111 protein-coding genes and 3 pseudogenes (2 of these 114 cut by a window edge) are annotated in these 113,282 nt (G+C 67.7%); 51 read left to right on the top strand and 63 right to left on the bottom strand.

Annotated features, from left to right (window positions below; translation table 11 throughout):
- From H289_RS0115145 to H289_RS0115165, 5 genes are all read left to right on the top strand, one after another.
- A protein-coding gene (locus H289_RS0115145) for a 2-keto-4-pentenoate hydratase (RefSeq protein ID WP_020101646.1) crosses the window boundary here: on the top strand, positions 1–124 show its final stretch. 659 nt of this gene lie to the left of the window's left edge; the window shows 124 of its 783 coding nt (coding positions 660–783); its start codon lies beyond the left edge, outside the window; the stop codon is at positions 122–124.
- 26 nt (positions 125–150) lie between these two features.
- Entirely contained in the window at positions 151–1,068 is a 918-nt protein-coding gene (locus H289_RS0115150; RefSeq protein WP_020101647.1) for an acetaldehyde dehydrogenase (acetylating), read from the top strand.
- Entirely contained in the window at positions 1,065–2,132 is a 1,068-nt protein-coding gene (gene dmpG, locus H289_RS30570) for a 4-hydroxy-2-oxovalerate aldolase (RefSeq protein ID WP_020101648.1), read from the top strand. The genes H289_RS0115150 and dmpG overlap by 4 nt, the downstream gene beginning before the upstream one ends.
- A gap of 23 nt (positions 2,133–2,155) precedes the next feature.
- Positions 2,156–3,688 (top strand): flavin-containing monooxygenase, encoded by a 1,533-nt coding sequence (locus H289_RS0115160; RefSeq protein ID WP_020101649.1) that lies wholly within the window; start codon positions 2,156–2,158, stop codon positions 3,686–3,688.
- Positions 3,689–3,853: 165 nt separating this feature from the next.
- The gene (locus H289_RS0115165; RefSeq protein ID WP_020101650.1) at positions 3,854–5,110 is read left to right on the top strand and encodes a lipase family protein; all 1,257 of its coding nucleotides are present in this window, start codon (positions 3,854–3,856) and stop codon (positions 5,108–5,110) included.
- An 8-nt stretch (positions 5,111–5,118) separates the two neighbouring features.
- Here H289_RS0115165 and H289_RS0115170 read toward each other — a convergent pair whose 3' ends face one another.
- Positions 5,119–6,789: a sulfatase-like hydrolase/transferase gene (locus H289_RS0115170; protein WP_020101651.1), complete on the bottom strand. Its 1,671-nt coding sequence runs from the start codon at positions 6,787–6,789 to the stop codon at positions 5,119–5,121.
- A 48-nt stretch (positions 6,790–6,837) separates the two neighbouring features.
- Between H289_RS0115170 and H289_RS0115175 the strand changes: the two genes are divergently transcribed.
- Positions 6,838–8,046, top strand: coding sequence for an FAD-dependent monooxygenase (locus H289_RS0115175; protein ID WP_020101652.1), 1,209 nt, complete (start codon positions 6,838–6,840; stop codon positions 8,044–8,046).
- Here the strand turns inward: H289_RS0115175 and H289_RS0115180 are convergent.
- Positions 8,034–9,038 carry an AraC family transcriptional regulator gene (locus H289_RS0115180; protein ID WP_110772196.1) on the bottom strand — a complete coding sequence of 335 codons (1,005 nt, stop codon included), beginning with the start codon at positions 9,036–9,038 and terminating at the stop codon, positions 8,034–8,036. The two genes, H289_RS0115175 and H289_RS0115180, sit on opposite strands and share 13 nt — an antisense overlap.
- 101 nt (positions 9,039–9,139) lie before the next feature.
- Here H289_RS0115180 and H289_RS0115185 point away from each other — a divergent pair, with 101 nt between their 5' ends.
- The 3 genes from H289_RS0115185 to H289_RS30575 are packed head-to-tail and all read left to right on the top strand — an operon-like array spanning position 9,140 to position 13,136.
- Positions 9,140–10,396 (top strand): alanine racemase, encoded by a 1,257-nt coding sequence (locus H289_RS0115185; protein ID WP_020101654.1) that lies wholly within the window; start codon positions 9,140–9,142, stop codon positions 10,394–10,396.
- Positions 10,393–11,691 carry a D-arabinono-1,4-lactone oxidase gene (locus H289_RS0115190; protein ID WP_020101655.1) on the top strand — a complete coding sequence of 433 codons (1,299 nt, stop codon included), beginning with the start codon at positions 10,393–10,395 and terminating at the stop codon, positions 11,689–11,691. The genes H289_RS0115185 and H289_RS0115190 overlap by 4 nt, the downstream gene beginning before the upstream one ends.
- Positions 11,692–11,699: 8 nt before the next feature.
- Positions 11,700–13,136 carry an amidase gene (locus H289_RS30575; RefSeq protein WP_020101656.1) on the top strand — a complete coding sequence of 479 codons (1,437 nt, stop codon included), beginning with the start codon at positions 11,700–11,702 and terminating at the stop codon, positions 13,134–13,136.
- Here H289_RS30575 and H289_RS0115200 read toward each other — a convergent pair.
- From H289_RS0115200 to H289_RS0115250, 11 genes are all read right to left on the bottom strand, one after another.
- On the bottom strand, positions 13,082–15,793 hold the full coding sequence (locus tag H289_RS0115200) for a fumarate reductase/succinate dehydrogenase flavoprotein subunit (protein WP_020101657.1): 2,712 nt from the start codon (positions 15,791–15,793) through the stop codon (positions 13,082–13,084). The two genes, H289_RS30575 and H289_RS0115200, sit on opposite strands and share 55 nt — an antisense overlap.
- Positions 15,790–16,533, bottom strand: coding sequence for an ABC transporter ATP-binding protein (locus H289_RS0115205; RefSeq protein ID WP_020101658.1), 744 nt, complete (start codon positions 16,531–16,533; stop codon positions 15,790–15,792). Before H289_RS0115205 ends, H289_RS0115200 begins: the two co-directional genes overlap by 4 nt.
- Entirely contained in the window at positions 16,530–17,384 is an 855-nt protein-coding gene (locus H289_RS0115210) for an ABC transporter permease (RefSeq protein WP_020101659.1), read from the bottom strand. The genes H289_RS0115205 and H289_RS0115210 overlap by 4 nt, the downstream gene beginning before the upstream one ends.
- Positions 17,381–18,796 carry an ABC transporter substrate-binding protein gene (locus tag H289_RS0115215; protein ID WP_020101660.1) on the bottom strand — a complete coding sequence of 472 codons (1,416 nt, stop codon included), beginning with the start codon at positions 18,794–18,796 and terminating at the stop codon, positions 17,381–17,383. The genes H289_RS0115210 and H289_RS0115215 overlap by 4 nt, the downstream gene beginning before the upstream one ends.
- A gap of 8 nt (positions 18,797–18,804) precedes the next feature.
- Positions 18,805–19,035 (bottom strand): 4Fe-4S dicluster domain-containing protein, encoded by a 231-nt coding sequence (locus tag H289_RS0115220; protein WP_020101661.1) that lies wholly within the window; start codon positions 19,033–19,035, stop codon positions 18,805–18,807.
- On the bottom strand, positions 19,032–19,772 hold the full coding sequence (locus tag H289_RS0115225; RefSeq protein ID WP_020101662.1) for a GntR family transcriptional regulator: 741 nt from the start codon (positions 19,770–19,772) through the stop codon (positions 19,032–19,034). The genes H289_RS0115220 and H289_RS0115225 overlap by 4 nt, the downstream gene beginning before the upstream one ends.
- A 454-nt stretch (positions 19,773–20,226) precedes the next feature.
- On the bottom strand, positions 20,227–22,476 hold the full coding sequence (locus H289_RS0115230; RefSeq protein WP_029105272.1) for a molybdopterin-dependent oxidoreductase: 2,250 nt from the start codon (positions 22,474–22,476) through the stop codon (positions 20,227–20,229).
- A gap of 76 nt (positions 22,477–22,552) precedes the next feature.
- Entirely contained in the window at positions 22,553–23,092 is a 540-nt protein-coding gene (locus tag H289_RS0115235; protein WP_020101664.1) for a hypothetical protein, read from the bottom strand.
- Between the two features lie 2 nt (positions 23,093–23,094).
- Positions 23,095–23,562 carry a transcription antitermination factor NusB gene (gene nusB / locus H289_RS0115240; RefSeq protein WP_020101665.1) on the bottom strand — a complete coding sequence of 156 codons (468 nt, stop codon included), beginning with the start codon at positions 23,560–23,562 and terminating at the stop codon, positions 23,095–23,097.
- Entirely contained in the window at positions 23,555–24,118 is a 564-nt protein-coding gene (gene efp / locus H289_RS0115245) for an elongation factor P (protein ID WP_020101666.1), read from the bottom strand. Before efp ends, nusB begins: the two co-directional genes overlap by 8 nt.
- A 28-nt stretch (positions 24,119–24,146) precedes the next feature.
- Positions 24,147–25,238 carry a M24 family metallopeptidase gene (locus H289_RS0115250; protein WP_020101667.1) on the bottom strand — a complete coding sequence of 364 codons (1,092 nt, stop codon included), beginning with the start codon at positions 25,236–25,238 and terminating at the stop codon, positions 24,147–24,149.
- Positions 25,239–25,271: 33 nt separating this feature from the next.
- Here H289_RS0115250 and H289_RS0115255 point away from each other — a divergent pair, with 33 nt between their 5' ends.
- Complete coding sequence (locus H289_RS0115255; protein WP_020101668.1) at positions 25,272–25,841, top strand: B-4DMT family transporter; 570 nt, start codon at positions 25,272–25,274, stop codon at positions 25,839–25,841.
- Positions 25,842–25,986: 145 nt separating this feature from the next.
- Positions 25,987–26,328, top strand: coding sequence for a hypothetical protein (locus H289_RS0115260; protein ID WP_020101669.1), 342 nt, complete (start codon positions 25,987–25,989; stop codon positions 26,326–26,328).
- 7 nt (positions 26,329–26,335) lie between these two features.
- On the opposite strand, the gene aroB is transcribed toward H289_RS0115260, so the two are convergent.
- The 9 genes from aroB to alaS all read right to left on the bottom strand — a co-directional run bounded on the left by aroB (position 26,336) and on the right by alaS (position 35,743).
- Positions 26,336–27,415, bottom strand: a complete 1,080-nt coding sequence (gene aroB / locus H289_RS0115265) for a 3-dehydroquinate synthase (protein ID WP_020101670.1) — start codon at positions 27,413–27,415, stop codon at positions 26,336–26,338.
- Positions 27,412–28,047, bottom strand: coding sequence for a shikimate kinase (locus H289_RS0115270; RefSeq protein ID WP_020101671.1), 636 nt, complete (start codon positions 28,045–28,047; stop codon positions 27,412–27,414). Before H289_RS0115270 ends, aroB begins: the two co-directional genes overlap by 4 nt.
- 4 nt (positions 28,048–28,051) lie before the next feature.
- Complete coding sequence (gene aroC, locus H289_RS0115275) at positions 28,052–29,248, bottom strand: chorismate synthase (RefSeq protein WP_029105273.1); 1,197 nt, start codon at positions 29,246–29,248, stop codon at positions 28,052–28,054.
- Positions 29,249–29,290: 42 nt separating this feature from the next.
- Complete coding sequence (locus H289_RS0115280) at positions 29,291–29,785, bottom strand: GNAT family N-acetyltransferase (protein ID WP_020101673.1); 495 nt, start codon at positions 29,783–29,785, stop codon at positions 29,291–29,293.
- Positions 29,782–30,213, bottom strand: a complete 432-nt coding sequence (locus H289_RS0115285) for a prepilin peptidase (RefSeq protein WP_029105274.1) — start codon at positions 30,211–30,213, stop codon at positions 29,782–29,784. The genes H289_RS0115280 and H289_RS0115285 overlap by 4 nt, the downstream gene beginning before the upstream one ends.
- Before the next feature lie 268 nt (positions 30,214–30,481).
- The gene (locus tag H289_RS0115290; protein ID WP_020101675.1) at positions 30,482–31,258 is read right to left on the bottom strand and encodes a shikimate dehydrogenase; all 777 of its coding nucleotides are present in this window, start codon (positions 31,256–31,258) and stop codon (positions 30,482–30,484) included.
- On the bottom strand, positions 31,255–32,529 hold the full coding sequence (locus H289_RS0115295; protein WP_036420702.1) for an endolytic transglycosylase MltG: 1,275 nt from the start codon (positions 32,527–32,529) through the stop codon (positions 31,255–31,257). Before H289_RS0115295 ends, H289_RS0115290 begins: the two co-directional genes overlap by 4 nt.
- A 14-nt stretch (positions 32,530–32,543) precedes the next feature.
- Entirely contained in the window at positions 32,544–33,053 is a 510-nt protein-coding gene (gene ruvX, locus H289_RS0115300; RefSeq protein WP_029105276.1) for a Holliday junction resolvase RuvX, read from the bottom strand.
- A gap of 2 nt (positions 33,054–33,055) precedes the next feature.
- Positions 33,056–35,743: an alanine--tRNA ligase gene (alaS, locus tag H289_RS0115305; protein ID WP_020101678.1), complete on the bottom strand. Its 2,688-nt coding sequence runs from the start codon at positions 35,741–35,743 to the stop codon at positions 33,056–33,058.
- Positions 35,744–35,883: 140 nt separating this feature from the next.
- On the opposite strand from alaS, the gene H289_RS0115310 reads away from it, so the two are divergent.
- Complete coding sequence (locus tag H289_RS0115310) at positions 35,884–36,501, top strand: hypothetical protein (protein WP_036420668.1); 618 nt, start codon at positions 35,884–35,886, stop codon at positions 36,499–36,501.
- Here H289_RS0115310 and H289_RS0115315 read toward each other — a convergent pair.
- The 9 genes from H289_RS0115315 to H289_RS0115355 form a co-directional block, all read right to left on the bottom strand.
- Positions 36,498–37,820 (bottom strand): replication-associated recombination protein A, encoded by a 1,323-nt coding sequence (locus H289_RS0115315; RefSeq protein WP_020101680.1) that lies wholly within the window; start codon positions 37,818–37,820, stop codon positions 36,498–36,500. The genes H289_RS0115310 and H289_RS0115315 overlap by 4 nt on opposite strands.
- Before the next feature lie 34 nt (positions 37,821–37,854).
- A complete protein-coding gene (locus H289_RS0115320; RefSeq protein ID WP_020101681.1) occupies positions 37,855–38,691 on the bottom strand; it encodes a DUF3097 domain-containing protein in 837 nt (278 codons plus the stop codon).
- A 68-nt stretch (positions 38,692–38,759) separates the two neighbouring features.
- Positions 38,760–39,068 carry a DUF4333 domain-containing protein gene (locus H289_RS0115325; protein WP_020101682.1) on the bottom strand — a complete coding sequence of 103 codons (309 nt, stop codon included), beginning with the start codon at positions 39,066–39,068 and terminating at the stop codon, positions 38,760–38,762.
- A gap of 33 nt (positions 39,069–39,101) precedes the next feature.
- Positions 39,102–40,151 carry a zinc-binding metallopeptidase family protein gene (locus H289_RS0115330; protein WP_020101683.1) on the bottom strand — a complete coding sequence of 350 codons (1,050 nt, stop codon included), beginning with the start codon at positions 40,149–40,151 and terminating at the stop codon, positions 39,102–39,104.
- A complete protein-coding gene (locus H289_RS0115335) occupies positions 40,144–41,040 on the bottom strand; it encodes a transglutaminase family protein (protein WP_020101684.1) in 897 nt (298 codons plus the stop codon). Before H289_RS0115335 ends, H289_RS0115330 begins: the two co-directional genes overlap by 8 nt.
- Positions 41,037–43,721 carry a circularly permuted type 2 ATP-grasp protein gene (locus H289_RS0115340; protein ID WP_020101685.1) on the bottom strand — a complete coding sequence of 895 codons (2,685 nt, stop codon included), beginning with the start codon at positions 43,719–43,721 and terminating at the stop codon, positions 41,037–41,039. Before H289_RS0115340 ends, H289_RS0115335 begins: the two co-directional genes overlap by 4 nt.
- The gene (locus H289_RS0115345; RefSeq protein WP_020101686.1) at positions 43,721–46,987 is read right to left on the bottom strand and encodes a transglutaminase family protein; all 3,267 of its coding nucleotides are present in this window, start codon (positions 46,985–46,987) and stop codon (positions 43,721–43,723) included. The genes H289_RS0115340 and H289_RS0115345 overlap by 1 nt, the downstream gene beginning before the upstream one ends.
- Before the next feature lie 48 nt (positions 46,988–47,035).
- On the bottom strand, positions 47,036–47,947 hold the full coding sequence (locus H289_RS0115350) for a DUF389 domain-containing protein (RefSeq protein WP_020101687.1): 912 nt from the start codon (positions 47,945–47,947) through the stop codon (positions 47,036–47,038).
- A 9-nt stretch (positions 47,948–47,956) separates the two neighbouring features.
- The gene (locus tag H289_RS0115355) at positions 47,957–48,433 is read right to left on the bottom strand and encodes a winged helix-turn-helix transcriptional regulator (protein ID WP_029105280.1); all 477 of its coding nucleotides are present in this window, start codon (positions 48,431–48,433) and stop codon (positions 47,957–47,959) included.
- Between the two features lie 96 nt (positions 48,434–48,529).
- Between H289_RS0115355 and H289_RS0115360 the strand changes: the two genes are divergently transcribed.
- Complete coding sequence (locus H289_RS0115360) at positions 48,530–49,714, top strand: thiolase family protein (protein ID WP_020101689.1); 1,185 nt, start codon at positions 48,530–48,532, stop codon at positions 49,712–49,714.
- Positions 49,715–49,777: 63 nt separating this feature from the next.
- On the opposite strand, the gene H289_RS0115365 is transcribed toward H289_RS0115360, so the two are convergent.
- On the bottom strand, positions 49,778–50,209 hold the full coding sequence (locus H289_RS0115365) for a nitroreductase family deazaflavin-dependent oxidoreductase (RefSeq protein ID WP_020101690.1): 432 nt from the start codon (positions 50,207–50,209) through the stop codon (positions 49,778–49,780).
- 78 nt (positions 50,210–50,287) lie between these two features.
- Here H289_RS0115365 and H289_RS0115370 point away from each other — a divergent pair, with 78 nt between their 5' ends.
- The gene (locus H289_RS0115370; RefSeq protein WP_020101691.1) at positions 50,288–52,837 is read left to right on the top strand and encodes a flavin-containing monooxygenase; all 2,550 of its coding nucleotides are present in this window, start codon (positions 50,288–50,290) and stop codon (positions 52,835–52,837) included.
- Here the strand turns inward: H289_RS0115370 and aspS are convergent.
- Positions 52,802–54,577 carry an aspartate--tRNA ligase gene (aspS, locus tag H289_RS0115375; protein ID WP_177127399.1) on the bottom strand — a complete coding sequence of 592 codons (1,776 nt, stop codon included), beginning with the start codon at positions 54,575–54,577 and terminating at the stop codon, positions 52,802–52,804. The two genes, H289_RS0115370 and aspS, sit on opposite strands and share 36 nt — an antisense overlap.
- Positions 54,578–54,641: 64 nt before the next feature.
- Here aspS and H289_RS0115380 point away from each other — a divergent pair, with 64 nt between their 5' ends.
- A complete protein-coding gene (locus H289_RS0115380) occupies positions 54,642–55,523 on the top strand; it encodes an oxidoreductase (RefSeq protein ID WP_020101693.1) in 882 nt (293 codons plus the stop codon).
- Here H289_RS0115380 and H289_RS0115385 read toward each other — a convergent pair.
- The gene (locus tag H289_RS0115385; protein ID WP_020101694.1) at positions 55,520–58,144 is read right to left on the bottom strand and encodes a LuxR C-terminal-related transcriptional regulator; all 2,625 of its coding nucleotides are present in this window, start codon (positions 58,142–58,144) and stop codon (positions 55,520–55,522) included. The two genes, H289_RS0115380 and H289_RS0115385, sit on opposite strands and share 4 nt — an antisense overlap.
- A gap of 200 nt (positions 58,145–58,344) precedes the next feature.
- On the opposite strand from H289_RS0115385, the gene H289_RS0115390 reads away from it, so the two are divergent.
- The gene (locus H289_RS0115390; RefSeq protein ID WP_020101695.1) at positions 58,345–59,562 is read left to right on the top strand and encodes a DUF3060 domain-containing protein; all 1,218 of its coding nucleotides are present in this window, start codon (positions 58,345–58,347) and stop codon (positions 59,560–59,562) included.
- Here the strand turns inward: H289_RS0115390 and H289_RS0115395 are convergent.
- Positions 59,562–60,215, bottom strand: a pseudogene (locus tag H289_RS0115395) (phosphoribosyltransferase); the annotation flags it as partial. The gene H289_RS0115390 and the pseudogene H289_RS0115395 overlap by 1 nt on opposite strands.
- A gap of 75 nt (positions 60,216–60,290) precedes the next feature.
- On the opposite strand from H289_RS0115395, the gene H289_RS0115400 reads away from it, so the two are divergent.
- Both H289_RS0115400 and H289_RS0115405 read left to right on the top strand, forming a co-directional pair.
- Entirely contained in the window at positions 60,291–60,755 is a 465-nt protein-coding gene (locus H289_RS0115400; protein ID WP_020101697.1) for an MPT63 family protein, read from the top strand.
- Positions 60,756–60,788: 33 nt separating this feature from the next.
- Positions 60,789–61,289 (top strand): SRPBCC family protein, encoded by a 501-nt coding sequence (locus tag H289_RS0115405; RefSeq protein WP_020101698.1) that lies wholly within the window; start codon positions 60,789–60,791, stop codon positions 61,287–61,289.
- Here the strand turns inward: H289_RS0115405 and H289_RS0115410 are convergent.
- Positions 61,277–62,767, bottom strand: coding sequence for a carboxylesterase/lipase family protein (locus tag H289_RS0115410; RefSeq protein ID WP_020101699.1), 1,491 nt, complete (start codon positions 62,765–62,767; stop codon positions 61,277–61,279). The genes H289_RS0115405 and H289_RS0115410 overlap by 13 nt on opposite strands.
- 62 nt (positions 62,768–62,829) lie before the next feature.
- Between H289_RS0115410 and ypfJ the strand changes: the two genes are divergently transcribed.
- Positions 62,830–63,720, top strand: a complete 891-nt coding sequence (gene ypfJ, locus H289_RS0115415; protein WP_020101700.1) for a KPN_02809 family neutral zinc metallopeptidase — start codon at positions 62,830–62,832, stop codon at positions 63,718–63,720.
- On the opposite strand, the gene H289_RS0115420 is transcribed toward ypfJ, so the two are convergent.
- On the bottom strand, positions 63,717–64,982 hold the full coding sequence (locus H289_RS0115420; protein ID WP_020101701.1) for an HNH endonuclease: 1,266 nt from the start codon (positions 64,980–64,982) through the stop codon (positions 63,717–63,719). The two genes, ypfJ and H289_RS0115420, sit on opposite strands and share 4 nt — an antisense overlap.
- Positions 64,983–65,079: 97 nt before the next feature.
- Here H289_RS0115420 and H289_RS0115425 point away from each other — a divergent pair, with 97 nt between their 5' ends.
- From H289_RS0115425 to H289_RS0115450, 6 genes are read left to right on the top strand one after another with little or no spacing between them, the layout of a single operon-like run.
- Positions 65,080–65,679, top strand: coding sequence for a TetR/AcrR family transcriptional regulator (locus H289_RS0115425; RefSeq protein WP_020101702.1), 600 nt, complete (start codon positions 65,080–65,082; stop codon positions 65,677–65,679).
- Positions 65,676–67,238 (top strand): flavin-containing monooxygenase, encoded by a 1,563-nt coding sequence (locus H289_RS30580; RefSeq protein WP_020101703.1) that lies wholly within the window; start codon positions 65,676–65,678, stop codon positions 67,236–67,238. The genes H289_RS0115425 and H289_RS30580 overlap by 4 nt, the downstream gene beginning before the upstream one ends.
- On the top strand, positions 67,235–68,056 hold the full coding sequence (locus H289_RS0115435; RefSeq protein ID WP_020101704.1) for a mycofactocin-coupled SDR family oxidoreductase: 822 nt from the start codon (positions 67,235–67,237) through the stop codon (positions 68,054–68,056). The genes H289_RS30580 and H289_RS0115435 overlap by 4 nt, the downstream gene beginning before the upstream one ends.
- Positions 68,057–68,075: 19 nt before the next feature.
- Entirely contained in the window at positions 68,076–68,693 is a 618-nt protein-coding gene (locus H289_RS0115440; protein ID WP_020101705.1) for a TetR/AcrR family transcriptional regulator, read from the top strand.
- A gap of 49 nt (positions 68,694–68,742) precedes the next feature.
- On the top strand, positions 68,743–69,723 hold the full coding sequence (locus H289_RS0115445; RefSeq protein ID WP_020101706.1) for an Acg family FMN-binding oxidoreductase: 981 nt from the start codon (positions 68,743–68,745) through the stop codon (positions 69,721–69,723).
- 20 nt (positions 69,724–69,743) lie between these two features.
- Entirely contained in the window at positions 69,744–70,748 is a 1,005-nt protein-coding gene (locus H289_RS0115450; RefSeq protein ID WP_029105284.1) for a zinc-binding alcohol dehydrogenase family protein, read from the top strand.
- Between the two features lies 1 nt (position 70,749).
- On the opposite strand, the gene H289_RS0115455 is transcribed toward H289_RS0115450, so the two are convergent.
- Positions 70,750–71,775 carry an Rv2578c family radical SAM protein gene (locus tag H289_RS0115455; RefSeq protein ID WP_020101708.1) on the bottom strand — a complete coding sequence of 342 codons (1,026 nt, stop codon included), beginning with the start codon at positions 71,773–71,775 and terminating at the stop codon, positions 70,750–70,752.
- Positions 71,776–71,805: 30 nt separating this feature from the next.
- Entirely contained in the window at positions 71,806–72,468 is a 663-nt protein-coding gene (locus tag H289_RS0115460) for a PAS and ANTAR domain-containing protein (protein ID WP_020101709.1), read from the bottom strand.
- Between the two features lie 83 nt (positions 72,469–72,551).
- On the opposite strand from H289_RS0115460, the pseudogene H289_RS30585 reads away from it, so the two are divergent.
- A pseudogene (locus H289_RS30585) lies at positions 72,552–73,520 on the top strand (TIGR03557 family F420-dependent LLM class oxidoreductase).
- Here the strand turns inward: H289_RS30585 and H289_RS0115470 are convergent.
- On the bottom strand, positions 73,511–74,047 hold the full coding sequence (locus tag H289_RS0115470) for a Dps family protein (RefSeq protein ID WP_020101712.1): 537 nt from the start codon (positions 74,045–74,047) through the stop codon (positions 73,511–73,513). The pseudogene H289_RS30585 and the gene H289_RS0115470 sit on opposite strands and share 10 nt — an antisense overlap.
- A gap of 73 nt (positions 74,048–74,120) precedes the next feature.
- On the opposite strand from H289_RS0115470, the gene ctaD reads away from it, so the two are divergent.
- Positions 74,121–75,800 carry an aa3-type cytochrome oxidase subunit I gene (ctaD, locus tag H289_RS0115475; protein WP_029105286.1) on the top strand — a complete coding sequence of 560 codons (1,680 nt, stop codon included), beginning with the start codon at positions 74,121–74,123 and terminating at the stop codon, positions 75,798–75,800.
- A 9-nt stretch (positions 75,801–75,809) separates the two neighbouring features.
- On the opposite strand, the gene H289_RS0115480 is transcribed toward ctaD, so the two are convergent.
- The 3 genes from H289_RS0115480 to H289_RS0115490 all read right to left on the bottom strand — a co-directional run bounded on the left by H289_RS0115480 (position 75,810) and on the right by H289_RS0115490 (position 78,013).
- Positions 75,810–76,223, bottom strand: coding sequence for a low affinity iron permease family protein (locus H289_RS0115480; protein ID WP_020101714.1), 414 nt, complete (start codon positions 76,221–76,223; stop codon positions 75,810–75,812).
- 131 nt (positions 76,224–76,354) lie between these two features.
- Positions 76,355–76,915, bottom strand: coding sequence for a hemerythrin domain-containing protein (locus H289_RS0115485; RefSeq protein ID WP_029105287.1), 561 nt, complete (start codon positions 76,913–76,915; stop codon positions 76,355–76,357).
- Positions 76,916–76,990: 75 nt separating this feature from the next.
- Complete coding sequence (locus H289_RS0115490; protein WP_036420671.1) at positions 76,991–78,013, bottom strand: iron-containing redox enzyme family protein; 1,023 nt, start codon at positions 78,011–78,013, stop codon at positions 76,991–76,993.
- A gap of 143 nt (positions 78,014–78,156) precedes the next feature.
- On the opposite strand from H289_RS0115490, the gene H289_RS0115495 reads away from it, so the two are divergent.
- From H289_RS0115495 to H289_RS34080, 3 genes are all read left to right on the top strand, one after another.
- Entirely contained in the window at positions 78,157–78,456 is a 300-nt protein-coding gene (locus H289_RS0115495; protein ID WP_020101717.1) for a hypothetical protein, read from the top strand.
- Positions 78,457–78,554: 98 nt separating this feature from the next.
- Positions 78,555–78,761, top strand: coding sequence for an Rv3202a family protein (locus H289_RS0115500; RefSeq protein ID WP_020101718.1), 207 nt, complete (start codon positions 78,555–78,557; stop codon positions 78,759–78,761).
- Between the two features lie 73 nt (positions 78,762–78,834).
- A complete protein-coding gene (locus H289_RS34080) occupies positions 78,835–79,584 on the top strand; it encodes a DoxX family protein (protein WP_020101719.1) in 750 nt (249 codons plus the stop codon).
- Between the two features lie 29 nt (positions 79,585–79,613).
- Here H289_RS34080 and H289_RS33430 read toward each other — a convergent pair whose 3' ends face one another.
- The 3 genes from H289_RS33430 to H289_RS0115520 form a co-directional block, all read right to left on the bottom strand.
- Positions 79,614–79,769: a DUF6131 family protein gene (locus H289_RS33430; protein WP_020101720.1), complete on the bottom strand. Its 156-nt coding sequence runs from the start codon at positions 79,767–79,769 to the stop codon at positions 79,614–79,616.
- 29 nt (positions 79,770–79,798) lie between these two features.
- Complete coding sequence (locus H289_RS0115515) at positions 79,799–80,011, bottom strand: hypothetical protein (RefSeq protein WP_090562272.1); 213 nt, start codon at positions 80,009–80,011, stop codon at positions 79,799–79,801.
- An 84-nt stretch (positions 80,012–80,095) separates the two neighbouring features.
- Positions 80,096–80,644: a nucleotidyltransferase family protein gene (locus H289_RS0115520; protein WP_020101722.1), complete on the bottom strand. Its 549-nt coding sequence runs from the start codon at positions 80,642–80,644 to the stop codon at positions 80,096–80,098.
- Between the two features lie 55 nt (positions 80,645–80,699).
- On the opposite strand from H289_RS0115520, the gene H289_RS0115525 reads away from it, so the two are divergent.
- The 3 genes from H289_RS0115525 (at position 80,700) to H289_RS30595 (ending at position 82,497) form a co-directional block, all read left to right on the top strand.
- Positions 80,700–81,464 carry an endonuclease/exonuclease/phosphatase family protein gene (locus tag H289_RS0115525; protein WP_029105290.1) on the top strand — a complete coding sequence of 255 codons (765 nt, stop codon included), beginning with the start codon at positions 80,700–80,702 and terminating at the stop codon, positions 81,462–81,464.
- 122 nt (positions 81,465–81,586) lie between these two features.
- Positions 81,587–82,264, top strand: a complete 678-nt coding sequence (locus H289_RS0115530) for a methyltransferase (RefSeq protein ID WP_051128506.1) — start codon at positions 81,587–81,589, stop codon at positions 82,262–82,264.
- Positions 82,261–82,497, top strand: a complete 237-nt coding sequence (locus tag H289_RS30595) for a CDGSH iron-sulfur domain-containing protein (protein ID WP_081633426.1) — start codon at positions 82,261–82,263, stop codon at positions 82,495–82,497. Before H289_RS0115530 ends, H289_RS30595 begins: the two co-directional genes overlap by 4 nt.
- Here H289_RS30595 and H289_RS0115540 read toward each other — a convergent pair.
- The 3 genes and pseudogenes from H289_RS0115540 to H289_RS34085 form a co-directional block, all read right to left on the bottom strand.
- Positions 82,479–83,210 (bottom strand): SigB/SigF/SigG family RNA polymerase sigma factor, encoded by a 732-nt coding sequence (locus tag H289_RS0115540; RefSeq protein ID WP_081633444.1) that lies wholly within the window; start codon positions 83,208–83,210, stop codon positions 82,479–82,481. The genes H289_RS30595 and H289_RS0115540 overlap by 19 nt on opposite strands.
- Before the next feature lie 367 nt (positions 83,211–83,577).
- Positions 83,578–84,363 (bottom strand): annotated as a pseudogene (locus tag H289_RS32455) (thiamine pyrophosphate-dependent enzyme); the annotation flags it as partial.
- Between the two features lie 18 nt (positions 84,364–84,381).
- On the bottom strand, positions 84,382–84,645 hold the full coding sequence (locus H289_RS34085; RefSeq protein ID WP_020101729.1) for a thiamine pyrophosphate-binding protein: 264 nt from the start codon (positions 84,643–84,645) through the stop codon (positions 84,382–84,384).
- 114 nt (positions 84,646–84,759) lie between these two features.
- Here H289_RS34085 and H289_RS0115560 point away from each other — a divergent pair, with 114 nt between their 5' ends.
- The 3 genes from H289_RS0115560 to H289_RS0115570 are packed head-to-tail and all read left to right on the top strand — an operon-like array spanning position 84,760 to position 85,895.
- Complete coding sequence (locus H289_RS0115560; RefSeq protein ID WP_064979613.1) at positions 84,760–85,131, top strand: hypothetical protein; 372 nt, start codon at positions 84,760–84,762, stop codon at positions 85,129–85,131.
- A gap of 16 nt (positions 85,132–85,147) precedes the next feature.
- A complete protein-coding gene (locus H289_RS0115565) occupies positions 85,148–85,384 on the top strand; it encodes a hypothetical protein (protein WP_020101731.1) in 237 nt (78 codons plus the stop codon).
- A complete protein-coding gene (locus H289_RS0115570) occupies positions 85,365–85,895 on the top strand; it encodes a DUF6328 family protein (protein WP_020101732.1) in 531 nt (176 codons plus the stop codon). The genes H289_RS0115565 and H289_RS0115570 overlap by 20 nt, the downstream gene beginning before the upstream one ends.
- Positions 85,896–85,954: 59 nt before the next feature.
- On the opposite strand, the gene mbp1 is transcribed toward H289_RS0115570, so the two are convergent.
- Positions 85,955–86,191 carry a microaggregate-binding protein 1 gene (gene mbp1, locus H289_RS0115575; protein ID WP_020101733.1) on the bottom strand — a complete coding sequence of 79 codons (237 nt, stop codon included), beginning with the start codon at positions 86,189–86,191 and terminating at the stop codon, positions 85,955–85,957.
- Between the two features lie 225 nt (positions 86,192–86,416).
- Here mbp1 and H289_RS0115580 point away from each other — a divergent pair, with 225 nt between their 5' ends.
- The 4 genes from H289_RS0115580 to H289_RS0115595 are packed head-to-tail and all read left to right on the top strand — an operon-like array spanning position 86,417 to position 90,231.
- Positions 86,417–87,334 (top strand): alpha/beta hydrolase, encoded by a 918-nt coding sequence (locus H289_RS0115580; protein ID WP_020101734.1) that lies wholly within the window; start codon positions 86,417–86,419, stop codon positions 87,332–87,334.
- A gap of 55 nt (positions 87,335–87,389) precedes the next feature.
- Positions 87,390–89,498: a catalase gene (locus tag H289_RS0115585; RefSeq protein ID WP_020101735.1), complete on the top strand. Its 2,109-nt coding sequence runs from the start codon at positions 87,390–87,392 to the stop codon at positions 89,496–89,498.
- A complete protein-coding gene (locus tag H289_RS30605) occupies positions 89,498–89,797 on the top strand; it encodes a hypothetical protein (protein WP_081633427.1) in 300 nt (99 codons plus the stop codon). The genes H289_RS0115585 and H289_RS30605 overlap by 1 nt, the downstream gene beginning before the upstream one ends.
- Before the next feature lie 20 nt (positions 89,798–89,817).
- Positions 89,818–90,231 (top strand): ChaB family protein, encoded by a 414-nt coding sequence (locus H289_RS0115595; protein WP_020101737.1) that lies wholly within the window; start codon positions 89,818–89,820, stop codon positions 90,229–90,231.
- Between the two features lie 4 nt (positions 90,232–90,235).
- Here H289_RS0115595 and H289_RS0115600 read toward each other — a convergent pair whose 3' ends face one another.
- Together H289_RS0115600 and dtd are read right to left on the bottom strand one after the other, a co-directional pair.
- The gene (locus H289_RS0115600) at positions 90,236–90,667 is read right to left on the bottom strand and encodes an Rv2576c family protein (protein ID WP_020101738.1); all 432 of its coding nucleotides are present in this window, start codon (positions 90,665–90,667) and stop codon (positions 90,236–90,238) included.
- 43 nt (positions 90,668–90,710) lie between these two features.
- Positions 90,711–91,151, bottom strand: coding sequence for a D-aminoacyl-tRNA deacylase (dtd, locus tag H289_RS0115605; RefSeq protein ID WP_029105294.1), 441 nt, complete (start codon positions 91,149–91,151; stop codon positions 90,711–90,713).
- 45 nt (positions 91,152–91,196) lie between these two features.
- On the opposite strand from dtd, the gene H289_RS0115610 reads away from it, so the two are divergent.
- Positions 91,197–92,261: a catalase family peroxidase gene (locus tag H289_RS0115610; protein WP_029105295.1), complete on the top strand. Its 1,065-nt coding sequence runs from the start codon at positions 91,197–91,199 to the stop codon at positions 92,259–92,261.
- Positions 92,258–92,773 (top strand): cytochrome b, encoded by a 516-nt coding sequence (locus H289_RS0115615; RefSeq protein ID WP_020101741.1) that lies wholly within the window; start codon positions 92,258–92,260, stop codon positions 92,771–92,773. Before H289_RS0115610 ends, H289_RS0115615 begins: the two co-directional genes overlap by 4 nt.
- Before the next feature lie 146 nt (positions 92,774–92,919).
- Here the strand turns inward: H289_RS0115615 and hisS are convergent, their stop codons facing one another.
- Both hisS and H289_RS0115625 read right to left on the bottom strand, forming a co-directional pair.
- Positions 92,920–94,179, bottom strand: coding sequence for a histidine--tRNA ligase (gene hisS / locus H289_RS0115620; RefSeq protein WP_020101742.1), 1,260 nt, complete (start codon positions 94,177–94,179; stop codon positions 92,920–92,922).
- Positions 94,176–94,841 carry an MBL fold metallo-hydrolase gene (locus H289_RS0115625; protein WP_029105296.1) on the bottom strand — a complete coding sequence of 222 codons (666 nt, stop codon included), beginning with the start codon at positions 94,839–94,841 and terminating at the stop codon, positions 94,176–94,178. The genes hisS and H289_RS0115625 overlap by 4 nt, the downstream gene beginning before the upstream one ends.
- Before the next feature lie 32 nt (positions 94,842–94,873).
- On the opposite strand from H289_RS0115625, the gene H289_RS30610 reads away from it, so the two are divergent.
- From H289_RS30610 to zwf, 3 genes are all read left to right on the top strand, one after another.
- Positions 94,874–95,680, top strand: coding sequence for a DsbA family protein (locus H289_RS30610; RefSeq protein ID WP_081633428.1), 807 nt, complete (start codon positions 94,874–94,876; stop codon positions 95,678–95,680).
- A 69-nt stretch (positions 95,681–95,749) separates the two neighbouring features.
- A complete protein-coding gene (locus H289_RS0115635; protein ID WP_020101745.1) occupies positions 95,750–96,631 on the top strand; it encodes a peptidylprolyl isomerase in 882 nt (293 codons plus the stop codon).
- A gap of 92 nt (positions 96,632–96,723) precedes the next feature.
- Positions 96,724–98,226, top strand: coding sequence for a glucose-6-phosphate dehydrogenase (gene zwf, locus H289_RS0115640; protein WP_029105297.1), 1,503 nt, complete (start codon positions 96,724–96,726; stop codon positions 98,224–98,226).
- Between the two features lie 3 nt (positions 98,227–98,229).
- Here the strand turns inward: zwf and H289_RS0115645 are convergent, their stop codons facing one another.
- On the bottom strand, positions 98,230–98,856 hold the full coding sequence (locus H289_RS0115645; RefSeq protein WP_225433664.1) for a TetR/AcrR family transcriptional regulator: 627 nt from the start codon (positions 98,854–98,856) through the stop codon (positions 98,230–98,232).
- Between the two features lie 93 nt (positions 98,857–98,949).
- On the opposite strand from H289_RS0115645, the gene H289_RS0115650 reads away from it, so the two are divergent.
- Genes H289_RS0115650 through H289_RS0115660 form a run of 3 tightly spaced genes read left to right on the top strand, consistent with a single transcriptional unit; the run spans position 98,950 to position 103,051 of the window.
- Positions 98,950–99,381, top strand: a complete 432-nt coding sequence (locus H289_RS0115650; protein WP_029105298.1) for an MmpS family transport accessory protein — start codon at positions 98,950–98,952, stop codon at positions 99,379–99,381.
- Positions 99,378–102,227 carry an MMPL/RND family transporter gene (locus tag H289_RS0115655; protein WP_020101749.1) on the top strand — a complete coding sequence of 950 codons (2,850 nt, stop codon included), beginning with the start codon at positions 99,378–99,380 and terminating at the stop codon, positions 102,225–102,227. Before H289_RS0115650 ends, H289_RS0115655 begins: the two co-directional genes overlap by 4 nt.
- On the top strand, positions 102,224–103,051 hold the full coding sequence (locus tag H289_RS0115660) for a thioesterase family protein (protein ID WP_020101750.1): 828 nt from the start codon (positions 102,224–102,226) through the stop codon (positions 103,049–103,051). Before H289_RS0115655 ends, H289_RS0115660 begins: the two co-directional genes overlap by 4 nt.
- Before the next feature lie 3 nt (positions 103,052–103,054).
- On the opposite strand, the gene H289_RS0115665 is transcribed toward H289_RS0115660, so the two are convergent.
- Both H289_RS0115665 and H289_RS0115670 read right to left on the bottom strand, forming a co-directional pair.
- Positions 103,055–103,480: a tautomerase family protein gene (locus tag H289_RS0115665; protein ID WP_020101751.1), complete on the bottom strand. Its 426-nt coding sequence runs from the start codon at positions 103,478–103,480 to the stop codon at positions 103,055–103,057.
- Between the two features lie 5 nt (positions 103,481–103,485).
- Positions 103,486–104,187 (bottom strand): SDR family oxidoreductase, encoded by a 702-nt coding sequence (locus tag H289_RS0115670; RefSeq protein WP_020101752.1) that lies wholly within the window; start codon positions 104,185–104,187, stop codon positions 103,486–103,488.
- Positions 104,188–104,277: 90 nt separating this feature from the next.
- On the opposite strand from H289_RS0115670, the gene H289_RS0115675 reads away from it, so the two are divergent.
- Positions 104,278–104,751 carry a winged helix-turn-helix transcriptional regulator gene (locus tag H289_RS0115675; RefSeq protein ID WP_020101753.1) on the top strand — a complete coding sequence of 158 codons (474 nt, stop codon included), beginning with the start codon at positions 104,278–104,280 and terminating at the stop codon, positions 104,749–104,751.
- A gap of 50 nt (positions 104,752–104,801) precedes the next feature.
- Positions 104,802–105,629, top strand: a complete 828-nt coding sequence (locus tag H289_RS0115680; RefSeq protein WP_029105299.1) for a thioesterase family protein — start codon at positions 104,802–104,804, stop codon at positions 105,627–105,629.
- Positions 105,630–105,635: 6 nt separating this feature from the next.
- On the opposite strand, the gene H289_RS0115685 is transcribed toward H289_RS0115680, so the two are convergent.
- Positions 105,636–106,808 (bottom strand): EspK C-terminal domain-containing protein, encoded by a 1,173-nt coding sequence (locus H289_RS0115685; protein ID WP_020101755.1) that lies wholly within the window; start codon positions 106,806–106,808, stop codon positions 105,636–105,638.
- 978 nt (positions 106,809–107,786) lie between these two features.
- On the opposite strand from H289_RS0115685, the gene H289_RS0115690 reads away from it, so the two are divergent.
- Positions 107,787–108,032, top strand: a complete 246-nt coding sequence (locus H289_RS0115690) for a hypothetical protein (protein ID WP_020101756.1) — start codon at positions 107,787–107,789, stop codon at positions 108,030–108,032.
- Positions 108,033–108,061: 29 nt separating this feature from the next.
- Here H289_RS0115690 and H289_RS33040 read toward each other — a convergent pair whose 3' ends face one another.
- The 5 genes from H289_RS33040 to H289_RS0115710 all read right to left on the bottom strand — a co-directional run.
- The gene (locus tag H289_RS33040; RefSeq protein WP_155944142.1) at positions 108,062–109,180 is read right to left on the bottom strand and encodes an ESX-1 system-associated protein; all 1,119 of its coding nucleotides are present in this window, start codon (positions 109,178–109,180) and stop codon (positions 108,062–108,064) included.
- Positions 109,181–109,230: 50 nt separating this feature from the next.
- On the bottom strand, positions 109,231–109,983 hold the full coding sequence (locus tag H289_RS31875; RefSeq protein WP_155944143.1) for a hypothetical protein: 753 nt from the start codon (positions 109,981–109,983) through the stop codon (positions 109,231–109,233).
- Positions 109,984–110,104: 121 nt separating this feature from the next.
- Complete coding sequence (locus H289_RS0115700) at positions 110,105–112,447, bottom strand: RelA/SpoT family protein (RefSeq protein ID WP_020101758.1); 2,343 nt, start codon at positions 112,445–112,447, stop codon at positions 110,105–110,107.
- Positions 112,448–112,488: 41 nt separating this feature from the next.
- The gene (locus H289_RS0115705; protein ID WP_020101759.1) at positions 112,489–113,013 is read right to left on the bottom strand and encodes an adenine phosphoribosyltransferase; all 525 of its coding nucleotides are present in this window, start codon (positions 113,011–113,013) and stop codon (positions 112,489–112,491) included.
- On the bottom strand, positions 113,010–113,282 hold the 3' portion of the coding sequence (locus H289_RS0115710) for an ABC transporter substrate-binding protein (protein ID WP_020101760.1). The gene runs 1,374 nt beyond the window's last position; only the last 273 of its 1,647 coding nucleotides appear in the window; its start codon lies beyond the right edge, outside the window — the gene reads right to left on this strand; its stop codon occupies positions 113,010–113,012. Before H289_RS0115710 ends, H289_RS0115705 begins: the two co-directional genes overlap by 4 nt.

Genomic DNA, 113,282 nt, shown 5'->3' on the forward strand with positions numbered 1-113,282 from the left:
CGAAGAGGGCGACACCGTCATCCCCGGCTCCATGACGTCGGCGCTGCCGGTCCGGGCCGGCGACAGCTTCCATGTCGAATTCGCCGAACTCGGCAGCGTCACAGCGCGTTTCGCCGCCGCATGAGCGCTCCGACATCCACAGGAGAAACAATGTCCACAATTTCTGCCGCGATCGTCGGGCCGGGCAACATCGGCACCGATCTGTTGGCCAAACTGTCCCACAGCGACCGACTCACCGTGCGCTACATGATCGGTGTCGATGCCGCGTCGGACGGACTGGCGCGCGCAGCCTCACGCGGAGTCGTCACATCCGCCGGAGGCGTCGACTGGCTGCTCGACCAGGATGAGCTGCCCGACATCGTGTTCGAGGCCACCTCGGCGAAGGCGCACGCCGCCCACGCGCCCCGCTACGCCGAGGCGGGCATCCGGGCCGTCGATCTCACTCCGGCCGCGATCGGTCCGTTCGTCTGTCCGCCGGTGAATCTCGACATCAACGCCGCTGCGCCCAACGTCAACATGATCACCTGCGGCGGCCAAGCCACCATTCCCATCGTGCACGCGGTGAACCGGGTGACCCCGGTCAGCTACGCGGAGATCGTCGCATCGATATCGTCGCGGTCGGCCGGCCCGGGAACCCGGGCCAACATCGATGAATTCACCGAAACCACCGCCCGTGCCATCGAGGACGTCGGAGGTGCGGCTCGCGGCCGGGCGATCATCATCATCAACCCGGTCGAACCACCGATGATCATGCGCGACACCATTTTCTGTGCCATCGATCCCGACTCCGATCGCGACCAGATCGCCGAGTCGATCCACGACATGGTCGCAGCAGTCACGGCCTATGTCCCCGGCTACGCACTCAAGGCCGACCCGCAGTTCGATGACCCTCGCCCAGATTGGAAAGGAAAGGCCCGCGTGACGACACTTTTGGAAGTAACCGGTGCGGGCGACTACCTCCCGCCGTACGCGGGCAACCTCGACATCATGACAGCGGCTGCCGCCGAGGCGGGCGAGCGAATCGCCGCGACACTGCTGGCCGCACGGGATCAGGTGGCAGCACGATGAACAGCTGGAACACCGAAGCCCGCGATGTACGCATCGTCGACACCACGCTGCGCGACGGCAGTCACGCGATGGCGCACCGCTTCACCGTCGCACAGGTCCGCGACACCGTGGCCGCCCTCGATGCGGCCGGAGTGTCGATGATCGAGGTGACCCACGGCGACGGACTCGGCGGATCCACCTTCAACTATGGCTTTTCTCTGGTCGACGAAACCGAACTCATCTCGGCAGCCGTGGCCCAGGCCCGCCGAGCCAAGATCGCGGTGTTGTTGCTGCCCGGTCTGGGCACCGTAAACGACCTCAAAGCCGCACACGATCTGGGTGCGGGCGCGGTGCGGATCGCCACGCACTGCACCGAGGCCGACATCGCAGTCCAGCATTTCGGCGCCGCTCGCGACCTGGGCATGGAAACCGTCGGCTTCCTGATGCTGTCGCACATGTCGAGCCCGGAACGGCTGGCCCGCCAGGCCCGGATCATGGCTGACGCCGGCTGCCAATGCGTGTACGTCGTGGACTCGGCCGGTGCGCTGATCCTCGACGACGTCGCTGACCGGGTCTCGGCGTTGGTCGCGGAATTGGGAGACGACGCCGAAGTCGGTTACCACGGCCATCAGAATCTCAGCCTCGGCGTCGCGAACTCGGTGCTCGCCTATCGCGCCGGCGCGCGCCAGATCGACGGTTCGCTGGTCGCGCTGGGCGCCGGGGCGGGCAACTCTCCCACCGAGGTTCTGGCCACCGTGTTCCAACGGCTCGACATCGCCACCGGAGTCGACAAGGACCAACTCCTCGCTGCTGCCGAAAATGTTGTCAAGCCATATATTTCGCGGCTTCCGGTGATGGATCGGGCATCGATCGTCCAGGGCTTTGCCGGGGTGTACTCCAGCTTCCTACTGCACGCCGAACGAGCCGCACATCGCTATGGAGTTCCCGCCCACGAGATTCTCTATCGCGTCGGAGAACGTCGGTACGTCGGCGGCCAAGAGGACATGATCATCGACATCGCCATCGAACTCCAGCGCGAAAGAAGCCAGTCCCGAACCGCCACTTCAGAACTCAGCCCCGTCTAGACCTCGATCGAAGGACCACCCAGATGAAGATCGCCATCATCGGCGCTGGCGTCGCCGGCCTGTGCTCCGCCAAACTGCTGACCGAATTCGGTTTCGACGTAACCATCTTCGACAAAGTCCCCGATCTCGGCGGCGTGTGGAGCCGGACCCGCCTCTATCCTGGTGTGACGACGCAGAACGGTAAGGACACCTATGCCTTTTCGGACTTCCCGATGCCGAAGGCATATCCGGAGTGGCCGTCGGGCTCTCAGGTACAGCAGTACCTTGTCGCCTACGCCCGCCATTTCGACCTCGAGCGTCTGGTCCGGTTGAACACCGAGGTGGTATCGGCCGACCTCGACGAGGCGGCAGGACGCTGGACCTTGACCACGCGCGATGTCGTCACCGGGACGCTCGAGCTGAGCGAATTCGATCAGCTGATCGTGGCCACCGGAATCTTCTGTGACCCGTTCGTTCCGGATTACCCGGGCATCGAGGATTTCACGCGAGCCGGCGGACGCGTCTGCGCCGCTTCAGAATTCAACGACCTGAAGGACGCCGTCGACAAGGACATCGTCGTCGTCGGCTACGGCAAGTCGTCATGCGATATCGCCGAGGCGCTCAGCGACGTCGCACGGTCCACCACCGTCGCCGCCCGCGAAGTCACCTGGAAGATGCCCCGCAGGGTCGGCGGGCTGATCAATTACAAGTATGTGTTGCTGACCCGCCTTTCCGAGGGTCTGTTCGACCACCTCGAACAGCGGGGGTTCGCCCGAGTCATCACCGGCCCCGGGCGGTTCGCGCGCAATGCCATGCTCGCGATGGTGGGCCGGATCGCTCGGCGCCAGTTGATGTTCGACCGACTCGGATTGGTGCCGGACGGACCGTTCGAACGCATTGTGCGACATGCGGTCAGCCTGGCCACCGAGGGGTTCTACGAGAAGATTCGCGACGGAGTCATCGACATGCGTCGTGGCGTGTCGATTGTCGGACTCTACGACAAGGACGGCGTGCCGACGGTGGAGTTTTCCGACGGCACCACCCGCCACGTCGACACCGTGGTCTGTGCGACCGGATACCAGCAACGTACGCCGTTTCTATCCGACGCCCTGCTGTCGCGCATGACCGACACAGAGGGCAATTACCAGCTGTATCGCCAGATACTGCCGGTCGACGTGCCCCGGCTCTTCTTCGTCGGCTACGGGTCGTCGTTGTTGAGCCCGATCAGTGCCGAAGCCGCGGCGATCTGGGTGGTCAACTATCTGGCCGGCTGTGCCGATCTGCCGCCTGCCGAGCAGCAACGTGCCTTCACCGAACGCCGGCTGAAGTGGATGATCGAACGCACTGAAGGTAAGCACGCCCGCGGAACCAACATCATTCCCTTCTCCGTGCGCCAAATCGACGAAATCCTCGACGAGGCAGGCGTAAACGTGGGTCGCTGGACCCAGCTGAGGCAATGGCTGCTACCGATCAGGCCTGCCGCCTACCGCGCCGCGACCCGCAAGTTGCACCGCCGCATCGACGGCAAGACGGCGGCGAGGCACAACAAGCAGGGTGCTGCCGCGTCCCGAACCTGACGCTTCCGCCTCACCGCACAACTGACCGACCGAACCACTGACGCTGCACCACCGCGGCGCCAGCGCTTACGCACACTCATTTACTTCGAGCTAGGACTCTCCATGCCACCAATCCCCCACCGCCGGAACATAATCCGACTCACGTCGGCCCTCGTTGCCGCGGCGTTGGTTCTGACCGCATCGCCTGCCACGTTGAGCCCTGTCGCCCAAGCCGACGACCAGCACTACGAAGAATTCTACACACCACCGCAGCCTCTTCCCGATGGCCAGCCGGGCGACCTCATCCGCACCGAACCGTCGCGCCTGGTGCTCGAGCCGTCGGGCCAGCTCGGCGCGTTCGTCGGAACGGGCACGCGAATCATGTACCGCAGCACCGACGCTCAGGGAAAGCCGGTGGCTGTGACCGGCACATACATCGAGCCCGATGTCGAGTGGGCCGGCAAGGGGCCACGTCCGTTGATCGCGTACGCGACGGGCCCCTATGGGGCAGGTGAACAGTGTGCGCCGTCGCGACTGTTCAACCAGGGCATCCACTTCTCGCAAGGTTTCGACCTGACCTTCAACTACGAGGAGGGGTTCATCGCCACGCTGTTGGCTCGCGGATTCGCCGTCGTGGTCACCGACGGCGTCGGCATGGGTGTTCACGGTCCGGAGTCGCCGCAGTTCCTCAACCGGATCGCGGCCGGAACCGCGATGCTCGACGCCGCCCGCGCGGCGATGAAACTTCCCGGCACCTCGCTCAATCCTCATGGGCCGGTCGCCTTCTGGGGCTGGGCGTCCGGTGGACAGGCTTCGATGTCGGCCGCCGAGCTGGCCGGCAGATACGCGCCTGAACTCCGGGTGGTGGGCACATACGCGGCCGGTGCCGTCACTGATATCGCGGCAGCACTCCCGTCCATCGACGGGAGCTTCCTAGCCGTACTCACCGGATACATGCTGCGTGGCATCATCGCGTCGTACCCGCAAACCGAAGAGCCCCTGCGCAATTCGCTGACCCCGCGCGGTCTGCAGATGCTGGAGTGGAGCGGCCACACCTGCCTGGTCCAGGGCAGTGTCGACTACGCCTTCCGTCACGTGCAGCCTTGGTTCAACACCGATCTCAACGACCTTATCGGCAACGACCCGATAAAGAGCCTGCTCGCGGCTCAGCGCCTCGGCAGCATCAAACCCACCGGCCCGGTCCTGGTCACCCATAACCGCTGGGACTCCCTGGCGCCGTACACGGGGGCCGTCGACACCGCGAACGACTGGTGTGCAAAGGGTGCCGACGTCACGTTCCGGACCAACGAAATGGCACCGTTTCTGAACAAGATGGCCACCACCAGCCTGTTGCAGCCGTACGTCGACGGCGAACCGACAATGGCCTGGCTCACCGACCGATTCAACGGGGTGCCCACTACGCCCAATTGCGGCAACTTCTAGCCCGCGCCCTACCCCGCCCGCGCTGCGGTGAGCCGCTGCATATCGGCCATGCCCTGCTCCTGGGCGTCATGCATCCAGGCCGGCAGCGGGGCCCGCAGCTCGGGCAGCACCTCGCCCTCGAGCAACCCCTGCAATTTGGCCTGCTTGCCGCTGCGGCCCGCCTGGTTGTCGAGTTCCTGTGCACCCGAAGGCGATTCGTAATCGTAGAGCTCGTAGTCGATCCGGCGGGTGCGGTCGGCCTCCATGCCGCCGGGCTGCCAGTACGAGTAGCGGCCGAACTTCGCGTCGGGCGTCCGCACAGCGACGATGTGACTGGGCGCCGATGTCGGTATCTCGGTGGGCACCGCGCCGCCACCGAACATCTTCTGCACCGCAGGCGATTTCATCAGCGTCGCCATCTCTTCGACCGACATGTCGTCGGTCGCGTGAGCCACCCACCGGCGGCCCGCCGCACCGGGATCGGCGGCGATCGCGGCGATGTCACCCCGTGCCTGCAGGTAGGCGAATCGGCTGTCCGACCGCCAGCCGTTGCCGCCGGCCGCAATGGTGAGCAGTAGCGGCGCGATGTCGACGCTCGAGGTGAGCTGCGTGCGGCGCTCGCCCGGTTTGGGAGTGAGGTGACCGGTCGGGTCGTGGATGTAGAGCGGCACCCGGATCGACTCCTCGTAGATCGCCGCGCCCTTGCCGCGCAGGCCGTGCGAGCCGGCGTACTCGCCGTGGTCGGAGGTGAACACAACGACGGTGTCGCGCTCCACATCGGGGCGCGAGGCGAGCGTGTCCAGCACCCGGCCGATCTGGACGTCCACCTGCTGGTGCAGCCACAGGTAGTTGTCGAGGCACCGGGCCCACTGCGCGGCCATCTCGGGACCCGAATACGGCACCGGACCGGTCATCAGCGGCGACATGAAGTTCATGTAGTCGATCTGCAGCTGCGGTTTGCCGCGCCGGCGCAGGTCGTCGGCGTTCTCGAAGTTGACGGGTGTCCCGGAGAACACGTGCGGAACATCGTCCGGCAGTGGGTTTCTCGGCCACCAGCAAATGTCGTGCGGGTTCACCAGGGACACCGTGGTGCACCACGGGCCGCTGCCCGCGTGGTCGGCGAACCAGCCGTCGAACTGGTCGACGATGGTGTGGTCGACCTTGAGCCCCTGGTTCGGGCCACCGTTGGGCGACGGGTATGTGCCGCCGGAGAAGCCGTGCGCGTCGAGGCCGTCGGGTGTGGTGTCGGAGATGTGGCCCAGGTGCCATTTCCCCCACCACCAGGTCCGGTAGCCCTGGTCACGCAGCATGGTGCCCCAGGTCGGGAAGCGCGGCGCCAGGGTGGATTCGGTGGGGCCTTCCCCGGTGTACAGGCAGCCCGTCTGGTGCGAGTAGAGCCCGGTGGTCAGGACACCGCGCGACGGCGTGCACATGTTGGACGCCGAGTAGTGGGACTCGAAGGACACGCTGCGCTGCCGCAGCCGGTCCAGGTTGGGCAGTAATTCGCCGAGTCGCTTGGTGTCGGGAAACCATTGGGGCGCCCGCATCTGGTCGACGATGATCACCAGGATGTTGGGTCTGCCCGCCACATGCTCGCGGCCGCCCCGCGACAGTAGCTGGTAACCACCGACCCCCGCCGCGGCCGCCCCCGCCACCGCCGCCGTGCCTTTGAGAACTGTGCGCCGGTCGATATCCGCCATGGGGCCAGCCTAGGAGCCAATGCTGTCAGTGCGCATAGGCTTTCGCACATGGCACAACCGACCGTGTTGATCAGCGGCGCCGGGGTCGCCGGACCCGCCCTGACGCACTGGCTGGCACGTGACGGCTACCGGGTGGTGATCGTCGAGGCGGCGCCGAACATCCGCCCGGGCGGGCAGACGGTCGACCTGCGCGGCGCGGGCCGCGAGGTGGTCACCCGAATGGGCTTGTTGCCGGCGATGACCGAGCGCTGCTTGTTTCAGCGCGGCATCGCCTGGGTGCGCGCCGACGGCACCCGGCGTGCGGAGATGCCGGTCGAGGCGTTCGGCGGCAACGGGATCGTCTCCGCACTCGAGATTCTGCGCGGCGACCTGGCCGATGTGCTCTACCAGGCGACCAGCGACGTGGCCGAATACCGCTTCGGCACGCGGGTTTCCGTGCTCGAGGAAGACGAGTCCGGGGTACGGGCCACGCTGACCGACGGCTCCGTGGTGGAGGCCGACCTCGTCGTCGGCGCTGACGGCCCGCATTCCGCGGTCCGGCAGTTGGCATTCGGGCCGGAAGAGCGGTTCATCCGCCGACTCGGCGGCTACAACGCCTGGTTCACCGCACCGGACATGATCGGCCTGGACGGCTGGTACCTGATGTTCCAGGCCGCCGGCGGGCTCAACGCCTCGCTGCGGCCGTCGCACGATGAGTCGAGCGCCAAGGCCGGTCTGGCCTTCCGGTCCGAGCCGATCGAGTATGACCGTCGCGACCTGGACGCGCAGCGGGCACTGCTGGCCGAGCGGTTCCGCGACGCCGGCTGGTACTGCGACGAATTACTGCGTGCCGCAGCACAATCCGACGATTTCTATTTCGACGATTTCGTCCAGGTACACATGGACACCTGGTCAGCGGGCCGCGTCACGCTGTGTGGCGACGCCGGCTACTGTGCGTCGCCGCTGTCCGGCATGGGCACCAGCCTGGCGCTGGTCGGGGCCTACGTGTTGGCCGGTGAACTCGGGCCGGCGGCGGCCTTCGACGCCGCCGGGATCGCTGCGGCGTTGCGGCGCTACGAGGCGGTCATGCGGCCGTACGTCGACCGGTGTCAGGACCTGCCCGGCGGCCTCGACGGATATGCGCCGATGACCGAACGTCAGATCGCCGGTGCGGCGTCCGCCATGAAGTGGGTGCAGCGCTGGCCGCTGCGGCCATGGGCGGCGCGCAAATGGTTCTCCACCGCCGAGTCGATCGATCTGCCGGACTATCGGTCGTGAGTCGGGGCGTGCCCGGTCCATTTGATGTAGGCCCGGCGGAACTCCCGCGGGTCGGTGAACCCGACCTCGGCGGCGATGGCGTGAACGGGCATCGAGGTCTCGCGGACCAGATACCGCGCACGTTCGCTGCGCACCTTGTCACGCAGCGCGATGAACTGCTGACCGTCGGCACTGAGGCGGCGCCGCAGGGTGCGTTCGGTGACGTTGAGCCGCTTGGCGACCTGGGCCATGGTCAGTGGGTCCCGCACGCTCTCGCGCAGCATCGTCTCGACCGTCTGCACCACGTCGGTCGGCTGCTCGCCCTGGGTCACCATGTCGCGGCAGGCGGCGACGGCGACCGCGTGCGTCGTCGGATCGGCTCGCGGTAGCCGCTGCGACCACAGCGGGTCGGGGAACGCCAGCCGGTTGGCGTCGGCGTTGAACAGGACCGGGCAGCCGAAGAATTCCCGGTACCGCTGCGCATACACCGGCGGCGGGTAACTGACCTGGACGTACTCCGGCGTCTGCTGCGGCAGCTCGAGCACGGTCCGGACGGTGACCAGCACGCTGCAGAACAGCTCCTCACACAGGAACGGCAGCAGCTCCGGTTCCGGGGAGCGTTCGTAGGCGCGCAATGCGAAGGTGTCACCGATGAGCTCGGCGCCGACGTCCATCAGACTGCCGGCGCTCTGGTGCAGTTCCAGGCCCACTTGCATTGCCGCGCCGAGGTTTTCGGCGGAACGGATGGCCAGTCCGAGCACGCCGAACGACACGAACATGTCGCGGGCCCCGACGTCGATGCCGAGGCCCCGGTCCGGCATGGCGCGCACCGCATGCCGCAGCACGAGGGCCGCCTGCCGGAACGACACCCGCGTCTCGGGCGAATTGAGCGTCGCTGCCGTCAGGCCCGCCGCGGCCAGCCACCGTTCCGTGGGCAGACCCGCGCGGTCGGCGACGTCGACGACGTTGACGAGCACCGACGTCGGGATCAACGCCGCGCTTTGCCTGTCCACCCCACCTCCAACACGTGTCCGGTTTTCCCCCCATTGTGGTCACCGATGCCCTCGTGCGCACCCATCGACATGCGGTTAGCTCCCGATCCATGGTGTGGTCAATGCCGGTCGATCTGTCGAAGCCGCCTTCCGTCGAGGGGTCGTGGGCACGTCCGGAGATCTACTGGCCGGCATTGACCGCCGCCACCGCGCACCTGGAGACGCCACTCGCCGCCGTCGATCTCGCTGCGCTGCACCACAACGCGCACGATCTGCGCCGCCGCGCGGCAGGGACTCCGATCCGGGTGGCGTCCAAATCGGTGCGGTCGCGGACCATCCTGGACGCCGTCACGGCCCTCGACGGCTACGCGGGGGTACTGGCGTTCACGTTGCCCGAAGCCCTCTGGCTGGCCGCAGGCGACGCCGAGCACCCAGCGCACGACGACGTCGTCGTCGGCTACCCGACCGCCGACCGCGCCGCGATCGCCCGGTTGGCGTCGTCGCCCGAGCTGGCGGCGCGCGTGACGCTCATGGTCGACTCGCTCGCCCAACTCGATCTGGTGGACAGTGTCGCCGCGCCATCGACGCGCTCGGTACTGCGCGTCTGCCTGGACCTCGACGCCTCGTGGCAGGCGCCGGTTCTCGGCCACCTCGGGGTGCGCCGCTCCCCCGTCCACACCGCGGCGCAGGCCCGCGCCCTGGCCGCCGCCATCGCCGGCCGTCCGGGCTTCGCGCTGGTGGGTCTGATGTCCTACGAGGCCCAGATCGCGGGTGTGGGTGACGATGTCCGCGGCCAGGCCGCGCGGTCACAGCTGGTCCGGTGGATGCAGCGGCGCTCCAAGGACGAACTGCTCGAGCGCCGCGGTCTCGCGGTGGCCGCAGTCCGGCAGGTGGCCGAGCTCGAATTCGTCAACGGCGGCGGCACCGGGTCCATGGAATTCACCGCGTCGGATCCCGCGGTCACCGAGATCGCGGCGGGCAGTGGACTTTTCGGCCCGCACCTGTTCGACACCTACCAGGGCTTCACCCCGGCCCCGGCCGCGGCGTTCGCGCTGTCGGTCGTGCGCAAACCCACGCCGCAGATCGCGACGGTGCTGGGCGGCGGCTGGATCGCCTCCGGGCCACCGGCCCGGGACCGCGTGCCGCTGCCGGTCTGGCCGCCGGGGCTGAGTCTGCTGTCCGCCGAGATGGCCGGCGAAGTGCAGACGCCCGTGACCGGAAAAGCCGCTGCCGCACTGAAAGTCGGTGACCGCGTGTGGTTCCGGCACTGCAAGGCCGGTGAGCTCAGCGAGCACGTCGATGCGTTCGCCATGGTCGATGACGGCAGGACCGTGGGCACAGCACTCACCTACCGAGGCGAAGGGAAGACGTTCCTGTGACGTGGACCAACTGGGGACGCTGCGAGACCGCCAACCCGACGGAAGTACTGCGGCCCAACACCGTTGCGGAAGTGTGTGACGCCGTCACCCGCGCGACGGCGACCGGGCGGCTGATCAAGGTCGTCGGGTCCGGACACAGCTTCACCGGCATCGCCGTCGCACCCGACATCCAGCTGGACCTGGGCGCCCTGGCCGGCGTGATCAGCGTCGACCGGGAGCGCAAGCAGGTCACCGTCGGCGGCGGAACTCCGCTGTGGCAGCTGACGCAACTACTTGCGCGCCACGGACTCGCGCTCGAGAACATGGGCGACATCGACCGCCAGACCATCTCGGGCGCGATCTCCACCGGCACCCACGGCACCGGCCTGGCCTTCGGCGGCCTGGCGACCCAGGTGGTCGGTCTGACCCTCGTCTCGGGCACCGGCGAGCTCGTCCGGATCGACGAGGAGCAGAGCAGCGAGTTGCTGCCGGCGGCGCGCGTCGGGCTGGGCGCGCTGGGCATCATCGTCGAGGTGACGCTGCAGTGCGTGTCCGGTTTCGCGATCCATGCCATCGAACGCGTAGAACCGGTCGACGATGTGGTCGCAACATTCGATGAACGCTGTACGCACACAGACCATTTCGAGTTCTTCTGGTTCCCGCACACCGATACCGCGTTCACGAAGGCCAATATCCGGCTGCCCGCCTACACCCCGCTGGAGTCCACCAACCGGGTGTCGCAGTGGGTCGAGGAGGAACTGATCGAGAACGGTGTGCTGGGGGCGATCTGCGCCGTCGGCAGCGCGCTGCCGTCCACCGTCCCCACGCTGAACCGCACCGTCACCCGGTTCCTGTCCGACCGGGAGCACACGCAACGCTCCGATCGCGTCTTCACCTCGCCGCGGCGGGTGCGGTTCCGCGAGATGGAGTACGCCGTGCCCTACGAGTCGATGGGCGCGGCATTCGACGAGGTGCGCAGCCTGATCGCCGAACGCTATTGGCGCATCGGCTTTCCCATCGAGGTCCGCGCCGCCGCCGAGGACGAGAACTGGCTGTCCACCGCGTACGGCCGCCGCAGCGCGTACATCGCGGTACACCGCTATGTACGCGACGATCCGACGGAGTACTTCCGCGCGGTCGAGCAGATCATGCGCCGCTACGACGGGCGTCCGCACTGGGGCAAGATGCATGGCCGCACCGCGGCGGACCTGCGCGACACCTACCCGCGGTTCGACGACTTCCTCGCGGTCCGCGAAAAGCTCGACCCCAGAAGAACGTTCGCCAACGACTACCTACACCAAGTACTCGGAGAATGAGGGCACGCATGACCACGATTCACGCCTTCGGCGATGACGCGCTCGGTGACCACGACGCCGTCGGCCTGGCCCGGTTGGTACGCGACCGGCAGGTCAGCCCGGACGAACTGGCCGCCGCCGCCACCGCCCGTGCACAACTCGTCGACCCCGAACTCCGGGCGGTGGCGTGCGACCTGCCGCCCCGGCACGGCACCGATCCGGATGCCGAATTCTTCGGCGTACCAACCTTCATCAAGGACAACACCGACGTCGCCGGCCTGCCGACCACGCACGGCTCGGAGGCGTTCGCGGCCCGGCCCGCGAAGCGGGACGGCGCGTACGCGACACAGTTGCTCAGCACGGGCCTGACGCTGCTGGGCAAGACCCGGATGCCTGAATTCGGTTTCAACGCCACCACGGAGTACATGACCGAGCCGCCGGTCCGGAACCCCTGGAACACCGAATACTCCGTCGGCGCCTCGTCGGGCGGTTCGGCGGCCGTGGTCGCCGCGGGCGTCGTGCCCATCGCGCACGCCAACGACGGCGGCGGCTCCATCCGCATCCCCGCCGCCTGCGCGGGCCTGGTCGGGCTCAAGCCGAGCCGCGGCCGGCACCGCGACGGTGAGCAGGCCGGTCATCTACCGATCAACATGATCTCCGAGGGCGTCCTGACCCGCAGCGTCCGCGACACCGCCGCGTTCGTCGCCGCGTGCGAGAACCACTGGCGCAACCCGAAACTCGCACCCATCGGCCGGGTGAGCGGCCCGGCACAACGGACCCTCCGCGTCGGCGTGCTGTTCGACAGCGTCACCGGCGAGCCGGTCGACGACGCCACCCGCGCGGCCGTCGAAACCACCGCGGCGGTGCTGGAGGCGGCGGGTCACGTCGTCGAGCCGATCGCGCTGCCGGTCACCGCACAGTTCGCCGACGACTTCGTCCAATACTGGGCGCTGCTGGCCGATCTCGCGGTCGGCACCGGCCGGTTGATCCTCGACCGGTCGTTCGATGCCGCCAAGGCCGACGGCCTGAGCCTGGGGCTGCGTGCGCACCATCGCCGGAACCTGCACCGCACCCCGGGTGCGTTGTTGCGCCTGCGCCGTGTCGCCGACCAGTACGCGCAGATGTTCGCCCGGCACGAAGTCGTGCTGTCGCCGGTGCTTTCGCACACGACGCCCCGGCTCGGCTACATCGCACCGACCGTCGACTTCCCCGAACTCATCGACCGCCTGCGCCGGTACGTCGCCTACACGCCACTCAACAACATCGCGGGCACCCCGGCGATCTCGCTCCCGCTGCACCAGTCCCCCGACGGCTTACCGGTCGGCGTCCAGCTGTCCGGCGCCTACGGCGACGAGCGCACGCTGCTCGAACTGGCGTTCCTCTTGGAGGCCGAGCTTCCGTTCGCCCGGATTCAGGAAGTAGCGAGCGCGCGCCGCCCTGCATCACCGAGCGCATGCCGCGCATAGGCCCGCACGTCGGCGTCGCCGTCTTCCAGCGCGATACCGAGCGCGGTCCGCGCGGCCTCCTCTGATTCGGCCCACCGGGTCAGGCTCAGCACCGCGGCCTTGCGCACATCCAGGTGCGGGTCGTGCAGCGCCTGTGACAGTGGTTCGACGGCAACCTCCGGCGCCGCGCCCGACAGGGCCCGCACCGCACCCTGACGAATCTGCCACGCTGATTCCCGAAGGGCGCGTTGCACTTCCGGCACGTCCTGCTCGGCGCAGCCGACGGCGGCCAGCGCGGCGAGCGCCGCCGCCCGCACCAGCGGGTCACGGTCGGCCACCAGCTGACGTACGGTGTCGGCGCCCGACCGGAGCGTGGCCAGGCCGTTGCCGGCGGCGATCCGCACCTCGCGGTTGTCGTCGGCCGCCGCCGCGGCCACGCCGTCGACGTCATCGACGGAGACCAGGGCGCGCACGGCCTCGATCCGCACCCGGTGATCAGAATCCGTCACGGCGGCACGGTAATCGGGGGCCGCACCGACCCGGCGCGAGCTCAGGACGTACAGCGTCACGGCCCGCACCACCGGGTCGGCGGAGGTCAGGTACGGCGCAACCGCCGCCGGATCGGGCAACACCTCGACGAGTTCCCGCAAGGCGTCGGCGCTTTCGGCACGCACCGCGCCGTCTGCGTCACCGAGTGCGGCGACCAGTTCCGGCTGGTAGCCGTCCGGCAGGTTCTCCACCAGCACGGCGACAGCAGCGCGCCGGACTCCGGCGTCGGCGTCCTGCAGGTACTCGGCGAGGTCGGAGAACACCGGCTCTTCGAGAGCCACCACGGCAGCGATGCGCGGGGACGGCGGCGTCGCCGGTTCGGCTGGGCGCAGCCGCGAGCCCGCGGTCGCCGGTGCCTTGCCGCCGACCAGGTCCGGCTGGTGCACATGCTGCACGGTGTGGTCCGACGGCAGGTGGTCCAGGTCGGGCACCGGCACGAAATACGGTGCCACCGGCCGCTTCAGGAACTCCATCTCACCGTCGTCACCCTTGCGCAGGTTCAGGTGATAGCGCCACTGTTCGTCGTCGCGCTCGGGGATGTCGGCACGATCGTGGTACAGGCCCCAGCGTGATTCGGTTCGGGTGAGCGAGGACCGGGCCGCCATCTCGGCGCAGTCCCGGATGAACGACACCTCGACCGTGCGCATCAGCTCGTGCGGGGTGCGGGCACCCATCTGCTCGATCTCCTCGGCCATCCGCTCGAACGTGCGGACCGCGATCGACAGCTTGGTGGCCGTCTTGGGCGGGGCCACATAGTCATTCACGAAGCGGCGCAGCTTGTACTCGACCTGCGGCTGCGGCGGCCCGTCCGGATGCCGCAGCGGGCGGTAGATCAGCTCGTGCGCCTCGGCCAGCTGGTCTCGCGGAAGGTCCACGGGCGCTTCGACATCGGCGAGGGTGGACGCGGCGTGTTCGCCGGCCAGGTCGCCGTAGACGAACGCCCCGATCATGTAGTTGTGCGGGACACACGCCATGTCACCGGCGGCGTACAGCCCGGGCACGGTGGTGCGGGCGTGCTCGTCGACCCAGACGCCGGACGCCGAATGTCCACTGCACAAACCGATCTCGGAGATGTGCATCTCGATGTCGTGGGTGCGGTAGTCGTGGCCGCGGTTGGCGTGGAAGGTGCCTCGCGTCGGCCGCTCGGTGGTGTGCAGGATGTTCTCCATCGCGGTGATGGTCTCGTCCGGCAGGTGGGTGACCTTGAGGTAGATCGGGCCGCGAGCGGATTCGATCTCGCTCTTGACCTCGGCCATCATCTGGCCCGACCAGTAGTCCGAGTCGACGAACCGCTCCCCCAGCGCGTTCACCTGGTATCCGCCAAAAGGATTGGCGACGTAGGCGCAGGCCGGGCCGTTGTAGTCCTTGATCAACGGGTTCACCTGGAAACACTCGATGCCCGAGAGCTCGGCACCCGCGTGGTACGCCATCGAATAGCCGTCGCCGGCGTTGCACGGGTTCTCGTAGGTGCCGTACAGGTACCCCGAGGCCGGCAGGCCGAGGCGGCCACTGGCGCCGGTCGCCAGGATGACGGCCTTGGCCCCCACCGTGACGAATTCGCCGGTGCGCGTGTTGAAAGCGGCCGCACCCACGGCGCGCCCGTTCTCGGTCAGGACGCGTACCGGCATCAGCCGGTTCTCGATGCGCAGCTTCTCGCGGATGGACTTCTGCCGCATCACGCGGTACAGCGCCTTTTTGACGTCCTTGCCCTCGGGCATCGGCAGCACGTACGAGCCGGAGCGGTGCACGCGACGCACCGCGTACTCGCCGTGCTCGTCCTTCTCGAACTTCACGCCGTAGCGCTCGAGGCGCTGCACCATGGCGAAGCCGCGGGTCGCGGTCTGATAGATGGTGCGCTGGTTGACGATTCCGTCGTTGGCCCGGGTGATCTCGGCGACGTAGTCCTCCGGGGTGGCCTTGCCCGGGACGACGGCGTTGTTGACACCGTCCATGCCCATGGCAAGCGCGCCGGAGTGGCGGACGTGCGCCTTCTCCAGCAGCAGGACCTGGGCGCCGTTCTCGGCGGCCGTCAGGGCCGCCATGGTGCCGGCGGTGCCGCCACCGATCACCAGGACGTCACAGTCGAGGCGGACGGGATTGGCGAGGTCTGGAATCTCCAGCGTGCTCATTGGTGTAGTGCTCCAAGGATTTCGGCCCGCAGTTCGGTGCGGGAGATTTCGGCGTCGCGGGGACGGGGGACGTCCAGCAGCGCACGCAGCGGCTGGCCGGCGCGGCCGAGGACCGCCACCCGGTCGCCCAGGGCGAGGGCTTCGTCGACGTCGTGAGTGACGAACACGATGGTGGTCGGATGGGCCTGCCAGGTGTCGATCAGCAACCCCTGCATGGCATGTCGGGTCTTGGCGTCCAGGGCTCCGAACGGCTCGTCCATCAGGACGGCGCGCGGCGCACCGGCCAATCCGCGCGCCAGCTGGACCCGTTGGCGCATGCCGCCGGACAGGCTCTTCGGCAGGAAGTCGGCGAACCCGGTGAGGCCGACCTCGTCGATCCAGCGTTCGGCACGTTCCCGGCGCCCGGCGCGCGGCACGCCGCGCAGCTGCAGCGCCAGCTCGATGTTGGATCGCACGGTTCGCCACGGCAACAACGCGCTGTCCTGGAACACCATGCCGCGGTCCCGCGACGTGGTGGTCACCAGCTCGCCGTCCGCGAGCACCCGCCCGGCGTCGGGCTTCAACAGTCCGGCCAGCGCCCGCAGCACCGTCGACTTGCCGCAGCCCGACGGGCCGGTCAACACCAGGATCTCCCCCGGCTGCACGGTCAGGCTCAGCCCGTCCACCACCGGCTCTCCGGTGTAGGACAGCCGGATTCGGTCGAGTTCCAGACGCAGGCCGGAGGTGAGTACAGCGGTCATCGCGCGTTCTCCTCACCACGCGGCAGCCAGCGCGTCAGCCGCCGGCCGATCAGTTCCACCGCGGCCGACGTGCCGAAGCCCAGCGCGCCGATGGTGATGATGCCGACGAAGACGGCCGGGTAGTCCAGCACCGTGTAGGCCTGCCAGGTGCGGTAGCCGACGCCGAGCCGCCCGGAGATCATCTCCGCGGACACCACACAGATCCACGCCACACCCATGCCGACCGACAGGCCGCCGAACAGTCCTGGCAGGACACCCGGAAACACGACCTGCCGCAACACATCCCAGCGACTGCCGCCGAGCGTCCGCACCGAGTCCTCCCACAGCGTCGGCAGGGCCCGCACGGCGTGCCGGGTGCTGACCATGATCGGGAAGAACGCCGCCAGGAACGTGATGAACACGATGCCGGCTTCGTCGGTCGGGAACAGCAGGATGGCGACCGGCACCAGTGCGATGGCCGGGATCGGGCGCGCCAGCTCGGTCAGCGGCCCCACGATGTCGGCGAACAGCCGCGACCGGCCCAGCGCGATGCCGACGGCGGCACCGATCACCGCCGCCAGGCCGAAGCCGCTGACGATCCGGATCACCGACTGCGTCAGGTCCAGCCAGTACTGCGTGGCGCCGAGGCGCTCGACGAACTTCGCGGCGATCTGCGTCACCGTCGGCAGGTTGTCGAACCGCAGCCAGAACCGGACGTGGTTGGCAGTGAGCAACTGCCAGATACCCACGGCCGCAATGACCGACAGCGTCTTGACGAGGTAACTGCGCCACTTCGCGGATCCGCGCTGCCGCGGCAGGTCAGCCTCGACCGGCAACGCCGGCGCCGCCGACACCGCGGCGATCGCTGTCATGCCACACCCACCAGAGCCTGCTGGTAGGTCACCACCGACGAACCGGGATGGGCGGCCTGGTAGCGGCGGGCGCCTGCGTCGGTGTCGAAGGGCACGAAGTCGGTACCTTGCTGCACCCACACGGATTTGTCTGCCAGCCAACGGGTTCCGAGCTCGGCATCGGGCACGTAGGCGGCCCGGACCTTGGTGCCCTTGGCCTCCGCGGCGCGGATCGCCTTCAGCAGGCACGTCGGGTTGGCCGCCGGCTGCGTGGTGTCGGAACCGTCCAGCCACAGCTCACCGGCCAGCGCGGGGTTGTCGACGGGGACGTTGCACACCGGGTCGGTACCGTGCACCAGCGACGGATTCGCGGTGCGGGCGACCTCGGCGTTGTAGTCGCGGCCGCGCTCCGACAGCGCCTTGCGCAGCGGACCGTCCTCGACGAACTTGGCGACGTCCAGGTCCGCGAAGTCACCGATCGACTTCAGGTACGGCACATCACCTTTCAGCGCGTCCACGAGCGACGGCTTCAGCGTGGCGTCGAACCGGGTGCCGCCGGGGCCGTTGTACAGGTACACGACCTCCTGCGGCAGTCCGCTGCCCTGCGCGACGATCTTCGCCGCCTCCAGTGGCTTGGTGTTGAGGAAATCGGTGGCGTCGAGCTGTGCCTGCAGGAACGCGTCGAGCACCTCGGGATGTGCTGCGGCGTACGCCCGTCGCACGACGACGCCGTGCCACGTCGGGTAGTTCAGCTCGGCTCCGTCGTACAGCAGCCGGGCCTTGTTCTGGAAGACGAGCAGCCCCGGCCACGCGACGAACTGCGAAAGCGCCTTCACCTGACCGGATTCCAGCGCCGACGCGCCGATCTGCGGCTGCTGATTGAGCACCTCGACGCCGGTCTTCGGATCGATGCCGTTCTTCGACAGCGCCCGGACCAGGGTGCCGTGACCGGCCGAACCGACACTGGCGGAGACCTTCTGCCCGGCCAGCTCCTTGAGCGACTGGATCGGTGAATCCGGCGACACCACAACCATGTTCAGCGCTCCGGTCGGGCTCGACCCGGTGGCCGCCACCAGTTCGGTCTTGGCGCGTTCGTTGCTCTGGGTCTTCGATCCGTTGATCAGCAGCGGATAGTCACCCATCGAGCCGATGTCGATCTTCTCGGCGACCATCTGTGCGGTGATCGGCGCACCGGTGTCGTAGTCCTGCCATTCGACGTGGTACTTCTTGCCGGTCTTGGCGCCGATCTCGTCGAGGCGATGTTCCAGGTATCCCTGGGCGCGCAACAACGTTCCCGCGGTGACGGTGTTGATGGTCTTGGACTGGTAGCCGATCACGACGTTGACGGCGTTGTCGTCCTTTCCGGCCGAATCGACCGAGCAGCCGGTGGCGGCGAGGACGACGGTGGCGGCCAGGGCGGTAAAGCGTTTCATGGGGGTCCTTAGCGGATGAGGTAGGGCATGTTGACGGAGACGGCGCCGGTTGGGCAGCGCGCAGCACACGGACCGCAGTACCAGCACTCATCGACGTGCATGTACGCCTTGCCGTTGTCGGGGTTGATGGCCAGCGAGTCGAGCGGACAGACGTCGACGCACAGGGTGCAGCCCTCGATACACAGCGACTCGTCGATCGTGACCGGGACATCGACTCGTTGGTTGTTGACCAGCGTCATGATTCACTCCGTAACAGGTTGCCGCGCATGGTGATTCGGTCACCACGCAGTCGGATGTATTCGAGGTCGACGGGACGCCCGTCGTCGAGAGTCGTGAGCCGTTCGAGCATCAGGATCGCGCCGCCCGCCGGGATGTCCAGCGTGGCCGCAGTGTGCGGGTCAGCCGAAACCGCCTCCAGCGCAATGTCCGCCGAGCCCAGCCGCTGTTCGGTGACCTGCTCGATCAACGCGAACACGTCGTTGGTCTCCAGCGAGTGCTCGAGGACCGCGGCGCCGATGTCGGGCACCAGGTACGTCAGATCCAGACTCAGCGGCAGGTCACCCAGGTAGCGCAGCCGTTCGATGAACACGACGGGCTCACCGGGAGTCAGCTGCAGCCGGCGGGCGACGGCCGCCGGGGCGGGCAGGTGCGTGGCAGCGCGGACCTCGTTACGGACCTCGCCGAAGTCCTTGAACGTCTCCTTCAGCCCGACCAGAGCGTGCAGTCCGTGATCGTATTTGCGCTGCGCCACGTGGGTGCCGACGCGTGGTCCCCGGTCGATCAGCCCCTCGGCCTTGAGGATCGCCAGCGCCTCGCGCACGGTGTTGCGCGATACCGAGAACTCGGCGACCAGCTCGGCCTCACCGGGCAGGCCCGCCGCGTAGACCCCGTCGCGCACCTGATGGCGCAGCACATCGGCCACCTGGCGGGCGCGGTCGGCGCGCCGCCGCAGCGGGGTCGGATCGGTCGTGGGCATGCGGTTGACCGTAGGGACCTGCGGCGATCAGGTCTGCACCCCCGAATCGGGTGTCTCGACGGTACCCGCATTGCGCCGCCTTGCCCCAGGCTTGACCTGCGCAGATACCCATTTCAACCACCATTGCGCCACCTCGGAAACGCCAGATAGTTCGAATCTCGATGAATCGAACCGCGTCACGCCGTGGCCAAACCTTCGAGCTCCGCGAAAATCTGCCGTGGTGATTGAACTCAGCGACCGCTTGAGTCTGAGCCCCGAAGAAGTACCTGGCTTCAATCAGAACGTCCAACAGTGTCTTGTGATTGAAACCAAGGACCTCTCCGCGCACTCGACGGGCCGCATGCGCTGGGCATGCGACTAGCAAATCCCTTGCAGCAGTTGAGATTGCACTGACGCCGCGAGAGTTCGAGTAGCGGTCTGTGTAGACGCACAGTCAACACGTAGAACGCGGCCGCTAACTCCCCGCGGCCGACACCGTCACCGGAATCCCGTTGAGCGCGCCGTTGCCGGACGGCTCGTCGAGGAAGTCCGGCAGCGACAGGATGTTGGTGTTCACCCCGGGCGCCGCGTTGGCGATCCCCAGCCGGGTGCCGGGCTGTCCGTGCCCCCAGCCGTGCGGCATGGACACCACACCCGGCTTGATCGCGTCGGTCACCTCAACGGGGACGACGATCTTCCCTGCGCCCGAGGCGACTTCGGCGTTGTCGCCGTCCACGATGCCGCGCGCGGCGGCGTCGCGGCTGTGCATCAGCAGCGTGCAGCGGTCGCGGCCCTTCATCAGCGCGCCGACGTTGTGCAGCCAGGAGTTGTTGGACCGCAGATGCCGCCGGCTGACCAGCACGAGTTCGTCGGCCGGACGCTCCAGCCGTGCGGCGAGCCGGGGCAGGTCGTCGAGCAGGTACTGCGGCGCCACGCGGATCTTCTTGTCGGCGGTGCCCAGCACCTCGGGTACGCGCGGCACCATGGGCCCGTAGTTGATGCCGTCTGGATGGGCCTTGAGTTTCTCGAGCGTCAGCCCGTCGGGATTCTCGCCGTATCGGTCGCCGAACGCGGCGGTCCGCAGCGTCAGATCGAGCATGCGCTCGGGGCCACCGTGGTCGTACTTCTTGCGGATCTCGGCGCCGTCGAGACCCTGCGTGAAGCACAGGTAGTCGAACCAGCCGTCGTCGAGCGCGGCGACGTCGACGTCCTCGGCCGGGGTGCCGGTGCACAGTCCGGTGAGCCGGATCAGGATCTCCCACTCCTCCGGCGCGTCGGGGTCCTCGCGGTGGAACACCGGTGGCGAGTACCGGGCGAAGCTGTTGATCGCCGCGCCGAGCAGCAGGTCCGCGGAGTGCGCCTGTTCGAGGGCCGAGGGGCCGGGCAGGATGACGTCGGCGTGCCGGGTCGTCTCGTTGAGCCACAGGTCCACCGAGATCATCGCGTCCAGCTGCGGCAGCGCCTCGTCGAGTTTGTCGCCGCCCGGCGTCGACAGCACGGGGTTCCCCGCGACGGTGATGAGGGCCTTGAGCTGACCCTCGCCCGGGGTGGTGATCTCTTCGAGCATGCAGGAGACCGGGACCTGGCCCAGCACTTCCTTGGCGCCGCGGACCCGGGTCTGGTAGCGGCCGAAGTTGGGCGCTCCGTCCTCCAGCCCCGGAATGGTCTGGCTGGTGACGGTCCAGGCGGTCGGGGTGGCGAACATCGCGCCGCCGGGAACGTCGAAGTGGCCGGTGACGATGTTGACGACGTCGATCAGCCAGCTCGCGAGGCTGCCGAATTCCTGGTTGCAGGTGCCGATGCGGCCGTACACGACGGCGCGGGGCGTGCCGGCCAGTTCGCGGGCCAGTTCCCTGATGCGCTCCGCATCGATTCCTGTTGCGGCGCTGACCCTTTCGGGCGACCAGTCGGCGACGGCCCGGCACAGCTCGGCTATGCCGTCGAGGTGCTGCTCCAGTTGGCCGAGGTTCACCAGACCTTCGTCGAACACCGCGTGGATGACGCCCAGCAGAAGCGCCGCGTCGGTGCCGGGCGTGATGGGCAGCCACTCGTCGGCCTTGGCGGCGGTCTGGGTGCGCACCGGGTCGATCACGATGACCTTGCCGCGCTTACGGATTCCGCCGATGATGCCCATGATGTCGGGGGCGGCCAGCAGCGAGCCCTGCGACGCCGCGGGGTTGGCCCCCATCACCACGAGCAGGTCGGTGCGCTGCAGGTCCGGTGTCGGGAAGGCCCACCAGCTGCCGTACATCAGGTGCGACGACAGGTTCTTCGGCCACTGATCGATGGTGCCCGGCGAGTACGTGATGGGCATGCCGGACAGGCCGAGCAGGATCGCCGCGTACCGCGACAGCGAAAACGAATGCGCCAGTGGGTTTCCGGTGTACGCGGCGACGGCGCCGATGCCGTGCTTCGCGATGACGGGTGCCAGCAGCTCGGTGCAGCGGCGGAACGCGGTGTCCCAGTCGACCTCGTGCCACTGCCCGTCGACCTTGATCATCGGCCGGCGGATGCGGTCGGGGTCCTCGTGCAACGCGCCCAGGGAGGCGCCTTTCGGGCAGATGTGGCCCGCGCTCCACTCGTCGGCCTTGTTGGGCCGGATGCCGGCGACCTTGCCGTCCGAGACCTGAATCTCCAAGCCGCACATGGCCTCGCACAGGCAACAGGCGTGCAGGTGCAGTCCGTCTTCACCGACTTCGGCGATCACTCGTGGCTCGGTTCCCATCGACCCACCGTAACGCCGTTACAGGGTGTGGCAGAAGCCACAATTCCCGGTGGCCGGGAGACGGGATCGACGCGCGCTACAACGCGTGCGAAAGCTCCCGGCCGAACTGCAGCAGCCGCTGCATCTGGGCCAGGCCACCGTCGTCGACGGATTTGGTGTACCGGAACGACTCGCAGAAGAAATCGGTGTCGATGGCCGACTTCTGCCGGCTGCGGGTGATCAGCTGCGTGTACATCCGCAGCCGCACCTCCGCCAGGCGCCGCGTGCCGTCGCCCAGTACCTCGAACTGCGTGGTCAGGATGTGGTCGGTGATCGTGGACAGCAGGATGGTCCGCACCGAGGTGTCCAGAGTCCGGCGCAGGTGCTCGTCCTCGCCATTGGCGTCGTCGTCGGCGCGCCACATGATCAGCCGCTCACCGTCGGTGAGGACGACCTCCTGCCACACGGCGTCGCCCCAGGACTCCTCGGACGCGCCGCGCGACATGATGAAGGACTTGATGGACCGGAAGTCGACCACCGACCGCAGCTGCTCAAGCGCCAGCTCCGGATCGCGCAGATAGACCTTCGCCGCGTCCTCGACACTCGAGTACGGCGCCCAGTCCTGCGGTTCGTCCACCGCTACTCGCCCCGGACCGCCGCCGCAGCCGCCCGGATCTGCGGCGTCACCAGCATCACCTGGCCGAGGACGCCGTTGACGAAGCCGGGCGATTCATCGGTGGACAGCGACTTCGCCAGCTCGACCGCCTCGTCGACGGCGACCGGCTCCGGCACGTCCGTCGCATGCAGCAACTCCCACACCGCGACGCGCAGGATCGCGCGGTCCACGGCGGGCAGCCGCTCCAGCGTCCAGCCCTGCAGGTGCGCCGAGATCAGGTCGTCGATGTGCGCCGCGTGCTCGGTGACGCCGTTTGCGACGGTCACCGTGTACGGGTTCAGCGCCGACACCTCGGGGTCGCTGTCGGCGAGGGTATTGCGCAGCTTCGCGCCCTCGGCCGCGGTGATCCCGCGGGCCTCGGCCTCGAACAGCAGGTCGACGGCGCGCTTGCGCGCCTGGTGCCGGCCCTTGTCAGAGCGACGGTCAGGCATTGACCCGACTGATGTAGCTGCTGTCGCGGGTGTCCACCTTGAGCTTGTCCCCGACGTTGATGAACAGCGGCACCTGGATCTCGGCGCCGGTCTCCAGGGTGGCCGGCTTGGTGCCGGCGTTCGAGCGGTCGCCCTGCAGGCCCGGCTCGGTGTGCGAGACGACGACCTCGATGCTGACGGGCAGCTCCAGGTAGAGCGGGGCGCCGTTGTGGAACGCGATCTGCACCTGCAGGTTCTCCAGCAGGAAGCCGGCGGCGTCGCCGACGAGGGCCTCGGACAGCGGGTGCTGCTCGAAGTCCTCGGCGTCCATGAAGACGAAGTCCGCGCCGTCGCGGTACAGGTAGGTGGCGTCACGACGGTCGACGGTCGCGGTCTCCACCTTCACACCGGCGTTGAAGGTCTTGTCGACGACCTTGCCCGACAGCACGTTCTTGAGCTTCGTGCGCACGAAGGCCGGGCCCTTGCCGGGCTTGACGTGCTGGAACTCGGTGATCTGCCACAGCTGGCCCTCGATGTTGAGGACAAGACCATTCTTGAAGTCGGCGGTAGATGCCACGGTCGGTACTGCTCCTAGCTCTCTGTCATCAGAGGATGGCCAGTTCCTTGGGGAACCGGGTAAGCAACTCAGGTGTGTGTGTCGTATCGCCGCTGACGACGAGCGTGTCCTCGATCCGGACACCGCCCCGGCCGGGCAGGTAGACACCGGGCTCCACGGTTACCACGGAGCCAGCAAGCAGTGTACCGGCGGCGGCGGAGTTGATTCCCGGCGCTTCGTGAATCTGCAGACCGACCCCGTGCCCGAGCCCGTGGGAGAACTGCTCGCCGTACCCGGCATCGGCGATGACCTGCCGCGACGCCCGGTCGACGGCCGCCAGCGTCGTGCCCGGCACCAGCGCTTCCCGACCGGCTCGCTGCGACGTCGCGACCAGGTCGTAGATGTCACGCTGCCACTGCGCCACCGGCGACAGGACGAAGGTGCGGGTCATGTCGGAGTGGTAACCCTCGACGAGCGCGCCGAAGTCGATCTTGACGAAGTCACCGACCGCCAGCACAGCGTCGGTGGGCCGGTGGTGCGGTATCGCCGAGTTGGCACCGGTCGCGACGATGGTCTCGAACGACGGGCCGTCGGCGCCGTGGTCCAGCATCCGCGCCTCCAGTTCGCGGCCGACCTCCTTCTCGGTGCGGCCGGCCCGCAGCCCGCCCGATTCGATGAGGTCTTTGAGCGCGGCGTCGGCGGCCTCGCAGGCCAGCCGCAGGATCGCGATCTCGCCGGCGTCCTTGACCTCACGCAGCGTCTCGACCATGCCGGGCGCCCGGACCAGTTCGAGGTTCCCGCTGACCCGCTGCAGCGCCGCGTGGGCGTCGACGGTCATGACATGGCTCTCGAAGCCCAGCCGCTTGACTCCGGCGGCTTCCGCGGCGCGCACCAGCTGGGGAGCACACGCCCGCTCGATGAGGATCTGCGCGTCGGGCGCCTGCTGCGCGGCCTGCGTCCGGTACCGCCCGTCGGTGGCCAGGACGGGAGTGTCCCCTTCAGTGGGAATGAGCAGGGCCGCGTTGGACCCGGTGAACCCGGACAGATAACGCACGTTGACCAGGTCGGTTACCAGGATCGCATCCAGCTCGGCGGCCGCCAGCTGGCGACGCAGAATGTGGCGCCGGTGGGAAATTGTCACGATATGTGACGCTACTCGCTACGCTGTCTGCTCATGAGTAAGTGGTTGCTGCGCGGAATCGTCTTTGCGGCGTTGATGGTGATCGTCCGATTGCTGCAGGGCGCGATGATCGGTGCCTGGGAAAAACAGTCGCTGATCATCAGTGTCACGCTCGTCGTGCTGTACATCCTCGCCGCCTTTGCCTGGGGCGTTCTCGACGGCCAGAGCGATGCGAAGGCGCAGCCCGACCCCGACCGCCGCGAGGACCTGGCGATGGCCTGGCTGGTCGGCGGTCTGTTTGCCGGCATCGTCAGCGGCTTCTTCGCATGGCTGATCGGCCAGTTCTACGACAACATCTATGTCGACGCCCTGGCCGCCGAGGTCACCACGTTCGCCGCGTTCACCGCGCTGATCGTCTTCGTGGGCGGCGTCTGCGGCGTGTCACTCGGCCGGTACCTCGTCGACCGCAAGGCCCCGCCGCCGCCGAGGCACGACCACGCCGGTGAGAGCGAGCGCGCCGACACCGACGTCTTCGCCGCGGTCGCCGTCGCCGTCCCCGTCGAAGGTTCCGAGGGCAACACCGAGGTCATTGAGACCAGGCCCAAGACCAACCCCGAGTCCTGAGCAGCCACGCAAAAAAGATCGCGGCCCCGTCATCAGACGGGCCGCGATCTTTTTTGCCGAAAAGTTGTAAGACTTCCGCGGCGTAACTGCTCCTACCTGTGAGAGCGGCTCAACCGGAGCCGCAAATCCCAAACAGGAGCACATCATGAACCGCACGAAGTTCGTCACCGCCGCAGCTGCCCTGGCGATGATCTGCCTCGGATCAGGAACCGCGCAGGCCGCGTCGTCGATCGATACGACAAGCGACGCCGCGGGCGTCACCGTCCACATCAACTCGACCGGGAGCGAAGGCCTGTGCTTCTACTCCGCGGAGCCGTGGTTCGGCTGGAAGTCGGTCAAGCCCCTGCCGGTGTACAAGGTCCCGTTCCAGCTGCAGGCAAACCAGAGCCACAATCTGTGGTTCCCGGGCATCCAGACCGGCACGACGTGGAAAGCCAAGGTCGAATGCCCTGTCGGCGGCACCGACTATTTCAACCCCGTCTACTGAGCGCAGCTCAGTCTTTCGCCACCACCGAGTAGGCGGCCGCCAGCAGCGAGGGGTCCGGGCCTTCGAGGCGGCCCGGCTTGGCCAGGCCGTCGAGCACCACGAAGCGCAGCACGCCCGAACGGGTCTTCTTGTCCCCCGCCATCGACTCCAGCAGCTGCGGGAAGGCGTCGGCGTCGTAGCTGACCGGCAGGCCCAGCGCGGTGAGCACCCGGCGGTGGCGGTCCGCGGTGTCGTCGTCGAGGCGGCCGGCAAGCCGGCCGAGCTCGGCGGCGAACACCAGGCCCACCGACACGGCGGCGCCGTGCCGCCACTGGTAGCGCTCGCGGCGCTCGATGGCGTGCGCCAAAGTGTGTCCGTAGTTGAGGATTTCGCGCAGTGCCGATTCCTTCTCGTCGGCGGCGACCACCTCGGCCTTGACGGCGATGGCGCGGCGGATGAGTTCGGGCAGCACGGTTCCGGCGGGGTCCAGCGCGGCCTCCGGGTCGGCCTCGATGAGGTCCAGGATCACCGGGTCGGCGATGAAGCCGGCCTTCACGATCTCGGCCATGCCGGCGATGATCTCGTTGCGCGGCAACGATTCCAGCGTCGCGAGGTCGACGAGCACGGCCAGCGGCTGGTGGAAGGCGCCGACGAGGTTCTTGCCGGCGTCGGTGTTGATGCCGGTCTTGCCGCCGACGGCGGCGTCGACCATGCCGAGCAGCGTCGTGGGCACGTGCACGATGTCCACGCCGCGCAGCCAGGTGGCGGCGGCGAACCCGGCGACGTCGGTGGCCGCGCCGCCGCCGAGGCTGACGATGGCGTCCTTGCGGTCGATCCCGATGCGCCCCAACACTTCCCAGATGAAGCCGACGACGGGCAGTTCCTTGCCCGCCTCGGCGTCCGGGATTTCGATGCGGTGCGCGTCGATTCCGTTGTCCGCCAAGTAACTACGGATCGCCTCGGCGGTCTCGTTCAGCACCGGCTGGTGCAGGATCGCGACGCGGTGCCGGCCCTGCAAGACGCGGCCGAGGTCACCGAGCAGGCCCGTCCCGATGATCACCGGGTACGGCCGGTCGACGTTAACCTCAACGACGACGGGTTCAGTCATTGCGAGCCTTTCAATCGTTTCGCCAGTGCCGCAGGGCTCGGCGGGGCCTCGGTGGTCGGTCCGGGGTTCAGGACCGTCGGCAGCCGGCGCCACGCCGAGCGGCGGCGGCGCCGGGAGTGCTCGTCGCAGCGTGGCTGCTCGAGCCGGTGCACGATGTGGCGGACCACGGCACCGGGATTGCGTCGGTTGGTGTTCACCCGGAGTGTCGCGACCTGCCGGAACAGCGGCACGCGCTGCGCCATCAGCTCGCGGTACTTGGCGCCCGGATCGTCACCGGCGAGCAGCGGACGTCCGCCGCCCGCGGTACGCCGAACACCTTCTGCCGCACTGATTTCCAGGTAGACGACGGTGTGGCCGACGAGCGCTTCCCGCACCTCCGGAGTCGTCACCGCGCCGCCGCCGAGCGACACGACGCCGTCGTGTTCGGCCAGCGCGTCGCGGATCACGTCGGCTTCGATCTTGCGGAACACCGGCTCGCCTTCGGCGAAGATGTCGGCGATGCTGCGACCGGTGGTCTCGACGATCTTGGCGTCGGTGTCGAGCATCGGCACCTGCAGCGCCTTCGCCAACCGTCGACCGATCGTCGACTTGCCCGAACCGGGCATGCCGACCAGTACAGCCTTGGGCGCCATCGAGCTATCCGGACATCTGCGGTTCGCGCTCATGCACCGCACGCAGGTAGTTCTCGACGTTGGCGCGGGTCTCGGCCAGCGAGTCGCCGCCGAACTTGTCCAGCGCGGCCCGAGCCAGCACCAGCGCCACCATGGCCTCGACGACCACACCGGCCGCGGGCACCGCACACACGTCGGAACGCTGGTGGATGGCGACGGCCTCTTCGCCGGTGGCCATGTCGACGGTCGCCAGCGCGCGCGGCACCGTCGAGATCGGCTTCATCGCGGCACGGACCCGCAGCGGCTGACCGTTGGTCATGCCGCCTTCCAGGCCGCCGGCGCGGTTGGTGGAGCGGGTGATGCCGTCCGCGCCCGGGTAGATCTCGTCGTGCGCGACGCTGCCGCGGCGCCGCGCGGTCTCGAAGCCGTCACCGATCTCGACGCCCTTGATGGCCTGGATGCCCATGACGGCGGCGGCCAGCTGGCTGTCCAGCCGGTTGTCGCCGCTGATGAACGAGCCGAGGCCGACGGGCAGTCCGCTGACCACCACCTCGACGACGCCGCCGAGCGTGTCGCCGTCCTTCTTGGCGGCCTCGATCTCGGCGATCATGGCTTCCTCGGCGGTCTTGTCGAAGGCACGCACCGGGCTGTCGTCGATGGCCTCGAGATCCTGCGGGCCCGGGACCGGGCCGTCGTAGGGCTTGGAGGCGCCGATGGAGATGACGTGCGAGACGACGTCCACACCGAGGGCCTGCTTCAGGAACGCACGGGCGACGGTGCCGGCCGCGACGCGGGCCGCGGTCTCGCGGGCACTGGCGCGCTCGAGCACCGGGCGGGCGTCGTCGAAGCCGTATTTGAGCATGCCGGCGTAGTCGGCGTGCCCGGGCCGGGGCCGGGTGAGCGGCTCGTTACGCGCGGTGTTGGCCAGCGCCTCCGGGTCGACCGGGTCGGAAGCCATGACGGTCTCCCACTTGGGCCACTCGGTGTTGCCGATCTGGATGGCGATCGGGCCGCCGAGCGTCAGGCCGTGCCGAACGCCGCCGAGCAGTGTGACTTCGTCCTTTTCGAACTTCATCCGGGCACCGCGGCCGTAGCCGAGACGACGCCGCTGCAACTGCGTGGCGATGTCGTCCGAGGTCACCGAAAGACCGGCCACCATGCCTTCGAGCATGGCCACCAGGGCACGACCATGGGATTCACCTGCTGTGGTCCATCGCAACACGTGTCCCATTGTCCCATGAGGGGGTTTACCGGCTGAAATCCGTCAGCCCAGGCTGCATTGCAGCAGCACGGTGTCGATGTCACGGCCGTGCTTGTGCCCGACCTGCCGCAGTCGGCCGGCCTCGTCGAAACCCAGCTTCTTGTGCAGCGCGATGGACGACGGGTCGCCGCTGTCGGCGATCACCGCGATGACCTCACGCACGCCGGCGGCGCGGGCAGCGTCCAGCAGTGCGCCGAGCAGTTCCTTGCCGGCGCCCTGTCCGGTGGCCCACGGCGCCAGGTAGATCGAGTCCTCCACCGTGCCCTGATAGGCCGGCCGGGATTTCCAGGGCAGGCAGTACGCGTACCCCGCGACCTTGCCTTCGCGCTCGACGACCAGGAACGGCAGTCCGGCGGCGAAGACCCTGGCGAACCGCGCCTGCCACTCCTCGGCCGCGGGCGACTCCAGCTCGAACGACGCCACGCTGTTCAACACGTAATGCGCGTAGATGTCGGCAATGGCGGGCAGGTCAGCGGTGGTGGCGGTGCGGGTGGTCATGGTGAGGCAAAGGTACCTAGCGCGACGGCCGCGGCGCTCGCCAGGCACATCGACGGGCCGTGCGGCACGGTCCGCCCGTTGCGTCGAAGCAGGACCAGCACCGCGTATCCCGCGGTCAGCAGCGGCGCCCCGATCGCGGCGAGCACCCACACGTCGGCGCCGCACATCCCGGTCAGTGCGCCCAGCCCGAGGGCGAGTTTGACGTCGCCCCCACCCATCGCGTCGGGGCTCACGAGATGGATCAGCAGGTAGAGCGCGCACAGCGCAGCCGCGCCAGCCAACGCGGGGAGTCCGCGGCCGAGGATGACAGCCGCGAGCAGAATCACCGCAGCGCCGGGCAGCGTGAGCCAGTTCGGTAGCCGTCGCTCGCGTAGGTCATAGGCACACAGCGCGATCATCCACAAACCAATAGCCAAGCCCGCCCCCATCTTTCGAGGCTAAGGGCGTTGTGCAGGGCGTCCTGACACAAGATTGCGCCACAGCTGCAGGCTCAACCACCACCACAGCCAAACACGCGTTGACCCTCACACGAGGGCACCATCTACTCGGACTTTTACGCCATAGCCGCGGAGTCAATGCCGACCTCGCGTTCACCCTGCACCCAGGGTCGTCGCTACTCGACCTTTGTGGCCGTCAGCGCAGGGTCAACGCTCATGAGCCGATTGCTTGTCGAGTGCCCAGCATGCGCCCCTACGCTCAGCTCGCAGCCAGCGCCGCCGCCATCACCTCGCGGGGCGCGGGCATCCCGGTGAATTGCTCCACCTGCGCGTAGGCCTGGTTCAGCAGCATCTGCAGGCCGCTGACCACCCGGCCACCGGCCGCGGCAACCGCGGCGGCCAGCGGCGTCGGCCACGGGTCGTAGATGGCGTCGAGCAGCACGGCCGTGTCGGCGACGGTCCCGGAGAACTCGCCGGCAACGGCGGCGGGCAGCGTGTTGACCACCACGCCAAGGGAATTGAGCGGTTCGCCGAGCGCGACCCACCGGCTCGCGACGCCCAGCCGTTCCCCCAACGCCACCAACGACGCGGCCTTGTCGGCATTGCGGGCGACGATCGCCAGGTCCCGCACACCGAGTTCGGCCAAGGCCACGACGGCCGCCGGCGCGGTGCCACCGGAGCCCAGCACCGCTGCGGTGCCCGACACCTCACCCAGTGCGCCGGCGACACCGTCGACGTCGGTGTTGTCGGCCCGCCAGCCGCCGTCGATCCGCACCAGGGTGTTGGCCGAACCGACCAGCTCAGCGCGGGCCGTGCGTTCGGTGGCGAACCGCAGCGCCGCGAACTTGCCGGGCATCGTGACCGAGACGCCGACCCATTCCGGGCCGAAACCGCCCACCAGAGCCGGCAATTGCTCCGCGGTGCACTCGATGCGGTCGTAGGTCCAGTCGGTCAGCCCGAGCTCCCGGTAGGCCGCCAGATGCAGCTGCGGCGACCGCGAATGCGCGATCGGCGAGCCCAGGACCGCAGCCCTCATCGGGCACTGTCGAGCACGCCGTTGCGTTTGGCGAGCTCGATGCTGGCGAGGTGCTGCTGGTAGTCGCGGGTGAACACCGTCGTGCCCTGCAGGTCGATGGTCACGAAGTACAGCCAGTCCCCCGGCGCCGGGTCCTGCGCCGCGACGACGGCGGGCTGGCCGGGCGAACAGATCGGCGTGACCGGAAGTCCTTCGCGCACATAGGTGTTCCAGGGGGTCGGCTGCTCGCGGTCGGCGTCGGTGGTGGCCACTTCCTGCCGGTCCAGCGGGTAGTTCACCGTCGAGTCGAACTGCAGCCGGCGGTGGTCGGGGGTTGCCAGCCGGTTGTAGATGACGCGGGCCACCTTGGCGAAGTCCTGCGGGTTGGACTCCCGCTGCACCAGCGACGCCACGATCAGGATCTGGTACGGGTTCAGGTTGGCGGCGGCGCCGGCGTCGAGCAGCCCGCCCTGTTCGTACTGGCGGCTGCTCGCGCTGATCAGACCCGACAGGATCGACGTCGGGGTACCGGCCGGGTCGACGTTCCAGGTGCCGGGCGCGATGAGCCCCTCGAGCCTGCGGTGATCGGCGCCCAGCGCCTTCACCGGCCCCGCCGCCCAGCTGGGCACCAGCAACGCCGAGACATCGGCGGCACCGGCGGCCTTCTTCAGCTCGTCGGCCGACACGCACTTGCGCTTGCCGTCCAGGTCGACGCAGGAGGCCGCTGAGATCAGGCTGAAGATGCCCTGATTGATCTTGTTGGTCTTGACGTCGGTGGTGTCGTCGAGCTGGCGGCCTTCCGGGATCACCAGGCGGCCGACCCGATTGTTCTTCTCGGTGAGCCTGGACACCGCGTTGGCGGCCGAGATCTCGGTCCGCAGCTTGTAGAAGCCCGGCTGAATCTCGGTCATCGCCTTGTTGCCCTCGGCGGCCAGGACGAACGTCTTCACGTTCGCCACGACGCCGTGATCGAACAGGGTCTGCCCGATCGCGGTGGTCGAGTCACCGTTGTGCACCTCGACGACGAGGTCGCTGCCACCGTCACCGGAGTAGTCGTTGCCCGACCCGAAGATGCCGTGCCACAGCCGGGACCCGAGGAACACCGCGCTGACCACGACGACGATGAACACCGTCAGCGCCACCATGCTGCGGCGCCGGCGGCGCTTGCGGTTGCGCTCGGCGCGGACCCGCTCGGCCCGGCTCATGCCCCGGCGGGGCCGGCCCACCGACTCGGGCTTGATGCGGGTGCTGCTGCCCCACTCGTCGTCATCCCCCGGGGCGTCGGGGCGCATGTCCTCGGCCGGCGTCACAGATCGGCCTCCTCGGACCGCTCGCGGGCGGCCAGCACCGAACGGCGCATGTCCAGCCAGTTCTGCAGGATGCCGACGGCGGCCACCTGATCGATCATCTGACGTTGCCCCTTCGCACGCACCCCGGCCTCCCGCAGCGAGCGCTGCGCGGTGACCGTCGTCAGCCGTTCGTCGGCCATCCGTACCGGAGTCGGAGCCACCCGCACCGCCAGGGCGTCGGCCACCGCGATCGCGTCCCGCGCCGAGCTGCTCGCCCGGTCCTTCAGTGTGCGCGGCAACCCGACGACGATCTCGACCGCCTCCTGCTCACCGGCCAGCTTCACGAGCCGGCCCAGGTGCTTGTCGGTCTTGTCACGACGCACCGTCTCGAGCGGCGTCGCGAGGATGCCGTCGGGGTCACACACCGCGACACCGATCCGCACCGTGCCGACGTCGATGCCGAGCCGGCGGCCGCGACCAGGGTCGTCGGCCCCGGGGCGGTCGGGCATGCGGTCGGTATCGGCCAAAGCTAGCTCCGGCCCAGTTCAGCGCGTAGCGCGGCCAGACCCGCGTCGATACCCGCTGCCCCCTTACCGGAACCCTGTGCCAGATCGGCCTTTCCACCACCACGGCCACCGACCGCGGTGCCCAGCTGCTGCACCAGTTCGTTGGCCTTGAACCCGAGGTCCTGCGCGGCGGCGTTGACGGCCACCACGTACGGCACCGACTCACCCGAGTCGGCGATCAGCGCGATCACCGCCGGCTCCGAGCCGAGCTTGCCCTTGATGTCACCGACCAGGGTGCGCAGGTCACCACCGGAGATGCCGCCGGCCATCCGCTGTGCGACGACGCGGACCTTGCCGATGACCTCGGCACCGGCCGCGGCGTTGGCGGCAGCGGCCTTGGCGCCGGCCAGCCGGACCTTGTCGAGTTCCTTCTCGGCGGCCTTGAGCTTGTCCACCAGGGTGGCCACGCGGGCAGGCACCTCTTCCGACGGCACCTTCAGCGACGCGGCCAGACCGGCCATCAGCGCGCGTTCCTTGGCCAGGTGCCGGAACGAGTCCAGACCGACGTAGGCCTCGACGCGACGCACACCCGAACCCACCGACGACTCGCCGAGGATGGTGACGGGGCCGATCTGCGCCGAGCGCTGGACGTGCGTACCACCGCACAGCTCCATGGAGAACGGTCCGCCGATCTCGACGACGCGGACCTCGTCCGGGTAGGACTCGCCGAACATCGCCATGGCGCCCATCGCCTTGGCCTTCTCGAGCTTCTCGTTGAAGGTGTGCACCTCGAAGTCGGCCTGCACGGCCTCGTTGGTGACTTCCTCGACCTGCGTGCGCTGCTCGTCACTGAGTGCGCCCTGGTAGTTGAAGTCGAACCGCAGGTAGCCCGGACGGTTCAGCGAGCCGGCCTGAACAGCGTTGGGGCCCAACACCTGTCGCAGCGCAGCGTGCACCATGTGGGTACCCGAGTGGCCCTGGGTGGCGCCGCGGCGCCACGTGGGATCGACCGCGGCGGTCACGGTGTCGCCCTCGACGAACTCACCGGACTCGACGTTGATGGTGTGCACCCACAGCGACTTGGCGATCTTCTGCACATCGGTGACCGCGGCCTTGGCGGTGGCCGAGGAACCGGTGCCGGTGATCGTTCCGGTGTCGGCGATCTGGCCACCGGACTCGGCGTACAGCGGCGTCCGGTCCAGCACCAGCTCGACACGGTCCGAGCCCTCGGTGCCGTGCGTCACCACCGGCACCCGCTTGCCGTCGACGAAGATGCCGAGAATCCTTGCCTCGGAAGTCAATTCGTCGAAACCGGTGAACTCGGTGGGACCGGCGTCGACCAGGTCGCGGTAGGCCGACAGGTCGGCGTGCGCGTGCTTGCGGGCGGCGGCGTCGGCCTTGGCGCGGGCGCGCTGCTCGGCCATCAGGCCGCGGAAGCCCTCTTCGTCGACGGTCAGGCCGGCTTCGGCCGCCATCTCCAGCGTCAGCTCGACGGGGAAACCGTAGGTGTCGTGCAGCGTGAAGGCGTCAGTACCGGAGACGACGGTCTTGCCGGCGGCCTTCGTGGCGGCCGCGGCGTCCTCGAACAGCCGCGAACCCGAAGCGAGGGTGCGGTTGAAGGCGGTCTCCTCGGCGACCGCGATGCGGTTGATGCGCTCGAAGTCGGTGACCAGCTCCGGGTACGACGGACCCATCGTGTCGCGCACGGTGGCCATCAGGTCGGACATGATCGGCTGCTCGACACCGAGCAGCTTGGCGGCGCGGATGATGCGGCGCAGCAGGCGGCGCAGCACGTAGCCGCGGCCTTCGTTACCCGGGGTGACGCCGTCGCCGATGATGATCGCGGCGGTGCGGCTGTGGTCGGCGATGACGCGGTAGCGCACATCGTCGGCGTGGTTGCCCGCGCCGTAGTGCCGCGGCGCCACCGAGGCGACCATGTCGATGACGGGACGGACCAGGTCGGTCTCGTAGACGTTGTCGACGCCCTGCAGCAGGCACGCGATGCGCTCGACACCCATGCCGGTGTCGATGTTCTGGCGCGGCAGCGGGCCGAGGATTTCGAAGTCGGTCTTGCTGGTGCCCTCGCCGCGCTCGTTCTCCATGAACACGAGGTTCCAGATCTCGATGTAGCGGTCCTCGTTGGCCTCGGGGCCACCGTCGATGCCGTACTCGGGGCCGCGGTCGTAGTAGATCTCCGAACACGGACCGCAGGGTCCCGGAATGCCCATGGACCAGTAGTTGTCGGCCTTGCCGCGGCGCTGGATGCGCTCCGGCGGCAGGCCGGCGATCTCCTCCCAGAGCCCGATGGCCTCGTCGTCATCGAGATAGACGGTGGCCCAGAGCCTTTCGGGATCGAAGCCGTAGCCACCCTCGGACACCGGGTTGGTCAGCAGGTCCCAGGCGAGCGCGATGGCGCCGCGCTTGAAGTAGTCGCCGAACGAGAAGTTGCCGGCCATCTGGAAGAACGTGTTGTGCCGGGTCGTGATGCCGACCTCGTCGATGTCCGGCGTGCGGATGCACTTCTGGACGCTCGTCGCCTTGTCATACGGCGGGGTGCGGTCGCCCAGGAAGTACGGCACGAACTGGACCATGCCGGCGTTGACGAACAACAGGTTCGGATCGTCCAGGATCACCGATGCGCTCGGCACCTCGGTGTGGCCCGCTTTCACGAAATGATCGAGGAATCGTTTCCTGATCTCGTGTGTCTGCACGTGCTGATGTCCTTCATCGACCGGGTAGTTGCCCGAATAACAGTACCGGTCGGCCTTGTGCCCAGCGCCGCCGCGGCGGACAGTTGTCTCTATCCGGTGGCGCCACCGGAGCGCCGCCCTGAATAAAGAGGGGGTGGACCGTGTTCGCACGTTCTACCACGATGATGGCGAGCCCTGATCAGATCGATGCCGGCGTCGCCTATATCCGCGACGAGGTCATGCCTGTGCTGCAGGAACTTCCCGGTTCTGTCGGCCTGTCCCTGATGGTCGACCGGGCAACCGGCCGGTGCATCGCCACCAGCGCATGGGAGTCCGAGGACGCCCTGCATTACAGCGCCGGCGAGGGCCGCCGGCTCCGCAATCTGGCCGCCGAACGCTTCGGCGGCGGCGCCCCACTGGTCGAGGAGTGGGAGATCGCCGTTCTGCACCGCGAGCGCGGCAACGGCGCGTGTGTGCGGGCGACCTGGCTCACCGTGCCGCCGGATCTCATGGAGGCCGGCATCGACTACTACCGCGACACCGTGCTGCGGCAGATCGAGCATCTGCCGGGGTTCTGCAGCGCCAGCCTGCTCGTCGACCGCGGCTCGGGCCGTGCGGTGTCGTCGGCGTCCTTCCGCACCCGCGAACTGATGGAGGACTACTGGGAGCAGGCCACGGCGTTGAAGGTCGAATCGGTGCAGGCCGCCGGGGCGTCGGAGATCGACGATTGCGCCTTCGATCTCGCCATCGCCCACCTGCGAGTGCCCGAACTGGTCTAGCGCTTGCGCCGGATGATGGCGCGCAGCTTCTCCAGCCGGCCGCCGATCTCGCGTTCGGCCCCGTACGCCGTGGGCCGGTAGTAGTCGACCCCGACCAGCTCATCGGGTGGATACTGTTGCGCCGCAACACCACCCGGGTGGTCGTGCGCGTACTTGTAGCCCTGCGCGTGGCCGAGCGCGGCGGCGCCGGCGTAGTGCCCGTCTCGCAGATGCGCGGGCACCATGCCGGCCTTGCCGGCCCTGATGTCGGCCATCGCCGCCCCGAGGGCGACGGTCACCGCGTTGGATTTCGGCGCCGTCGCCAGGTGCACCGTCGCGTGGGCCAGGGTCAGCTGGGCCTCCGGTAGCCCGATGAGCTGCACGGTCTGCGCGGCGGCCACCGCCGTCGGCAGCGCGGTCGGGTCGGCGATGCCGATGTCCTCGCTGGCCAGGATCATCAGCCGGCGCGCGATGAACCGCGGGTCCTCCCCCGCGGTCAGCATCCGGGCCAGGTAGTGCAGTGCCGCGTCGACGTCCGAGCCGCGCACCGATTTGATGAACGCGCTGACGACGTCGTAGTGCTGGTCACCGTCGCGGTCGTAGCGCACGGCGGCCTTGTCGAGCGACTGTTCGATGACCTCGACCGTCACGCGTTCGCCGGCTTCGGCGGCGACCTCCAGCGCCGTCAGCGCCCGCCGGGCATCGCCCGCCGACAGCGTCACGAGCAGCGCGACGGCGTCGTCGTCTACCTCGACGGCACCGCCCAGGCCGCGCGGATCGGTGATCGCGCGCTGCACGACGGTCCGCACGGCGTCGGCCGTCAGCGGTTGCAGCTGCAGGATCAGCGACCGCGACAGCAGCGGCGCGACCACCGAGAACGACGGGTTCTCCGTGGTCGCCGCCACGAGCAACACCACCCGGTTCTCCACGGCGGCCAGCAGGGCATCCTGCTGCGTCTTGGAGAACCGGTGCACCTCGTCGATGAACAGCACGGTCTGACGGCCGTGGATGGCGCTGCGCCGGGCCTCGTCGATCACCGCGCGCACGTCCTTGACGCCGGCCGACAGCGCCGACAGCGCCTCGAACCGGCGGCCGGTGGCCCCCGAGATCAGCGACGCCAGGGTGGTCTTGCCGGTGCCGGGCGGCCCGTAGAGGATGACGCTGGCCGCGCCCGAGCCCTCGACCAGGCGGCGCAGCGGCGAACCCGGCTTGAGCAGGTGGTCCTGGCCGACGACCTCGTCGAGGCCGGCCGGGCGCATCCGCACCGCCAGGGGTGCGGCCACGACGGAGCCGGACGCCGGCTCATCGCCGCCCCCTACGTCGAACAACCCGTCAGACACGCCTCAGGCTTACCACGCCGCACCGACCGGCGATTCAGTCGGCAGGTGCGGTCACGAAGTCGATGAGTTCCTCGACCCGCCCGATCAGCGCGGGTTCAAGGTCGTTCCAGTCCCGCACGCGGCCGCGGATGCGCTGCCATGCCTGGGCGATGTCGGCCTGGTCGGCGTGCGGCCAGCCGAGCGCCTCGCAGACGCCGTGCTTCCACTCGATACCGCGCGGGATGACGGGCCACGCCTCACGCCCGATGCGGGCGGGTTTGACGGCCTCCCAGATGTCGATGAACGGGTGGCCCACCACCAGCGTGTGCTCGCCTCCCGGACCGCGCCGCACCTGCTCGGCGATGCGCGCCTCCTTCGAGCCCGACACCAGGTGGTCGACGAGGACGCCGAGCCGGCGGCCCGGCCCGGGCTGGAACTCGCGGACGATGGCGGCCAGGTCGTCGACACCGCCGAGGTACTCGACGACCACGCCCTCGACCCGCAGGTCGTGTCCCCACACCTGCTCGACCAGTTCGGCGTCGTGGCGGCCTTCCACGTAGATGCGGCTGGCCAGCGCGGTGCGGGCCCGATGTCCTTGCACGGCAACCGAACCCGAGGCCGTGCGGGTGGGCGCGGCCGGCGCGGTGCGCTTGGGTGCGGTGAGGATGACGGGGTTGCCGTCGATCAGATAGCCGGGGCCGATGGGGAACGGCTTGCGGTAGCCGTCGAAGTCCTCGAGGACCATGCGGCCGTACTCGACCGAGACCACGGCGCCCACGAAGCCGGTCGTGGCGCACTCGACCACGAGCCCCTTCTCGGCGGCTTGCTCGGTCGAACGCTTCCTGGCGTTCGGGTTGCGGGCCAGTACATCGGATCCGTATCGGTCGCTCACGGCACCGATCCTAGGAACGATCGCGAGCCAGATCCGGTTGCGCCACCCGTGTTTTCGTCACAGACCGGTTACGGGGCCTTCTCGACCTTGATGTCACAGGTGATGCGCTCACCGTCGACCTTCACGATCTTCATGTGCGCGACGTACTGGACCTTGCGCGGCCCGGTGAAATGGCAGTCGAACTGGGCACCCTTGGTGGCCTCCACGTCGGACGGACACTTCACGTCGGTGGGGGTGAACTTGTTCTGATCCGAGACCAGCTTGACGACCTGCTTGGCGGCGTCATCCGCCTTGACCGTGGTTTTCGAGCTACACCCGGCCGGTGAAAGGGCCACCAGACCCAGTAGCACCGCTGCCCCCACCCGTACGCGAATCATGGGCGCGATCGTGCTCTATCGCCGTGGGCCGCGTCAACGCGCCGCGCGGGAGGCATTGACCTCGTCCACGGCCGTATGGATGAACCGCATCTTCTCGAGGACCGCGGCCGGCAGCACGAACGGGTACAGATCCTCTTTGCCCATCGACCGGTTGACCATGTTCAACGCCCAGGCCAGCGGCAGCCAGAGCTCGATGAGCGTGTCAAAACCGCTGGGGCCCAGCACCCGCCGCTCGAAGGTGGCGCCCGCGGGCGCGAAACCGAAGGCTGCCGCGGTGTCGAGAGTGTCCCGGATGTGCAGGTAGTGCGCGAACGTCTCGGCCCAGTCCTCCGCCGGATGCATGGTGGCGTAGGACGACACGTACTGCTGTTCCCAGCCGGCGGGCGCACCGTCGCGGTAGTGCCGGTCCAGCGCGGCCTGATAGTCGGCGTCGGGGTCCCCGAACAGGGCGGTGAAGTCCGCGACGGCCTCGGGCGACGGCTGAATCAGGCGATAGAAGTAGTAGTGCCCGATCTCATGGCGGAAGTGGCCCAGCAGCGTCCGGTACGGCTCGGCCATGGCGATCCGCAGCTGTTCGCGGTGCACGTCGTCGCCTTCGGCGAGATCCAGGGTGATGACACCGTCCTCATGGCCGGTGAAGACCTGGTGATGCTCGCTGGACAGCAGATCGAAAGCGAGGCCCTGCTCCGGGTCGCGGTCGCGGCCGATGATCGGCAGGCCCAGCTCCGCCAGTTCGACGATCAGCCGGCGCTTGGCCTGCTCGGCGGCGGCGAAGTTCGCCATGGCTTTGGTGTCGTCGTCGGCGGGCCGGGTCCGGGTCAACGCGCATGATGGGCACAGCTGCCGCACCGGCTCGATCCGCACCAGCCAATTGCATTCGGCCAGATGCAGATTCGCGCACAGCTGGTAGTCGGTCGAGGCGACCGCACCGGCATGATCGTTGTCGCCGTTACCGTCCGGTGGGGCGATCACCAGCAGCGCCATGTCGTCCAGCGAGAAGCCCAGGGCGCTACCGCAGCCCAGGCACACCGAGTTGTCGAACGCCAACCGCTGACCGCAGTTCGGGCAGTTGAAATCACGCATGCAGTGGGCCTCCCGCAATAGGTGCGACATCGACGGAGACGTCGATGATGCTGCTCTCGGAGTCGGTGTAGATGATGCCCCGCAGCGGCGGCACGTCGGCGTAGTCACGGCCGAACCCCACCACGATGTAGCGTTCGTCCACCATCTGGTCGTTGGTCGGGTCCAGCCCCAGCCAGTTGTTCTCCGGCGTCCACACCGACGCCCAGGCATGGGTGGCGTCAATCCCCACCATACGTTCCTTGCCCGGCGGCGGGTCGGTGGCCAGATATCCCGACACATAGCTGGCGGCAAGGCCGTTCGCACGCAGGCAGGCGATGGCCAGGCGGGCGAAGTCCTGGCACACTCCTTCGCGGGCTGTCAGGACCTCCGCGACCCGGGTGGACACCGTCGTCGACCCGGACCGGTAGGTGAAGTCGGCGAAGATGCGCGAGTTGAGGTCGCGCAGCACCTCGATCAGCGGCCGGCCGGGCACGAAACTCGGTGCGGCGTAATCCCGCACCTCGTCGGTGATCTCCGCGGATTGCAGATCCAGCACGAATTCGGCGGCCAGCGCACCGTCCGGCCCGGACGGCCGAGACTGCTCCCACGGTGCCAGCGCGGCTCCTGCCCCGTACCACTCGGCGGGCGGCGGATCGACCTCCACGATACTGCGCCCCGTCACGACGAGTTCGCGATGGGGTTGTGTCACATGGAAATACGAGCTGATGTTGCCGTAGGCGTCCCGGCTCGTGGAGCGGTCGGCGGGTTCGGGGTCGATGTTGAGCCGATACGACTGGCAGCGCTGCTGACCGCTGTCGCGCGGGGTGAGGAACCCGCGGCCGTACGAGCTGGTGACGACGTCGGAGTAGCGATACCGCGTGCGATGGGTGATCTGGTACTCGCGGGTCATGGCATCTGCCGCCGTTCGTCGGGACCCCACAGCGGCTGCATGCCACTCGGGAGGGCCAGATGCGTGGCCCGGATCAGCTCGGACAACTCCCGCAGATCGGCGTGCATACCGTCGAGCAGCTCGGCGAGTTCGTCGCGCTGCCCTTCGCCGGTGACGTGCTCGAGGTCGGCGGGGTCCTGACGTCGCAGTCGGGCGGCGATCTCGTCGATCATCCGTTCCGGGCGGGTCGACCCCGTCGACGACGGCAGGGCCCGCAGGTCGGCGCGCAGACGCTCGAACTGGAAGGCCAGCGACCGCGGGTTCTCCTCGTCGAACAGCACGAGGTCGGCGATGGCCGCCACGCTCACCTGTCCCAGCATGCGCCTGCGGTACATCACCGCCGACTCACACACCACGAGCACGGACTCGCTGACGGTCCGTTCGGTCTCGGCGCTGTGGGCGGTGGTGAGGGTGGCCCGCAGCAGTGCGGTCAGGCCCAGACCACGCTCGATGCGCTTGCCGATGTCCATCATCGTCCAGCCGACGTCGCGCACCATGGACTCGGCCGCCACACCGGACAGTGCCAGCATCCCGGCCAGGGTCTGGCTGGGGGCGGTGGACAGGTACGCCTCCCCCTTGGTCTTCGAATCCGGCGGCGACAGCGCCGTGCCCTGGCGCTGCCGGGCGCGGTCTGACGGCTGCAGCACCGCACGTTCGACGGCGGCCAGCACCATCCAGGTGTCGTTCGACATCTGGTCGCGGACCGCGCGCGCGGCCAGCCCCAGCCGTTCGACGGATTGCGCCAGCGAACCCGGCCGGTGCCGGTCGGCGGTGAGCGCCCACAACGTCGTCGGCGTGATGGCCAGCTGTTCGGCGTAGTCGCCGTCGGCACCGGTGTCGGTGCCGGTGATCCGGCCCAGTGCGGTCAGCAGTACCGGCACGCAGTCACTGCCGCCGAGGTCCCGCCGGTAACGGAATTCGTGGTAGCGCTCGCGGGTGACGGTGAGCAGCCGGGCGGTGAACTCGGCACGTTCGGCGTACCGGCCCAGCCAGAACAGGTCGGAGAGCACACGCGGCGAGCTCACCGCGCGGGTCGGGCTCGGCGTCATGGCCGGCAGCTCGACCGGCTGCGCCTGCACGACCGCGGCCCGGTCGGGCGATCGCACCCAGACATCCTTGGCCGCAACGGTTTCCATGCCGTAGGCGGCGTGCCCCCGCGCCAGGATGTAACCCAGCCCGCCGATCATCGGCGCGTAACCCCCGCGCTGGGCGACGGTGAACAGCCGCATCCCGACGCTGCCCGCGGACAATCCGCTGGGGAGCAGGTCCATCGGGGCCGTGGAGAACTCGGGCAGTTCCTGGCCCATCCATTGCCACGGGGCGGCGTCGATGCGGGCCGCCAGCTCGGCCCGCTGGGTGGTGGACAGGGCGGGACCGACGATCGCCGGGCCGCCCGTCACCGGCCTGATCAGCAGGGTGGACAGTTTGGTCAACAGATGCGAGCGCTCGGCGTCGATTCCGCCCCAGAAACATCGGGCGCTCGGCAGTTCCGGGGTCTCCCCGGTGAGCAGCTCGGCCAACTCCGGCAGGAATCGGGTGATGCCTGGGCTTTCGAGGATGCCGCTGCCCAGCGTGTTCACCACCGTCACCGCCCCGCGCCGCAGCACCTCGACGAGTCCGACCACGCCGAGCCGGGAGTCCGGCCGCAGGTCCAGCGGATCGGCATACTCGGCGTCCACGCGGCGCAGTACGACGTCGACCCGCTTGAGGGTGCCGAGCGAGCGCATCAAGAGGTTGCCGTCGCGCACCACGAGGTCGGCGCTCTCCACCAGTGGGAAGCCCAACACACCGGCCAGGTAGGCCTGGTCGAAGGCGGTCTCGGAGTGGCTGCCGGGGCTGAGCACGACGACCACCGGTTCGCGCGCGGCTTCCGGCGCCGCGTCGATGAGCGCCAGCCGCAGGGCCTGCGCCCAGGGCGACGCCGGGCGCGGCGCCACCTTCTCGTACAGCTCGGGCACCGCGTGCGCGACGACCCGCCGGTCGGCGAGCGCGTACCCGGCGCCCGAGGGCGCCTGCGTCCAGTCCGCGTTCACCGCGAAGCCACCGTCGCGGTGACGGCTGACGTCGCAGCCGTGCAGGAACAGCTGGTGGCGACCCGGCACCGTGATGCCGCGGGCCGCGCGGACGTAACCGGGATGGGCGTACAGCAACTCGGGCGGCAGCACCCCGGAGGTGATGGCGCGGCGCGCCCCGTACAGGTCGGTGAGCACCGCGTCGAGCAGCCGGGAGCGCTGTACCAGTCCGGATTCGAGGGTGCGCCAGTCCGCCGCGGACAGCACCAGGGGCAGGGCGTCGAGCTGCCAGGTGTCGACCACCGGCGTGCCGTCGACATCGGTGACGGTCGTGCCGTCCCGGTCGACCTGCACGTAGCTGATGCCGTCGTTGTCGACGAGCTCGCGAACGACACCACGGAGCTGGTCCAGGCCGGTCCGGCCACGGTCGCGGACGCAGTCGGTCAGCTCCTGCCAGGCCGGCCGGACCGCGCCCGCGTCATCGACCAGTTCGTCGTAACCGGCGCCGGCCACCTCGCGGACGTCGAACAACGGCTCCTGGGCCCGGTCGGCCCGGTACCCGGCCAGTGGGTCGCCGACGGGCGCCGCCTCCTCGGCCAGCTCTTGGGATCTGTGTGTACGGAGAACCATTACCGCAGAACGGTACGCACCCGGCGCAGATCGAGGATGCCCGACGCTCCGCCATCGGTGGATTGACGGGCCCGCTTCTCCCGGAGATCGGCCAGATCGACCGCGCCCGGGGTGAAGCCGATGGCCTCGAAACGGCGGCCCCGGCGCGACTCGGCCTCGACGGCGTTGACCGGCGGGGTGTCGTATGCACGGCCGCCGGGATGCGAGACGTGGTAGGTACAGCCGCCTTTCGAAAAGCCGGTGAATCCATCGACGAGTTCGAACCGCAGCGGCCCGTCGACGGTGATCGTGGGATGCAGCGCGCTCGGTGGTTGCCAGGCCCGGTACCGCACGCCGCCGACCTGGACGTCGGGTGAGTCGGTCGCCAGCAGCGGGATGGGATGGCCGTTCACGGTGACGAGGTACCGGTTCCGGTCGGCGCCGATGAGCCGGACCTGCAGCCGCTCCACCGAGGAGTCGACGTAGCGGGCGGTGCCGGTGCCGGTGGACTCCTCGCCCAGGGTGTTCCACGGCTCGATGGCGCCGCGCAGCTCCAACTCGGCGCCGTCCAGGATGACGCTGCCGATCCGGGGAAAGCGGAACTCGGTGAACGGGTCCAGCCAACTGGTGTCGAATGCGATGCCGTGCGCCCGCAGGTCGGCAGCGACCTCGGCGATGTCTTGAATGATGAAGTGCGGCAACAGGTATCGGCCGTGCAGGTTCTCCCCGTGGCGGATCAGCGGGGCCCGCAGCGGCTCGTCCCAGAACCACGCGACCAGCGACCGCACCAGCAGCGACTGCACCATGGCCATCTGGAAATGCGGCGGCATCTCGAACCCGCGCAGCTCCAGCAGGCCGAGTCGGCCGCGGGCACTGTCGGGGCTGTAGAGCTTGTCGATGCAGAACTCGGCGCGGTGCGTGTTGCCGGTGATGTCGGTGAGGAGGTGGCGCAGCGCGCGGTCGATCGCCCACGGAGCGCCCTCCGCCACGCGGTCGATCTCGGCGAACGCGATCTCCAGCTCGTACAGCGCCTCGAGGCGCCCCTCGTCGACGCGCGGGGCCTGCGACGTCGTCCCGACGAACCGGCCGGAGAACAGGTATGACAGCGCCGGATGCCGTTGCCAGTACGTCAGCATCGACACCAGCAGGTCGGGCCGGCGCAGCAGCGGTGAGTCGGCGGGCGTGACGCCGCCGAGGGTGATGTGGTTGCCACCGCCCGTGCCGCCGTGGGTGCCGTCGACATCGAAGGACTCCGTGCCGAGCCGGGCCTGCCGGGCCGCCTCGTACAAGGTCTCCAGTTGTGCGGCCTGCTCGGCGAAGCCGGCCGTCGGCGCCACGTTGACCTCGATGACGCCGGGGTCGGGTGTGACGGTCATCTGCTGGAGCCGGGCGTCCGGCGGCGGTCCGTAGCCCTCGATCACGACGGGGACGCCGATGTTCGCGGCGGCCTTCTCGATGCGGCTGACCAGATCGGCGAAGTCGTCGAATGCCGTTGTGGGCGGCAGGAATACGTACAGCAGACCGTCGCGCACCTCGGCGACCAGGGCGGTGGGAGGTGCGCCGTCGGCGCTGACGACGGTCGCCGGCCTGGCGGGGGTGTCAGCGCGCTCGGGCGCAAGCGGGTCGGTGTCGGGCACCGGTCGCGGCGGCTGCCAGCTGATCGAGTTCAGCGGCAATCGCAGGCCCGCAGGCGAATCGCCGCCGATGAGCACCAATCGCCCGCGGCGCAGTTTCCAGTCGGCGGAGACCCACCCGGTGTCGTCGTCGCTGCGGTGCAGCGGCAGGACGTGGGCCGCGGGTTCGGTGACCGCGGCATCGAGCCTGTCCGCCAGGGCTTTCCGCTGTGCGGCACCGTCGTCCGCCAGATCGTCGGTGACCGGGTCCCCGTCGGGCCGGCGGACGGCATCGGCCAACCGGGCGAGGGCGTCCTCGTAGGCCGGACGCACCTGGCTGTCCGGCAGGCCGAGCCCGTCGGCGATCTCGGTGAGCAACCGCTGTGCCGCATCCGGCGCGACCGCCGGGGATTCACCGGACCACGGATCGGCCAGCAGCGCCGCATCGGTCCACAGCGGCGTTCCGTCGGTGCGCCACATCAGACCGATCTGCCAGCGCGGCAACGGCTCGCCCGGATACCACTTGCCCTGGCTGCGCTGCACCAGCCCGTCCGGCGCCCAGGCGGCTTTCAGCTGGGCGGTGAGGGCGGAGGCGAGCGTGCGCTTGTGCGGTCCGTCGGCGGCCGTGGTCCATTCCTCGTCGGTCTGGTTGTCGATCGAGACGAAGGTGGGTTCGCCGCCAACGGTCAGCCGTACGTCGCACTCGGTCATCCGCTCGTCGATGACGGCACCGAGAGCCTGGATCGACTCCCACGCCTGCTCGGTGTACGGCAGGGTGACGCGCGGGTCTTCGTGAATCCGCGTCACCACGTTGACGAAGTCGAGGGTGGATTCGCACGGTTCGACGGCACCGGTGATCGGGGCCGCCGATTCGGGGTGCGGCGTCGCCGACAGCGGGATGTGGCCTTCCCCGGCCAGCAGGCCCGAGGTCGCGTCGAGGCCGACCCAGCCGGCGCCCGGGATGTACACCTCGGTCCAGGCGTGCAGGTCGGTGAAGTCGGCAGCGGGACCCGACGGCCCGTCCAATGCTTCGATGTCGGCGCTCAGCTGCACGAGATAACCGGACACGAAGCGCGCCGCGAAGCCCATCTTCCGCAGGATCGCGACCAGCAGCCAGGCGGAGTCCCGGCAGGAGCCGATGCCGGTGCGCAGGGTGTAGTCCGGCGCCTGGACGCCGGGTTCGAGACGGACGCTGTACCCGACGTCGGCATTGACCGCCCGGTTCAGCGCCACCAGGAAGTCGATGGTGCCGGTGCCCGGCACCACGTCGAAGTTCCGCACCCAGTCCGCCGTCAGGTCGTCGGCGTCGTCGACGGGGCGCAGGTAGGGCTTGAGGTCTTCGAGCAGGTTGTCCGGGTACGCGAACGGGACGGTTTCGGCCCATTCCTCGATGAAGAAGTCGAACGGGTTGATGACCTTGAGGTCGGCGATCAGTCCGACGGTGATGCTCAACTTGGTGGCGCGGTTCGGAAAGACCAAGCGGCCCACGAAGTTACCGAAGGCGTCCTGCTGCCAGTTGATGAAGTGGTCGGCGGGCTCGACCTGCAGCGAGTAAGCCTCGATCGGCGTGCGCGAGTGTGGTGCGGGGCGCAGCCGAACCACGTGCGGGTACACCTTGACCAGCCGGTCGAACGTGTAGCTGGTCCGGTGCTCCAGCGCCACCTTGATTGCCATAGCGATCGATCCCACCACAAGAACGGGTAGGTCGCAGAGTGGAGAAAACTAGCGGCGGCGGGCCCTGTTGTACCCGGCCAGGACCAGCACCCCCGCCGCCACGATGCCGACCATGTTGACGGCCAGCTGTCCCGCCGAGGCCAGGGCCACATCCCAGTCGCGCGTGGTGGCCGCGACCACCGACATCCCGGCCGCGGGGACCGTCGTCACCGAGATGAAGACCCCAACCAGCGCAGCCGATTTCGATGTCACCAGGGACAGCATCCCGGCGGCACCGGCCAACAGTGCCACCACGAATGAGAACGGCCCGACCTGGAAGATGAAGTCGACGTTCTGCAGTTCGTGGATGCTGCGCAACGCCACCCAGCCCAGTGCCTCGAAGGCGAGCGTGGCCACCGCTGTGACGAGCATCGCCGCCGGGAAGCCGACGAGCAGGGCCAGCGCCGCGCGCTTCGCCAGATAGCCCTTGCGCCGCACCACCGCCACCGCCAGTGCGGCCAGCGGCCCGAACTCGGGGCCGACGACCATGGCGCCGACGACGGTGATCGCCGAATCGGTCAGCACGCCGACGGCGGCCAGCAGACACGCGATGCACAGGAACGCCATGTAGGAGATGCCGAGGCTGCTCTGCTCGCGGGTGCGCAGCACCAGTTCGTCCCAGACCACCGCGTCTTCGCCGTCACCGTCGATCTCGTCCTCGGCGCGGTAGGCGGCCGTCGACAGCACGGTGTCGAGCACCTCCATCGTGATGGCGCCGTCCTGGTCGATGCCGAGCGCCCGCAGCCCGCGGATCAGTCCGTCGGCGGCGTCGCGGGCGATGTCGGCGGTGATCACGTCGCCGCGCGGATCGATCGCCGCGCCCGGGTGGGCCACCACGTTGGCGATGCCGCCGTGGTGCCGGTAGAGCTCGAGTACCGAATCGGCGAGTTCCGGCGGGGTGATCACGCGTAGATGCAGCACGGCCGAAGATTACCGACCGCGGCGGCGCGCCAGCTTCATCCCGAGCTCGTCCGGCGGCACCTCGTGTCCCTCCGCACACCGGATCTCGACGGTGGCGTCGGCGCCGCAGCCCAGGTGGGTCAGGCGCAGGCCGGTGTCGCCCAGGTGTTTCCGGCCCCACTCGAACATCGCCCACACCACCGGCATGAAGTCCGTGCCCGCCTGCGTCAGCACGTACTCGTCGCGGCTGCGCTGACCCGGCTCCTGGTAGGGCTGTTTGGTCAGCAGGCCGGCCTCCACCAGTTCGGCGAGCCGCGCCGACGTGGCCGCCTTGGTGATGCCGACCCGTCTGGCGAAGTCGTCGAAACGCGTTGTGCCGTAGTAGGCCTCACGCATGAGCAGCATGGCCGATTTGGTGCCGACCAACGACATCGTCTTCTCGATGGCGCACTGGCCGACCGCCGACCAGTTGTCGCGTTCGGCGAGCACACCCTGTAGCGCTGTCATGCGGATCACTCTACCGCTGGGTTGCTCTTGCCATACCCAGGTGTTAGATCTGGGTATAGGAAGCAGTACTCAGCGTGGAGTTACAGGAGGATTCTCATGTCGGGATACACAGACCGCGATGCCGTGATCGTCGCGGCGGTACGCACGCCGGTCGGCAAGGGCAAGGCGAACGGCGCGCTGCACGACGTCCTTCCCGCCGACCTGCTCGCCCACAGCCTGCGGTCCGTGGTGGAACGCACGGGCGTCGACCCGGTCCTGGTGGACGACGTCATCGCCGGCGCCGTCACGCAAGCCGGTGATCAAGCAGCAAATGTGGCCCGAAACGCCTTGCTGGGCGCCGGTTTTCCCGAGAGCGTGCCCGGCACCACCGTCGACCGCCAGTGCGGCAGTTCGCAGCAGGCCATCTCGTTCGCCGCGCAGGGTGTGCTGGCCGGGTCGTACGACGCGGTGATCGCAGCGGGCGTCGAGTCGATGTCCCGCGTGCCGATGGGCGCCGCCGTCCTGCCGGGCAGCAACCCGTTCGGGGTGGGCCTGGCCGAACGCTATCCCGACGGCCTTGTCCCCCAGGGCATCAGCGCCGAACTGATCGCGGCGCGCTGGAACTTCTCCCGCACCCAGCTCGACGAGTTCTCCGCGGCCAGCCACGAGAAGGCGGCCCGCGCCGCCAAGGACGGGCTGTTCGACAACGAACTCGTGCCGGTGGCCGGCCTGGCCGCCGACGAGATCATCCGGCCGGGCACCTCTGTCGAGACCCTGTCCGGGCTGAAGCCCGCGTTCTACAGCGACGCCTACGCCGCGCGCTTCCCCCAAATCCGTTGGGAGATCACGCCCGGCAACTCGTCGCCGCTGTCCGACGGCAGCGCGGCGGTCATGATCACCAGTGGCGCCTTCGCCCGCAGCCACGGGCTCACGCCGCTGGCCCGCATCCACACCATGACCGCGGTCGGATCGGATCCGCTGTACATGCTGACCGGTGTCATCCCGGCAACCGAGAAGGTGCTGGCCCGGTCCGGCCTGTCGCTGTCCGACATCGACCTGTTCGAGGTGAACGAGGCGTTCGCGCCCGTCGTACTGGCCTGGGCGGCCGACACCGGAGCCGACCTCGCCAAGACCAACGTCAACGGCGGCGCCATCGCCATCGGCCACCCGCTCGGTGCCAGCGGCGCCCGCATCATGAGCACGCTGGTCAATGCACTCGACCAGCGCGGCGGACGCTACGGCCTGCAGGTGATGTGCGAAGGCGGCGGCATGGCGAACGCCACCATCATCGAGCGGCTGTAAGACCTCCTGAATGACGCAGCCCCGGCAGTCCGTCCCCCTGTCCTGCCGGGGCTGCGGCCACGCTCAGGCGCGTACGAGCTCGAACAGCGGGATGACGCGCGACGTCTTCGCCTGGTAGTCCGCGAAGACGGGGGCCACGGCCGTGATGAGCGGATACGTGGCCTCGCGCTCGTCATCGGGCAGTTCGCGGGCGACGACGTCGTAAGCGTCCGTCCCGATCTCGATATGAGCATTCGGGTTGGCCCGCAGATTGTGGACCCAGTCCGGGTGGGTCGGGGCGCCCGCCTTCGAGCCGACGATGAGGATCTTGCCGTCGACCGGCAGGTACGCCAGCGGCGACATGCGCGGCTGACCCGACTTGGCGCCCGTGGTGTGCAACAGCAGCAGATTGCCACCCTCGAACTGGCCTCCGACCTTGCCGCCGTTGGCGCGGAACTCGTCGACGATCGCGGCGTTGAAGGCATGGAAGGACGCGGCATCCGTGAATTCGGTCATGCCTGACCCAACCTCGCGAACCGGCCCAAATGTTCCCGTCGCGGCGCGATACTTGCGTGGGAATTGACGGAGGTGCCAATGACGTCCGAAGTCGACGCCGTCGTAGTCGGGGCCGGGTTCGCCGGCCTGTACCTGATCCACAAATTGCGCGAGCGCGGCTTCTCGGTGAGCGTCTTCGAAGCGGCCGACGACATCGGCGGCACCTGGTACTGGAACCGCTACCCTGGCGCGCGCGTCGACATCCCCAGCCTCGACTACATGTTCAGCTTCGACCCGGACTGGCACCGCGACTGGCAATGGTCGGAGAAGTACGCAACCCAGCCGGAAATCCTGCGGTACCTGAACCACGTCGCCGGCAAGTTCGATCTGCGCCGCGACATCACGTTCGGTACCCGGGTCACCAGCGCGCACTGGGCCGACGGCACGTGGCGCGTGCGCACCGACCGGGGCGACGACGTCGTGTGCCGGCATCTGGTGCTGGCCACCGGCTGCCTGTCGATCCCCAAGGAGCCCGACATCAAGGGCATCGAAACCTTCACGGGTGAGACGTTTTACACCAACCGCTGGCCGCACGAACCCGTCGACTTCACCGGCAAACGCGTCGGGGTGATCGGTACGGGGTCGTCGGGCATCCAGTCGATTCCGCTGATCGCCGCGCAGGCCGCGCAGCTGACCGTCTTCCAGCGCACGCCGTGTTTTTCGATTCCGGCGCACAACGGGCCGGTGTCGGCGGAGAAGCAGGCCGCGCTGGCCGACGAGCCCGCCTACCGGGCGGCGGCGCGGGCGTCGTTCGGCGGGGTGCCGCAGGAGCGCACGCTGATTCCGACGTTCGCGGTGCCCGAGGCCTATCGCCAGCAGCGGTACGAGCGCGCCTGGCAGATCGGCGAGCTCCTCGAAACGCTCAACATGTTCTCGGACCTGATGAGCAACCCGGCCGCCAACGCGTCGTTCGCCGATTTCGTCCGTGACAAAATCCGCAGCGCGGTCCATGATCCGCAGATCGCGGAACTGTTGTGTCCCAATGATTATCCGGTCGGCGCGAAACGGCTGTGCCTCGACACCGACTACTACGCCACGTTCAACCAGCCACACGTACGGCTGGTCGATCTACGAACGCAGCCATTGGTCGGCGTCACCGAAAGCGGCGTCGAGACCGTGGGCGAATCGTTCGACTTCGACGCGCTGGTGTTCGCGACCGGATTCGACGCCATCACCGGTGCGGTGACGGCCATCGACATCGTCGGGCGCGACGGACTCACACTGAAAACCAAATGGGCGCAAGGCCCGTCGACCTATCTCGGTCTCACCACCACCGGGTTCCCGAACCTGTTCCTGATCACCGGACCGGGCAGTCCGTCGGTGCTGTCCAACATGGCGGTGTCCATCGAGCAGCACGTCGAACTCGTCGCCGAGACGGTGGCATATCTGCGTGAACACGGCTTCGACACCATCGAACCGACGCCGACCGCCGAAGCCGGCTGGATGCAGCACGTCGCCGACGCCGGCGCCATCACCATGTTCCCGCAAGCCAATTCGTGGTACGTCGGCGCCAACATCCCCGGCAAGACCCGGGTCTTCATGCCCTACGCCGCGGGTGTCGACTTCTACGCCGCCGCCTGCGCCGACGTCGTCGGACGGGACTACCTCGGGTTCGAGCTGACCGGGCCGGCAGGTTCGCAGTGTCATGACGGTGTGGTACGGCGGCTGCAACCCGACGTTCAGATGGTGCTGGACATGGTGGCGGCGATGAATCCGCCTCCACTGGAATCACTTCCGGTCGACGTGGCACGCGCCGCCATGGTCGAGGCGAATGCCGCCCGGCCGCCGGGCCCGGACGTCGGTGAGATTGTCGACGGCCGATTCCCGGGTGCCGCAGGCGAACTCGACTTCCGGCTGTACCGGCCCGCGACGCCGCGGCCGCACCCGGTGGTCGTCTACTTCCACGGCGGCGGCTGGGTACTGGGTGACGCGGCATCCGACGACCCGCTGTGCCGCGATCTGTGCGTGCGGGCCGATGCGCTCGTCTTGTCGATGAACTACCGGCACGCCCCGGAACACCCGTTCCCCGCGGCCATCGATGACGGCATCGCCGCGCTGCGGTGGGCGGCCGCCAATGCCGCAGCCCTCGGCGGGCTCCCCGACCGGCTCGCGGTGGCCGGGTGGAGCGCCGGCGGGAACATCGCCGCGGCCGTGTGCCAATGGGCGCGCGACCACGGCGGCCCACACCTCAGCGGCCAGCTCCTGCTGACGCCGGTGACCGACGCGCAGCCGTACCCGTCGTACGAGGAGAACGCCGATGGCTACGGGCTCACCACACCGCTCATGCAGTGGTTCGCCGAGCTGTACGACGGTCCCGCCGACGATCCGCGGCGGTCACCGTTGCGCGGCAACCTGGCCGGCCTACCACCGGCGATGGTGGTGACCTGCGAGTTCGACCCGCTGCGCGACGAAGGCAACGCCTACGCCGCCGCGCTGGCCGCGGCCGGCGTGCCCACCGAGCACGTCCAGGCCCGCGGCCACACGCACCTGTCGACGACGATGGTCGACCTCGTCGTGTCCGGCGCGCCGATCCGGGCGCAGATGGCCGAAGCCTTACGCGCTTTTCTCAGGCTTGAAGTCGATCCCTGACTCCTTGCGCTGCTGCGCGGTGATGGGCGCCGGGGCGTCGGTCAACGGGTCGACGCCGCCGCCCGACTTCGGGAACGCGATGACGTCGCGGATGGAGTCGACCCCGGCCAGCAGCGCGGTGATGCGGTCCCAGCCGAAGGCCAGGCCGCCGTGGGGCGGCGCGCCAAAGGTGAAGGCATCCAACAGGAATCCGAACTTGTCCTGCGCCTCGGCCTCGTCGATGCCCATCATCGCGAACACCCGCTCCTGGACATCGCGACGGTGGATACGGATCGAGCCGCCGCCGATCTCGTTGCCGTTGCACACGATGTCGTAGGCGTCGGCCATGGCCGCGCCGGGATCGGTGTCGAAGGTCGCGATCGAGTCGGGCTGCGGCGCGGTGAACGCGTGGTGCACCGCGGTCCAGGCACCCGAACCGACGGCGACGTCACCCGATGCGGTGGCGGCGTCGGCGGACTCGAACAGCGGCCAGTCGACCACCCAGGTGAACGCCCACGCGTTCGGATCGATCAGGTCGAGGCGCTTGGCGATCTCGATGCGCGTCGCGCCCAGCAAGGCGCGGGCGCCCTTGGCCGGGCCGGCCGCGAAGAAGATGCAGTCCCCCACCTTCGCGCCGACGTGCTCGGCCAGACCGGCCCGCTCGGCGTCGGTGAGGTTCTTGGCCACCGGGCCACCCAGCTCGCCGTCCTCGCCGACGAGCACGTAGGCCAGGCCCTTGTGGCCGCGCTGCTTGGCGAACTCCTGCCAGCCGTCCAGCGTGCGTCGCGGCTGCGACGCCCCGCCCGGCATGACAACCGCACCCACGTACGGCGCCTGGAAGACCCGGAACGGGGTGTCCTTGAAGTAGTCGGTGCACTCGACGAGCTCGACGGCGAAGCGCAGGTCCGGCTTGTCCGAACCGAAGCGGCGCATGGCCTCCTCGTAGCTGATGCGCGGCAGCGGCAGCGGCAGGTCGACGCCGATCAGCTTCCACAGCGCCGCCACCACCTCTTCGGCCACGCCGATCACGTCGTCGGCGTTGACGAAGCTCATCTCGAGGTCCAGCTGGGTGAACTCGGGCTGGCGGTCGGCGCGGAAATCCTCATCGCGGTAGCAGCGGGCGATCTGGTAGTACCGCTCCATGCCCGCCACCATGAGCAGCTGCTTGAACAGCTGTGGGCTCTGCGGCAGTGCATAGAACGAGCCCGGCTGCAGACGCGCGGGGATCACGAAGTCGCGGGCGCCTTCGGGGGTCGACCGGGTCATGGTCGGCGTCTCGATCTCGACGAAGTCGTGCTTGTCGAGCACGGCACGAGCCGCGGCGTTGACCTTGGAGCGCAACCGGATTGCGTTGCCCGGGCCTTCGCGGCGCAGGTCCAGATAGCGGTACTTCAGGCGCGCTTCCTCGCCCGGGGTCTCGTCGAGCTGGAACGGCAGCGGCGCGCTCTCGGAGAGCACCTCGAGCGTCGTCGCGTTGACCTCGATGTCACCGGTGGCGATGTCCTTGTTGGCGTTGCCTTCCGGCCGCACCTCGACGATGCCCGTGACCAGGACGCAGAACTCGGCGCGCAGCCGGTGGGCCTGCTCCAGAACGGCGGCGTCGCGGAACACCACCTGGGAGACCCCGGAGGCGTCACGCAGGTCGATGAAGATGACGCCGCCGTGGTCGCGCCGGCGCGCCACCCATCCGGCGAGGGTCACCGTCTGACCGGCATCGGTGGACCGCAACGAACCGGCGGCGTGGCTGCGCAACACGAAAATCTCCTCTGACGTCTGAATCGACCGCTAAGTCTAGAGGGGAGCCTCGACCGGTATTTTGGCGACAGTGAGCTTCGCCCTCGTGGGACCAGGCGCTATCGGATCGACCATCGCCGCGCTGCTGTACGCGGCGGGCCGCGACATCGTGTTGTGCGGCCGAACTGCGCGTGCACAGATCGAGGTGCGGCTGGACGGCAGCGCGCCCATCGTCGTACCCGGCCCGGTGCACACCGATCCAGACACCGTCACCGGACCGGTCGACGTGGTGCTGCTGGCGGTCAAGGACACCCAGTACGCCGCCTCCGCCGAGTGGCTGGCTCGCTTGTGCGGTCCGGACACCGTGGTCTGCGCGCTGCAGAACGGTGTCGAACAAACCGACCGGCTGCGGCCCTACTGCCCCGAATCCACCGTCGTACCTGCGGCGATCTGGATCGCCGCCGAGACCCGGCCCGAGGGCTGGGTGCAGGTGCTGAGCGCCCCTCGACTGGTGCTGCCCGATGACGCGGCCGCGGCCCGCCTGGCGGCCGATCTGGAGGGCAGCGGGATCGCCGTCGAGCTGGACGCGGACTTCCTCAGCGCGGCGTGGCGCAAGCTGCTGGTCAATGCCGTGGTGGGGTTCATGGTGCTGTCCGGCCGGCGTTCCGGCATGTTCCGGCGCGACGATGTCGCCGCCGTGGCCCGCAGGTACCTGACCGAGTGCCTCGCGGTCGCCCGAGCCGACGGCGCGACGCTGCCCGACGGTGTCGTCGACGAGATCGCCGACATGCTCAAACAAGCGCCCACGGACATGGCGACCTCGATGCTGATCGACCGGGAGGCCCGCCGTCCGCTCGAGTGGGACATCCGCAACGGCGTCATCCAGCGCAAGGGTGCCGCGCACGGCATCCCCACCCCGATCAGTGACGTACTGGTGCCGCTGCTCGCCGCGGCCAGTGACGGACCGGGTTAGCGCTCACCGAAAACCAGCGCGACCAGCTGGTCGCGGCTGTTGACGCCGACGCGCTGACACGCCCGGAAGATGTGCCCTTCCACCGAGCGACGGGACATCCCGAGCCGCTCGGCGATGGCGGTGTTGCTCAGCCCCTTTGCCGCCAACCCGACGATCTCGCGTTGCCGGGCGGTGATCGCCGGCGGAGTGGCCGCGGCCCGTAGGGCCGGGGTGTCGGCGCCACCGCACTCGGCCGCCAGCCGCGCGGCGGTGCTCGCCGCGCCGAGTCCCGATCCACGTAGTCCCGCCTGCTGATAGACGGCAGCGGCCTGCGCGGCCGCATCGGCGGCCGCCACCCGGTCACCGAAGTACTCGTAGAGCTTGGCCGCCGCCACCAGGCCGTCGCCGTCGGCCGCGGCCAGCGCGACGGCGTGCGCCGCGGCGGCGGCCGCACGCGGTCCCCGTACCGTCAGCGCGAGCTCGGCGAGCCGGGATGCGGTGGTGCGGTCGCCGAATTGCGTCGCCGTCTGCAGCAGCATGACCTCCCAGCCCAGCCGGCCGAGCTGACGCTCGCGCGCCGCGGCCGTGCGGGCTATCGAAATGGCTTCGGACACAGCACCTTCGGCGGCGCACACCCACGCGCGGGCCAGGGTGCGGTCAGGATCACGGGCACAGGCGTCCGGGTCGGCCCGCCACCACGGCGTGGCGGTGAATTCGCGGCGCGCGTCCTCGGCACGGCCCGACATGGCGTCGGCACTGACGAGCCACAGCCGGGCCAGCATCTTGCGCATGCTGCCGCCGTCCCGCGCGCTGAAATCGGCGAGCGATTCCAGGCACAGCCGGTGCGCGTCGGCCAGCGCGCCCCGGCTGATGGCCGACAGTCCCGCAACGAAGGCGTGCCACGATTCGGCGACCTGCCACGAGCCCTCGATAGGGACGTCGACGGTGTCGCGGCGGATGCGCGCGATGGTCATGTCGGCCTGGTCAAGAGTGCCGGCCAGCCGATGCATGTGCAGGTGCAGAAATGCCAGCGGTAGCCGCAGGTGCGACACCTCGGGACTGGTGTCGGCCAGCCGGTAGCCGGCCTCCGCGACAGCCTCGACCTCGTCGATGCGGCCCAGCTCCCCCAGACTGCTCACCAGCGCCCACGTCGAGAGCATCCGCGCGACGGGTTCGGCGGCCGCATCGTCGACCACTCTGCGCGCCTGCTCGATGGCCGCAGCGGACCGGCCGCGCGCCACGTCGATCGACGCACGTAACGCCAGTGCCGTCGCCGCGACCGTGGCATCGCCGGGCGGTATCTCGCTGTCGAGTTCGGCTTCGGCGCGGGCCGTGTGGCCGAGGATCACCGCGAAGTTCAGGGCGCGCAGCAGGGCCACCTGCACCCGCAGCGGGCCCGAGGTGTCGGCGGCGAGCCGGGCGAAGATGACCTCGGCCTCCTCGCCACGTTCCTGCCAGATCAACGCCAGCGACAGCGCGATGTCGGCTTCCACGCCGCCACCTGCCGCCACCGCGCGCTCGGCCAGTGACTCCGCGAGCCGCATGTCGGTCAGCTGGATCGCCGCCGATGTGGCCGCGTTCAGGATCGCCGGGTCGGGGGCGCGATCGGAGTTCAGCGTCAGCACCGCGCGGCGGACCAGATCACGCGGATCGGTGGCGGGACGCGCCATCAGCGCCGCGGCGATCCGCCCGTGCAGGCGACGCATCCGCAGCGAGTCGGTGCGGCGCACTTCACCGAGCATCGGATGGGCCAGCCGCACCGAGGCAGGCGTCGTGCTGCTGTCGATGCGGATCAACCCGAGCGCTTCGGTCTCGGTGATGGCATCGGCATCCGTGACCGCTGTCAGGGTCTCGATGTCGAGTGGTTCGGTCACGGCGAGGGCGTCGAGCACATGGCGCGCCGCGGCCGGGATCTGGCCGATCCGGGTGGTGAGCAGTTCGGCGAGCGTGGGTGTCAGCCGCGGCTGGCCCTGCCACATCCACACCCCGGATTGCTGCGTCAACCGGCCGGCGCTGACCTCGGTGTCCAGCAGGTGGCGCAGATACAGGACGTTGCCCTGCGTGTACTGCCACAGCTGTTGCACACACCGCGAATGCACCGGCCCGCCCAGGATGCGCTCGACCAGTTTCGCGATGGCCGTCGCGGAAAGTGGTTGCAGCTCAATGCGTTCCAGTACATCGTCTTTCCAGATCGCGGTGATGGCGTCGGGAGCCGGTTCACCCGATCGCAGCGTCAGCACCACGGTGGCCAGCTTCCGCGAGACGAGTTGATGCACGGCGAAAGCCGACAGATCGTCGAGCAGGTGCGCGTCGTCGACACCGACGACCACCGCACCCGACGGCGCGGTGCCGATCACCCCGTCGATCACCTCACGGACCCGCCGCAACGGATCGGGGCCGAAGTCACTGGCGATGTCGGCGAACGCACCCAGCGGGATGCTGCGGGCCGACGCGGTGCCGGCAATCCACCGCGAGCGCCCCGGTGGCCGGCAGGCCGTGACGACTTCGCGCGCAAGGCGGGTCTTGCCGACGCCCGCGGCGCCCGACAAGACGATGCCGCGGGCCCGGTCCGGGCGCCTGATCGCGGTCTCGATAGCCCGCAGTTCCTCGGCTCGTCCATGCAGGGGCCATTCGTGGATCACTGACGGATCACCTCCGGCGCGCCCCAGCCCCAGCAAACTCACATCATTTGCACCAGATGCTGCCAGGTTCGCCGAGGGCAAACAATAGCTGCGCTAGATGATTGGGGTAGGGCCTTACCCCAGTCCCGTGCGGTCGGCCGCCTTACCGTCCAATCACCGGCGCAATTGCCGGCGGTGGGCGGAGGCGGAAGGGGCGAACCATGGGTCATGCCAACCACATCGGGCGAATCGGGGCGCTGGCGGTGGCATTGGGCATAGGACTGGTCGTCGCGCCCGGAGTGGCCTCGGCCAAACCGGCTCCGTCTTCGCCGACATCGGACGGCCCGGGCACCACCGCGCCCACCGCTCCCGGTCAGAACATGGCCGTCGCCACCAACGGCGTAACGCGGGTGCAGAAGGGCGACGCCATCGCGATTTCCGACGGCAAGGGTTCGAAAGCCATCGCCCGCGGTGTGGACGCGACAGCGGTCGCATCGAACGGCTCCACCGCGATCGCACGCGGCGACGGCGCCACCGCCCTCGCCAACGTCCGCGCATGCGAAACCTGCCTGGCCGGCGGAGGAAACAAGGTCACCGCCAGCGGCACCGGAGCCACGGCCACCGCAAGCGGAACGGGGAACCGCGTCCTTGCCTCCGGCGCCGGCAGTACGGCCACCGCCACCGGTGTTGACAACACGGTCACGGCCTCCGGTTCCGGCAGCGAGGCCACCGTCAGCGGGTCCGACAACACCGTGCGCGCCTCCGGTATCGACAGCGAGGCGACCGTCAGCGGCTCCCGCAACACCGTCGACGCCACGGGTCTGGACAGCACCGTCTCATTGATCGGATCCGACAACAGCGTGGCCGCGACCGGGGCCCGCAATGTCGTCGTCGTGCGGGGTTCGGACAACGACGTCACCAGCAGCGGCAGTACGAACACCGGCACCGTCACCGTGCGAGTCACCGGCGACCACAACGACGTATCCACCGACGGCGTCGACAGCGGCGCCTCGGTCAGCGGCGACAGTAACGATGTGGCGACCGTTGGCCCCCACAGCTCTGCCTACGTGGTCGGCGACAGCAACACGGCAAGCGCCATCGGCGACCACACCACCGCCTGGGTCGAGGGAGATCACAGCACGGCCGACGCCCTCGGCAACTACAGCAGCGCACAGGTCTACGGCGACGGGAGCTCCGCCCAGGCCGGCTTGACATCGACAGATTTCGGAAACAGCGTGCAGGTGAACGGGAACAACAGCGCGGCAGAGGCCGGATACGGTTCGTACAACGATGTCGACATACTCGGCAATGACAGCACCGCCGTGGCTGTCGGCACCTCCAACACGGTCAGTGCTCAAGGTCCAGACAGCCACGCCGTCGCCATCGGTTCCGGCCACGATGTCGAGTCCGGGCCGGGCGAAACCGTCGTCAATCCCTAGCTCAGCAGCCGCCGCACCTCGTCGTCGCTGACCTGATCGAAATCGCGGTAGGACTCCCCCACAGCCGCAAAGGGCGTCGGCATGTCGGCGCACACCACGTCGTCCGCGATTCCCATGAGCTGGCGGCACGCCGCTTCCGTACCGACGGGCACCGCGACCACCAGGGTCCGCGGCCCGCTCTCCCGCAGCACTTCGGCGGCGACGCGCATGCTGGCGCCGGTGGCCATGCCGTCGTCGGCGAGGATCACGGTGCGCCCCTTGACGTTCGGCGGTGGCCGACCCTGGCGGTAATCGGTTTCCCGCCGTTGCAACTCACGGCCCTCGGCTTCCGCGACCTCGCACAGGGTCTGCTGCGAAATCTTTAGTGGCCCAACGACATCCTGATTGACGACGACGTGACCGCCGCCGCCGATCGCACCCATCGCGTACTCCTCGTGGCCGGGGACACCCAGCTTGCGGATGATCAGCGCGTCCAGCGGCGCGTCGAGGGCGGCGGCGATTTCCCGGGCGACGGGAACACCGCCACGGGCCAGACCGAGCACGACGACATCACGCCTGCCGCGGTACGCCGTCAGCAGACCGGCCACTACGCGCCCCGCTTCTGCACGATCACGAAAGACGCGCCTCGAATCATGGTTTCGCGTACCTCCGATCCTATTCCCATCAGCGCTTTTCAGTGGTAATCCGTAATTGACAGGGCCATACAAAAACCGTTCGAGGAGGCAGAAGTGAAGGTCACCGGAACAGCTGTTGCGGTTTTCTCGGTCATCGGCATCGCCAGTGCGCCGATCGCGTCGGCCGGCTATCCACTCGTCGGCAAGCTCGGCAGCGCCATGACGATGACGGACAGCGTCGGTCAGGTCCAGCTGAGCTGGCAGGTCTCGGACCTCAAGCCCAGCTCTGATGTGATGCCGGGCTACCGGGTCGCGGGAAAGCTCTGGGAGGCCACCGCCACCGTTCGCGCGCTGAGCGGCCCGGTGACACCTGGCATTTCGCAGTTCAACGCCGTCGCGCCGAACCAGGCGGCCTACCGCGTGCTGTGGATGGTCGCGAGCCCGATCAACATCAGCGGCGCGACCATTCCGCAAGGCGGCCAATCGACGGGAAAGATCCACTTCGACGTCACCGGCCCCGCTCCCACGACGGTGACGATGAACAACGGCATGGAAGACCTGATGGTCTGGACTCCGTGAATCAGTAGACACCCTGTTCTAGGGTGTCTACTCATGAAGACCTACCAGTGCGAGCCCGTAGGCGTCGACTTCATCGACAGCGCACCGTTCCGCTTCGTCAGCAAAGTCGATCTGGCGATCAAGCCGGAGCAGTTGTTCGAGGTCTTCTCGGATGAGACGTCCTGGCCGCGCTGGGCGACGCTGATCACCAACGTCGAGTGGACCAGCCCGAAGCCGTACGGCGTGGGCACCACCCGCACGGTGACCATGCGCGGCCACATCATCGGCGACGAGGAGTTCATCGCCTGGGAACCGTTCTCCTACATGGCATTCCGATTCAACACCAGTACCTCGAACATGCTGTCGGCGTTCGCCGAGGGCTACACCGTCGAGGAAACCGCCGATGGTTGTCACCTGACGTGGGTAATGGCGATGAAGCCCAAGGGCCTCGCCGGTGAGCTGGGTATGCGGGCCGGCCGCCCCATGATGGCATGGCTTTTCCAGCGGTTCCTGCACAACCTGCGCCGCTACACGGACGAGCGCTACGGCGCGTAGAGCCCTTCCCAGACCTCGCGGCGCGCCCGGTCCGGGTCGTCGATGGTCTCGTCGCGCATCGAGCCGATGACCCGCGTGGCCCGGCGGTCGGTGTCGTAGGTCGGCCAATTCGCCAGTGCCGCCGTCGCGAAATCCAGCCAGGTGCGCTGCATGCGCCGGCCGACGGACGGCTGTACCTGTCGCCCGAGCGGATGCAGCATGCGGCCGAGGTACGAGCCGTAGCTGTGCTGGATGTGCACGATCTCACTGCCGTGCGTGGCGCCGAGCCCCAGCACTTTCAGGGTCCAGGTGGTGTGGTCGAACCGGTAGGCGTGCGTCGGCGCGTGCCCGCTGTAGGCGTCCGCGAACGCCCATGTCGGAGCGCCGAACATGACGTCAGAGCCGATCGCGATCAGCGCCCGGCGCCGCGGGTAGCTCGGATAGGCCTGCAGCACAGCATCTTTGGCGTCGGGCGCGACTCGCCTGAAGTAGTCGTCGACCATGGGCACCGTGGTGGGCAGCATCGGTGGTCGGCCCCAGGCGAACATCGATGCCTCACGGCTGTTGGTACCCACGATCAGCGGGACCTTGGCCACGGCCCCGGCCCGGGCGGCGAGCACCGGATGCGCGGGCAGCAGGTCGACGCCGTAGGTCAGTCCGTAGGCCAGCTTGGGACTGTTGGCCGCGCTCTCCCCCTGCAGTTGGCCGGCGGCGCGGCGCAGCTGGCGCTGCGGCAGCGCGGCGATCTCGTCGACGGGGACGTCCAACCGGCGGACGAACTCGTGCGCCTGGCGGGCCCGGGTCTCGCGGTCGGCGATGAGCGGCAGCGCCGGGCTCTGCGCGATGGCCCGGCCGAACAGCCCGTCGGCGGCGGGGCTGGCCAGCAGCGCCAGCACCGATGTGGCACCCGCGGATTCGCCGAAGACGGTGACCTGGTCGGGGTCGCCGCCGAACGCGGCGATGTTGTCCCGCACCCATTGCAGGGCCGCGATCTGGTCCCGCAGACACAGGTTGTCATCGAATCCGGGGCCCAGATCGCCGAGCTCGAAGCCGCCGAACACGCCGAGCCGATAGGTGACGTTGACGACCACCACGTTGCCGTTGGCCGCCAGCCGGGAGCCGTTATAGAGCTGCAGCTGGCCGGCCCCGAACACGAACGCGCCGCCGGGAATCCACACCATCACCGGCAGTGTGCCTGTCACGTCGGGTGACCAGACCGTCACGGTCAGGCAGGCCTCGTCACGCATCTTGGGGTCGTCGCGCCCGCCGCCGACGAACGACTTGCCCTGCGGCGGGATGGGTCCGTGATCGATGGCGTCACGAATGCCGGACCACGGGATCAGTGGTTGCGGGGCGCGGAACCGCAACGGCCCGACGGGCTGTTCGGCGTAGCCGACACCCCGCCAGACGTACACACTGCCTTCCGTGGTGCCCCTGAGGGCGCCGGCGCGGGTGTGAACGATGGTCGAACGGTCGATGGTTTCGGGCTGGACGGCCACACCGCAAATCCTAGTGTGGAAAGCTGGCATCCAGTCGTATTCGAGGCCCGGACGGAGCGGTGATGTCCTTCAACGAAGGTATGCAGATCGACACGAGCAACACGTCGACCAGCGGGGGCGGTGGCTTCGGCGGCCGGGGTCTCGCGATCGGCGGCGGGATGGGTGGCTTGGTGATCGTGGTCGTCGCCATGTTCCTCGGCGTGGATCCCAGTTCGATTCTCGGTCACCAGAGCCAGGCGCCCCAGTCCAGCCAGGGATCGAGCGCCTACGACCTGAGCAAGTGCAAGACCGGCGCGGACGCCAACAAGTACCTGGAGTGCCGCATCGTGGCCACCGGCAACTCCGTGGACGGCGTGTGGTCGCAGCTGCTGAAGGGCTACACGCCGCCGAAGATCCGGCTGTTCCGTGGGCAGGTCAACACCGCGTGCGGCCCGGCCGACACCTCTGTGGGCCCCTTCTACTGCCCCGGCGACAAGGTCGCCTACTTCGACACCAGCTTCTTCCAGACCCTGGTCGACGAATTCGGTTCCAGCGGTGGACCTTTGGCACAGGAATACGTGGTGGCCCACGAGTACGGCCACCATGTGCAGAACCTGCTCGGCGACATCGGCAAGGCGCAACGCGGGCCGAAGGGCGCCGAGGGCAACAGCGTGCGCACCGAGCTGCAGGCCGACTGCTACGCCGGCGTGTGGGCGCACTACGCGTCGACGGTCAAGCAGAAGAGCACCGGCGTGCCGTTCCTGCAGCCGTTGAGCGACAAGGACATTGCCGACGCGCTGTCGGCGGCCTCGTCGGTCGGTGACGATCACATCCAGAAGCAGGCCACCGGACGTGTCAACCCGGAGTCGTGGACGCACGGCTCGTCGGCCGAACGGCAGAAGTGGTTCACCACCGGTTACCAGACCGGTGACCCCAAGCAGTGCGACACGTACAACGCACAGAATCTGGGCTAGGCCGCAGAGTTGATCCGCGCGATGTGGACGTCGCGGGTGAAGATGCGCAACCCATCTGGTGTCGGTGGCGCGGTTGAGGTGTAGACCGCGCCGGTCGGGGTGGTCAGCGCGATGGTGTGCCGGCCGTACCGGTCATAACTGGCCGCGGCCTGCCAGCCCGGTTCTTCTTTGACGTAGTTGCAGTGCTCGCACAACCCATCCCCGTTGTGCGCACTCGTCGGCCCGCCCTTGTCATGCGGCGTGACGTGGTCGGTGTGCCGGATCCGCGCATTGCAGTACGGGGTCCGGCAGATCTGGTCCCGCAAGCCGATGAACGTCGCGAGCGCCTTCGGGAACGCCCGCGCCCTCGACTCCATCGCCACCAGCTTGTTGGTGCCCGGCTGGGCATACAGACGACGCAACACCGCTTTCGCATCGGCGGCCGCGGCCAGCACCATGTCGCGAGCCAGGGCCGCCGGAATGGGCCCGTACCCGTCCAACTGCGCGGGCGCCTCACCCCCGGTCAGCAGCGTCGCATCCGAAAGCACCAGATTCACGGCCACCGGCACCGGCGACTGCACCGGATCGCGCCCCGTGACCCGCTCCACCACCACATCGGCCATCACCTGCGCACGGCTGCGCTCCGAGCCCGCCGCCACCACCGACGCCGCCTCGCGGGAGAGCGCCTGGCGCACCAACTGCCCCTGGGCGGCCGGCAGCAGCACCGTCATCGACATCATCCCGTCACCGGCCACCCGGAACCGCACATGCCGCGAGGCCCGTGCCCGCGTCATCTTCTCCGCCACGGTCTGCTGATCCAACTCATACGCGATCCGCGCGGCCTCCGCCGACACCTCGGCGTTCCCCAGCCCCGCCAACGGGGCCGGGTCCCCGCACAGCTCGACATCCAGAAGCCGGCGATCCAACGCCGACAGGTACGCCGCTTCCTTGGTGATCAGTTCGGCCCGATGCTCCGACAGCACCCCGGATTCCAAAGCGGCCAGCGTGCACGGCATATCGCCCACCAGTGTGCGGGCCATCGCCATCAACCGCTCACCCCGATGCGGAGACTCCCGCCGAGCCAGCCCCACCTCCGAGCCCAACGCGGCCCGCGAGACCCGCGGCCCACCCGCTCTCGCGGCGGCGACCCGCCGCGCCTCCAACGCGGCCGCCAACCGGGCCTGCTCCGCCGCCGCGGCAGCCTTGACCTGCTCGAGCTCGGTCATGCGACCCAACAACGCCGCCTCATCAGCGTCGGGGGCCAGCATCAGGCTTTCGCTCATACGTTCGAATGTACACCGCACCCCCGACAAGTGCCACCGCCACGATCGGTTTCCCGAATCGTTGACCACATTGAACAAATTTCGTTAATGTGTGCAAATGCCCGCAAAGCCGCCGACACCGCGCACCATCTCGCCGGCACTACTGGAAGCCACCGCGGAGACGCTCCACCGTTTGGGCCCAAGGCAATTCAGTCTCACGGCCGTGGCCGAGGCCGCCGGCGTCTCCCGCGGCACCGTCTACAACGCGCTCGGCGGTCGTGACCACGCCATCAGCGTCGCGCTGGACCATCTGGCCTCGACGTTCGTCGACGGCATGGCCGCCGAGATCGACAAGCAGTCCACACTGGCCGACCAGGTCGCCGCCGCGGCCGTCCTGATCTGCGCGCACCGGCAGAGCTCGCCCTCAGCGCCACAGAAGGGCATCAACGAGGGCATCGTCGTCCTGCTGCTGCGCAACATCGGTGAAGACCTGATGAAGCGCGCCGTCGAGCTCTGGAAGCCACGCGTCAAGGCCGCGCAACGCGACGGTGAGATCGGCCCAGGCGTCGACCCGGCGCGCGCCGGCGAGTGGATCGTCCGCGTGCTGCTGAGTTTCGAACTGCTCCCGCCCATCGGCGTCAATCTAGACAATCCCCGCGCCATCCGGCGCTTCGTCACCGACCACATCATCAATGGACTCAACGGAGAGGCACCATGACCGCACCCGACCACGAAGTGGTCATCATCGGCGCTGGGCCCGGCGGCATCGCCTCGGCTCACCTGTTGCAGCAGAAAGGGATTCACGACTTCGCCATCGTCGACCGCGGCGACGACTTCGGTGGCACCTGGCGCGACAACCACTACCCCGGGCTCGCCGTCGACATCCCCTCGCTGTGGTACCAGCTGTCGTTCGCGCCCAACCCCCACTGGTCCCGATTCTTCGCGCCCGGCCCGGAGATCTACGCCTACCTGCGCGACACCGCCGACAAGCTCGGCCTGCGGCCGCACCTGCGCGCGAACTCCGAGGTGCTGCGCCAACAGTGGGACGACGACGCCGGCCTGTGGCGGCTGTCCATCCGCAACCAGCCGGATGTGACGGCCCGGTTCCTGATCAGCTCGGTCGGCGGATATGTCAACGCCAAGAACGTCATCGACATCGACGGCATCGAAGACTTCCAAGGCACCATCCTGCGCCCCAACGACTGGGACGACGACTATGACGTCCGCGGCAAGCGCGTCGCGGTGATCGGTACCGGCTCCAGCGGCGTGCAGATCACCGGGGCACTGTCCGGGGTCGCCGCCAATCTCGATGTGTACCAACGCACTCCGGCCTGGGTACTGCCCAAGATCGACTTCGACATCCCGCAGTGGATGCAGCGGCTGCTCAAGGTGCCCGGTATGGTCAGCGCCGCCAACGCATTCGGTCGCCTGCTGATGGATGTGACCATGGTCGTGCCGATCGTGCACGTCTTCTCCCGGCTGCCCCGCAAGGTGCTGACCAGGCTCATGCCCCTCTACGACGGCAACAGCCGCAACCTCTACCGGTTGCTGCTGCGGTCGACCGTGCGGGACCCGGCGACCCGCAAGGCGCTGCTCCCCCGGTACGGCATCATGGCCAAACGCCCGGTGATCTCAAGCTCGTTCCTGCCGGCGCTCAACCACCCGGACACCCACCTGATCACCACGCCCATCGAGCGGATCACCCGCGACGGCGTCCGCACCGTCGACGGCGTGGACCACCCGGCCGACCTGCTGGTCACCGCCACGGGCTACGAGCTGTGGACCGATCCGGAGACGTACCGGCCCGGAACCATCTTAGGCTCCAACGGTTTCGACCTTGCCGAGTACTACCGCGCCCACGGACTGCACGCCTACGCCGGCACGGCGCACCCCCGGCTGCCCAACCGCTGGGAGATCGTCGGCCCGCTGGGATATGTCGGGTTCGCGTGGATGGACTATGTCGAAACCGTTGCCGCCCATGCGGTTCGGATGATCACTGAAGCCCGCCGCCGGTCGGACGCACCTGTCGTGGCGGTGAGCAACGACGCGTTCCACAAGTGGAACGCCCTGATGGACCGCCGCGGCCGGACCGCCCACACGTACTACACCCGCAACCCCGAGCTGCGGACGTACTTCGTCAACTCTCAGCACGAAACGCCCTACTACCGGCCGCAAACCATCACCGCCGCGCGGATTTTCGCGCGTCGATCGCCGCTCACCGACTATGAGTTCAGCGACGTCCAGGCCGCCACGATGAGTGAGGAGCTCAGCGCATGATCGATCAACCACTGGCCGGCAAGGTCGCGTTCGTCACCGGAGCGGCGCGTGGACAGGGCCGTTCGCACTGTGTGCGGCTGGCGCGAGCCGGAGCCGACATCGTCGCCATCGACGCCTGCGCGCCGGTGGCCGAGTCCAACGGGTACGAGCCGGCGACGCCCGCGGATCTGGCCGAGACGGTGAACCTCGTCGAAGGCGAAGGTCGCAAAATCTACGCCAAACAGGTCGACGTCCGGGATGCCGAAGGCCAGCAGCGCGTGGTCGCCGAGACCATCGAGCAGTTCGGGCGGCTGGACATCGTGGTGGCCAACGCGGGCGTGCTCAACTGGGGACGGCTCTGGGAGATTTCCCCACAGCAGTGGCAGGACACCCTGGACATCAACCTGACCGGCGTGTGGCACACCATCCGGGCTGTGGTGCCGGCGATGATCGAGGCCGGCAACGGTGGGTCGATCATCGCCACCAGCTCGGCGGCCGGCATCAAGGCGGTGCCGGGTTGCGGGCACTACTGCGCCAGCAAGTTCGGCGTCGTGGGCATGATCAACGCGCTGGCCGTCGAGTTGGGCGAGTTCGGCATCCGCGTGAATTCGGTACACCCGTACGGCACCGACACCCCGATGGGCAACGACGTGTCGATGTACCAGGTCCTGCAGGATCATCCGCAGTACATCCACAGCTTCTCCCCCGGCGCGCTGCCGACGGACTCACTCATCAAGCCGGACCAGATCTCGGACATCGTGGTGTGGTTGGCGAGCGACGCATCATCGTTGGTGACGGCGGCGCAAATCCCGGCAGACAAGGGTTATCTCAAGATCTGACCGGGTAACCTCAGTCGCCATGGCGAAGTCGAACGCCGAGGTGGCAAACAACAGTCTCGACGCGCAGGCGCGCGCCACACAGTTCATGCGCTCGGCCCTCGACATCCTCGGTGAGACCGGCCGCACGGAGTTCACGGTGCTCCAGGTCGTGGAGCGCTCGAAGACGTCGTTGCGGGCCTTCTATCAGCACTTCGCCACCAAGGACGAGCTGGTGCTGGCGCTGATCGACGCGATGCTGACCGAGTTCACCACGACGTGGCAGGCCGAGGCGGCCGAGCTGAGCCCCGGGGACGCGCTGCGTGAGCTGGTCGACCGCATCTGCGTGCCGCCCGCGTCGAGCACCCAGGACCGCATCAATCGTGGGCTGACCTTCTACCACGACCGCCTGGCCGAAACGATGCCGGACGACTACGGCCGGGTGCTCACACCGTTGCACGCGCTCATCGTCGACATCGTCGAACGCGGAATGACCGATGGCACCTTTGCTTCCGGCCTCGACGTCGAAGCCACGGCGGCGCTGGTCATGCAGACCATCTTCGGCGCCCTGCGACTGCGTGCACTGGGGCCGGGCCTGGACCTCACGCCGATCGGCAGCGAGCGCATCTACGCGTTCTGCCTGCGCGCGTTGGAAAACTGATGACTTCTGGCCCTGTCTGAGCCGCTTCGCGGCGGGGCAATGTGGGCACATGATGAAAACCGCCGTTGCGCTTGGGGAGATCGAGGACGCAGTTCATTCGGCCTGCCGGGCACCGTCGTTCCACAACAGCCAGCCGTGGATCTGGGTGCTCGAATCGACAACCTTGCGGCTTTTCCTCGATCCCGATCAGTTGGTGGACACCGACAGCTCCGGCCGCCAGGCCTTGCTGAGCTGCGGCGCGGCCCTGGACCATCTGCGCGTGGTCATGGCCGCGCGCGGCTGGGAGATCCTGGTGGACCGTTTTCCCAATCCGAACAACCGCCACCACCTGGCAGATATCGAGTTCCGCCAGTCGGCCGGCGTCACAACTGCCCAGCGCCGGGACGCCGACGCCATCGCGCGTCGACGTTCGGACCGGCTGCCCTACGACCCCGTCGAGAACCTGGCGGCGTTCGAGATGCTCCTGCGACTGGCCGTCGAGGACCGACCCACTCACGTCGACCTGATCACGCCGCAGCAGCGGGACAAAGTAGCCGAGGCCTCCCATCTCGCCGAGGCGCTGCGCATGTACGACACGTCATACCATGCTGAATTGGCTTGGTGGACAGCTCCTTTCGGGGCAACCACCGGAATTCCGCACAGCGCACTGGTTTCGGCCGCGGAATCGGATCGGGTCGAGGTCGGACGGACTTTCCCGGTGACGCATACCAAAGAAAGACGGCAGCACAGCGGCGACGATCAGGCCACCATCGTGGTGATCTCGGCGTTCGACGACACCCCGCAGAGCATCCTGGCCTGTGGCGAGACGTTGTCGGCGGTGCTCATCGAAGCCACCGCCGCCGGGCTGGCGAGTTGCACCCTGACCCATGTGACCGAGCACCCTGCCACCCGCGACATCATCGGTACGCTCACGGGCCATCCACTACCGCAGGCGCTGGTCCGGATCGGCGTCGCGCCCGAATTCGACGATGTGCCACCGCCGACACCGCGCCGCCCCTTGTCGGACGTCTTTCACGTCCGGGCCGGTTGACCCCGACGTAGGCTGGGTTCATGCGCGCATGGCGAGTGCGTGAGCCCGCGCCGATAGCGCGCGGTCCACTCGAATTCGGCTCCGTCGATGTCCCCGCGCCCGGTGACGGTGAAGTGCTCATCGCCGTGCGGGCGTGCGGTGTGTGTCGCACCGACTTACACATCGCCGAGGGTGACCTGCCGGTGCACCGACCGCTCGTCATCCCGGGCCACGAAGTGGTGGGCGAGGTGGTGGCGGTCGGCGAACACGCCCACCCGCAGCTCGCCGTCGGTGATCGGGTCGGGGTGGCCTGGCTCCGGCACACCTGCGGCAGCTGCCGATTCTGCCTCCGCGGCGCCGAGAACCTGTGCCCGCATTCCCGCTACACCGGCTGGGACGCCGACGGCGGCTACGCCGAATTCATCACGGCACCAGCCGATTACGTCCACCGGCTGCCCACGGGATACACCGACGCCGAACTGGCACCGCTGCTGTGTGCCGGCATCATCGGCTATCGGTCGCTGCTTCGGGCCGACCTACCCGCCGGTGGCCGGCTCGGAATCTATGGCTTCGGCGGCAGTGCCCACATCACCGCGCAGGTGGCGCTCGCCCAGGGCGCCGAGGTGCACGTCATGACCCGCGGCGAGGCTGCCCAGCAACTCGCGCTCGACCTCGGTGCCGCCTCGGCCCAGGGCGCCACGGCGCGGCCACCGGTCGCCTTGGACGCCGCGATCCTGTTCGCGCCCGTGGGTGATCTGGTGTTGCCGGCGCTCGAAGCCCTCGATCGTGGCGGCACCCTGGCGATTGCCGGCATTCATCTCAGTGACATCCCCGAACTGAATTACCAGCGCCATCTGTTCCAGGAACGCCAGGTGCGGTCGGTGGCATCGAACACGCGCGCCGATGCCCGGGAATTCCTCGCCTTCGCCGGCACCCACCACATCGATGTCACGGCCCCGATCTACCCTCTCGACCAGGCAGACCGTGCCCTGGGCGATCTGGCCGCCGGACGTATCTCGGGCGCCGCGGTCCTCCACGTCGGCTGACTCAGAACAACGCAGGCTGCACCGCCCCGGCGGACACTGCCGCCGGGGCGGTACGCACGGTGTCAAGTCTGTTCGCCCGGCCGCCCAGGCCGTATCGCGCGACCAGTGGCGCGGCCCGATTACGCAACCGTTCGCGGTACTCCGGTCCGAGATACGCACCGCGCCCGTACAATTCGCGATACTTGGGCAGCAGTTCGGGATACGTCGAGCCCAGCCACGCCAGGAACCAGCCACGCGTCGCGCCGCGAAGATGCAGTCCGAAGACCGTCACACCCGTGGCACCGGCCGCCGCGATGCGCGACAGCAACGCCTCCAGATGCGCCTCCGAGTCGGTCAGGTACGGCAGCACCGGCGCCACCATCACGTGGCAGTCGAGCCCGGCCGCCGTAATGGCCGAGATGAGCTCCAATCGTGCGCCCGGCGTGGGGGTCCCGGGTTCGACCGACCGGTGCAGATCGGGGTCGAGCATCGCCAGCGACACCGAGACGCTGACCCCCACGCGGGTGCCCGCGTCGACGATCAGTGGCAGGTCGCGGCGCAGCAGCGTGCCCTTGGTCAGGATCGAGAACGGCGTTCCCGAATCCGTCAGCGCCGCGATGATTCCCGGCATCAGCGCGTACCGGCCCTCGGCGCGTTGATAGGGATCGGTATTGGTACCGAGTGCGACGGCGTCACGCGTCCACGACCGCCGAAAGAGCTCCCGCCGCAACACTTCCGCGACATTCGTCTTCACGATGAGTTCCCGGTCGAAGTCATTTCCGGAGTCGAAGTCCAGATACTCGTGCGTGGGCCTGGCGAAGCAGTACCGGCACGCGTGCGAGCAGCCACGGTAGGCGTTGACGGTGTACCGGAACGGCAGATTCGACGCTTCCGGCACTTTGTTCAGCGCCGACTTGCAGAGCACCTCATGGAACGTGATGCCGTCGAATTTGGGAACCCGGACGCTGCGCACCAGACCGAGCCGTTCCAGGCCGGGTAGCGCGCCGTCCGCCTCGGCCCGCGCCACCGTCTGCCCGTCCCACCGCACACTTCATTCGAACAATTGTTCGATGCTTTGTCAAGTCTCGCTGGGTCCGTCGACGAGCAACAGATGGTCGATCGCGCTGACGGTGTCAGGGGCGAGTCCTTCGCGAATGACGGCGTCCAACAACCGGGCAGCGACCGTCCTGAGCTTCACCTGGGTGGCTTGCGAGCGCCATTTCAGAATCTCGAAGGCACGGTCGGCGTCGATGCCGTACGCCGCCATGAGGACGCCCTTGGCCTGGTCGATCACGGCGCGCGACTCCACCACCGAGGCCATGGCCGTGGTGAGGTCGGACTGGATGCCGGCGGTGACATCGATGTAGTAGCCGTGCGTGCCGGTGACCTCACCGTCGTCGTCGGTCATCCGGTCACTGACCACCACCACCCAGTGGATCCTCCCGTCGGCGTCGACGATGCGGTGCCGGCTGCTGAACAACCCACCCGTCTGCACCCGCTCGAGAATCTCGGCGACCTTGGCCCGGTCGTCTGGATGCTTGTGACTCAACAGCAATTCGGTGGTGGGCTCCACTTCCCCCAGCGCGTAGCCGTGCATGCGGGCCACCTCTTCAGACCACACCCACCGTTGTTCGGCGAGATTGAACTGAAAGCTGCCGACATGCTGCTCAGCGCCGCCGCTGAACACGGCGGCGACGTCCCAGGACTCGGACTCGGCGATTTCGCCGTCGGTTTCACTCATGTCGTTATGTGGTGGCAGGTGGCCGTAATCATCGTAACTCCCTAGCGGGATTGTCCGCCTCACTTGCCGGGTACGCGGCCCACATGACGCATATCGGTTACTTCCTCTGCTGTGAACAGTTCAATCCCCACGACCTGATCGCTCAGGCCAGACGAGCCGAGGAAGCCGGATTCCACGCGCTGTGGGTATCAGACCACTTCCACCCGTGGAACGACGAATAGGGCCAAAGCCCCTTCGTCTGGGGCATTCTGGGCGCGCTGTCCGAGGTGACGGCACTACCCGTGACGACCGCCGTCACGTGCCCGACGTTCCGGATACATCCCGCAATCATCGCGCAGGCCGCCGCGACAGCCGCCGTGCAGCTGCGCGGCGGCTTCCGGCTCGGAGTCGGCAGCGGAGAGGCGCTGAACGAGCACATCCTCGGCGACCCGTGGCCCTCGGCCGGTGAACGGCTGGACCGACTCGCCGAAGCGGTCTCGCTCATCAGGGCTCTGCACCGCGGCGAAGAACTGAACCACGACGGCCGCTACTTCCACGTCCAGGACGCGCGCATCTACACGCTGCCGGACCACCGCATACCGATCTATATTTCGGGTTTCGGCCCGCAGGCAACCCGGCTGGCAGGGCGGATCGGTGACGGCTACTGCATCACCATGCCCGACGCCGATCGCGTTGCGCTGTTCCGCGAGGCCGGCGGCGGCCGCAAGCCGGTGCAGGCCGGGATGAAGGTCTGCTGGGACCTGGACCCGGAATTCGCGGCCGACACGGCGCACCGTTTGTGGGCCACCGAGCAGCTACCGGGACAACTCAACCAGATTCTGCCCAGGCCAACGGATTTCGCGTCCGCCGCGAGCCTGGTGACGCGCGAGGCCGTCACCGACGCGATCGTCTGCGGACCCGACATCGACGCCCATGTCGCCCAGTTGCGCAAGTACGTCGACGCCGGCGTCGACGAAATCTACGTCCAACAGATCGGCCCGGACATGGACGGCTTCTTCGACGCCTGGGGGCGCGATGTACTACCGGAATTCCAGGAGTCGGCTTACGCCTGAGCCGCGGCCTGGCGCTCGGTGTGAGCACCGCCGGTGGCCAGCTCGCCGCCGGCGGATTCCAGGTGGGCGCGGACGAACCACTGGAACTTCTCCAGTTCGGCGACCTGACCGATCAGCATGTCCTGCGTGACCAGATCGAGCTCGTCCAGTTCTTCGATCGACTTACGCGCGTCCTTGATGACGCCGTCGTAGACCAGGTCGAGCGCCGCGAGGTGCGCTTGCGCGGTGTCACGGCCGATCGAGTAGTCGTCCCAGGTGCGATGTTTGAGAATCGCCCCCGGCGTACCGTCGGGCGACGCGCCGAGCGCCGCGACGCGTTCGGCTGTCTGATCGGCGTAACCCCGCACCAGCTCGACCTGCGGATCGATCATCTCGTGCACGCCAATGAAATTGGGGCCCACAACATTCCAATGCACGTGCTTGAGCGTGAGATGCAGGTCGTTGTACGTGCTCAGTTGGATTTGCAGCAGTTCTCGGATCCGGCTGCTCTGCTCTTCGGAAAGCCCTGGAATGGTGAATTCGCTCATTGGTTGCCTCTACCCCTACGGCATCGGGGGCAAACACCGTTTAGTACCAGGGCGACCCGGGTACCGCCCCGGGGTGACTGCTGTCGAAGTGCCGTTGACGCCGCAGCGGCCGTTCCCGGCGCGCCGCAAGAGTTTGGGCGCTGTCCTGTACGGACTCGTCAGCACGACCGATCACAAGCTGATCGGCCAGATGTACCTGGCGGCGTCGTTCGCGTTCTTCTTCAGCGCCGGGATCATGGCATTGCTGATGCGCACCGAGCTCGCCACGCCCGGTCTGCAGTTCTTGTCCAACGAGCAGTACAACCAGCTGTTCACCGTGCACGGCACCTTGATGCTGCTGCTGTACGCGACCCCCGTCGTGTTCGGTTTCGCGAATCTCGTGCTGCCCCTGCAGATCGGCGCACCGGACGTCGCCTTCCCCCGCCTCAACGCGCTGTCGTTCTGGCTGTTCCTGTTCGGTGGGCTGATGGTGCTGGCCGGATTCGTCGTGCCCGGCGGCGCAGCGGATTTCGGGTGGACGGGGTACACCCCGTTGTCCGACGCTGCCCATTCGCCGGGGTCCGGTGGGGACCTGTGGGCCGTGGGCCTGATCGTGTCCGGACTCGGCACCATCCTCGGTGCGGTCAACATGATCACCACCGTGGTCTGCATGCGCTGCCCCGGCATGACCATGTTCCGCATGCCCATCTTCACCTGGAACATCGTGGCCACCGGCGTGCTGATCCTCCTCGCCTTCCCGATCCTGACCGCGGCGCTGTTCGGTCTGCTCGCGCAGCGTCACCTGGGGGCGCACATCTACGACGCGGCCAATGGCGGCACGATCCTGTGGCAACACCTGTTCTGGTTCTTCGGGCACCCTGAGGTGTACATCGTCGCGCTGCCGTTCTTCGGCATCGTCACCGAGATCATTCCGGTGTTCTCGCGCAAACCGATATTCGGTTACACCACACTGATTTACGCTACGTGGGCCATCACCGTGCTGTCGGTCGCGGTGTGGGCGCACCACATGTTCGCCACGGGTGCCGTGCTGCTGCCGTTCTTCTCGTTCATGACGTTCCTGATCGCGGTCCCCACCGGCATCAAATTCTGGAATTGGATCGGCACCATGTGGAAGGGGCAGTTGACCTTCGAGACGCCGATGCTGTTCTCGGTCGGCTTCCTCGTCACCTTCCTGTTGGGCGGACTCTCCGGCGTGCTGCTGGCCAGCCCGCCGCTCGACTTCCACGTCACGGACTCGTATTTCGTTGTGGCGCACTTCCATTACGTGCTGTTCGGCACCATCGTGTTCGCCACCTATGCCGGCATCTACTTCTGGTTCCCGAAGATGTGCGGACGGCTGCTCGACGAGCGCCTCGGCAAGCTGCACTTCTGGTTGACCTTCATCGGCTTCCACACCACGTTCCTCGTGCAGCACTGGCTGGGCGATGCGGGCATGCCCCGCCGCTATGCGGACTACCTGCCCGGCGACGGCTTCGACGCCCTCAACCTGGTCTCCACCATCGGGTCCTTCATCCTTGCGCTGTCGGTGCTGCCGTTCGTCTGGAACGTGTTCAAGAGCTGGCGCTACGGCGAGCCCGTCGTCGTCGACGACCCGTGGGGCCACGGCAACTCGCTCGAGTGGGCCACGACCTGCCCGCCGCCGCGGCACAACTTCACCGAGCTGCCCCGAATCCGTTCGGAGCGGCCGGCTTTCGAGCTGCACTACCCCCACATGACAGAACGGATGCGTAACGAGTCGCACGTCGGCCGGTGACGGTCACCGTCAGCCGGTGCTTTCGCGTTCTTCGAGACCGACGGCCTCCCGCAGTTCTTTCTCGTCGTCGCGAATGCTGTCGTTCTCGTCGCCCAGGTGGTGCATCAAATCTGCCAGGGCGTCGGCGACGGCGTTGAGCTTGTGCTGAATCGCGTCATCCGAACGCCGCTGGGTGTTCTGCAGCAGGGCGACCAACAGGAACGTGATGATCGTCGTGATCGTGTTGATGACCAGCTGCCAGGTGTCGACGGTCATGAGGGCGAACGTCGGCGCCCAGACGATCACCAGCAGCACGCAGGCCAGGAAGAACCAGGCCCGGGAAACGATTTCGGCCGTGCTGGTGGCGAATCGGTCGAACGGGGACACCTTGCCGGTGACACCGGACGGCATCACGTCAGCGACGGCATTATCGGAGGCGGTCATGGCGCGTCCTTTCCTGAGCACCGTTGTTTACCCCGGAAGGTTCGGAGACAAACTCACCAGGAACTCCACCAACATGGCCGTTCGACTTGGCATGGGACGCATCGGATTCGAATACACCCAGCGATCGTCGGTCAGCGGGCGCTCGAGATCACGTCCCGTACCCGGTCCAGCATGGCTGCGAACGGCCCGACGATGAGGTTCGCGACCGGGGACTCCACACCGGGGTGTGGCCTGGTCGGTGCGACCGCTTCGGCGAGTTTGGCGATTTCACCCATGCGCTGGAGTTCCGTCTGCGACAGCTCGGTTCCGAGCTTGGCGAACTCCTCGGCCTCCTCATGCTCGGCGTGCGCGATCACCGCGTCGCGGAGTTTCGTCAGCTTGGTGGTGAACTCCTTGCTATCGACATCGAGCGATTCCACTTCGGCGAGAAGCTTTTTCGCCTCGTGCTCCTCTTCGAGCCTGGCGTCGACAACCTTCGCGCCACCGGGCAGCTTCTGCTTCGCGCGCGGATGGACGATCTCTTCCTCGGCCGTTTCGTGCACCGCGAGGAGCCGGCGCAGATCCCGGAACGACCTCGCTCTCTCGTCGCCGGTCAGCACCAGGGTCTCCGTGAACAGTGACTTGATCTGCTCGTGCTGATCAGTGAGGAGATCGATCACATCAGACGGGGTTTTGAGGGCATGCGAAGCCATATTTCCTCCTGTGGGAACGTCTTACGCGCCCGGGCTGTGAGCGCGTCCCCCACCGGTTACCCGGTGCGCCGGAGGTCAAACGGGCCAGTGGTGCAGCGACGGGCACCCCGCCGCCCAGCTGGACAGCATGTGATCGGCGAGCCGTCCCTCGATCGCGTCGAAGGCCCGGATGCCGAACACGATGTCCAGTTCCAGGCCCGGCTCACGCGACAGCAGGTCTGCCACGACGTCCTTGCGGACCACCTGTTCGTGAACCGCGTCGGCCTCGACATGCTCGCGATAGAAGTCGACGCACGGCCGCGGGGCGCCAAGTCGCCTGAGGCCCTTGACTATTCGCTGCGATGCCGGCGACGAGGTCAGTTCGGTCGCGGCGAAATGGCCGACGGCCGCGCCGCGCAGGTGACGATGCAGACCGAACATCGACATGAGGTTCACCGCGGCCAGCGTGCTGCCCGTCGCGTTGCCGAGGTAGTGCAGGTAGTCGCTGCGCAGATCCGCGGCGTCGAGCAGATCGGCGAACAGGCGCTGGTGCATGGTCGCGTAGCCGCCCCGACCGCCGTATTCGTCGTATTCCACTGCCACCAGCGCGGCTTTCGCGCGTCCGGTCAACCGCGGAATGATCCACGACTGCGGGTCGGCTTCCTTCAGGTGGTACAGCGACCGGTGGACGAAGTACTCCTGCATCTGCGGCCACGTCGCCTGATCTTGCAGGTACACAGACAGACTCGAGTCATCGACAAGTTCGGTGTCACAGCGATTCAGCTCGGCGTGCGCCGTACTGTCGGGGCTGATGTCACCGACGAGCTCCCGGACGGCGGCGAGGAATCGCTCCTCGAGACGATGGCGAACATCGAGGAGCGCGGGGTTCCATTCCCACTTCTCGTCGGTGCCGGTGAAGCCCCGGTAATGCAGCTCGTAGCAGACGTAGAGCGCCAACTGCAGGTCGAGTCCGAAGGGATCGGTGTTCGCGAGTAGTGGTAGCTGTATCCGCGCCAAATACTGCGTGGGCAGTCGCTCCCCCAGCAGTCCGGTCACCACACTCGACAATGGACCGCGCGGATCCGGCAGCAAAGGCTGAACAAGTTCTTCTGTGCACATGAGACCTCCCCGATACCCGCAGGCACGGGCAGCTAAACCCGCTGGCACTGCGGCTCACGGGGTGTAGGCGTCGGCACGGCGGGTGTAGAACCGCGCTGCGCCGGGCATTAGAACGTCGAGGACTTATCCCCAGGAGGCATCCCATGAAAGACCCCGTCGACCATGCTCGCACCACCCGGCCGCATGCCGGCGAATCCTTCAAGGACGGCACGAATGCTCCGGGTCTGGTGGCTCTTGCCCTCGCAGTTGCCACCCTGGTCGTGAGCCTGTACTTCTTCGCCGAGGCTCAACCGGACACAGGTGGAGTGACGCTGGCAATCGCGGCCGTGCTGGCTGTGGTGGGTGGCGCGTGGCTCTTCACGCGGCACCGCCGCATCCGGCGCCGTGAGCTCGACTATCTCCACTCGCATCCTGGTGAGCCGCGGACGCCGCCGACGAGCTGACTCGGAGCCGGGATATCTCCCTTGCCGCGCAGTCGATCTCGCCCGGCCCCTTGAACACGAAGTGTTTTCCGGCGGGCGGGCCGGGTATCTGCTCTGTCATGACACCACAACAGTTCCCGGACGCAGTTCCCGACGCGGACGCCGTCGAGCAGTCGCGTGACGTCCACGAACAGGTCCTCGACGATGAAGCAGCGGTCACCGGCAGCGACAACCCACCGACGGAGGCCGCCCCGCACGATTGGGTGGAGCAGACCACGGACGTCGAAATAGACGCCGATGAAGACGATTTCGGACGCGACGCCTGAGATGGACACGCCGCTCGCCTATCCCGCGCCAGGATGATGTTTGGGCGCAAGCCGCACGGGAAATCCCTGCTCCATGATCATTCGTAGGATCGCCCGCCCGCTTCTTGCCACCGCGTTCATCGGACAGGGCGTCGAAACCCTGTTGAACACCGACTCCGGCGCCGAGGCCGTACAGCCGGCGCTCGACGGCCTGAAGGACATGCCGGATCCCGTGGCACGCAACGTGCCGTCCAACGCCGTCGCCGTGGCGCAGGCGACCGCGGCCGCCCAGGTCGCCGGTGGGCTGCTGCTGGCCACCGGACGCATCCCACGCGTGGCCTCGGCGGTACTCGCCGCGACGGTGATTCCGGCAAACCTGGGGCACCACATGTTCTGGACCGAGAACGATCCCGAGGCGAAGGCCGCCAAGCGCCGCGGCTTCCTGGCCGACCTCAGCCTGCTCGGCGGTCTGATCCTCGCCTCGGCGGATACCGCCGGAAAGCCGTCGCTGGGCTGGCGGGGACGGCGGGCCGCGCAACGGGCAGCCGAGGCCCTCTCATCGACCGTCCCATCGCGGACGGAAGTCGCGCTCGAGCACGGCCGTGAACTCGCCGGCGTCGCGCGCGAGAAATTGGAGGACGGACTGGAAAAGGCTGCCCCCTATGCGGAATCGGCCTACCGGAAAGCCAGCGCGCGTGCTTCTGAATTGGCCGACACCCTAGGAGACGGCTTGGAAAAGGCTGCCCCGTATGCGGAATCGGCCTACCGGAAGGCCAGCGCGCGTGCTTCGGAGCTGGCCGACACCGCAGTCACTACCGCGAAGAAGGCGAAAGCCCGGGCCTGAGGCCCGGGCTTTCGCCCCCTCGCGTCGTGTCAATACCAGTAACGGCGTCCGGCGACGGCATGACCGGCCGCCCCGAGGAGCCAGAAGACCGCGCCCACCACGACGAGCACGATGCCCAGGACCCACAGCAGATACACGTTGAAGACGAAGCCCAGGATGAGCAGGACTACTCCCAAAGCAATCATGATGATCGTTTCCTTATCTCAGACGCGGCTTACCGCATCGCACTTGGTTGTGGCAGTCGGCAATCGACGACCTTCGGATTGACCCCGGCGTAGTTCAACGGCCCAGCGACCACGGTCAGCGCGATACGCCCTGCCGAGCCGCAGCTGGTGTCGCCGCCGCGGAAATAGTCGCGCTGCCAAGCTGCCAATACACCGATCAGCAGCCAGACCACCACGATGACGCCCACGCTTCCTCGCAACATGGCTCCTCCTACACAGACCTCTCTGGTCTCATGAAAAGAAGTACCCATGGGCGCGTGATGGCAAACTAACGCGCGGGAAAGCCGTCACTGGTCCAGCCGAAGACGTGTCGCCAGCTCGAGGAACGCCATGGCGAAGTCGTTCCCGGCCACCAGCTCTCGAATGCGCGGCCAGTCGAGCTGCTCACGGACAGCGCGCACCGCCGGCAGCAGCGGAGCGAAGTCACAGTGGTGCTCATTGAGGGTCAGCAGCTTCTGAGTGATCACCGCATCGGGGGTCAGCACCGGCATCGAGATGGCCAGCACTTCACGCACCACGGCGCCGGCGAGCAGGGCGGAGTCCACCGGCACACCGTTGAGCCGGTGCAGGACGTCGACGAGGACGCCGTCGACGTGCGCCTTGAACAGCCAATCCTCAGGTGTCCGCTCGATGTCGAAGCCGTTCTGCCCCAGGATTTTCACCGCCGACTCGGTGTCCTCCTCAGGCACGACGAAGTCGACATCGTGATCGGGCTCCGGGGCGCCGTGGACCCACAGGGCGTAGCTGCCGGCAAGGGCGAAGCTCTGGGCATTGGCCTTGAAGGCACTCGCCGCGGCGCGCAGTGCATCTCGCAGTTGGGTGCGCTCAGGACACATGACGGACCGCGCGATCAAAGCCGGTATTCGCGGGTATCGAGACATCATGACTTCGATGCGCCTCGCGACCTTCAACATCCTGCACGGCCGCACCGTCGGCGACGGCGTCCACCTCGACAGGCTGCGCCGCAGTATCAGCATTCTCGACCCGGACATCCTGGCGCTGCAGGAAGTGGATTTCGACCAATCGCGTTCCGGCCGAGCGGATCTGACCGCCATCGCGGCTGAAGTGATGAACGCGGTCTCGCACCGGTTCGTCGCCGCCATCACCGGAACGCCGGGCGCCACCTGGATCGCGGCCACCGGCGAGGAACATCCGGAATCGGCGGCATACGGCATCTCGCTGCTCTCGCGCTATCCGGCGACCAGCTGGCAGGTACTGCGGCTGCCGCGGATACCGACCCGCTTTCCGATGTATCTGCCGGTCCCCGGAAAAGTGATGATCGTGCACGAGGAGCCCCGCGCGGCGGTGCTCGCACGGCTCGATACGCCGTTGGGCGCCATGACGATCGCCGGTACGCACTTGTCGTTCGTGCCCGGCTGGAATCGGCATCAACTGCGGCAGCTGGCCCGTACCGTTCGCGCCCTGCCGGGGCCGCACATCATCGCCGGCGACTTGAACATGGCGACAGGGCCGGCGGTGCGCTGGACGGGCATGCGCCCGCTCGCGTGTGCCGACACCTTCCCGGCCGAAGAACCGACTCAGCAGCTCGACCACCTTCTCACCGACGACCGGCAGCTGACCGTGCTCCGACATGCCACCCCGCGGGTGGAACTCTCGGATCACCGTCCCTTGGCTGTCACCGTGACCCGGCATTGACGGTAGTTACCCGTTCCGGCGGCATCAAAACCGTTCACCTCGAGCCGCGTTACCGATTCGATGCGTTTGCCGATACAACTTCGCGGCTATATCGGAGAGGTTGAATCCAGAGAGGAAGCCCGATGCTGAGCTCCGAAATCTCCCGCGAGTGCGCAAACGTATATCTACCGCAACATGATTCGCGACTGCTGATCGATACCATGCACCACTGCTGCCACCCGGCGGGTATGCGCGTCGCGGACCTGTGTACGGGAAGCGGGGTGGCAGCGATTGCTGCGTCCGGTGCCGGAGCAGACAGCGTCGTCGCCTTCGATACGTCACGCGCCGCCATCGCGGCGGCCCGCGCCAATGCTCGACTCGCCCAATCCCCGATCGATGCGCGGCTCGGTTCCTGGTCGGCGGCACTGGAACTCGAGCCGTTCGACCTGGTGCTGTGCAACCCGCCGTACGTGCCGGAGCCCGCGAGCCGGGAGCCGGTGATCGTCGGCGCCGGCGGCCCGCCCACATCGTTCAATGCCGGTCCCGACGGCCGACTCATCCTCGATCCGCTCTGCGCCGCGGCACCCGCACTGCTCAAGCGCGGTGGCACACTGCTCATCGTTCAGTCCGAGTTCGCCGGTGTCGCGAGCAGCGTCACCGCCTTGCGGGACGGCGGACTTCAGGCCGCTGTGGTGGCGCGCCGGACCATCCCGTTCGGGCCCGTGATGACCGCACGGGCACGCTGGCTGGAAGACACCGGTCGCTTGACGCCCGGACGACGCACCGAAGAACTGGCCGCCATCAAGGCGGTGAAGCCATGAGCCCCAGCCGAAGAACCGTGCGCATCGTCCCCCGCGGCCCGATGTTGATCCAGGGACCGGTCGAGGTCGAACTGGAAGACGGCACCCGGGTCTGCTCCGACAGATTCATGGTCGCCATCTGCTGCTGCCAGCGCAGCAAAACGTATCCGTGGTGCGACACCAGCCATCGGCGACAGAACCGTTCTGCCGCCGATGGCCGAAAGTCCGGCGTCGATCAGGCGCAACCCACTTGAGCTCGCAAATCGCGCAAGGTGCGGTCCAGTATCCGTGACACATGCATCTGGGAAACGCCGATCGAGTCGGCGATCTGACGCTGCGTCATGGCACCGAAGTACCGCAGATAAAGCACCTTCTGCTCGCGTCGAGGCAGCGCCGCCAGCAGGGACCGTACCGATTCGCGATCCGTCACACGGTCGAAGCCGGCGTCCATCTCACCGAGCGAGTCACCCAGCGCCTGCGCGCGCGCATCGTCGTCGCTGACGTTCACGTCGAGCGACTGGGGCTGATACGCCTTGGCTGCCACGATGCTCTCGACGACCTGGTCACGGTCTATCTCCAGTTCCTTGGCGAGCTCCTCGATACTCGGCGCCCTTCTCAGGTCGCTCGTCAAATATGCAGTAGCACAGGCAATATCGTGCTGCCGATCGCGAATTCGCCTGGGTACGTGCACTTTCCAGCCATAGTCACGGAAGTACCGGCGCAACTCCCCCATCATCGTGGGAAGGGCGAACGCGACGAATCGTGATCCCCGCGCGGGATCGAATCGGTTGACCGCCTGCAGCAACCCCACCCGGGCCACCTGGATCAGGTCTTCGAGGTTCTCGCCTCGGCGGTCGAAGTGGCGGGCCACCCGGTCCGCCAGCGGGCAGCACCGCAGCACGATCCGTTCGAGTTGACGCGCGTAGGCGTCCGAGTCGGGCGGTAATTGACGGAGCACCGCGACCATCGCGACCACGTCCGCGTATTCGTCAGGACTTTGATCCGAGCCCGCCTCAACCGGCTCGCTCGTTTCGCGAAAGTCGTTTTCCAACACAGAAACTGACATGCAGCACCCCTTCCAGGGTGTGACAGCACGCACGACACCACCGATTGACGGCATACACAATTACGGGGTCCGCGACGTGCTGGCTTCCGCCGTGGAGGCGGAACGGCAATCTGCCGAAGTCGAGCCCGGCCGCAACCGGCGAATCCTGAGAATGGAGGCCCCGCTCTGGACCGGATTCACGCGCCGAGCTGCAGTCTCTCGACCGACGCCGCTTTTGGCTAAGCGGCCACGCTGTACAACAGCGTCGTCCTTCTCACACTACACGGGGCTACCCGGCGCCACCACCAGAACGGGCGATGTATTCCTGCGCCTTGGTCTTCATCCCCTGATACACCAGGTGCCAGCCGTTGGGATCGCCCTTGAGAATCGCGGCCGTCAGATCTTTGATCTGTTCGTAGGTGGCGTGCGGCGGGATCGGCGGCACTTCGGGGTCGCACCGCACGTCCAGCACCACGGGGTGGTCGGCACCCAGCGCCCGATCCCAGGCCTCGCCGAGCCGCTCGGGGTTGTCAACCGCGATGCCATCCAGCCCCATGGCACAGGCGATTTCGGCATACGAGACGTCCGGTAGCGATTGTGACGGCACGAACTTGGGCGCTCCTCCCATTGCCCGCAACTCCCAGGTGACCTGATTGAGGTCACCGTTGTGGAAGACACACACCACCAGGCGCGGGTCGGACCATTGCTCGGCGTAGCGCTTGATGGTCAGCAGCTCAGCCATGCCATTCATCTGCATCGCGCCGTCTCCGACGAGCGCCACCACGGGACGGTCCGGATGCGCGAACTTCGCACCGATCGCGTATGGCACCCCGGGTCCCATGGTGGCGAGCGTGCCCGATAGCGAACCCCGAATCTCACCACGGAACTTCAGACACCGCGCGTACCAATTGGTGGACGAACCGGAGTCGGCCGTCACGATGGCGGTCGACGGTATCCGCCGCGAAAGTTCCCACGCGATCCGCATCGGGTTCACCGGTCGGGCCGACAACATGCACTGACGCTCGATGGTGTCCCACCAGCGAGAGACGTTGTGCTCGATGGTATCTCGCCATGTACTGCAGGTCCGACGGGATCACCAGGGCCGTCGGCGCAGGTGGATGGCGCCCGGACCCGACGTCGCCATACAGACACCGACACCCCCGCCGAATTTGGCGTACCCCGTGGCGCCGAACGCTGCCATCTCTTCGTGACGGGTCTGAATGAATTGCGGCTCATCGTCACTGCGGCCGAATGCGGCGACGATCCCGTTGATGCCGTCGCCCGGATAGGCGAACACGTGACGCACATGCCATTGCCTCAGCCGCTCGAGCAGGTAATCCCCAACAGTCATCGTCATCCCGGCGTGGTACCCCTGAGGTACCGGACGAAACAGGCGTTTCGCGGTTCGGCCGCCCGGGTACGCCCCCAACAGGACAGTACGAAGGAAGCCGCTACCACCCGGGAGGTGTCGATGTCTGAGGTCCAGGCCGGGGCGATCGCGCAACACGATGCAGACGCACAGGAAGCCGGACACCGGCGACGCACCGTCATCAACTGGGTGCTGGCCGGCCTCACCGTGCCAGGCGCCTTCGCGATCATCCTGTATCAGTACGCCCAGGTCCTCGCGACCGCGGGCTGTTCCGAACAGACCTGCGCCAAGCTGGGCCCGAGCCCGTTCGTGTTCGGCCTCATCGAGTACGGCGCGCCAGTGGTCGCTGTGCTGGCCATCGCGCTGTCCTTCGTGACGGCACGCACCCGACGCGGCATCGTGGTACCGCTGGTCGCCTGGGCCTTGTTGATCGCCGGATTCGTCGTGCTCACCTTCACCTTCGAAACCCCCTGAGAGTCAAGGGGTTCCGATGACCATCGATACCAACATCGAAGCCGTCCGACCTGCGGACGTGACGAAGGGTGACATCATCGAGGACCCGGCCGGTGGCCGGTGGCTCACCGTCCGTGAGATCCGGGTGGACTCCTCACGCTACCGAGACGTCTTCAGTTTTTACGGTTCGGGGCCCGACGACCGCGTCATCGTCGTCGACACGGAAAAGGTTCGACGCAAGAGCGATGTATCCGATGACGGACGAGCACGGTGATCTGGGACCGTCCGACCAGAGATGGGACCGGATGGCCCGTCACGAGACCGAAACCCAACGGCTGGACCGCAATTGGTCGAGTCTGTTGCAGGAACTGCGTGTCGCACAGACCGGAGTACAGCTGCTCACCGGTTTCCTGCTGACCCTGCCGTTCCAACAGCGGTTCAGCACACTGGATGACCAGAGCCAGACCGTCTACCTCGCGACCGTCGGCTTCTCGGTCGCGTCGACGATTCTGCTGATCGCCCCAGTCGGCATGCACCGCATCCTGTTTCGGCAACGGCGCATGCCGCTGATCGTCGCCGCGGCACATCGATGCGCCTTCTACGGCCTGTTGTTGCTCGGGATCGCCCTGACCGGCGTGACCGAGTTGATCTTCGGCACGGTCGCGGGCCAGGTGGCGGGCTGGGTCGCCGGCGGCATCGGGCTGGCCGGCTTCTGCACGTTCTGGGTATTGGTGCCGTTGGCGATGCAGAACAGCAGACGCAGCGATACCGCTCGCGCACAATAGTTTTCGAACACGAAGCGGCCCGGCCTCCCCACGGTTGAAGGAGGCCGGGCCGTTCTGGCTTACTGGTTCTGCTGCTGGCGCTTCTCAGCGGCCGCCGCGCCGGCACGGGCCGACTCAGCTTCCGCCTCACGCTTGGCCGCATCGCGTTCGGCGTCGGCCTTGTCCTGCTGTGCCTGTCCCTCACGGACCAGGTCATCCCGGCCGACGACGCTCCCTGCGGCTTCCTTCAGCTTGCCCTTGACACCCTCGACGGTGCCCTTGATGCCCTCTTCGGGACCACTCTTGTGCTCTCCCACTGCATTTCCTCCTTGTATTGCGGCTCTTGAACTCCGGCACTACCGACATACCTGGTCTGTACCCATCGGAAACCTCCTCTGACGCAACGTTTCACCAAAATCTGGCACGGGTACCCGAGTGTCCAGGAGTTGATCACCATGCGAAATACCCGGCGTGACCAGGGAGTACGGCATCACCATCGCCGATGCAGTCCGCAATCTCAGGCGATCGGCGCCGTCTGTCGGATGTTCGTGAAGAACGTGGTGCGGATGTGGGCCCTGCAACCGAATCTGCATTGGCCCTTCAGTTCCATCGATCAGGTCGCCGCGCTGGCCCCGCTGCCGAGATCGACGACTGTGCAACGGGTCCGCCTACCGTCCTGTCCGGCCGAATTGATCGGCACCGCAGGCTCGTCGGCCCGTCGCGCCATTCTCTACCTGCACGGCGGGGCGTTCCTCACCTGCGGCCTCAACACGCACCGATCCCTGGTGGCGCGGCTGGCCCGCAGCGCTGAGGCCGAGGTGCTCAACGTCGGCTACCGCATGCTGCCCGACCACGGGCTGTCTGCGGCGCTGGCCGACGCGGCCGACGGGCTCCACTGGCTGCTGCACCGCGGCTACCGCTGGTCCGAGATCGTGGTGGCCGGGGACTCCGCGGGCGGCTACCTCGCGCTGCAGACGGCTGCGGAACTGCTTCGGCACGGTCACCCTTCGACCGCCGGCGTGGCGGCCATCTCTCCCCTGACGACGCTGAACCCGCGCGACAAATCCCCCGGTGGCAAGGACCGCTGCGCCATGTTCACCGCGCGCGCGATGACGTCGTTCATGCGCTACGTCGCCACGCATGGTGAGAAGGGCACGTCCGGGCAACCCATCGCCTCACCCGTCGACGCGGACCTGCACCAGATGCCGCCGGTGTCGATCCACGTCAGCAGCGACGAGTTCCTCCGGCCTGACGCAGAACTGATGTACGAACGCCTGACCGCAGCGGGGGCGCAGTGCGAACTTCATATGTGGGACGGGCAGATTCACGATTTTCCGCTCGCCGCCGCCGTCCTGCCCGAAGGACGCCGGGCCATCCGCTACATCGGCGACTTCGTCAAGGAGGTCACCCCCGTGGCGGACAGCGACACACCGGAATATCCGTCGGCCGCCTCGCTGTGAACCAGGGCCGCCAACCGCCGCGTTTGTTGGCCATCGCCTTGGGTAACCAGACACGGTGGACGAAACATCGAATGCGAAGCACGAGCAGCTCGACGCCGCGCGGGTCGACAACAACGCGGGGTACCTGACCACCCAACAGGGGGTGCGGGTTCCGCACACCGACGACGCCCTCACCGCAGGTGAGCGCGGTCCGACCCTGCTGGAGGATTTCCATGCGCGGGAGAAGATCACACACTTCGACCACGAACGCATTCCGGAGCGCGTCGTGCACGCGCGCGGCGCAGGGGCCTACGGTTACTTCGAGCCCTACGACGACTCGCTGGCCGACTTCACCACGGCGAAATTCCTGACCACGCCGGGCCTGCGCACGCCGGTGTTCGTGCGCTTCTCCACCGTCGCCGGCTCCCGCGGCTCCGCAGACACCGTGCGTGACGTACGCGGCTTCGCCACCAAGTTCTACACCGAGCAAGGCAACTACGACCTCGTCGGCAACAACTTCCCCGTCTTCTTCATCCAGGACGGCATCAAGTTCCCCGACTTCGTGCACGCGGTGAAGCCGGAGCCGCACAACGAGATTCCGCAAGCCGCGTCCGCCCACAACACGCTGTGGGACTTCGTGTCGCTGCAACCGGAAACGCTTCACGCGATCATGTGGCTGATGTCCGACCGAGCGCTGCCCCGCAGCTACCGGATGATGCAGGGCTTCGGTGTGCACACCTTCCGGTTGGTGAACGCCGCCGGCCAGGGCGTCTTCGTGAAGTTCCACTGGACGCCGAAACTCGGGGTGCACTCACTGCTGTGGGAGGAATGCCAGCAGATCGCCGGTAAGGATCCGGACTTCAATCGCCGTGACCTGTGGGACGCCATCGAGGCCGGCCAGTTCCCCGAGTGGGAGCTGGGTGTACAGCTGATCCCCGAGTCCGATGAGTTCGCCTTCCCGTTCGATCTGCTCGATGCGACCAAACTCGTTCCCGAGGAACGGGTTCCGGTGATACCCGTCGGCCGGATGGTGCTCGACCGCAACCCCGACAACTTCTTCGCCGAGACCGAACAGGTCGCCTTCCACACCGCCAATCTGGTACCCGGTATCGACTTCACCAATGATCCCCTGCTGCAGCTCCGCAATTTCTCGTACCTCGACACCCAGCTGATCCGCTTGGGTGGGCCCAATTTCGCGCAACTGCCGGTCAACCGGCCGATCGCGGCAGTCACCAACAATCAGCGGGATGGCTACGGCCAGCACACCATTGCCCAGGGGACCACGAGTTACCTCAAGAACAACCTCGGCGGTGGCTGTCCGGCGCTGGCGGATGCGGACGCCTACCGGCACTACACCGAACGCGTCGACGGTCAGAAGATCCGTAGCCGCGCAGAGAGTTTCAAAGACCACTACAGCCAGGCCCGGATGTTCTGGCTCAGTATGTCGACCGTCGAGAAGGACCACATCGTCGCCGCGTTCTCGTTCGAACTCGGCAAGGTCGGACCCGAGACCGGCATCCGGCCCCGAGTCATCGCACAGCTCAACATGATCGATCACGAGCTCGCCGAGCGGGTCGCCGCCAAGCTCGGACTGCTTGCGCCTGACGAGGTCGCCGTGCCCGACCACGTGACGCCGTCGCCGGCACTGTCGCAGATGAATACCGCGACCGATTCCATTGTCAGCCGCCGAATCGCCGTCCTGGCCGCCGACGGCGTGGACCTGCGCGGCACCGAGCGGACTGCCGCCGCGCTCAGGGAGCAGGGCGCCACCGTCGACGTCGTCGGCCTCATCGGGGGCGGCACCATCACGACCGACACCGGCCAGGAACTCGGCGTGGATCTCGGGCTCAACACCACGTCGTCGACGCTCTACGATGCCGTGCTGGTTCCGGGGGCGCTGGACTCCGTCGAGCTGCTCGCCCAGGACGGTTCGGCGATCCATTTCGTCGCCGAGGCCTACAAGCACCTGAAGCCCATCGCCGCGTTCGGTGCGGGCGTCGGCCTGCTGCGCGCCGCGGGCATCAATCCCGAATCCGCCGGGCTCACCGAAACCCACACGGACAGAGGCGTTGTCACCACGACCTCACACGGCGGCGCGCTTGACGCGCTGTTCGTCGAGGCCTTCATCGACACGATCCGGCGCCACCGGACCTGGAACCGGGCGACGGAGGCGGTGCCGGCCTGATGTCTACGCCCCGCCACCCCTACTCCGAGCCGGATGATGACCACATGCTCACCCCGAGCGAGTCCACCGACTCCGACGAGTTGCACAACCGCGACGGTGATCAAACCGTCGAGCCACCCGAGGGCTGGCATGGAGCGGATCAATTCGGTCTGCTCGAAGACGAAGCAGAGCAGGGTGAATCACTCGACGACAAGCTCGCGGCCGAAGAGCCGGATGTGCTCGGCGCCGCGGTGACACCGGAGACCGAGGAGGACGCCTCGTTCTTTCCCGTCGTGGACGACGATTCGGACACCAATTAACCACCGTGAGGAGGAGTGTCATGCCGAAGACCACGAAGCAGGGGCAAGCCAAGAAGAGTGAGCTGCCCAGCACGCTGCAGAAGTCGAGCCCCAAGGCGCAACGCACTTTCGCGAAAGCGCACGACTCGGCCGCCGAGGAGTACGGCGAAGGTGAACGTGCCCACCGGGTCGCGTACTCAGCCCTGAAGCACAGCTATGAGAAGGTCGGCGACCACTGGGAGAAGAAGGACCACAAGGGCCCGTCCGACGAGCGGGCGCGCAGCGGCGGGCCCAACGCCCGCGGCAAGTCCGCCGAGGGCGTGGATACCCAGGCCACCAAGAAACACCTCATGGACGTCGCGCGCCGACTGGACATCCGGGGCCGGTCGACCATGAACAAGGGCGAGCTGGTCGAGGCGATCGAGAAGGCCAACCGGCGGGCGAGCCGCCGTTAGCGAACTACCACTGACCGAGCTGGCACTGCACGTTGTACGGCGCGGTCTGGTGCGCTGCCGACTGCCCGTCGACCGCGATGTCGCACGTCGAGTCCGGGGCGGCCTGGCCACCGTGCGTGGTGCTGCTGACGGTGAAGATGGCCCACTGCGGGTCGGCGAGCGTCGTGGTGAACACCCACGGGGCGTCCGGACCGACGGTGACCGTCTCGCGCTTGAGGTAGGCGTAGGCGTCGGCGTTGTACGCGGCCTTGTTCGCCGGCTGATTGACCAGGTAGAGCAGGTCGAAGGTGGCGGGGCCGCCGACCGACAGCGTGTACCGGACCTCGTGGCCGGCCGGGGCGGCAGACGCCACCGGCGCCATCAGCCCAGCGGCCGCCACTGCTGCCGCGCCACACACCACTGACAACTTGACTGTCGCTTTACGCATGCCGGTCATATCGACTGACCGTACCGGACCGTTACACCCTGCATCAGCCGTATCACCCCGCCTGCAGCTCCAGCAACACCGTCACCGGCCCGTCGTTGACCAGTTCGACGTGCATGTGGGCGCCGAACTGCCCGGTGGCGACCTCGGCCCCCAGTGCCCGCAGCGCCGCCGCGAACTCGTCGACGAGTGGCTCGGCAACCGGCCCGGGCGCCGCGGCATTCCAGGACGGCCGGCGCCCCTTGGCGGTGTCGGCGTAGAGGGTGAACTGACTGACCAGGAGGATCGGGGCGCCCGCGTCGGCGGCGCTCAGCTCGCCGTCGAGGATGCGCAGTCGCCACAGCTTGTCGGCCATCTTGCGCACCACCGCGGCGTCGTCGGTGTGGGTGACACCGACGAGCGCCACCAGGCCCTGAGGGTTCGGGGTGATCTCACCGACGGTCCGCCCGTCGACCGTCACCCGCGCCGACGTCACCCGCTGCACCAATACCCGCACATTCGCAGATGCTGCCACAGCAGTTTCGTGGTACCTGTGGTGGTCATGGACGGCCCATCCTGGCGCGGTACTCCCCTGACCCGGCGTTCGATCCTGGCCGGCCTCGGCGCCGTCGGGGCGTTCCTCGCCGTGGACCTCGGACTGGTCGCGTACACCAGCCGCGCCGGGACGCTGACCCGCCAGACGTTCCTGGACGGCTTCCGGAGCGTCTTCGGCGCTCACCCCGGATTCCGGAAGAACCATGCCAAAGGCGTCTCGGTGGTCGGCCACTTCATGAGCAACGGCAACGCGGCCGCCCTGTCCCGTGCCGCGGTCTTCGGGCCGGGTGAGACGCCCGTCGCAGGTCGCTTCTCTCTGGCCGGTGGGGACCCAACGGTCGCCGACACCCCGGGCGCAGCGCGCGGGCTCGGGCTGGCCATCGGCTTCCCGGGCGCCGGCCAATGGCGTACCGCGATGCTGAACCTTCCGGTGTTCGTCGACAATTCACCGCAGGGCTTCTATGACCGACTATTGGCGTCCAAGCCGGTGGCCGGCACGGGGAAGCCCGACCCGCAGCTGATGGCCGACTTCCTCAGCCGGCATCCCGAGACCGCGGCGGCGACGGCACTGGTCAAGAAGAGCCCGCCCACACCGGGTTTCGCCGACAGTACGTTCGCGGGTCTGCACAAGTTCTATCTGGTGAACCATTCCGGTATCCGCACGCCGGTCCGGTGGTCGTTCGTGCCGCAGCAGACGGCGCTGCCACCGAAGTCCGACGATCCCAACGCGTTGTTCGACGCGCTGATCATCCAGTTGAAAAAGACTCCGCTGCAATGGAATCTGCGACTGACGGTCGGGCGCGACGGCGACCCGACCGACCCGACGCTGCCCTGGCCGGCCGACCGGCAGGTCATCGACGCCGGCGTCCTGACCCTCACCGAAGCCCAGACCGACGCCGCCGGCAACGCTCGCGACATCAACTTCGATCCGCTGGTCCTGCCCGACGGCATCGAGCCGTCCGACGATCCGCTGCTCAGCGCCCGGTCGGCGGTGTACGCCGGGTCATACCGGGCCCGGACCATCGAACCGAAAACCGCTCCGGCCGTTCAGGTTCAGGAGGTCAAGCCGTGACCGACCGCTTCCCCATCCGCACCCGCGTGTTGCACTGGCTGACCGCGGTCGCCGTGTTCGCCGCGCTGCTGATCGGCTTCACCATGACCAACCGGATCGGCTCCCACGGCGCCCTGGTCGCCGTCCACATGACGCTGGGCATCAGCATCCTGGTCATCGTGATCGTCCGGGCGGCAAACAGATTCACCCACAAGGCGCCGAAGTGGCCCGACACCGTGGGGCCGCTGGAGGGCAAACTGGTCGCCGCGTCCGAACTGGGCATGTACGCCATGCTGCTGGCGCAGCCACTGGTCGGCTGGGCCATGGTGTCGGCGTCGGGCAGCCCGGTGCGGGCATTCGGTTTGACGCTCCCCGGCCTCGTCCCCTTCGACGGTGACCTGTACGGCATTCTGCGGCAGGCACATTCGGTGGTGGCCTACCTGTTGGTGGCCGCCATCGCCGCGCACGTCAGCGCCATCCTGCTCCACACCCTGACGCTGCGCGACGGCATGCTCCGCCGCATGACTCACTAACCCATCTACCGCGAGTGTGCGTGTCTGCACGCGACACGCCATGAGTTGCGGACGTTTTCGTCGCACTCACCGCCCGCGAAGGTGCGCGGACTGCTCACCTACCGCGGCGTGTCGTGCGCAGACACGCACGCTCGCGGTCAAAGGGACTAACCCAGCCGGGCAGCGACCTGGGTGACGACGTCGGCGATGGGCACGTCGACCTGCTCGCCGTTCGACAGGTCCTTGACGCCGACGGTGCAGGCCTCGATGTCGCGGTCACCGGCCACCAGCGCCACCTTGGCGCCCGAGCGGTCGGCGGCCTTCATCGCACCCTTGAGGCCACGGTCGCCGTAGCACATGTCGGTGCGGACACCCGAACCACGCAGGGCCGCAACGATCTTCGCCAGTTCCAGCTTGGCCGGTGCGCCCAACGGCACGGCGTACACGTCGACCGCCGCGGGAGACGCCACCGTCTTGCCCTCGGCCTTCAGCGCCAACACCGTGCGGTCCACGCCGAGGCCGAAGCCGATGCCGGACAGGTCCTGCCCGCCCAACTGCTTCATCAGGCCGTCGTAGCGGCCGCCGCCACCGATGCCGGACTGGGCGCCGAGGCCGTCGTGCACGAACTCGAACGTGGTCTTGGTGTAGTAGTCCAGGCCGCGGACCATGCGCGGGTTGATCACGTACGGCACGCCCAGCGCATCCAGGTGCGCCAGCACGGTGTCGAAGTGTTCCTTGGCGGCCTCCGACAGGTGATCGAGCATCACCGGGGCATCGGCCGTCATCTCCTTGACGTGCGGGCGCTTGTCGTCGAGCACCCGCAGCGGGTTGATCTCGGCGCGGCGCCGGGTGTCTTCGTCGAGGTCGAGCTTGAACAGGAAGTCCTGCAACAGCTTCCGGTACTGGGGCCGGCAGGTGTCGTCACCCAGCGACGTGATCTCCAGGCGGAAACCGTCGAGGCCCAGCGAGCGGAAGCCGGCGTCGGCGACGGCGATCACCTCGGCGTCCAGTGCCGGATCGTCGATGCCGATGGCCTCCACACCCACCTGCTGCAGCTGGCGGTAGCGGCCGGCCTGCGGCCGCTCGTACCGGAAGAACGGTCCGGAGTACCGCAGCTTGGCCGGCAGCGCGCCGCGGTCCAGCCCGTGTTCGATGACGGCCCGCATGACGCCGGCGGTGCCTTCCGGCCGCAGCGTGACAGAGCGGTCACCGCGGTCGGCGAAGGTGTACATCTCCTTGGACACCACATCGGTGGACTCACCCACACCGCGGGCGAACAGCGCGGTGTCCTCGAACACCGGCAGCTCGATGTGGCCATACCCGGCCAGCCGCGCGACGTTCAGCAGTCCGTCGCGTACCGCGACGAATTCCGCCGAGTCCGGGGGCAGGTAATCCGGGACGCCCTTGGGCGCCTGAAAATCGCTCAACTTGATAAGCCTTCGAGGAATGGGTTGGTGCGGCGTTCGGCGCCGATCGTGGTCTGTGGGCCGTGCCCAGGTAGTACCACGGTGTCGTCGTCGAGCACCAACAGTTTTGTCACGATCGAGTTCAGCAGGTCCCGGCCGCTGCCGCCCGGGAGATCGGTGCGGCCCACCGACTGCTTGAACAAGGTGTCGCCGGTGAACGCCAGCTCGGCGGGACCGTCGCTCACGCGGAACACCACCGAGCCCCGGGTGTGCCCCGGAGTGTGGTCCACCGTCACGGTGATGCCGCCCAGGTAGAGCTTGTCACCGTCGCGGTCGAGTTCGACGACCTGATTGGGCTCGGAGAACAGCACCCCGAACGCCAGCTGGGCCAGCCGCGGACCGAACCCCTTGATGGGATCGGTCAGCATGAACCGGTCCTCGGGGTGGATGTACACCGGACAGCCGTAGGTGTCCGCCACCTTCTGCGCCGACCAGATGTGGTCGACGTGGCCGTGGGTGAGCAGCACCGCCGACGGGGTGAGCCGGTTCTCATCCAGAATCTCGCGGATGCGGCCCATGGCCCGCTGGCCCGGGTCGACGATGATGGCGTCCGACCCGGCGCGCGCCGCGAGGACGTAGCAGTTGCACTGCAACATCCCGGCCGGAAACCCCGTCAACAACACGCAGCCATTTTCCCACGTGGGAAACTGCCTCCATGACGCAGCCAGGACCCTGGGGACCCCCGCCGCCCGACCAGCCCCAGTACTACGGTGCGCCGCAATACGTTCCGGGCTTTCCGCCGCCGAAGAAGTCCCGCACCGGCTGGGTGATGTTCGCCGTGATCTCCGTCATCGCGCTGGTCGCGGCCGGCGTCGCCGCCGTCATCGTGCTTCGGCACAAGAACGTGCCCGTGGGTGGGGCCGCCGAGACGTCGTCCACCGACGCCGGTCCGACGCCGCTTCGCTCGATCCGGCTGGCCGCGCCCAACGTCGCCACCAAACCGGGCAGCTCCGAGCCGAAGGCCACACTGACGGTCTACGAGGACTTCCTGTGCCCGTTCTGCGGCCGGTTCGAGCAGGTCTACGGCCCGACCATCGGCAAGCTGATCACCGACGGCCGTATCGCCGTGGACTACACCATGGTGTCGATCCTCGGCCGCGGCGACCTGACGTCGTACTCGGTCCGGGCCGGCGCGGCGGCGTACTGCGTGGCCGACGCCGACACCGCGGCGTTCCAGCGGTTCCACGCCGCGCTGTTCGCGCATCAGCCCGACGAGTCGGCGCAGACCTTCCCGTCCGACGACGAGCTGGTCGCACAGGCCGAGAAGGCCGGCGCACCGGATTCCGTCGCCGATTGCATCACCGGTGGCAAGTACCGCGCCATGGTCAACAACGCGGTGAAGAGCGCGGGCATCAATTCGACGCCGACGGTTCTGCTCAACGGCACCGACATCGGGGATGCCGTGCTGCTGCATCCCGATCCGCAGGCGCTGCTGGACCAGCTCAAGACCGTCTCAGGGTGACCTGGCACACTCGGTGCCGACCATAAGTCGGGGCACTTCGCCCCGACCGTGACGAGGAGGGCTTCGGCGGTGCCGACGAATGAACAACGGCGGGAGACCGCCAAGCGCAAGCTGGAACGGCAGTTGGAGCGCCGGGCCGAGAAGGCCCGCAAGCAGCGCATCATGACCATCGCCGCGTCGGTGGTCGCGGTGCTCGCGGTGATCGGTGGCGTCGTCTTCGGTGTCATCTATCTCAACAAGGACTCCAAGTCCTCGTCGGCGACGGCGTCGGCCTCGACCGAGAGCTCGACCGCCCCGGCGCAGAACCCGCCCGCTGACGGCAAGCTGCCACCGTTCGTGGCGCCCGCCGGCCTCGGCGAGAACTGCCAGTACCCGGCGTCGTCGGAGCAGGCCAGCAAGAAGGTCAACCCGCCGCGCACCGGCAAGATCCCCACCACCCCGCCGACGGTGACGGCCAGCATGAGCACCAACCAGGGCAACCTCGGGCTGACGCTGGACAACGCCAAGGCCCCGTGCACCGTCAACAGCTTCGCCAGCCTGGCGCAGCAGGGCTACTTCAACGACACGCCGTGCCACCGGCTGACCAAGGGCGGCCTGGACGTCCTGCAGTGCGGTGACCCGACCGGCTCCGGTATGGGCGGCCCCGGCTACCAGTTCGCCAACGAGTACCCGACCAACCAGTACCAGCCCGACAGCCCGGCGCTGAGCCAGCCGGTCGTCTACCCGCGCGGCACGCTCGCGATGGCCAACGCCGGCCCGAACACCAACGGCAGCCAGTTCTTCCTGGTCTATCAGGACTCGCAGCTGCCGCCGGGCTACACCGCGTTCGGCACCGTCGACGCCACCGGCCTGGCCACCCTGGACAAGATCGCCCAGAACGGCATCGAGGGCGGCGCCGGCGACGGCAAGCCCGCGCAGCCGGTCACGGTGAAGTACATCCAGCTGGACTGACAGTTCACGAACAAGGCCCGGTCACCACGGTGACCGGGCCTTGTTCGTGTTAGGCCCTGCGCGGACCCGGCAGCGGTGGAATCATGCGCATCGTGGCGAACACCAAACCGCAGACCATCTCGTACCCGGCGCCCGGCTCCCGGCCGAACCGCCACGACGATGTCGCCGTCGACCCACACGTGATCGTGCTGTTCGGCGCGACCGGCGACCTCGCCAAACGCAAACTGCTGCCCGGCCTGGCCTATCTGGACCAGTCCGAACTCGCGCCCGACATCCAGATCGTCGGGACCTCGCTGGAGGACCTGAGCATCGAGGAGTTCCGGGAGCTCGCCAAGGCCGCGATCGATGAATTCGGCAGCCATCACCTGACCGACGAGCAGTGGGAACGATTCGCCGCGACGCTCACCTACGTGCCGCAGAGCGCCGGGCCGTCCGGGCTCGCGGCTGCGGTCGCCGCTGCCGAGAAGAAGCTGGGCCCGAATGTGCGCCGCCTGCACTATCTTTCGGTACCGCCGAAGGCCGCGCGCGCCGTCATCGCAACACTGGACGAGGCCGGCCTCGTCGAGCGCTCCCGGGTCGTCATGGAGAAGCCGTTCGGGACCGACCTGGCCAGTGCGGTCGAACTCAACAACTTCGTCCACGAAACCTTCGACGAGGCACAGATTTTCCGGATCGACCACTTTCTGGGCAAGGAAGCCGCGCAGAACATCCTGGCGTTCCGGTTCGCCAACGGCCTGTTCGAGCCGATCTGGAATCGCAACTTCATCGACCACATCCAGATCGACATTCCCGAGATGCTCGGCCTGGACGCCCGCGCCAACTTCTACGAGAGCACCGGCGCCTACAAGGACATGGTGGTCACCCACCTGTTCCAGGTGATGGCCTTCGTGGTGATGGAGCCGCCGACAGCACTGGAACCGCGCGCCATCAGCGAGGAGAAGAACAAGGTCTTCCGGTCCATGCTGCCGGTGAAGGTGTCCGACGTCGTCCGCGGGCAGTTCACCGGCTACCGCGAACTCGAGGGCGTGGCAAGGGATTCCGATACGGAGACGTTCATCGCCCTGAAGGTCGGCATCGACAACTGGCGTTGGGCCGGGGTGCCGATCTATCTGCGCACCGGCAAGAAGATGGCCGAGGGCATGCGCATCATCTCGATCGCCTTCAAGGAGGCACCGCGCACCATGTTCCCGTCGGGTTCGGGCGTCGGGTCTCAAGGGCCCGACCACCTGACCTTCGACCTGGCCGACAACTCGAAGGTGTCGCTGTCGTTCTACGGCAAGCGGCCCGGGCCGGGAATGAAGCTCGAGAAGCTCTCGATGCAGTTCTCGGCCACCGAGGCCGACGGCGCCGATCAGGTACTGGAGGCCTACGAGCGGTTGATCCTCGATGCCATGCGCGGCGACCACACGCTGTTCACCACTGCCGAGGGCATCGAGTCGCTGTGGGCGAATTCGGCTGCGCTGCTGGCGGATCCGCCGCCAGTCAAGAACTACCAGCCCGGCACCTGGGGCCCCAACGCCATCCACCAACTGATCGCGCCCAACGCCTGGCGGCTGCCGTTCGAACGGGGTTGGCGGGAGGCCAAGAAGAAGTAGGTTCTACGGCCGTGGCGCCGCGGTCGCCTGCTCGAGCTGCAGGATGGCCGCGTCGACCATGGTCTGGATGATTTCGCAGGTGCTGAAATCGCTCATCCACAGGTGCGGCGTGTCGGTGCGGTGCAGCATCGCGACACCGTGCAGCGCGACCGACAGCGCCGCGGCCACCCGCTTCGCGTCGGGTCCCGGCTCGGAGTCGGGATCCATACCGCCGGCGGCCAGCAGGCCGCGCGTCACCACCTCGAGCGCCTGGCGCGCCGACGGGGTGATCTCGTCCACCTTGACCATCAACACATAACGCAACGGAAAGCGTTGGGCGAACGCGACATACGCGCGGCAGCCGAGCAGCAGACGCTCGCGCCGCGTCTTGCCGCTCGGTACCTGCTCGGCGATGTCCTGGTTCACCTGATCCCAGCTCAGCTCCGCCACGGCCGCCAGCACGTCCTCGCGACTGTCGAAGTGGGCGTACACCGACATGTTGGAGATGCCAGCCTCGCGCGCGATGCTGCGCAACGACACCTCGTTCGTGGACTCGGACGAGTCGACCACCCGGATCGCAGCGGCCAGGATTTCATCGCGCAACAGCGCGCCTTGCCCCCGCACATTCCGCTGCCGTGTCGAGCCCGCCATGCCTTCACCCTAATAGCCGTCGTGACGAGGTGTGATGGTCGCCACCGCACCGTAACTATACATGCGTATATATACAGTCGTATGGTGCTCGTCATGAACTGGTTGCTCAAGACCGCGCAGCGCGGCTGGGTGCTGCTGACGGTGGTCGGGGTCGTCACGGTCGGCGGTTTCGTCATCGACCGCTTCCACGGCGTCTTCGGCAGCCAGCACTCCACCGAAACCCGCACGGACAACATCGTTTCGACGATCCCGAAGTACGTGACCTACGAAGTCGACGGACCCTCCGACACCACGGGGATGATCAGCTACGTCGATGAGCGGGCCCAGCCGCAACGGGAGCGCTTCACCTCCCTGCCCTGGACGAAGACCCTCACCACCACGGTCCCGAGCGTCTTCGCCAACCTCGTCGCCCAAGGTGACAGCAGCCGACTGACCTGCCGCATCACGGTCAATGGCGAGCTGCGCGACCACCAGTCGTCCGACGGTGCCTCGGCGACCACGTTCTGCCTGGTGAAGGCGGCATGAGCGGCCAGCACAGCAGCCGGGGCGGCTATCCCCGGCTGATCCGGATCCTGTCGGTGCCGATCATCCTGATCTGGCTGGCAGCCACCGCGGCCACCAACCTGCTGGTGCCCAAACTCGAGGTCGTCGGCGCGAACAACGCCGTGTCGCTTTCCCCGCAGGACGCGCCGTCGGTCATCGCGACCAAGCACATCGGCACCACGTTCGGTGAATTCGATTCCGACAGCGTGCTGATGATCATCATCGAGTCGGATCAGGCACTCGGCGACAACGCACGGCAGTACTACGGCGAGCTGGTGCACCAGCTCGAGCAGGACACCGCACACATCGAGCACGTGCAGGACTTCTGGGGCGACCGCATCACCTCGGCGGGCTCCGAGAGCGAAGACCACAAAGCGGCCTACGTCCAGGTCAACCTGCGCGGTGACCAAGGGTCCACCGAGGGCGTCGAATCCGTCGACGCGGTGCGGCACATCGTCGACCGCAGCCATCCGCCGGCCGGGGTGAGGGCGTTCGTCACCGGCCAGGCCGCTCTCGTCGCCGACACCAACGAGGCCGGCGACAAGAGCATGGTCAAGATGACGGTGGTGACGCTCGTCGTCATCGCGGTGATGCTGCTGGTCGTATACCGCTCCATCGCAACGACATTCATCGCCCTGCTGGTCGTGCTGACCGAGATGAGCATGGCGCGCGGGCTGGTCGCCGTCCTCGGCAACGCCCAATTGATCAGCCTGTCCACGTTCGCCGTGAGTGTGCTGACCGCCCTCGCGATCGCCGCGGGCACCGACTACTGGATCTTCCTGGTCGGCCGCTATCACGAGGCCCGCAACGCCGGCGAGGACCGGGAAACCGCCTACTATTCAACGTTTTCCAGCGTCTACCACGTGATCCTCGGCTCGGGCCTGACCATCGCCGGCGCCATGATGTGCCTGCTGTTCACCCGGCTGAACTACTTCAACACCCTGGCGCTGCCGTGCGCGACCGCGATGGCCGTCATCCTGGTCATGGCGCTGACCTTCGCACCCGCGGTGATGGTCGTCAGCACCCACTTCGGACTACTCGACCCCAAGCGCGCCAACAAGACCCGCGGCTGGCGTCGAGTCGGTACCGCCGTGGTCCGGTGGCCCGGACCCATCCTGGTCGCGGCCACCGCCGCCGCGTTGGTCGGAGTGCTGGCGCTGCCCGGCTACCGCACCAACTACGACAATCGCTTCTACGTACCGAAAGACGTGCCGTCCAACATCGGCTACGCGGCCGCCGAAGAGCACTTCACCTCCGCGCGCATGAACCCGGACATGCTGATGGTCGAGGCCGACCACGACCTGCGGAACTCCCGGGACATGCTGGTGCTGGACCGGATCGCCAAGAACATCTTCCGCGTACCAGGTATCGCCCGGGTGCAGAGCATCACGCGGCCCCTCGGCCCGCCGATGGAACACGGCTCGGTGCCGTTCCAGATCAGCGCGCAGGCCGTCTCGATGAACGAGAACCTGCAGTTCATGAAGGCCCGTCTCGGCGACATCCAGACCATGACCGACCACCTCACCTCGATGATCGGCATCATGCGGCACATGCACGACCTCAGCGTGCAGCTGGCCGATGCCACACATGCCGGAGATGTTGCCGCGCAGGACATGTCGGCCACCACCGCCGAGTTGCGCGACCAGATCGCCGATTTCGACGATTTCTTCCGGCCGCTGCGGAACTACTTCTACTGGGAGCCGCACTGCTTCGACATTCCGGTCTGTCACGCCATGCGCTCGGTGTTCGACGCCACCGACGGCTTCGACCGGCTGGCCGACAACACGAAGGCGCTGTCCGACGCGATGGGCAAGCTCGACGTGGTGACGCCGCAGATCGCTGCCCAGCTGCCACCGCTGATCAGCCTGTCGACCGACGTCCGCAACCTGATGCAGACCATGCGCAGCACGTTTGACGGCATGGTCACCCAGATGGAACGCATGACCGACACCGCCGCGGCGATGGGCCAGACGTTCGACGACGCGAAGAACGACGACATGTTCTACCTACCGCCAGAAGCGTTCAGCAGCCCCGACTTTCAGCGCGGCATGGAGCTGATGCTCTCCCCCGACGGCAAGGCGGCCCGCTTCATCGTCACGCATGATGTGGATCCCGCCACCCTGGAAGGCATTTCGCACGTCGACGCCGAGCTGCAGGCCGCCAAGGAAGCCGTCAAGGGCACGCCGCTGGCCGGTGCGAAGTTCTATCTGGGCGGTACCGCCGCGACCTACAAGGACATCCAGCAGGGCGCGCACTACGACCTGCTGATCGCCGCCCTGGCCGCCATCATCCTGATCTTCGTGGTGATGCTGCTGATCACCAGGGCGCTGGTCGCGTCGATCGTGATCGTCGGCACCGTGGTGCTGTCCCTTGCCGCATCGTTCGGGCTGTCGGTGCTGATCTGGCAGTACTTCCTGGGCATCGAATTGCAGTGGCTGGTGATCGCCATGTCGGTCATCGTGCTGCTGGCCGTCGGCTCCGACTACAACCTGCTGGTGGTGTCCCGCTTCAAGGAAGAGATCGGCGCCGGCCTGCGCACCGGGCTGATCCGCGCCACCGGCGCCACCGGTGGCGTCGTCACCGCCGCCGGCCTGGTGTTCGCGTTCACCATGATCTCGATGATCGCGAGCGATCTACGTTCGGTCGGCCAGATCGGCACCACGATCGGACTCGGTCTGCTGTTCGACACCTTCGTGGTGCGCTCCCTGATCACCCCGTCGATCGCGGCGCTGCTCGGGCGCTGGTTCTGGTGGCCGCTGAAGGTCCGGAGCCGTCCCGCCCGCACCGCGGAAACCGCAAGCACAACACCGGAACTGGAGATGGCATGACACTTCGTCCCTTCACCGATCTGACCACCGTCACCGCGATCGATTCCGGCGTATTCAGCGCCAACATCGACGGCAGGTGGACCATCGGCCCCAAAGTGCACGGGGGCTGCATGATGGCGCTGTGCGCCGCCGCCGCTCGACAGAGTGTTCCCGACGCCGCCGACCTGGCACCGATCGTGCTGAGCGCCAACTACCTCAACGCGCCCGATCCCGGCGAGGTCCAGCTGAGCACCACGATCCGCAAGCGCGGCCGGCAGGTGAACCTGATTGAGGTGGAGCTGTCGCAACGCGGCCGGGTCGCTGTCACATGCTCGGTCACGCTGGGCCGACTCGACGCCAAGCCGCCCCGCCATCAAGTGCCGCTGGACGTGACCGCAATGACGGTCGAGCCACCGGCTGATGCGGTACCGGTGACCGCTGACCATCCGCTCGGGCAGGTCGTCCACGTCGCGCAGGGCTGCGACATGCGTCTGGACGCCGCCACGCCATTCCTCACCGGCGCCGAAGGCGACCCCGTCACCCGGATCTGGTCGCGTCCCTTCGCCTCCGATGAAGCCGATCCGGATGCGGCCCTGCTCTTCGCGCTGATGGCCGGGGACATCACACCGCCGGTCACGATGAACCGCGGCCACTTCGGGTGGACGCCGACGGTCCAGCTGACGACCTACCTGCGCCGCCGGCCCGCACCGGGCTGGCTGCGGGTCATGGCGAGCTCCACCGTCATCGGCGACACCTGGTTCGAGGAAGATCACCTCATCGTCGACGCCAACGGCCAGGTGGTCGTACAAAGTCGCCAAATGGCGATGCTGCCGCTGGGATCCTGATCGTCAGTACGCGGACACCGCGTTGTCTGCGACCCAACGCTTTTCGGCGTCGGAGCCCATCGACGGCGGAATCAAGCCGTTGATCATCCAGAGGTCCTCACTGGTCTCGTCGACGTGGAACTCCCAGTGCGGGTTGTCATGTGCTTCCAGATACGGGCTGAGGATCCCCTTGATCCAGTGTGCAATGCGGTGGCGATGCTGCTTGTCTGCAGCGCGGCGGGCGATGTGGTCGATGACCACCCGCAGCGCCGTGTCGGTCTGCTCACCACCGACATACAGGTCACCCGAACGGGTTTCGTTGAAGATCACGACGACGTAGAACCGCGGCAGCCCGGCCTTCTCGTAGTGATCGGTGATGCTGCGCGCCAGCTCACGCTTGTCCTCGGCGGTGAAGAAGTCCGGCGTGTGATGGATGGTCCACAGCGGCATGCTTGTCAGACCGCCAGCGCGAAGGTCAGGTTCTCCACGGGACCCGACAACGCAGACTTCACGCCCACCGAAACCTCATCGGCAAGGACCTCGACCGCACCCTCTTCCAGTCCGTCGATGATGCGTGTCGCGATGTCCACCGCCGTCGTCTTCGGGCCGGGGATGTCCGCGACCATGTCGGTCTCGATCAGTCCAGCGTGCACGCCGACCACCTGTGTGCCTTGCCCGGCGAGCTCGCCGCGCAGCGAGTTGGTGACCGACCAGATCGCGGCCTTCGAGGCGCCATACGCCGCGCTTCCGGCCACCCAGGACAGCACGGAGTGCATGTTGACCACGGCGCCGCCGCCATTGGCGGCCAGAATCGGGGCGAAGGCTCGAGCCACCCGCAGTGGCCCGAAGACGTTGATGTCGAAGGTCGCCTCGATATCGTCGAAGCCGCCGGTCAGCAGCGAGCCGGGTAGCAGGATGCCCGCGTTGTTGAAGATGATCTCGGCGTCCGGTGCGAGCGCGGCGAACGCGGAAACCGATGCCTCCGAGCGGACTTCGAGTTCAACCGGAACCACCTCGGGGCGTTCGTCGGTGAACGACGACCGGCCCGTCGAATAGACCTTGCGCGCTCCCCTGGCCAGAAGCTCGTCGACGAGTGCGGCGCCAAGTCCCCGCCGTCCGCCGGTCACCACGACCACCTTGCCTGCCACTGCGACCATCTGAAGCTCCCTTGCTGAATAACGATGACGTTACTAAGATGGAAGCACGGATATCTGAGTAACGCAAGCGTTATCCAAAAAGAGAGTGTGATGGAGTTCGAGGAAAGACTGCGCGACCGCCAGTGGTCGATCAAGGACGGCTGCTCGGTGGCCAAACTGCTGGACCTGCTCAGCACCAAGACGGTTTTTCTCGCTGTCCGCGAAAGCCTCTTCGGCACAACGCGATTCGAAGACTTCGTCGAGCGGATCGGAACGTCGGCGCCCGCGGTGTCACGCGCACTCAAACAACTCGAGGCCGCAGAGCTGATGGTGCGGGTGCCCTATCAGGAGCCCGGCAAACGGGCCCGGGACGAATACCGGCTGACCGAGGCCGGCGAAGACCTGCTGCCGGTGTACCTGGCGATGAGCCAGTGGGGCGACAAGCATCTACAGAAGGGCGGCCGCGGTCCGCTGTGCTTCGTCGACCGGGAGTCGGGCAACCGGGTTGGCGTGATCGTGACCGATGATCCAAATGCTGCCACCGTTTCCGCAGGTGACATCGAAATCCGGCTGAATCGGTCGTGAGCTTTGCCCGTTCCGGAATCAGCAACCATCGCGCCACCGTTGGAGATGAAATGATCGCGCACCCCTTCACGGACCTCGTCACCGTCACCGCGGTCGGCGACGGCACCTTCACCGCCACCATCGACCCGGTGTGGACGATCGGCCCGAAGGTACATGGGGGCTGCATGATGGCGGTGTGTGCCGCAGCCGCGCAGCAGGCCATCGGTGCAGAATCCGACCTGGCGCCCGTCGCCGTGACCGCCAACTACCTGAATGCGCCCGACCCCGGCGAGGTGCAGCTGACGACCACTGTCCGCAAGCATGGGCGTCAGGTCGCCCTGGTCGATGTCCAGCTGTCGCAGAACGGCCGGGCGGCGGTCAGCTGTGCAGTCACCCTCGGCCCCCTGGACGCCAAGCCGCCGCGCCACCAGGAATCTCTCGAGGTGTCGTACCTGCCGGTGGAGCCACCCGCGGATGCCGTACCGGTGACCGGTAGCCATCCGGTTGGTTCGATTGTCCACGTGGCGCAGGGGTGCGAGTTCCTGCTCGATGCCGCGACACCGTTCCTCTCCGGAGAGGAGGGCGATCCCGTCAACCGAATGTGGTTGCGGCCCTTCGCCGATGACGAGGCCAATCCCGACACCGCGCTGCTGTTCGCGCTGATGGCAGGCGACATCACTCCCCCGGTCACGATGAATCAGGGGCACTTCGGCTGGGCTCCCACCGTGCAGCTCACCACCTATGTGCGACGGCGGCCGGCGCCGGGCTGGCTGCGGGTGCTGGCCAGTTCGACCGTGGTCGGCCAGACGTGGTTCGAGGAGGACCACGTCATCCTCGACTCCACCGGTGAGGTGGTCGTGCAGAGCCGCCAGCTCGCGATGCTGCCCAAGGGCGTGTAGGCCGGGTTAGGCGCCCAGCTCCACGAGCTGGGCGTCGCCCTGGATCGTCGAGAACTGTTGCCACCACACCCAATCGGTGATCGCGGCCCGCAGGTCGGCCGCATAGGGCGCGGTGTAGGCGCGGTACAGCGCCGCCGACTCCTGCAGGCGTCCGTAGGCGGCCAGCTTCTCCAGGTGCGCCGTGCGGTAGGTCTCGCCCGTCGTCTGCATCAGCGGACGGATCGATTCCATCCACGCCTTGCCGATGGCCGCGGGGTCCGGCGGGACCAGTTGAACGGGCTGCGGCGGCAACGCTTCATGCAGCTGCGCGTCCGGCCACTCGGCGAGCTTCGCGGCGGCCTCGGGCGCGATGACCTCCAAGCGGGTGCGACCCTTCATCAGGCCGTCCGTCGGAATATCCTCGGGCGGAATGACTTTCGTCTGCAGACTGCCGGCGAACGGCTGCACTTCCTGCTGGGTGCCGATGACCACCTTGAGCGTCTTCTCATGGAAAGTGCACCACGCCTGCAGGGCAACAAACGGCTCGCGGACCCACCGGCCGCGCTGGCCGGCCGGGATGCGCTCGTCAGCGCTGACGAAGATCACCTGCGACGGTAGGCACATGCCGTCCGGAATGAACGACACCCCATAGGAATTCGCGGCGATGATCTCGCCGTCGGTCGTCACGCCGACCGCCCACACGAAGTTCCAGGCCATTGGCGGGACCGACGGTGGTGCGTGCAACGCCGCCGCGATTCGCTCGGCGAACTGCACGTCCGCGTCACCCGCAGACTTGCGTACGAGACCGGCCCGCGCCGCGGCAGCCATCGCGTCGCGCTCCGCGCGTGCCGCCGTGACCGGGATCGGCGCCGCGGCAGCGGCGTTCTGCTGCTGGTTGGTCGACATCGGCGCGACACCCGGACCACCCGGGCCGCCCGCACCTGCGCCGGGTTGAGCGACCGGCGCGGCCGGTGACGGCGTCGGCGCCGGGCCCAGCGGGGCGGCCGGTGCGGCACCGGCCGGTGTGCCGGTCGGTGCGGCGGCACTTGCCGCGCCCGCCGCCTGGGTCACCGGCGCGGCACCCGCGCCGCCGGTGCCTGTCGCCGCGCCACTGGCAGCGGCCGGGGTGCCCGACGCCGCGCCCGTCTGGGTAGCGGGTTCGGGCGTCGCGAGCGATGCGGCAGTCGCTGCTGCGCCCAACGGCTGCGTTGGCAGTTGGCCGAACGGGTTCTTGGGCGTCTGCGGGCCTTGGCCCTGACCCTGTTGGCTGGCTTGTTGTCCTGTGCCTTGCTGGCCGGCTCCTTGCTGCCCCGACCCCGGGCCGCCTGGAGTTCCTGACGGGCTGCCTGCGGCTGCACTGGAGGCAGACGACGTCGAGGGTGAACCGGTCGACGTTGTCGCCGGGGGCGTCGGACGCGATCCCGGTGACCCCATTGCCGCGTTGATGCCACCGCCGGGCGGAGGCGCAACTACCTGGCCATTTCCCGACTCAGTGACGACGGGTTTACCGGGCTGCGGTGCATGATTCTGGGCGGCACTATCGATCGACCCACCGCCGGCGCCAGGCGCCGGATTCTTATCCACAACAGGCTTAGCGCCTGGTGCCGGCGCAGTGTTTTGCCCCGCACTATCAACCGAGCCACCACCACCAATGCCACCAGACCCGGGCGAGCCGCCGGGCAACCCCGATGCTGGCGGCTCGCCAGAGATTCCAGGGGCCTGGGGTTTCGGAGGCGGAGGCGGCATTAGTCCGTTCGCACCAGGCGTACTCGGCGGAATGCCCAACTCTTGCGCGAGCCCTGTCGCGCAAGCCGCCACCGCGGCAGTGTTTTCCTTGCGGCCATTAGCGATCGTGCTCTGAATCAGCGCCGCAAAATCCCTAGCCGCCTTGAAAAAGGCGTCCCCTTTTTCAAAATCCTTCGATAGATAGGCCGAATACCCCGCCGCCAGCATCCGGAAGCACACCTCCTTGAACGTCCGGCAGAGGTGCTCGATAATCTCGGCGTTCTTGTTTACCGCATGCTTCGTCTGAACCACCGCAGACTCAGCGCGATACACCTTTCGTGCCGCCGCGTATACAGCAGCACACGCGTCGCTGTAAGAACCAAGAACACCGCTAGCCGCAGCCAACGCAAGCCGGCCAGCCTCCCCCTGCCAGTCAGCTAACTCCATCCGCTGGTGCGCGTGATGTGGAATCACCTCGCCGTCGACGCGATCCCCCAGCGCCATGAGTTGCTCAGCTATGTGATTAAGCACAGTTTCATCGACGTCTGGAAACGCAGGACCCTCGACCGTCAACGGACCGAACTCACCGGGGTGGAAGGGCGGAATCGCCATTGCTTATCGCCTTTGATCGCATCGATCGTCAGCCGCAGAATCATTCTGGGTGACGACATCAATTCCGTTTACGACAATCTGCACTAGATCGATGTCCGCCATGCGACCACTACTCCTCATCGTGCGGAGGATTTGCAGGCTCCCGCCAGGATGCCGGGTGCGTACTGACCGGCTAAATACACATATTGGTCGTTTGGCTGATAGGTCGGCAACGACTGAATAAACGTACGCCGATAGTGCACACCCAAAAGCATGAAATCCCGAACGACTGCATTCGAACTTCTTTGCGCCAGATTCTCCAATGCATCAGCGGTCGAGGTCATCACGGGAGTAACTATGTCGGTTAGGGATTGCCGCTCCGGCGGCCAGTTACCTACCGCAATGCTCGGATCATTCTTTATCCATTCCATAAAACTCGGGTTAGTCAGCAGCTGGTCCAACGTGGGGCTCAGATCAGCGCACACGGTGTCAGGTGTGTCGAACATCCGTCGCGGATTGGAGATATCGCCTATCGGCGCGATCGATGTCGGCGATGCAGGAACACTGACCAACGATGCACGAGCCGCCGCAGAACCGAAGGAAATAGCGGCGCAGATATTCGTAATGACGTTACCGGCCGTGGACGCTGTCCGCGCCAAGCCATCGTCGGCTGATGTGTAAGCAGGAAGACTGTCCGCGTACGCCCGGAAATATGCAATAGACTGCTCATAAAGTTCACGCATCACCCGATGGGGTGTCATCTTGGCCAGAGGCACTATCTGATCGGCAGTCTTTCGCATCGCCTTGCCGACGGTCTCGTACTGGGCACGAACCTCAGGCGTCCACGATGAGGCCGGAATGGACGGATCCCGCGTCAGCCAACCCTTGCCTTCGATATCAGCGAGCGTGTTAGTAATCGGAGTCCACGGCGCACACGATGGATCCTCCGTGATGATCCCAACCGGGCCTTTGTCGTTCGCGCTCGCGACGTCCGACTGCGCAGCCGAAGTCTCGGTGCCACTACCTTTGCTGTCACCATTGTTCTTCGTGCACGACACTGCGACTACCGCCGTTATCGCGATCACCGCAACCAGCGACACCGCTCCGATGGCCCACTTGGCGGCGCCGCCCTTCTTCGGCGGAACCGGAGCCGGCCACGGCTGCTGCGGACCCCACTGCCCACCCGGTCCCGGCTGGCCCGGCCAGCCACCCGGCTGCTGCGGCGGGGGCGCGCCCCACGTCGGCGGTTGCGTCACAGATCGCCCTCCCTCAGAAACTCACAACGCAAAACAGTCAAGACCGAAAATTACACATCGACCGCAGGATTTGCGGCGTGGCGCCCCGACCGCGGCGCAGGAGTGGAAGGCGGAACCGGTACTGAGGGGCCGCTGGTCGGCCCGGCGGCAGCGTGCTTCTTGTCGGCCTCACGGTCCTTCTTTTCCTCGGGCTTCTCGTCCCGCTTCTCCTCGCGGGCCTTCTCGTCGCCCGGCTTGCGATCCTCCGGCTTGAGCTGTTGACCAGCGGCACCACCGACTCCCCCGGCACCTGCGTCTCCCGGCTTGGCCCCGTCTTTACCGGCCTGGCCAGCCAGCTGCTGGACCTGCTGCCCGATCTGCTGGGCCGCCTGCATCGCGGTCTGCGGAACCGATCCGAGCGCCTGCATGGCCTGGGCGGGGGCCTGGAAGGCCTGCATCGCCATGCCCATCATCTGGCCGAACTGGCCCATTCCACCGTCAGCGCCACCGCCAGCCTTGCCGGCGGCGGACGCAGGATTGAGGCTCTCGCTGGCCTTCTGGATCGCTTGACCGCCCGCTTCGTCCCCACTCTGGTACGCAGCCTTCGCCGACGAGACCTTGCCTGCGAAAGCGTGATCTTCCGCCTGCGCGGCCGCAACCTTTGCATTCGCGCCGTCGACTAGCCCTGGGATATATGACGAAAGCATCAAGCTGACCGGGTCAGCGCCCGCGGGGATATTCGCACTCTCTGCCGGCTTCACCGTGCCGGCCGACCACGACATCGTCTCGAGATCGATACTCAAATGCTCGCTCAACGCGTCCACCCCCACTTCTGGACAGTCCCGCATCTGAGATTACCCGCACCACCAACCCCAGTCCTGCACCAATCTTGTGCAGCGCCGAGTACGAGTTTGCTCAAGTCACGAGCGACAGCGGAAAAGCGCGCTAGGCGGCCGAAGTCACGCGGTAGACGTCGTACACACCTTCGACGTTGCGCACCACGTTCAGCACGTGACCGAGGTGCTTCGGGTCGCCCATTTCAAAAGTGAAGCGGCTGATCGCAACTCGATCATTGGACGTGGTCACCGACGCCGACAGGATGTTGACCTTCTCGTCGGCCAGCACCCGGGTGACGTCGGACAGCAGACGGTGACGGTCCAATGCCTCGACCTGAATGGCCACCAGGAACACCGACGACGGCGACGGCGCCCACTTCACGTCGATGATGCGCTCGGCCTGCTGCTGCAGCGACGCGGCGTTGGTGCAGTCGGTCCGGTGCACGCTGACGCCACCGCCGCGGGTCACGAAACCCATGATGTTGTCGCCCGGCACCGGCGTGCAGCACTTGGCAAGCTTGCACAGCACCCCGGGCGCACCCGGAACCGCCACGCCCACATCGTCATTCGTACGGCGGCGCACCGGCATGGTGGCCGGCGTCGACCGTTCGGCGATCTCGTCGGCAGCGTCGTCGTCACCACCGAGCGTGGCCACCAGTCGCTGCACGACGTGCCGCGCCGAGACATGTCCTTCACCGACGGCGGTGTACAGCGCCGACACGTCCGCGTAGCGCAGTTCGCGCGCGAGTGCGGCCATCAGTTCGGCGTTCATCAACCGCTGCAACGGCATTCCGCCGCGGCGCACCTCGCGGGCGATCGCGTCCTTGCCGGTTTCCAGCGCCTCTTCACGCCGTTCCTTGGCGAACCACTGCCGAATCTTGGCCTTGGCCCGCGGCGACACCACGAACGTCTGCCAGTCGCGCGACGGCCCGGCGTTCTGCGCTTTCGAGGTGAAAACCTCCACCACTTCACCGTTTTCGAGCTTGCGCTCGAGCGCCACCAGGCGGCCGTTGACGCGGGCGCCGATGCAGCGATGCCCGACCTCGGTGTGCACCGCGTACGCGAAGTCGACGGGCGTGGAGCCGGCCGGCAGCGTGATCACGTCACCCTTGGGCGTGAACACGAAGATCTCCTGCACGGCAAGGTCGTACCGCAGCGACTCGAGGAACTCGCCGGGGTCGGCGGCCTCACGCTGCCAGTCGAGCAGCTGGCGCATCCACGCCATATCGTCGATCTCGGTGGCGTGACCGCCCGCCGGTAACCCGTTGCGGCCCTTGGCTTCCTTGTACCGCCAGTGCGCGGCGATGCCGTACTCCGCGGTGCGGTGCATGTCGATGGTGCGGATCTGCACCTCCAGCGGCTTGCCCTCCGGGCCGACGACCGTCGTGTGCAGCGACTGGTAGACGCCGAACCGCGGCTGGGCGATGTAGTCCTTGAACCGCCCGGCCATCGGCTGCCACAGCGAGTGCACGACGCCGACGGCGGCGTAACAGTCCCGGATTTCGTCGCACAGGATGCGGACGCCGACCAGGTCGTGGATGTCGTCGAAGTCGCGGCCTTTGACGATCATCTTCTGGTAGATGGACCAGTAGTGCTTGGGCCGGCCTTCGACCGTCGCGTTGATCTTCATGGCGAGCAGCGAATTGGCGATCTCGGCGCGCACTTTGGCCAGATAGGTGTCGCGCGACGGCGCCCGGTCGGCGACCAGGCGCACGATCTCCTCGTACCGCTTGGGGTGCAGGATCGCGAAGGACAGGTCCTCCAGCTCCCATTTGACGGTGGCCATACCGAGCCGATGGGCAAGCGGCGCAATCACTTCGAGCGTCTCGCGGGCCTTGCGGGCCTGCTTCTCCGGCGGCAGGAACCGCATGGTGCGCATGTTGTGCAGCCGGTCGGCGACCTTGATCACCAGCACGCGGGGATCGCGCGCCATGGCGATGATCATCTTGCGGATGGTCTCGGCCTCGGCCGCCGAGCCCAGCACCACCTTGTCCAGTTTGGTGACGCCGTCGACCAGGTGGCCGACCTCGGTGCCGAACTCGGCGGTGAGCGCCTCGAGCGTGTAGCCCGTGTCCTCGACGGTGTCGTGCAGCAGCGCGGCGACGAGCGTCGTGGTGTCCATGCCGAGCTCGGCGAGGATGTTGGCGACGGCCAGCGGATGGGTGATGTACGGATCACCGGACTTGCGCAGCTGCGGCGCGTGCCGCTCCTCGGCGATCTCATAGGCGCGCTGCAGGATCGCCAGGTCGGCCTTGGGGTAGTACTCGCGGTGCACCGCGACCAACGGCTCGAGGACGGGGTTGACCAGGCTGCGCTGCGCGGTCATGCGGCGGGCGAGCCGGGCACGGACACGGCGGGACGCGCTGACGGTGCCCTTGGCCGCTTCCAGTGACGCCGCCTGCGGCGGCTCGGGCGGCGCCGACTGGACCTGCGTCACCTTGTCGTCAGCCAACGCCGCACACCTCCTACACCTGGTTTGTCGAGGATAGCCCCTCAGACGACGTACAGGCTGGTGACCTGTAGGGGTTCCAGCACAGCGCGTCCGCCGAGGCCGTTCAGCTCCAACACGACCGCCGCCGCGGTCACCGTCGCACCTGCGGCCTGCAGCAGCCGGACCGTCGCAGCAACCGTTCCACCGGTAGCGAGTACGTCGTCTATTACGACAACGCGACGGCCGGTCAGATCGATCCCATCGGCGGGAATCTCCAGCGTGGCACTGCCGTACTCCAGCGCGTAGGACTGGCTGTGCACCGGCGGCGGCAACTTGCCGCCCTTGCGGACCGCGAGCACCCCGGTACCCAACCGGGTCGCGACGGCGGCGCCCAGCAGGAACCCGCGGGCATCGATGCCGGCGACCAGATCGACACCGTCGGCCACCTCGGCCAGCGCGGCCGTGACCGCCGCCAGCCCGCGGCCATCGGCGAGGAGTGGCGTCAGATCCTTGAACTGGATGCCGGGCTCCGGGAAGTCCGGCACCTCACGGACCAGTTCGGCGAAGAGGACGTTCAGATCGGTCACTTGCTCCCCCAGCGGTCCATGTTCCAGCCGGCGCCCCACCGCGTGGGGTTGGCGCGCACGAGCGTCAGGTCGTTCGTCACCAGCAGGGTCCGCTGCTGACGGTACAGCGGCAAGGTCGGCACGTCGCCCCACAGCACCCCGGCTCCCTCACCGAGCAGGCGCGCCTGCTCCTTGGGGTCGGTGGTCACGGCCAGTGCGGCGATGACGCCATCGACACGTTCGTTCGCGTAGCCGGACAGGTTGTTGCCGTTGCCGCCGTGCAACGCATA

The organism is Mycobacterium sp. 360MFTsu5.1 (assembly GCF_000383495.1).
Classification (GTDB): domain Bacteria; phylum Actinomycetota; class Actinomycetes; order Mycobacteriales; family Mycobacteriaceae; genus Mycobacterium; species Mycobacterium mucogenicum_B.

Bases quoted from the DNA above. Each gene is read 5' to 3' on its own strand.
- H289_RS0115150 (WP_020101647.1), top strand. From the start codon at position 151: ATGTCCACAATTTCTGCCGCGATCGTCGGGCCGGGCAACATCGGCACC.
- dmpG (WP_020101648.1), top strand. From the start codon at position 1,065: ATGAACAGCTGGAACACCGAAGCCCGCGATGTACGCATCGTCGACACC.
- H289_RS0115160 (WP_020101649.1), top strand. From the start codon at position 2,156: ATGAAGATCGCCATCATCGGCGCTGGCGTCGCCGGCCTGTGCTCCGCC.
- H289_RS0115170 (WP_020101651.1), bottom strand. From the start codon at position 6,789: ATGGCGGATATCGACCGGCGCACAGTTCTCAAAGGCACGGCGGCGGTG.
- H289_RS0115175 (WP_020101652.1), top strand. From the start codon at position 6,838: ATGGCACAACCGACCGTGTTGATCAGCGGCGCCGGGGTCGCCGGACCC.
- H289_RS0115185 (WP_020101654.1), top strand. From the start codon at position 9,140: ATGCCGGTCGATCTGTCGAAGCCGCCTTCCGTCGAGGGGTCGTGGGCA.
- H289_RS30575 (WP_020101656.1), top strand. From the start codon at position 11,700: ATGACCACGATTCACGCCTTCGGCGATGACGCGCTCGGTGACCACGAC.
- H289_RS0115200 (WP_020101657.1), bottom strand. From the start codon at position 15,793: ATGAGCACGCTGGAGATTCCAGACCTCGCCAATCCCGTCCGCCTCGAC.
- H289_RS0115205 (WP_020101658.1), bottom strand. From the start codon at position 16,533: ATGACCGCTGTACTCACCTCCGGCCTGCGTCTGGAACTCGACCGAATC.
- H289_RS0115210 (WP_020101659.1), bottom strand. From the start codon at position 17,384: ATGACAGCGATCGCCGCGGTGTCGGCGGCGCCGGCGTTGCCGGTCGAG.
- H289_RS0115215 (WP_020101660.1), bottom strand. From the start codon at position 18,796: ATGAAACGCTTTACCGCCCTGGCCGCCACCGTCGTCCTCGCCGCCACC.
- H289_RS0115220 (WP_020101661.1), bottom strand. From the start codon at position 19,035: ATGACGCTGGTCAACAACCAACGAGTCGATGTCCCGGTCACGATCGAC.
- H289_RS0115225 (WP_020101662.1), bottom strand. From the start codon at position 19,772: ATGCCCACGACCGATCCGACCCCGCTGCGGCGGCGCGCCGACCGCGCC.
- H289_RS0115230 (WP_029105272.1), bottom strand. From the start codon at position 22,476: ATGGGAACCGAGCCACGAGTGATCGCCGAAGTCGGTGAAGACGGACTG.
- nusB (WP_020101665.1), bottom strand. From the start codon at position 23,562: ATGCCTGACCGTCGCTCTGACAAGGGCCGGCACCAGGCGCGCAAGCGC.
- H289_RS0115255 (WP_020101668.1), top strand. From the start codon at position 25,272: ATGAGTAAGTGGTTGCTGCGCGGAATCGTCTTTGCGGCGTTGATGGTG.
- H289_RS0115260 (WP_020101669.1), top strand. From the start codon at position 25,987: ATGAACCGCACGAAGTTCGTCACCGCCGCAGCTGCCCTGGCGATGATC.
- aroB (WP_020101670.1), bottom strand. From the start codon at position 27,415: ATGACTGAACCCGTCGTCGTTGAGGTTAACGTCGACCGGCCGTACCCG.
- H289_RS0115270 (WP_020101671.1), bottom strand. From the start codon at position 28,047: ATGGCGCCCAAGGCTGTACTGGTCGGCATGCCCGGTTCGGGCAAGTCG.
- H289_RS0115280 (WP_020101673.1), bottom strand. From the start codon at position 29,785: ATGACCACCCGCACCGCCACCACCGCTGACCTGCCCGCCATTGCCGAC.
- H289_RS0115285 (WP_029105274.1), bottom strand. From the start codon at position 30,213: ATGGGGGCGGGCTTGGCTATTGGTTTGTGGATGATCGCGCTGTGTGCC.
- H289_RS0115290 (WP_020101675.1), bottom strand. From the start codon at position 31,258: ATGAGGGCTGCGGTCCTGGGCTCGCCGATCGCGCATTCGCGGTCGCCG.
- H289_RS0115295 (WP_036420702.1), bottom strand. From the start codon at position 32,529: ATGCGCCCCGACGCCCCGGGGGATGACGACGAGTGGGGCAGCAGCACC.
- H289_RS0115325 (WP_020101682.1), bottom strand. From the start codon at position 39,068: ATGATTCGCGTACGGGTGGGGGCAGCGGTGCTACTGGGTCTGGTGGCC.
- H289_RS0115330 (WP_020101683.1), bottom strand. From the start codon at position 40,151: ATGCGTGATTTCAACTGCCCGAACTGCGGTCAGCGGTTGGCGTTCGAC.
- H289_RS0115335 (WP_020101684.1), bottom strand. From the start codon at position 41,040: ATGACCCGCGAGTACCAGATCACCCATCGCACGCGGTATCGCTACTCC.
- H289_RS0115340 (WP_020101685.1), bottom strand. From the start codon at position 43,721: ATGGTTCTCCGTACACACAGATCCCAAGAGCTGGCCGAGGAGGCGGCG.
- H289_RS0115345 (WP_020101686.1), bottom strand. From the start codon at position 46,987: ATGGCAATCAAGGTGGCGCTGGAGCACCGGACCAGCTACACGTTCGAC.
- H289_RS0115355 (WP_029105280.1), bottom strand. From the start codon at position 48,433: ATGACAGCGCTACAGGGTGTGCTCGCCGAACGCGACAACTGGTCGGCG.
- H289_RS0115360 (WP_020101689.1), top strand. From the start codon at position 48,530: ATGTCGGGATACACAGACCGCGATGCCGTGATCGTCGCGGCGGTACGC.
- H289_RS0115365 (WP_020101690.1), bottom strand. From the start codon at position 50,209: ATGACCGAATTCACGGATGCCGCGTCCTTCCATGCCTTCAACGCCGCG.
- H289_RS0115370 (WP_020101691.1), top strand. From the start codon at position 50,288: ATGACGTCCGAAGTCGACGCCGTCGTAGTCGGGGCCGGGTTCGCCGGC.
- H289_RS0115390 (WP_020101695.1), top strand. From the start codon at position 58,345: ATGGGTCATGCCAACCACATCGGGCGAATCGGGGCGCTGGCGGTGGCA.
- H289_RS0115405 (WP_020101698.1), top strand. From the start codon at position 60,789: ATGAAGACCTACCAGTGCGAGCCCGTAGGCGTCGACTTCATCGACAGC.
- ypfJ (WP_020101700.1), top strand. From the start codon at position 62,830: ATGTCCTTCAACGAAGGTATGCAGATCGACACGAGCAACACGTCGACC.
- H289_RS0115420 (WP_020101701.1), bottom strand. From the start codon at position 64,982: ATGAGCGAAAGCCTGATGCTGGCCCCCGACGCTGATGAGGCGGCGTTG.
- H289_RS0115425 (WP_020101702.1), top strand. From the start codon at position 65,080: ATGCCCGCAAAGCCGCCGACACCGCGCACCATCTCGCCGGCACTACTG.
- H289_RS30580 (WP_020101703.1), top strand. From the start codon at position 65,676: ATGACCGCACCCGACCACGAAGTGGTCATCATCGGCGCTGGGCCCGGC.
- H289_RS0115435 (WP_020101704.1), top strand. From the start codon at position 67,235: ATGATCGATCAACCACTGGCCGGCAAGGTCGCGTTCGTCACCGGAGCG.
- H289_RS0115440 (WP_020101705.1), top strand. From the start codon at position 68,076: ATGGCGAAGTCGAACGCCGAGGTGGCAAACAACAGTCTCGACGCGCAG.
- H289_RS0115445 (WP_020101706.1), top strand. From the start codon at position 68,743: ATGATGAAAACCGCCGTTGCGCTTGGGGAGATCGAGGACGCAGTTCAT.
- H289_RS0115450 (WP_029105284.1), top strand. From the start codon at position 69,744: ATGCGCGCATGGCGAGTGCGTGAGCCCGCGCCGATAGCGCGCGGTCCA.
- H289_RS0115460 (WP_020101709.1), bottom strand. From the start codon at position 72,468: ATGAGTGAAACCGACGGCGAAATCGCCGAGTCCGAGTCCTGGGACGTC.
- H289_RS0115470 (WP_020101712.1), bottom strand. From the start codon at position 74,047: ATGAGCGAATTCACCATTCCAGGGCTTTCCGAAGAGCAGAGCAGCCGG.
- H289_RS0115480 (WP_020101714.1), bottom strand. From the start codon at position 76,223: ATGACCGCCTCCGATAATGCCGTCGCTGACGTGATGCCGTCCGGTGTC.
- H289_RS0115485 (WP_029105287.1), bottom strand. From the start codon at position 76,915: ATGGCTTCGCATGCCCTCAAAACCCCGTCTGATGTGATCGATCTCCTC.
- H289_RS0115490 (WP_036420671.1), bottom strand. From the start codon at position 78,013: ATGTGCACAGAAGAACTTGTTCAGCCTTTGCTGCCGGATCCGCGCGGT.
- H289_RS0115495 (WP_020101717.1), top strand. From the start codon at position 78,157: ATGAAAGACCCCGTCGACCATGCTCGCACCACCCGGCCGCATGCCGGC.
- H289_RS0115500 (WP_020101718.1), top strand. From the start codon at position 78,555: ATGACACCACAACAGTTCCCGGACGCAGTTCCCGACGCGGACGCCGTC.
- H289_RS34080 (WP_020101719.1), top strand. From the start codon at position 78,835: ATGATCATTCGTAGGATCGCCCGCCCGCTTCTTGCCACCGCGTTCATC.
- H289_RS33430 (WP_020101720.1), bottom strand. From the start codon at position 79,769: ATGATTGCTTTGGGAGTAGTCCTGCTCATCCTGGGCTTCGTCTTCAAC.
- H289_RS0115515 (WP_090562272.1), bottom strand. From the start codon at position 80,011: ATGTTGCGAGGAAGCGTGGGCGTCATCGTGGTGGTCTGGCTGCTGATC.
- H289_RS0115520 (WP_020101722.1), bottom strand. From the start codon at position 80,644: ATGTGTCCTGAGCGCACCCAACTGCGAGATGCACTGCGCGCCGCGGCG.
- H289_RS0115525 (WP_029105290.1), top strand. From the start codon at position 80,700: ATGCGCCTCGCGACCTTCAACATCCTGCACGGCCGCACCGTCGGCGAC.
- H289_RS0115530 (WP_051128506.1), top strand. From the start codon at position 81,587: ATGCTGAGCTCCGAAATCTCCCGCGAGTGCGCAAACGTATATCTACCG.
- H289_RS30595 (WP_081633426.1), top strand. From the start codon at position 82,261: ATGAGCCCCAGCCGAAGAACCGTGCGCATCGTCCCCCGCGGCCCGATG.
- H289_RS0115540 (WP_081633444.1), bottom strand. From the start codon at position 83,210: ATGGTCGCGGTGCTCCGTCAATTACCGCCCGACTCGGACGCCTACGCG.
- H289_RS34085 (WP_020101729.1), bottom strand. From the start codon at position 84,645: ATGACGATGACTGTTGGGGATTACCTGCTCGAGCGGCTGAGGCAATGG.
- H289_RS0115560 (WP_064979613.1), top strand. From the start codon at position 84,760: ATGTCTGAGGTCCAGGCCGGGGCGATCGCGCAACACGATGCAGACGCA.
- H289_RS0115565 (WP_020101731.1), top strand. From the start codon at position 85,148: ATGACCATCGATACCAACATCGAAGCCGTCCGACCTGCGGACGTGACG.
- H289_RS0115570 (WP_020101732.1), top strand. From the start codon at position 85,365: ATGACGGACGAGCACGGTGATCTGGGACCGTCCGACCAGAGATGGGAC.
- H289_RS0115580 (WP_020101734.1), top strand. From the start codon at position 86,417: ATGTTCGTGAAGAACGTGGTGCGGATGTGGGCCCTGCAACCGAATCTG.
- H289_RS30605 (WP_081633427.1), top strand. From the start codon at position 89,498: ATGTCTACGCCCCGCCACCCCTACTCCGAGCCGGATGATGACCACATG.
- H289_RS0115595 (WP_020101737.1), top strand. From the start codon at position 89,818: ATGCCGAAGACCACGAAGCAGGGGCAAGCCAAGAAGAGTGAGCTGCCC.
- H289_RS0115600 (WP_020101738.1), bottom strand. From the start codon at position 90,667: ATGACCGGCATGCGTAAAGCGACAGTCAAGTTGTCAGTGGTGTGTGGC.
- H289_RS0115610 (WP_029105295.1), top strand. From the start codon at position 91,197: ATGGACGGCCCATCCTGGCGCGGTACTCCCCTGACCCGGCGTTCGATC.
- H289_RS30610 (WP_081633428.1), top strand. From the start codon at position 94,874: ATGACGCAGCCAGGACCCTGGGGACCCCCGCCGCCCGACCAGCCCCAG.
- H289_RS0115645 (WP_225433664.1), bottom strand. From the start codon at position 98,856: ATGGCGGGCTCGACACGGCAGCGGAATGTGCGGGGGCAAGGCGCGCTG.
- H289_RS0115650 (WP_029105298.1), top strand. From the start codon at position 98,950: ATGAACTGGTTGCTCAAGACCGCGCAGCGCGGCTGGGTGCTGCTGACG.
- H289_RS0115655 (WP_020101749.1), top strand. From the start codon at position 99,378: ATGAGCGGCCAGCACAGCAGCCGGGGCGGCTATCCCCGGCTGATCCGG.
- H289_RS0115660 (WP_020101750.1), top strand. From the start codon at position 102,224: ATGACACTTCGTCCCTTCACCGATCTGACCACCGTCACCGCGATCGAT.
- H289_RS0115665 (WP_020101751.1), bottom strand. From the start codon at position 103,480: ATGCCGCTGTGGACCATCCATCACACGCCGGACTTCTTCACCGCCGAG.
- H289_RS0115670 (WP_020101752.1), bottom strand. From the start codon at position 104,187: ATGGTCGCAGTGGCAGGCAAGGTGGTCGTGGTGACCGGCGGACGGCGG.
- H289_RS0115675 (WP_020101753.1), top strand. From the start codon at position 104,278: ATGGAGTTCGAGGAAAGACTGCGCGACCGCCAGTGGTCGATCAAGGAC.
- H289_RS0115680 (WP_029105299.1), top strand. From the start codon at position 104,802: ATGATCGCGCACCCCTTCACGGACCTCGTCACCGTCACCGCGGTCGGC.